Raw genomic sequence first — 99,652 nt, 5'->3', positions numbered from 1 at the left:
ACCCATTTGCTGACTGAAGAAGGCATCGCCTACCTGTACAAGGCGCGATCCCTGGAAGAACGCCAGGCCATGATCGCTGCGGTGGCGGGTGTCACGGCCATCGGTTTGCGGCATAACCCCAGGGACACGCTGCGGATGCGTCGCGAAGGCTTGATCGCCTTGCCTGAAGACCTGGGTATCCGGCGCACCGACGCCAGCCGCGAACTGCTGGCGGCCAAGAGTGTGGCCGACCTGGTGGAATGGTCGGGTGGCCTCTACAACCCGCCCGCCAAATTCAGGAGCTGGTAAATGCACGCCTTCAATCTGCAAGCCCAACCCCTGTCCCTGGCCGAGCGCCTGGCGGACTTCGCGGTGGAAGCGCTGATCGACGAAGCCGACCTGTCGCCCAAGCCGGCCTTGGTGGACCGACGCGGTAACGGTGCGCACACCGATCTGCATCTGGGCCTGATGCATGCCTCGGCGTTGTCGCTTTGGCCGATGTTCAAGGAGATGGCCGAAGCGGCGCAAGGCATGGATAACGTCGGCGACATGACGGAAAACACCGGCCACTGTAGGAGCGAGCTTGCTCGCGATGGTGGTCCAGGCGCCGCGGGGTATCAGGTTCCCCGCGTTATCGTTGACGCCCATCGCGAGCAAGCTCGCTCCTACAGGGAGTTGCGTGAAGCGCTGGGCCGCATTGGTCGCGAAGGCGAGCAGGTGATGCTGCAGACCACCTGCGGCGTGAATACCCATCGCGGGGCTATCTGGGCCTTGGGGCTATTGGTGGCGGCCGCCGCGCTGGACCCTCGCTCCGTGACCGCCAATGCCCTGACCCTGCGCGCCGCGCGCCTGGCCTTGCTGGAAGACCGTTACGCGCCCAACAGCACCAGCCACGGCAGCCAGGTCGCGCAACGCTACGGTGCTCGCGGTGCCCGTGAAGAGGCACAGCTGGGCTTCCCGGCGGTGACCCGCCTCGGCCTGCCGCAACTCCAGCGCAGCCGGCTCGCCGGTCACGGCGAACAGAACGCCCGGCTGGATGCCTTGCTCGCGATAATGACCACGCTGGCCGACACCTGCGTGCTCTACCGCGCCGGCGTGCCCGGTCTGCAGGCCATGCAACAGGGCGCCCGCGCCGTGCTGGAGGCGGGCGGCAGCGCTAGCCTGGCCGGACGGCGCTGCCTGCATGAATTGGATCAACAGCTTTTGGCGATGAACGCTTCACCGGGGGGCGCGGCGGATCTGCTCGCCGCCTGCCTGCTGATCGACCGCCTCGAACAGGAAGCCTTGTGATGGAAAAATTGTCCTTTGAATTCCCCGCCGGGCAACCGCCCAAAGGCCGGGCACTGGTGGGCTGCGTCGGCTCGGGTGACCTGGAAGTGTTGCTGGAACCCGGCCATCCCGGCACGTTGTCGATCCAGGTGACGACCTCGGTGAACGGCAGCTCCGCCCGCTGGCAACACTTGTTCGAGCGGCTGTTCGACGGCCAGTTGCCGCCTGCGCTGAGCATCGCCATCCATGATTTCGGTGCCACCCCCGGTGTGGTCCGCTTGCGCCTGGAGCAAGGTTTCGAGGAGATCGGCCATGACTGACAGCGAGCGTTTGTTGCACAAGCACAGCTTCGTCGAACTCGGTGCTCGGCAGCGGGCACGGGCCTTGCTCGATCGCGGCAGTTTTCGCGAGTTGCTCGACCCGTTCGCCCGGGTCATGTCGCCTTGGCTCGAACGCCAGGGCGTGGTGCCCCAGGCCGACGATGGCGTGGTGATTGCCAAGGGCAGCATCGACGGCCTGCCGGTGGTGATCGCCGCCATCGAAGGCGCGTTCCAGGGCGGCAGTCTCGGTGAAGTGGGCGGCGCGAAAATCGCCGGCGCCTTGGAGTTGGCTGCTGAAGACAACCGCAACGGCATTCCGACCCGCGCCGTGTTGCTGCTGGAAACCGGCGGCGTGCGTTTGCAGGAGGCCAACCTGGGGTTGGCGGCCATCGCCGATATCCACGCGGCGATTGTCGATCTGCGCCGTTATCAGCCGGTGATCGGCGTGGTGGCGGGTAGCGTCGGCTGTTTTGGCGGCATGTCCATCGCGGCGGCGCTGTGCAGCTATCTGGTGGTGACCCAGGAGGCCCGCCTGGGTCTCAACGGCCCGCAGGTGATCGAGCAGGAGGCCGGGCTGGACGAGTACGACTCCCGTGACCGGCCGTTTATCTGGAGCCTGACCGGTGGCGAGCAGCGTTTCGCCAGCGGCCTGGTGGATCGTTATGTGGCCGATGACGTGGTGTTGATCCGGCAACAGATTGCCGAGTTGCTGGAGGCCGGTTTGCCCGATGTGCAACGCAGCCGGCAGGCGGACTGGTACCTGCGACGGCTGGCCGAGCTGGATGCCGAACCTCAAATCGATCCGGCCACGGTACGCCGTCTTTTCCAAGGAGATCGCCCATGAGCGCTTATTCCCTGCGCGGTTTGCACTGGTTCCAGGCGCTGGCCTCAGGCGCTGACGAAGTGTCCGGCCTGCCGCCTTCATTGAAAGTGGCGGATGGCCAACTCGCTGGCCAGCCGGTGCGCTTTCTGGCGGTGGTGGCCGATCCGGCCAATCGTTTTGTCCGTGCCCGCAACGGCGAGGTCGGGCTGCTGGAAGGCTGGGGCCTGGCCAAGGCCGTGGACGAGGTGATCGAGGCCGACAGCGGACGGACGGACAAGCGCGCCCTGGTCGCCATTGTCGATGTGCCGAGCCAGGCTTACGGCCGTCGCGAGGAAGCCCTGGGGATTCACCAGGCCCTGGCCGGCGCGGCGGACAGTTATGCCCGCGCCCGCCTGGCGGGGCATGCGGTGATCGCGCTGCTGGTGGGCAAGGCCATGTCCGGGGCCTTCCTCGCCCACGGTTACCAGGCCAATCGGCTGATCGCCTTGCGCGATCCCGGAGTGATGGTCCATGCCATGGGCAAGGCCTCGGCGGCGCGGGTGACCCTGCGCAGCGTCGAAGAGCTGGAGGCCCTGGCCGCCAGCGTGCCGCCGATGGCCTATGACATCGACAGCTATGCCAGTCTCGGCCTGCTCTGGAAAACCCTGGGCGTGGAGCAGATCGAACAGCCTACGGCGGACGATCTGGCGCGGGTAGAGGATTGTCTGGTCGAGGCCGTTCACGATGTGGCGGGCAAGGGCACGGACTTGAGTGGACGCCTGGGCGCGAGTAATCGGGCGGCGTCGAGCCGGGTCCGGCAACTGTTGCGTGAGCAGTGGTGAGCCGCGATGCGCGCTGACGACGAGTTCCTGCCGCACGACCTGCTCTGGGGGCTGACCCCGGCGCAGTTGCCGAAGGAGGCGCCGGATTGGGTGGCCGAGGCGTTGAGCCTCGGCCAGCCGGTGGTGGTGCGCCGTGCGCTGACGGCGTCGGATCAGGTGCCGGTGGGCGTGCGCGGGGTTTTGCGTGAGCAGCGTTTCGCCACGCTGATGCCACGGGCGTTGGTCGAGCGTTGCGTGCGGCCCGAGGCCCTCATCGACATTGAAATCTGTGCGCAAGACTGGCCGGCCTTGCAGGCGCTGAATTACCTGCGGCCGTTATTGAAAGCGTCGGGGCTGGTCTGGGGCGTCAGCGGCAGTGCCGGTTTCGAGTTGGCCAGCGGCTTGCCGACCCTGCATCAACAGAGCGACCTGGATTTGATTCTGCGCGTGCCGCAAGCGTTGTCGCGCCGTCAGGCCAATGGCTTGCTGCTGCAACTCGACAACCCGTTCTGTCGTGTCGACCTGCAACTGCAAACCCCGCTGGGCGCGGTGGCGCTGGCGGAGTGGGCGGGCACGGCGCAGCGAGTCTTGCTCAAGCAGGCCAGCGGCGTTCAGTTGGTGCTCGACCCCTGGAATGCCCTGGAGCGAGTGGCATGAGCAGCCTGCTGGTGTTTCCCGGCCAGGGTGCGCAGCAGCCCGGCATGCTGCAGCGCTTGCCTGATGCCGCGATCGTGCGTGACTGCCTGCGCGAGGCGAGCGATGTGCTGGGCGAGGACGTGGCGTTGCTGGATACGCCGCAAGCCCTGGCCTCGACCCGGGCGGTCCAGCTTTGCCTGCTGGTGGCCGGTGTGGCCTGTGCGCGGCTGCTGCTGGAAGACACGACGCGGCCGGCCTACGTCGCCGGCTTGTCCATCGGGGCCTACCCGGCGGCGGTCATGGCCGAATCACTGGACTTCAGCGATGCCCTGCGGCTGGTCAGCCTGCGCGGCGAGTTGATGCAACAGGCTTATCCACAGGGCTACGGCATGACCGCCCTGATCGGGTTGGAGCTGGCGGCTGTGGATAAGTTATTGGCCCAGGCGCACAGCGAACGTACACCGGTCTATCTGGCGAATATCAACGCCGATAACCAATGCGTGATCGCCGGAAGCGACGAGGGTATGAACGCGCTGGTCGCCCTGATGAAGAAGGAGGGTGTGGCCCGGCGCCTGGCGGTCAGCGTGCCGTCCCATTGTCCGCTGCTGGACGAACCGGCCCGGGTACTGGCCGCCGCTTTCGCCAAGGTGTCGCTGCAGGCACCACGGCTGGGCTACCTCAGCGGCAGCAGCGCGCGGCTCCTGCGTAACGCTGAACAGATCCGCGATGACCTGGCGTTCAACATGCGCCGGCTCGTCGATTGGCGCGGCACCGTGCAAAGCGCCTATGAGCGCGGTGCTCGCCTGCAGATCGAACTGCCTCCGGGTTCGGTCCTGACCGGACTGGCGCGCCGGGTGTTCGAGCAAGGCACCGTCATTGCGTTCGACGGTGCCCGGCTGGACAGCCTCAAGGCGTTGCTGGATGAGGAGGGACGCCGTCACCGATAAACACCGGCTGCTGCTTCGAAGGACAAAAACAACAACTTCGACAATGCGATATGAGGACAACAAGAATGATTATCTACGGTGTGGCGCTGTTGGCGATCTGTACGCTGGCAGGGGTGATTCTGGGTGACATGCTGGGCATGCTGCTGGGCGTCAAATCCAATGTCGGCGGGGTCGGGATCGCGATGATCCTGTTGATCTGTGTCCGTTTGTGGATGCACAAACGCGGCGGCCTGACCAAGGACTGCGAGATGGGCGTCGGTTTCTGGGGCGCCATGTATATCCCGGTGGTGGTGGCCATGGCGGCCAACCAGAACGTGGTCGCGGCGCTGCACGGCGGTCCGCTGGCGGTGCTGGCGGCGGTGGGTTCGGTGGTGGTCTGCGGCTGCACCATTGCCCTGATCAGCCGGACCCATAAAGGCGAGCCTTTGCCGGATGAGCCGGTAGCGCTCGCACCGACCTCCACCGTTGCGGGAGGTCGCTGATATGTGGGATCTCATCGCAAAGGACCTGGGACAGAATTCGCTGATAACGGCATTCGCCGGTGTGGGCGTGGTGATGTGGGTGTCGGTGGTGTTGTCCAAGCGCCTGACCTATGGGCGGATCCACGGTTCGGCGATTGCCATCGCGATCGGCCTGGTGCTGGCGTGGATTGGCGGTACGCTGACCGGCGGGCAGAAGGGCCTGGCGGATGTGGCGCTGTTTTCCGGCGTCGGGCTGATGGGCGGTGCGATGTTGCGTGACTTCGCCATCGTCGCCACGGCCTTCGAGGTCCAGGCCACCGAGGCGAAAAAAGCCGGGCTGATCGGCGCGCTGGCGTTGCTGCTGGGTACGCTGCTGCCGTTCATGGTCGGGGCGAGCATGGCCTGGGCCTTCGGTTATCGCGATGCGGTAAGCATCACCACCATTGGCGCCGGGGCGGTGACCTACATCGTCGGGCCGGTGACCGGTGCGGCGATTGGCGCGAGTTCCGAAGTGGTGGCGCTGTCGATCGCGACGGGGTTGATCAAGGCGATCCTGGTGATGGTCGGCACGCCAGTGGCTGCGCGCTGGATGGGCCTGGACAACCCGCGTTCGGCGATGGTGTTCGGCGGCCTGGCGGGTACGGTCAGCGGTGTGACCGCCGGGTTGGCGGCGACGGATCGGCGGCTGGTGCCCTATGGCGCGTTGACGGCGACCTTCCACACCGGGCTGGGCTGCCTGCTTGGGCCTTCGGTGCTGTTCTTCGTGGTGCGCGGCCTGGTGGGCTGAGTGACAGCCCGCTCGCCACAATAGACCTGCTTCAAGTCAACCTGTTGGCATACATCCGGCATTCCGCCAGGAGCGCCAACAGGTTGGGGTCACGCTCCTTGGCCTTGAGGAACACCACGCCGATATGCTGTTGCAGGCGGTAGCGCGCCTGCAGGGGGATCAGCTTCACCCGGTTCTCGTACACCGCCGCAATCCGCCCCGGCAGCAAGGCATAGCCGACGCCGGAGCTGACCATGCTCAACAGCGTGAAGATATCGTTGACCTGCATCGCCACCTTCGGCTCGAACCCGGCCTGCTCGAACACCCGGTTGCCATCCCGGTGGGTGGCGAAGCCCTGGGTCAGGGTGATGAAGGTCATGTCCCGCAGGTCCGCCAGGTCGACTTCGTCCTGTTGGGCCAGCGGCGAGTCGACGGGGGCGGCCAGGAAAATATCATCGGAAAACAGTGGCAGGTGCTCGCAGTCCGGATCGTTGGTGGTGTCGTCCAGCGACACCAGGATCGCGTCCACTTCCATGTTCTTGAGCTTGTAGAGCAGGTCGAAGTTCGAGCCCAGGATCAGGTCGATATTGAGCTCGCTGCGGCGGATCTTCAGGCCCATGATCAGTTGCGGCACGGTCTTCACCGTCAGCGAATAGAGCGATCCGAGCTTGAAGCGTTCGGCGGAGAAGCCGGCGGCCTCGCGGGTCACGCGGATGCTCTCGAGGACGTCCTGGATCAGTTTCTGCGCGCGTTCTTCCAGCACATAGGCACTTTCCAGTGGCGTCAGGTTGCGCCCTTCGTGCTTGAACAACGGGCAACGCAGGGCGTTTTCCAGGGAGTGGATGGCCCGGTGCACGCTGACGTTGCTGGTCTGCAACTCGGCCGCCGCCCGCGCCAGGTTGCCGGTGCGCATGAAGGCCAGGAACACCTCCAGTTTTTTCAGGGTCAGCTCTTCGTCGATCAGCATGGCGCGGGCTCTTTTTCGAATGCCCCCGATTGTGCCCAAGTCCTGGGGTTTTGGCTGGGGCTTTTTCGGAGTGGCATTGGGTTACCATGCTGCGCAGTCCAAGCCATCTGAAGTCGAGCCCGCTCGCCACAGGGGACGGCGCGTCATTCTATTTTCTGTAAGGGGCGGTCTTTTTTTCTTAATCTATTGGGCGCCATATTAGTGGGCGCAGTTGTATCGACCAAGCGGGGTAGGTGGCAGATGTATCACGGGGAACGATTCAACGCCTGGACCCATCTGGTGGGGGCGATGCTGGCGTGTATCGGGGCGATCTGGTTGTTGGTGGTCGCGAGCCTGGACGGCAGTGCATGGAAGATCGTCAGCGCGGCGATCTACGGCGTGACCCTGTTGTTGCTGTACAGCGTGTCGACGGTGTACCACAGCGTTCGCGGACGGGCCAAGGTGATCATGCAGAAGCTCGATCACCTGTCGATCTACCTGCTGATCGCCGGCAGCTACACGCCGTTCTGCCTGGTGACGTTGCGCGGGCCCTGGGGTTGGACGCTGTTCGGGATCGTCTGGGGCCTGGCGGTGATCGGCATGCTGCAGGAGCTCAAGCCGCGCTCGGAAGCACGGATCCTGTCCATTGTGATCTACGCGTTGATGGGCTGGATCGTGCTGGTGGCGGTCAAGCCGCTGCTCGCCGCGCTGGGCACGGCGGGGTTCGTCTGGCTGGCGACCGGCGGGGCGCTGTACACCCTGGGGATTATCTTTTTTGCGCTGGATTACCGGCTGCGGCATGCCCATGGGATCTGGCATCTGTTCGTGATCGCCGGCAGCGTGCTGCATTTCGTGGCGATTTTCTGGTACGTGATCTGAGGCCACGATCCTACGGCTAACACGGACTCCTGTAGGAGCCGGCTTGCTGGCGATGAGGCCCGTGAGCCTTGCATCGCCTGATCGGCCGCTATCGCCAGCAAGCCGGCTCCCACAGGTTTTGCGGCGTCCTGAAGGGCGGGGGTATCAGAAATCGCCCCACAGCTGCTGGGCCACCGCCAAGGCCACCACCGGCGCGGTTTCGGTACGCAGTACCCGTGGGCCGAGGCGCGCCGGCAGATAACCGGCTTGCGCGGCCAGGGCCACTTCGCTGTCCGACAACCCTCCCTCCGGTCCGATCAGGAACGCCAGTGTCCCCGGCTTGGGATGGCTGGTCAGCGGTTCGGCCACCGGGTGCAGCACCAGCTTGAGCTCGGCCTCGGTCTGTTTCAGCCACTCGGCCAGCAACAGCGGCGGATGAATCAGCGGTAGCGTCGAGCGGCCGCACTGTTCGCAAGCGCTGATCGCGATCTGTCGCCAGTGGGCCAGGCGCTTGTCGGCGCGTTCGTCCTTGAGACGGACTTCGCAGCGCTCGCTGACGATGGGGGTGATTTCGCTCACGCCCAGTTCGGTGGCTTTCTGGATTGCCCAGTCCATCCGCTCGCCCCGGGACAGGCCCTGACCGAGGTGGATGCGCAGCGGTGACTCGGTCTGCCCGGCGAAGCTTTCCGTCAGTTGCACGCGCACGCGCTTCTTGCCGACTTCCAGCAAGGTGCCGAGAAACTCCGTGCCCGAACCGTCGAACACTTGCAGCGCATCGCCCTCGGCCATGCGCAGTACGCGTCCGATGTAGTGGGCCTGGGCCTCGGGCAGCTCGTGTTCGCCGAGGCTCAGGGAGGCGTCGATAAAGAAGCGGGACAGTCGCATTTGCAGTCTCTGTTGAAAATCGTATTCGAGGCGGTTGACGGTGGCCTTGTGGCGAGCGGGCTCGCCACACAGGTCTTCATTGTCCGCTAGCCCGGATCACGGAAATCCGGATGGAAATTGGCCGGCACCGCCACGCTGATATCGCTGCGGGTAGCGATATCGATGCCTTCGCTCGCGACTTCAGCCAGGAAGTCGATCTGCTCCGGGGTGATGACATACGGCGGCAGGAAATACACCACGCTGCCCAGCGGACGCAGCAAGGCGCCGCGTTCCAGGGCGTGCTGGAAGACCTTCAGGCCACGGCGTTCCTGCCAGGGATAGGCGGTCTTGCTCGCCTTGTCCTGGACCATTTCAATCGCCAGGGCCATGCCGGTCTGGCGGACTTCGGCGACATGCGGATGGTCCGCCAGGTGCGCGGTGGAACTGCCCATCCGCCGGGCCAGGGCCTGGTTGTTCTCGATGACCTTGTCCTGCTCGAAGATATCCAGGGTCGCCAGGGCCGCCGCGCAAGCCAGTGGATTGCCGGTGTAGCTGTGGGAGTGCAGGAAGGCCCGTAGGGTCGGATAGTCGTCGTAGAACGCGCTGTAGACGTCTTCGGTGGTCAGGCACGCCGCCAGCGGCAGGTAGCCGCCGGTCAGCGCCTTGGACAGGCACAGGAAGTCCGGGCGGATACCCGCCTGTTCGCAGGCGAACATCGTCCCGGTACGCCCGAAGCCGACGGCGATTTCATCGTGGATCAGGTGCACGCCATAACGGTCGCAGGCCTCGCGCAGCAGCTTGAGGTAGACCGGATGGTACATGCGCATGCCGCCGGCCCCCTGGATCAGCGGTTCGACGATCACCGCGGCAACGCTGTGGTGATTTTCCGCCAGGGTCTGTTCCATGGCCGCGAACATGTTGCGCGAATGTTCTTCCCAGCTCATGCCTTCCGGGCGCAGGTAGCAGTCCGGGCTGGGCACCTTGATGGTGTCCAGCAGCAGGGCCTTGTAGGTCTCGGTGAACAGCGGCACATCGCCCACCGACATCGCCGCCACGGTCTCGCCGTGATAGCTGTTGCTCAGGGTGACATAGCGCTTCTTGTCCGGCAGGCCGCGGTTGAGCCAGTAATGAAAGCTCATCTTCAGTGCGACTTCGATGCAGGACGAGCCGTTGTCGGCATAGAAGCAGCGGGTCAGGCCGTCGGGCGTCAGCTTCACCAGGCGTTCGGACAGCTCGATGACCGGCTGATGGCTGAAACCGGCGAGGATCACGTGTTCGAGCTGGTCGACCTGGTCCTTGATGCGCTGGCTGATGCGCGGGTTGCAGTGACCGAACACGTTGACCCACCAGGAACTGACCGCGTCGAGGTAGCGCTTGCCGTCGAAATCCTCCAGCCAGACGCCTTCGCCGCGCTTGATGGGAATCATCGGCAGTTGCTCGTGATCTTTCATCTGGGTGCAGGGATGCCACACCACCGCGAGATCGCGTTGCATCCACTGGTTGTTCAGGCTCATTTCCATTCTCCGGGCGGTTGTCCGCGACGCCGGCGGACACACAATCGCGCAAGCCTATGCAATGCGCGGCCGCAGGACAACCCATGGCGTCGCCGGCACCTCACGGCTGGGCGGTGAATAAATCCTCGCGCCCGGGTGTTCACCCTGGAGAGTGAGCTTAATATTTTCTTAACCCGCTCATTTCAGACTGATGATCGTATTTCTCGATATTTCAAAGCGAAATTTTCCGCTTTAATTCGATAGGTAAATCATTAGTCTTGGGCGCATCACTTACAGGATTCCGGCAATGCAGCTACGCAACTCATCTTCTCGCTACGGTGCGGTCAGCATATTCCTGCATTGGGGCGTTGCCCTGGTGGTCTTCGGTCTTTTTGCGCTGGGCTTGTGGATGGTCGGGCTCGACTACTACAGCGAGTGGCGCAAGGCGGCTCCGGACCTGCATAAAAGCATTGGCCTGACCCTGTTCGCCGTGATGGTGCTGCGACTGCTCTGGCGTTTCATCAGCCCGCCGCCGCCACCGCCTGCCAATCATGGCCGGCTGACCCGGCTGGGCGCCAAGTTCGGCCATGGGTTCCTCTATCTGGGTTTGTTCGCCCTGATGTTTTCCGGGTACCTGATTTCCACCGCCGAAGGTGTCGGGATCCCGGTGTTCGACCTGTTCGACGTGCCGGCCTGGATTTCCAGCATCCCCGACCAGGCGGATGTGGCCGGTGCGGTGCATCTGTACCTTGCCTGGACGGTGGTGATCTTTGCCGTTCTCCATGCCCTGGCAGCCCTGAAACACCATTTCATCGATCGTGACGCGACGCTGACCCGCATGCTGGGTCGCAAAGCCTGATGTTCAACCTCGACTCAAAAGGAATACGCAATATGTTGAAAAAGACACTCGCCGCTCTGGCAATCGGTTCTGCACTGTTGACTGCTGGTCAGGCGATGGCTGCGGACTACGTGATCGACAAGGAAGGCCAGCATGCCTTCGTTGATTTCAAGATCAGCCACCTGGGTTTCAGCTACATCATGGGTACCTTCAAGGACCTGGACGGCAAGTTCAGCTTCGACCCGGCCAAGCCTGAAGACAGCAAGATCGAAGTCAACGTGCGTACTGCCAGTGTGTTCACCAACCATGCCGAGCGTGACAAGCACATCGCTAGCAAGGACTTCCTGGACGCTGCCAAGTTTGCCGAAGCCAAGTTCGTCTCCACCAGCGTCAAGTCCACTGGCAAGAATGCCGATGGCAAGGACACTGCCGATGTAACGGGTGACCTGACCCTGCACGGCGTGACCAAGCCGGTCGTGGTCAAGGCCACCTTCCTGGGTGAGGGCAAGGACCCATGGGGCGGCTACCGTGCAGCGTTCGAAGGTACTGCGCATATCAAGCGTTCGGACTTTGGTCCGATGAAGGATCTGGGCCCTGCGTCCGACGCGCTGGCGCTGTACATCACCTTTGAGGGTGTGAAAGCGAAGTAATGCTGAGTCTGTAGGAGCTGGCTTGCCAGCGATAGCGGTGGTGAATGCACCATCGCAATCGCCGGCAAGCCGGCTCCCACAGTGGACCGTATTGACCGCAGCTACGCGTCAAGGCTCAAGACGGTTCCTACAGCAAGTGGGTGTCCTCAATGACACCCAATAAAAAACGCCCCCGGCTCTCACGAACCGGGGGCGTTTTCATTGCACCGAGAACTCAGCGATTGCGCGTCAGCAACGCCGGTTTCTCACCCCGAGGGCGTCCTGGCAACTGATCCAACTGCTCAGGCGTCGGGAAGCGATCGCTCTTCGACTCTTTATGAATGATCTTCGGTGCCGGACTGCGCGGGTTCTGCACGGCCGGTTCTTCACGCTGATAATCATCGCGGGCCGGACGGCGGTTGCGCGACTCTTCACGACGTGCCTGACCGTCACGCGGAGCGCCACTACGCGGACCGCTGCGCTTGGCCGGTGGAGTACCCGTACTGGCGCCGCTGCTGTTGCGCGGACCGTTCTGACGACCTTGCGACTGGCCGCTGCGTGGCGCGCCTGCACCGCCACCTTGTGCCGGGGCACCCGGACGACGGCCACGGCCCTGTGCCGGCTTGGCCTGGGGCACGTAGTCGACGCGGTTACCGAAGTTATCGATATCGTCGTCAAGGAACTCGTCCGGGGCACGGTCGGCCGCCGCGCGCGGTGGCTGGCTTGGCTGGCGCTGTTCGCGGGCCGGGGTGCCTTCACGCGGCTTCTGCTCACGGGCCGGACGCTCGCCACGAGCGGCCTTGTCCTTGCCGCCCTTGTCCTTGCCTTTGTCGCGACGACCGCCACCGCTGCCGTTCGGGCCATCGCCCTTCGGCCCGCGTGGGGTGCGTGGATTACGCACGTCCGGACGCTCGCGCACTTCCGGCTTCTCGGCTTCCACGGCGCTGGCATCGAAGCCCATCAGGTCGCCGTCGGCGATTTTCTGCTTGGTCATGCGCTCGATGCTTTTCAGCAGCTTCTCTTCGTCCGGCGCCACCAGGGAGATGGCCTCGCCTGAACGACCGGCCCGACCGGTACGACCGATACGGTGCACGTAGTCTTCGTCGACGTTCGGCAGTTCGAAGTTCACCACGTGCGGCAGCTGGTCGATATCCAGGCCGCGGGCGGCGATATCGGTGGCTACCAGGATACGCACTTCACCGGCCTTGAAGTCGGCCAGGGCCTTGGTGCGGGCGTTCTGGCTCTTGTTGCCGTGGATGGCGACGGCGCTCAGACCGTGCTTGTCCAGGTACTCGGCCAGACGGTTGGCACCGTGCTTGGTGCGGGTGAACACCAGGACCTGTTCCCAGGCGCCGGCGGTGATCAGGTGGGCCAGCAGCGAGCGCTTGTGGCTGGCGGCCAGGCGGAAGACGCGCTGTTCGATACGCTCGACCGTGGTGTTCGGCGGCGTGACTTCGATGCGTTCCGGATTGTGCAGCAGCTTGCCGGCGAGGTCGGTGATGTCCTTGGAGAAGGTCGCCGAGAACAGCAGGTTCTGGCGCTTGGCCGGCAGGCGGGCGAGGACCTTCTTCACGTCATGGACGAAGCCCATGTCGAGCATGCGGTCGGCTTCGTCCAGCACGAGGATTTCCACGTGGGACAGATCGACGCTGCCTTGGCCGCAGAGGTCGAGCAAACGACCCGGGCAGGCCACCAGTACGTCGACACCGCGGGACATGGCCTGAACCTGTGGGTTCATGCCGACACCGCCGAAGATGCAGGCGCTGACGAATTTCAGGTCGCGAGCGTAGACCTTGAAACTGTCGTGCACTTGGGCCGCCAGTTCGCGGGTCGGGGTCAGGACCAGTACCCGCGGCTGGCGCGGGCCATGGCGCTGGGATTTGTCCGGGTGGCCATTGGGAAACAACCGTTCCAGGATCGGAAGGGCGAAGCCGCCGGTTTTACCCGTACCTGTCTGTGCCGCAACCATCAGGTCGCGACCTTGCAACACGGCGGGAATGGCCCGCTGTTGCACCGGAGTAGGCTCGGTATAGCCGGCTGCCTCGATGGCACCGACCAAAGCCTCGGAGAGACCGAGGGAAGCAAAGGACATGAGTAATCCTGTTCAGTTAGGGCTTGGCCCGATGGGAATCTTGCCTGGCGCGAATGGCGTTTCAGGTTCTGTAAGAGGAAAGCGGCCCGCATGTCGAGCGGGGCTGGCGAGTTTTCTTACGGACCCCGGGGGCGCATCCCGTCCGGTCCTGCTGGGCCTTGAGGCTCTACGCACTGCTCGCGCGGGCCGTGGGGCGGCGCTGGTCGCAGTGTCGGAATACCTGAAGCAAGGTCGAGCGTCCGGGCGTAAGCCTGGCGGGAACGCCGGAGTATAACAGAGCAAACGCCGTGCGCTGCTTTCCTGCTGCTCAACGGTTTGTGCTTTCGTTATCGAAGGGCTGGTCTGTGCCTCTCATGCAGGAGCAAGGCGTTTTTCCTGGTGGCCCGGACGCTATTATCGGGGTGATTGTTGCAGCAGGTGTTGATGGATGGTTTCCCGACGTTTGCCCAGCAACAGGCGCACGGTGACGCTGCCGAACCATTGGGTCAATTGCTCATTGGTCAGCGGTTGCTTCAGGCGTTTTTCCAGGCTCTCACGAGATCTCTCCCACCAGGCCGTGCCACACGCCTGATCGAACTCGTTGGCGTGCTCGTAGCAGCCATAGAGCAGTTCCCGGAAGAATTGGCGTTGCTGTTTTGGCAAGGTCAGGGTCATGAGCTTGTTGCGCATGCGGTGCCCGCGAGGTGGGCGCGGCAGACGGCCATTGACCAGGCAAGCGTCGTCGAGTGCTTCGCGGCTGAGGGGGGCTGCGCCGTGCTTGCGCAACCAGGCCTTGACCTTGGCACGGAACAGCACCTTGCGGCCCCAATAGTGGTGAATCAGATCCGGGCACTCCCTGACGTTCCAGGTGCGGTAGGCCGCGACCGACAGGCAGAACTCCTCCAGCGTGTAGGCGCCCTGGGCGAAAGGAAAGAGTTCATCCATCAACTGTATGGATCGGTCCATGAGGCTGATGTCTTGCCGATTCAGCCCAATCACCCCGGAATTGAGGGTCATCATCTGATCGTCGGCCAGGCCCTTTTCCTTGAGAAGAGCTGAGAGCGCCGTGTACAGCGTCATCTTCTTGTCGACGCCGTAGGCACCATAGATAACGTTGCACAGCAAGGTGCCTGGTTCTACGCGTTTGAACAGCTCCATGGGGGAGCAGTGGAAGAAGGTGTCGGTGTCGATCAGTATCGCTTGCTCGGCCTCTTCGAGAACGGTGCGCATCACCACATGCTTGATTCGGAAATGATAGCCGTGGGGCTCGCTCCAGCGTTTACGAGTGGCTTCGTCCAGTGGGCGGATGCGCACCGGTAACAACCGATAAGGTTCAGGGTTATCGGTGAAAACCTGGATATCGAGTTCCGCGCCGGGGGTCTCGCGCAGGCGAGCAAGCGCGCTGGCAATACTGAAGACGGCTTCCTGATGATAAGTCTCGGTGCCGAAGACCAGGTAGACAAGTTGCGGGCGAGAGGCGGGCATAGTGGTCATGGGCGGCGATCCTTCGTGAATGCAGACTGCAGCCCCTGGATTTCCAGGGGCTTGCAGGGCTCAGCGGGGCAGCTTCAGGTTGTTCCAGATGGCCAGGCTCGGTTCCGCCTGGTTCAGGGTGTAGAAGTGCAGCCCGGGTGCACCACCTTGCAGCAGGCGTTCGCACATCTGGCTGATCACCTGCTCGCCGAAGGCCTGGATGCTCTGGGTGTCGTCACCGTAGGCTTCCAGTTGCTTGCGGATCCAACGTGGGATTTCCGCGCCGCAGGCGTCGGAGAAACGCGCCAGCTTGCTGTAGTTGGTGATCGGCATGATGCCCGGCACGATCGGGATATTCACACCCAGCTGACGCACGCGCTCGACGAAATAGAAGTAGCTGTCGGCGTTGAAGAAATACTGGGTGATCGCACTGTCGGCGCCGGCGTTGGCCTTGCGCACGAAATTGCGCAGGTCGTCTTCGAAGTTGCGCGCCTGGGGGTGCATTTCCGGGTAGGCGGCGACTTCGATGTGGAAGTGGCTGCCGGTTTCTTCACGGATGAAGCTCACCAGGTCGTTGGCGTGACGCAGCTCGCCGCTGGCCATGCCCATGCCGGAAGGCAGGTCGCCACGCAGGGCGACGATGCGCTGGATGCCGGCGTTCTTGTATAGCTCCAGCAGGCCGCGCAGGTCGGCCTTGCTGTCGCCGACGCAGGACAGGTGCGGCGCGGCGGGAATCTTTACTTCGCTCTCGAGCTGCAGCACGGTGTTCATCGTGCGGTCGCGGGTCGAGCCACCGGCACCGTAGGTGCAGGAGAAGAAGTCGGGGTTGTAGTCGGCCAGCTGACGCGCAGTGGCGAGCAGTTTTTCCTGCCCAGCATCGGTCTTGGTCGGGAAGAACTCGAAGCTGTAGCGACGATCTTGGGACATGGTCGTATCCTTGGAAACTCGAAAGCCGGACGCGAGCCCCTGTAGGAGCGAGATTGCTCGCGATGAAGGCGATGCGGTGTGTCAGTTGCACCGCCTCGCGAGCAAGCTTGCTCCTACCGGGAACCGGGCGTATCAGTAGCGATAAGCGTGCGGCTTGAACGGACCTTCGACGGTGACGCCGATGTAGTCAGCCTGTTGCTTGGTCAGTTGAGTGACCACGCCGCCGAAGCCGCGAACCATTTCCAGGGCCACTTCTTCGTCGAGTTTCTTCGGCAGCACTTCCACGGTCAGGCGCTCGGCTTTCTGAGCGGCGGACAGGTCGGCGTACTTCTGGCCGAACAGGAAGATCTGCGCCAGTACCTGGTTGGCGAACGAGCCGTCCATGATACGGCTTGGGTGGCCGGTGGCGTTGCCCAGGTTCACCAGGCGGCCTTCGGCCAGCAGGATCAGGTAGTCGTCGTTCTGCGGATCGAAATCGCCATGGCCGGTGCGGTGGATCTTGTGCACCTGTGGCTTCACTTCTTCCCATGCCCAGTTTTTGCGCATGAAAGCGGTGTCGATTTCGTTGTCGAAGTGACCGATGTTGCAGACCACGGCGCGCTTCTTCAAGGCCTTGAGCATGTTCGCATCGCAGACATTGACGTTACCGGTGGTGGTAACGATCAGGTCGATCTTGCCCAGCAGGGCGGCGTCGATGCTCGCGGCGGTGCCGTCGTTCTGGCCGTTGATGAACGGCGAAACCACTTCGAAACCGTCCATGCAGGCTTGCATGGCGCAGATCGGGTCGACTTCGGACACCTTGACGATCATGCCTTCCTGACGCAGGGACTGGGCCGAACCCTTGCCCACGTCACCGTAGCCGATCACCAGCGCCTGCTTGCCGGACAGCAGGTGGTCGGTGCCGCGCTTGATGGCATCGTTCAGGCTATGACGGCAGCCGTACTTGTTGTCGTTCTTGCTCTTGGTCACCGAGTCGTTGACGTTGATGGCCGGGATTTTCAGCTCGCCCTTGGCCAGCATGTCCAGCAGGCGATGCACGCCGGTGGTGGTTTCTTCGGTCACGCCGTGGATCTTGTCCAGCATGGCCGGGTATTTCTTGTGGATGATCTCGGTCAGGTCGCCGCCGTCGTCGAGGATCATGTTGGCGTCCCAAGGCTGACCGTCCTTGAGGATGGTCTGCTCGATGCACCACTCGTACTCTTGCTCGGTCTCGCCCTTCCAGGCGAATACCGGGATACCGGCGGCGGCGATGGCGGCAGCGGCCTGGTCCTGGGTCGAGAAGATGTTGCAGGACGACCAGCGCACTTCGGCACCCAGGGCAACCAGGGTCTCGATCAGCACGGCGGTCTGGATGGTCATGTGGATGCAGCCGATGATCTTGGCGCCTTTGAGCGGTTGCTCACCGGCGTACTTGCGGCGCAGACCCATCAGGGCCGGCATTTCCGATTCGGCGATGATGGTTTCGCGACGGCCCCAGGCAGCCAGGGACATGTCGGCGACCTTGTAGTCGTTGAAATCTGCAGGCGTGTTGACAGCGCTCATGAAGAGCCTCCATTCGTAAGTATGCGAATGGGCGCCGTTGTGCGTTTAGTGTCCGTGCAGGGAACCCTGACCGAACAACGCCCCATCCGAGCCTGACAGGTCGAACCTGCTGCAGCGCCCCTCGGACAGGTGGCGGGAAAACGGTACCAAGAGAAGGTTACCGTTTTGAAACGGCGGGCAGTATAACGCGGCTTTTGCGGCTTGCCCAAGTGATTAGCGTGCAGTTTGTCGCGCCGACCCGCGCGGGTCGACGCTGAAGGTTTCCTGCAGGGGGGCTCAGGGCTGAAAGTCGAGCTCCAGGGCCATCGAGAAATAGCCGAGGATCGAGCCGTCGTTCTTGAGCAGGGCAAAGCGCAGATCGACTCCGGTACGGCCATGGGCGTTCAGCCGGCTTTCCCAGAAATAGTCATCCGCCATTTCGGTTTCCAGCTCCAGCGGATTGTCGAAGCGCGGTCGTGGCAGGCGGACGCCGGGCCGCGTGGAAGCTTTCGCGGGGGCGAGGATGGCGTTATCGAGGACCTGGAGGTCATGCACGAAAAACAGGTTTTCTCCGCGCAGTGCAATCGGTGCGCAGCGGATATGCAGGTTGTCGCCGGGTTGCGCCGAAAAGCTGAAGGGCTGCCGGTCCGGGCCCTGCCAGTGTTCCGGGCGACCGCCCTGGATAAACAGGTGGCGCGCCTGGGTCGCGGTCGGCGAATCCGCCGAAACACTGGGCGTCGGATGGTTTGCGAGCAGGGTTTCGCTGTCCAGGATGAACAGCAGGTGTCTGTCGAACGAGTCTTGGGGCATGGAGGTTTCCTTCCCTGAGTCTGCCAATGCTACGCCCTGGCCGTGTTGCCCCGGTCAGCCGTGACGAGAGTCGCCAGGGGGTGACGCTTCGCGTTGGCCACGAAGCGTCGGTGGAGGATCCCGCCTCAGTTATGGATGCTGATGAACGGATCCCAGGAGAAGTAGCCGCATGGCTTGCAATCGCGGTCCACGATCATGAAGTTGAAGTGGTAGGTCACGCGACCGGTCTCCAGGGTTTCCGACGACCAGTAGTAGTTATCGACTTTCTGGCAGGTCGGGATGACCGGGTTGCTGGTATTGGGTTGGGCGTACGAGGCGGTCGCCTTGCGTGGCGTCGGGGTCGAAATCAGGTTGGCGCCGACGTTGCCGATGAACCGATAGAAAATCACCGATTTCTCGAAGCCCAGCGACAGGCTGGTTTCACGCCAGCGGATCAGGTCGCCGACCTGCGCCTTGAGATCGAGTTCACCACCGGCCTGGCCACTGACCACATTGTCCTGGTTGGTGATCATGTAGACGTGTTGCCAGTCGATCAGCGTCGGGGCGTCGGGGTTGCGGCTGGGGTTGGGGTATTTTTTCAGGATGGTTTCGGTGTCAAAGCTGACGAGTACATCGGTAACTCGAGACATGTTAAGCGTCCTTACTTGGTGGTGGGTCAATGGTGAGATGCTGGTCCCCCCATGGCCTTGCGGAGCTTGCGCGTCCTGCGCATTGCTTTGATGGCGCTGTGTTGCCAAGTTCCGGTTGGCTGAATGCTGGGTCCGTTCCAGCAGGTCACGGACGCAGCATAGACAAGGGTGGAGGGCTGTCAAACAACCTCGCGGACCACGGGTCATTTTGCGACTGATGTTCGCAAGCGGTTGGAGTCGCCGGGCAAGCGTTCTAACATGAGGGTTCAGGCCTGTCGGATAGTGTCATCCGGCGGCAAGCCGGTCAGGAGAACGCATGAATTTCCACACCCGCAAATGGGTCAAACCCGAAGACCTCAATCCCAATGGCACGCTGTTCGGCGGCAGCCTGCTGCGCTGGATCGACGAGGAGGCGGCGATCTACGCCATCGTCCAGCTGGGCAACCAGCGTGTGGTGACCAAGTACATTTCCGAGATCAATTTTGTCAGCGCCTCGCGCCAGGGCGACATCATCGAGCTGGGTATCACTGCCACCGAATTCGGTCGTACGTCCATCACCCTGACCTGTGAAGTGCGCAACAAGATCACCCGCAAAAGCATCCTGACCGTGGAGAAAATGGTCTTCGTCAATCTCGGCGAGGATGGCCTGCCGGCGCCCCATGGGCGGACCGAGATCAAGTACGTGAAGGATCAGTTCAAGGATGACGAGCCCCATCCCTGACGCCTGACGCGCTCCTATATTTGCTGTTATTTTGTAATAAATTATCGTTTTACGATGATTTTTGCCCCTGTTAGTTTCTTTGGCTGGTCATCCGGCCAAAGACAACAGGAGTATTCGATGAAAGACGATCGCTTGATCAAACACAGTCGGTTGCTGGCAAGCGCGACACTGGTCTTGCTGGTGAGCATGTTGCTGCTCAACCTGGCTTGCTGGATTTTTCCGAACCTTGTCGAACATGGGTTGGACTTCAACCTGACCTCCCTGGTCAGGGATCTTGAGGTCGATATCGCCGCCATGCCCTGGTGGCAGGTGGGTGGCGGCATGCTGCTGAGCAGCCTCCCGTTGCTGATCCTGACGCGCGGGCTGGAAGCGCTGCGCTCGTTGTTCCGGGCGTATGCGCAAGGTGAGTATTTCTCGCCGGAAGCGGCCGGGCTGCTGGGCACGGTAGGCAAGAGTGTCGGCCTGTGGGTGCTTTCCAGCGTGCTGCTGTATCCGCTGATGAGCGTGTGGATAACCCTGTTGCTGCCTCCGGGAGAGCGCATGCTGAGTTTCGGTTTCAGCCCCGCTCACCTGGTCGCCCTGTTTCTGGCCGCCGCGGTCATGCTGGTGGCCCGGATCATGGGCAATGCCTGCCAGATGGCCCGTGAAAGTCAACAATTCATCTAGTGGGATGTATCGATGTCGATTGAAATAACGCTGGATGTGATGCTGGCCCTGCGCAAGGTCAAGTCCAAGGACCTGGCGGCGCAGATTGGCATCACCGAGCAGAATCTTTCCTTGTTGAAGCAGGGCAAGGTCAAGGGCTTTCGCCTGGCGACCCTCGAGGCCATTTGCGAGGCGCTCGATTGCCAGCCCGGCGATCTGCTGAAATATCAACCCACCGTGAAAGACTCCGACGCTTAAGCCGAGGTGTTCACCCTCTGCTGAGTGCGCCGTGGTGGTGTCAGTCTAAACAGCCGTGGAGAGTTGGCATGTCGGTTTCTGTGGGTTGTCCGGTTATGCGCTAGTGTTGTGGACAATGCCGCTGGGCACTCTTCAGGGACTCTGCCATGACCGTTGCTTTCTGGTGTGTATTGATCGCGATTCTCCTGCCTTACGTGTGTACCGTCATCACCAGGTTCGGTGGCGGCAAGTTCGGCCTGCGGGAGAACCATGACCCGCGGGCCTTTCTCGACGGTCTTGAAGGTTTCGGCAAGCGGGCCCACTCGGCGCAGTTGAACGGCTTCGAGGTCGCCCCGGCCTTTGCCGCGGCGGTGATCATTGCCCATATCGCCGGCACTGCGTCACTGGTGACCATCAATGTGCTGGCGGTGCTGTTCATCACCAGTCGCCTGCTCTACATCATCTGCTACCTGGCGGACTGGGCGATACTGCGCACGCTGGTGTGGTCTGTCGGCATGGCCTTGATCGCGGCGTTCTTTTTCGCCTCGATCTAAGGCTCGCTCCCGTCTTCCGATCAGGCAGTGATCAGCTGCCTGTTTCCGCTGCCTTGGGCAACGCCATGCCCTTGGGCCACAGCATCCAGAGATTGCCTTTCTGCTTCATGTCCCCGGCCAGTTGCCCCGCCGCATCGCCGGTGCCCCAGAACAGGTCGGCGCGGACCTCGCCGGCAATCGCGCCGCCGGTGTCCTGGGCCGCCACCGGACGGACCAGGGCACTGCCATCCGGCTTGGTCGTCGACAGCCACAGCAGGCTGCCCAGCGGAATCACTTTGCGATCCACCGCCACGCTGTAGCCGGCCGTCAGTGGTACGTTCAGCGAGCCGCGCGGGCCTTCGTTGCTGTCCGGGTTGCGGGCGAAGAACACATAGCTGGGGTTGCTGCCGAGCAATTGCGGGATACGCGTCGGATGCGCCTTGGCCCAGGCACTGATGGCGCCCATGGTGACGTCTTCCTTCTTCAGTTCGCCTTGTTCCACCAGCCAGCGACCGATGGCGCGATAGGGGTAACCGTTCTGGTCGGCGTAACCGATCCGCAGTTGCTGGCCGTCGTCCAGGCGAATCCTGCCGGAACCCTGGATCTGCAGGAATTGCAGGTCCATCGGGTCGGTCAGCCAGGCCAGCACCGGGGCCTTGACGCCCTGGGTGGCGATCAGCGCCGCATCGTCATAGGGTTTCACCACGCGGCCTTCGAGCCGCCCCCGCAGGCGCTTGCCCTTGAGTTCGGGGTAGAGGCTGTCGAGCTGCACGACGATCAGGTCGTCCGGTACGCCATAGACCGGCACCGTGGCCTCGGCGGTCTGGGTCAGGCTGCCGCGGTAGACGGGTTCGTAGTAGCCGGTGATCAGGCCGTCGGCACTGTTCTGCGCCGAGCGCAGGCCGTAGACCTCCAGGTTCTGCCGGAGAAAGTCGCGAATGGCCGCCGGGGTGTCGGCGACATTCGCGGCTGCCAGGCAGGTCGGCCCCCAGTTGGCGTCGGCCTTGAGCCGGGCGCAGGCGCCACGCCACGAACGGAAACCGGCTTGGAGGTCCGCATCGGACACCGCCGGCAACGCTTGCCAGTCCGCCTTGAGGTAGGTGGTCAGCGGGGCGGGCGCCGGGGTTTCCTTGTGGTTGCAGCCGGCGAGCAGGGCGAAGGCGCAGAGGCTTGCAGCCAGTCGTTTGAAAGTGGTGTTCATACAGCGGTGAATTCCTTGGGTGATTGCCTGTTCAGACTCTGTTCAGCAAATCCACTGATTTAGTGTGGTTAAAAAGGGGTCGAACTATTGGTGTTTGGCGATGAGGCGAGGATACTGGCCGCCGTTTCCCGTGACCTGAAGCCACCATGACTCTTAAAAGCCTTTCTGTTGTATTGCTGGCCTGCCTGGCCCTCAGTGCTTGCGGCGGCGTCGACCCGAATTCTCCTTTAGGGCAACGCAAGACCATTTTCAAGCAGATGCTCAAGACCAGTGAAGACCTGGGCGGCATGCTGCGCGGCCGCATTCCCTTTGACGGGCCGCGTTTCGTCGAGGGATCGAACCAGCTCGACAGCCTGTCCCATGAGCCGTGGAAGCACTTCCCGCAAGTCAAGGAAGCGGATCATACCAGTGCCCGGGATGCGGTCTGGCAGAAGCAGGCGCATTTCCAGGAGTTGGCCCGCTCGCTGGAGTCCGCGACCGGGGAGTTGCGGCTGGCCAGTCAGGTCCAGCCGTACAAGGCCAGTATCCTGAAGCCGGCGGTCGAGAAGGTAGAGGACGCCTGCGATGCCTGTCATAAGGAATTTCGCGATCATTGAAGCACGGGGGATGGCGCGCCCGGCTTCTGTTCGGCACCCTGTCCCCGTTGCTTATTTGTCCAACTCATCCAGCGCGCCCTGCAATTCCTTGCGTGACTCGGCCAGCTTTTCCTTGCGCTTGTTGATCTTGTCCGGATCGCCTTTTTTCATCGCCTTGTCGAGGTCGGCCTGACGTCGGCTGACTTCGTGCTTGGCGTCGAGCACCTTGTTTTCCCGTTCTCTTTTCAGCGAAGCATCGGTGCAATGGGTGGTCACTTCGTCCAGTGCCTTTTCCAGGCCGGCCTGCTGCTCGCTGTTGCCCTGGGTCTTGGCGATGTCGAGCTGGCTGCCGATGGCCTGGCGCTTGGCGGCGCAACCGGTCAGTGCAGTGGGCTCTTCGGCGGCCAGCAGGGGGGTGGCCAGGATGCTGCACAAGGTTAGGACCGCCAGCGGTGGAAAAAATCTCATAGACACTCCGGACTGAAACAATGATTGAAAAACAGTCACTCTGAAAATAGATGGCAATACTGTCTGTATGAATAGTCTGAATTAATCAGGGATTATGTCTCTAAAATCCCTCGATACCGGCGTTACGTAATGTTTCGGCCAGTTTCTGTACTTCCTGGTCGCGGAAAAATGCGCTCAGTTGGATCGCCCGCTCAGCTCCGACGCCGGGCATGGCCTGCCATGTCTCGAGCGTACGGCCTGCCAATACCGACCAGGGTTCGTCCAGGGCGGTCGTGGCGGCGGGCGGCAGTCCCAGCGCCTTGAGCCAGTGCTCGAAAGGTCGCTGGCGGGCCAACCGGACCGTCTCAAGCCATCGCGCACGGCTGCGCGGGCCGAAGCCGGCCATGGTAACAAGCTCTTCCTCCTCCAGGGTCAACCAATCGAGCAGTCGCTCGATGCGCCCGCTTGCCACCAGCTTTTCCCAGGTACCGCCGCCCAGGTGAGGCAGATCCAGTCCCTGCTTGCCGCTCAGCCAGCGCAAGCGGGCGAGAAACTGGCTTTCGCAACCCGGGCCGTACTGCCAGCAACTCAGTCCGTGGAAGCGCCGAGGGTCGGGGACGGGCAGCGGCTCACGTTCGGTGCTGCGCCAGACCACGCTGTCCAGGCGGGGGATGGTCAGGCCGGCGAGGCTGATCGCGACCTGGTCGCCGGGGCGGATATCCAGGGCCTGCCAGCGTTGCAGCGAGCCGAGACTGACCCGCTTGATCTGTCGGTCATCGAGTCGCACCGGCGTCAGCTCCAGCATCGGGGTGATCCGCCCGGTCCGCCCGACCTTGAAACTGACCTTGCGCACGTGGGCCAATGCCTGGGCGTGAGGATATTTCCAGGCCACGCTCCAGTAGGGTGGTTGGGCTTGCCAGCCATGCGCGGCGGGGCGCCGGCTCTGGCGCAGAACGATGCCGTCGCTGGCGAACGGCAAGGGATGGCGGTACCAGTGGTTGCGCCAGTGTTCGGCCTGGCTGAAATCATCGACGGGCTGGCTGTAGGTCTTGCTGTCCGGGAAGCCCAGCGCTTCCAATCCGTCCAGCCGTTCCGTCTGCGTCGCCGGCCCTTGCGGCCAGTCCCAGACAAACAGGCCGATACCCTCGGCTTCCGTGCTGCCCAGCTGGTGCCGGGCCATCAGTCCGGCCACCGTGCCACGGGCGTTCAGGCTGCCTTGGCGGGCCTGCACGTGATTCGGCAGGCGCCAGTACAACTCGCCTTGCAACACCAGGTCGCGGGCGACGGGCAGGGTGCCGGGGATCGCCGGGATCTTGCGGGCCGAGGCGGTCCAGTCCTGCCCGCTCAGCCCGTTGCCGCGACTGATGGCCTGGTGCAGCCGGCCCTGGCGATAAACCAGGGTCACCGCCACGCCATCGACCTTGGGCTGAACCCACAGGCCTTCGCGGTCTTTCATCCAGGCCCGGACGGCCTCGGCGTCCGGCAGCTTGTCGAGGCCGGTATGGGCGGTCGGGTGGACGGCGGGACCTGCCGCGCCCGGTGGTGTGTCCCGCTTGCCGGGCGGCAGGTGGAAACAGCCGCGCCACTGTTCGAGCCGTTGGCGGGACTGGTCGTAGAGTTCGTCGGCTACGGGTGAGAGGCCTTGACGATGGTAGCTTTGGTCCCATTGGGCCAGCTGTGCTTGCAGGGCGTCGATTTCTCGCCGGGCGCGCTCCGCCTGCCAGTCCGGGCAAGCGTGGGCGTGGGCAGCAAGGCAAACAGCGAACAGCAGAAAACCACTGGAGAGGCGCATCCTGAGCATCCTTGCTCGACCTAAAATCCAAGCCTAGATCACGGCGCGCATAAAAAAGCCCCGCGCGAGGCGGGGCTGTTTTACTGGGTGTGTCGGCTTGCTTGAGCCGACCGACCAGCAGGGGAAATTACAGGTTGGCGGCGTCGCGCAGCGCGGCGGCGCGGTCGGTTTTTTCCCAGGTGAACGTGGTGAAGGTGTCGTCGCCCACGGTCTTGGTTTGCGGCGCGCGACCGAAGTGGCCGTAGGCAGCGGTGTCCTGGTACATCGGGTGCAGCAGGTCGAGCATGGTGGTGATCGCGTAAGGACGCAGGTCGAAGACTTCGCGAACCAGCTTGATGATCTTGTCATCGCCGATCTTGCCGGTGCCGAAGGTGTTCAACGAGATCGAGGTCGGTTGGGCGACGCCGATGGCGTAGGACACCTGGATTTCGCAACGGTCGGCCAGGCCGGCGGCGACGATGTTCTTGGCCACGTAACGACCGGCGTAGGCGGCGGAACGGTCAACCTTGGATGGATCCTTGCCGGAGAACGCGCCACCGCCGTGACGGGCCATGCCGCCGTAGCTGTCGACGATGATCTTGCGACCGGTCAGGCCGCAGTCGCCCACCGGGCCACCAATGATGAAGTTGCCGGTCGGGTTGATGTGGAACTGGGTGTCCTTGGTCAGCAGCTCGGCCGGGATGACGTGCTTGACGATCAGCTCCATCACGCCTTCGCGCAGGTCCTTGTAGGACACTTCCGGGTTGTGCTGGGTCGACAGGACGATGGCGTCGACGCCGACGACCTTGCCGTTTTCATAGCGGCAGGTGACCTGGGACTTGGCGTCCGGGCGCAGCCATGGCAGCAGGCCCGATTTGCGGGCTTCGGCCTGACGCTGTACCAACTGGTGGGAGAAGGTGATCGGCGCGGGCATCAGCACGTCGGTTTCGTTGCTGGCGTAGCCGAACATCAGGCCCTGGTCACCGGCGCCCTGGTCTTCCGGCTTGCTGCGGTCAACGCCCTGGGCGATGTCCACGGACTGCTTGCCGATGATGTTCATCACCCCGCAGGTGGCGCCGTCGAAGCCGACGTCGGAGCTGTTGTAGCCGATGTCGAGGATCACGTTACGGACGATGTCTTCGAGGTCGACCCAGGCCGAAGTGGTCACTTCGCCAGCGATGATCGCCACACCGGTTTTCACCAGGGTTTCGCACGCGACGCGGGCGAACTTGTCTTCAGCAATGATGGCGTCCAGCACCGCATCGGAAATCTGGTCGGCGATTTTGTCCGGATGCCCTTCGGACACGGACTCGGAGGTGAAAACGGAATATTCGCTCATATCGATGGTTTTCCTGAGTTACCGATGTGTGTGGCGCCAGCGGGTCGCTGAAAGTGGCGAACCTGGATCTGGAAACCATTACGTAAGCCTACATAGAGGCTGTCCTCGGGCACGAGCCCCGCAGCGATGGCCCAACGGGCCAGATCGTCCTGTTCGAACCCCAGCCAGAGATCACCGCAGGCCTCCCTGGCCCAGCTCTGGTTGTGGCTACACAATTCTGTCACTAACAAACTACCGCCAGGTTGCAGCAGGCCGGCCATCTGCTTGAGGGCCTCGGCCGGCGCGGCGAAATGGTGCAGCACCATGTTCAGGACCACGCAGTCGGCTTGCAGCCTGGCCTCCTGCAAGGCATCGGCCAATTGCAGGCTGACATTAGCCAGGGCTTCGCGCTCACACAGCTGGCGAGCCAGTTCGAGCATGGCCGGGCTGTTGTCCAGCGCGGTGACCCGCTGGAAGCGCCGCGCCAGTTCCGGCAGGAAGGCGCCGTCGCCGGGGCCGACTTCCAGGGCCGTGGCCTGGGGGGCGAAGCTCAGCTTGTCGAGCAGCGCCAGGACGCTGTCGCGGTACTGCGGCAGGCCGGCGATCAGGTCTTGCTGGGCGCGGAACTTTTCCGCCACCCGGGCGAAAAAGTCCTGGCTGGCGGCGGCGCGCTGGCTGTGCACCAGGCCGATGCGGGCCTGGACGTCGCCCGGCAGGTCGAGCGCGTCGACCTCCTCAAGCAGCGCCGCGTGCAGCTTGCCGCCCAGGCGCCCGGTGTGGGGCAGGGCGCGCCGGTAGAAGATTGCATTGCCTTCACGACGAGTGGCCACCAGGCCGGCCTGGGCCAGTACTTTCAGGTGGTGGCTCATGCCGGACTGGCCGATGCCGAAGATCTGCGCCAGCTCCAGCACGCCGAACGAATCGTTGGCCAGGGCCCGCAAGACGTTCAGGCGCAACGGATCGCCGCCGGCCTTGCACAGGGCGGGCAGGTCGTCGCTGTCGTCATGACGGATCTCGGGCGCGGGTAAATTCATAAGGCCAGCAGTCTAGTGACCCCTCGGTCGGCTAGCAAGATCAATATCAAAAAGTTTTGATATTGATGGATGGGCGGCACTTTCCGCTCTTCGCGGTGCTCTATAGGTCGGTGGCGGAAAGGATTCATCCGCGCAATGGGCAACTATCCGCAGGAAAAACGCCTCGCAGTGACTATCTGTCATTGCCCCTTGGCGGTCCCTGAGGGAAAATGCTCGCCTTTTTTCCGTTTCGTTTTATTTACTTTCGAATCAACATCCCCAGGAGATCAGCGATGCCCAGCCGTCGTGAGCGTGCCAACGCCATTCGTGCCCTCAGCATGGATGCCGTGCAAAAAGCCAACAGCGGCCATCCCGGTGCCCCCATGGGTATGGCGGATATTGCCGAAGTACTGTGGCGTGACTACCTGAAGCACAACCCGAGCAATCCGTCGTTCGCCGACCGTGACCGTTTCATCCTGTCCAACGGCCATGGCTCGATGCTGATCTACTCGTTGCTGCACCTGACCGGCTACGACCTGTCGATCGACGACCTGAAGAGCTTCCGCCAGCTGCACAGCCGCACCCCGGGTCACCCGGAATACGGTTACACCGCGGGCGTGGAAACCACCACCGGTCCGCTGGGCCAAGGCCTGGCCAACGCCGTCGGCTTCGCCCTGGCGGAAAAAGTCCTGGGCGCACAGTTCAACCGTCCCGGCCACAACATCGTCGACCACCACACCTATGTGTTCCTCGGTGATGGCTGCATGATGGAAGGCATTTCTCACGAAGTCGCTTCCCTGGCCGGCACCCTGGGCCTGGGCAAGCTGATCGCCTTCTACGATGACAACGGCATCTCCATCGACGGCGAAGTCGAAGGCTGGTTCACCGACGATACGCCGAAGCGTTTCGAAGCCTACAACTGGCAGGTGATCCGCAACGTCGACGGCCACGATCCGGAAGAGATCAAGACCGCGATCGAGACTGCCCGCAAGAGCCAGCAGCCGACCCTGATCTGCTGCAAGACCACCATCGGCTTCGGCTCGCCGAACAAGCAAGGCAAGGAAGATTGCCACGGCGCCCCGCTGGGTGACGCGGAAATCGCCCTGACCCGCGAAGCGCTGAAGTGGAACCACGGCCCGTTCGAAATCCCTGCCGACATCTATGCCGAGTGGGACGCCAAGGAAGCCGGTCGCGCGGTCGAAGCCGAGTGGGACCAGCGTTTCGCCGCCTACTCCGCGGCCTTCCCGGCCGAAGCCAAAGAGCTGGTTCGTCGCCTGAACGGCGAGCTGCCGGCCGACTTCGCCGAAAAAGCCTCGGCCTACATCGCCGAAGTCGCGGCCAAGGGCGAAACCATCGCCAGCCGCAAGGCCAGCCAGAACGCCCTGAATGCCTTCGGTCCGCTGCTGCCTGAATTCCTCGGCGGTTCGGCCGACCTGGCCGGTTCCAACCTGACCCTGTGGAAAGGTTGCAAGGGTGTCAGCGCCGAAGATGCCAGCGGCAACTACATGTACTACGGCGTGCGCGAGTTCGGCATGACCGCGATCATGAACGGTGTCGCCCTGCACGGCGGCCTGGTGCCTTACGGCGCGACCTTCCTGATGTTCATGGAGTACGCCCGCAACGCGGTGCGCATGTCGGCGCTGATGAAGCAGCGCGTGATCCATGTCTACACCCACGACTCCATCGGTCTGGGCGAAGACGGCCCGACCCACCAGCCGATCGAGCAACTGGCGAGCCTGCGCTGCACGCCGAACCTCGACACCTGGCGTCCGGCCGACGCGGTGGAATCCGCCGTGGCCTGGAAAAACGCCATCGAGCGCAAGGACGGTCCTTCGGCGCTGATCTTCTCCCGGCAGAACCTGCAGCACCAGGTCCGCGATGCCGCGCAGATCGACAACATCAGCCGTGGTGGTTATGTGTTGAAGGATTGCGCGGGCGAGCCCGAGCTGATCCTGATCGCCACCGGTTCCGAAGTCGGCCTGGCGGTGCAGGCGTTCGACAAGCTGACCGAGCAGGGCCGCAAGGTTCGTGTGGTGTCGATGCCGTGCACCAGCCTTTTCGATGCCCAGGACGCGAGCTACAAGCAGTCGGTGTTGCCGCTGCAGGTGGGCGCGCGGATCGCCATCGAGGCGGCCCATGCCGACTACTGGTACAAGTACGTGGGCCTGGAAGGTCGCGTCATCGGCATGACCACCTACGGCGAGTCGGCACCTGCGTCGGCCTTGTTCGAACACTTCGGCTTCACCCTGGAGAACATCCTCGGTCAGGCTGAAGAGCTGCTGGAAGACTAAGAGCCGAAAGGCTTGCATTCGGATCGCGAGCAAGCTCGCTCCTACAAAGGGCGGTCGTTCACACCATTTTGGAACGACCGAAACCCTGTAGGAGCGAGCTTGCTCGCGATGGTTTCCCTGGTTACACAGATCCCGGATGTTTAACCCAAGAGATCCCCATGCCCCAACCGCGTCCCTACAGAGTTGCACTCAACGGCTACGGCCGTATCGGTCGTTGTGTCCTGCGTGCGCTGTTCGAGCGAGGGGATCGGGCCGGTTTTGAAATCGTTGCCCTCAACGATCTGGCCGACATGGCCAGTCTCGAATACCTGACCCGTTTCGACTCCACCCACGGCCGCTTTCCCGGCGAAGTGCGGGTCGAGGACGATTGTCTGCATATCAATGGCCACTGCGTGAAAGTCTTCCGCCGTGCCAACCCCGAAGAGATCGACTGGGCCGCGCTGGACGTGGACCTGGTGCTGGAGTGCTCCGGCGCCTATCACACCCGCGCGGACGGCGAACGCTTCCTCGCCGCCGGCGCGCCGCGGGTGCTGTTCTCCCAGCCGATGGCCAGTGAGACCGATGTCGATGCCACCATTGTCTACGGCATCAACCAGGAGTGCCTGACCGGCGACGAGCGCCTGGTGTCCAACGCCTCCTGCACCACCAACTGCGGCGTGCCGCTGTTGCGCCTGCTGGACCAGGCCATCGGTCTGGAATACGTGTCGATCACGACCATCCACTCGGCGATGAACGACCAGCCGGTGATCGACGCCTACCATGCCGAAGACCTGCGCCGTACGCGCTCGGCCTTCCAATCGGTGATCCCGGTGTCCACCGGCCTGGCGCGGGGCATCGAACGCCTGCTGCCGGAACTCGCCGGGCGAATCCAGGCCAAGGCCGTACGGGTGCCGACAGTCAACGTGTCCTGCCTCGACATCACCATGCAGACCGTCAGCGACACCGATGCCGTGGAGGTCAACCGGATCCTGCGCGAGGCCGCCACCCATGGCCCGCTCAAGGGCCTGCTGGCCTATACCGAGCTGCCCCACGCCAGCTGCGATTTCAACCATGACCCTCATTCGGCGATTGTCGATGCGAGTCAGACCCGCGTCTCCGGCCCCAGGCTGGTGAACGTGCTGGCCTGGTTCGACAACGAATGGGGTTTTGCCAACCGAATGCTGGATGTTGCAGGACATTATCTGCACACCATTCATCACAAACCGTAAACCAGAGATTGCGACCCATGACCGTGTTGAAGATGACCGACCTCGATCTGCAAGGTAAGCGCGTACTGATCCGCGAAGACCTCAACGTCCCCGTCAAGGACGGTGTTGTCACCAGCGATGCGCGTATCCTGGCTTCGCTGCCGACCATCAAGCTGGCCCTGGAAAAAGGCGCGGCAGTCATGATCTGCTCGCACCTGGGCCGTCCGACCGAAGGCGAGTTCTCGGCCGAGAACAGCCTCAAGCCGGTCGCCGACTACCTGAGCAAGGCCCTGGGCCGCGAAGTGCCGCTGGTGGCTGACTACCTGGGCGGCGTCGAGGTCAAGGCTGGCGACGTCGTGCTGTTCGAAAACGTGCGCTTCAACAAGGGCGAGAAAAAGAACGCCGACGACCTGGCCCAACAATACGCCGCCCTGTGCGACGTGTTCGTGATGGACGCCTTCGGCACCGCGCACCGCGCCGAGGGTTCGACCCATGGCGTGGCCAAGTTCGCCAAGATCGCCGCCGCCGGCCCGCTGCTGGCCGCCGAACTGGAAGCATTGGGCAAGGCCCTGGGCGCGCCGGCCAAGCCGATGGCGGCCATCGTTGCCGGTTCCAAGGTGTCGACCAAGCTCGACGTGCTCAACAGCCTCAGCCAGATCTGCGACCAACTGATCGTCGGTGGCGGCATCGCCAACACCTTCCTGGCCGCTGCCGGTCACCCGGTGGGCAAGTCGCTCTACGAGCCGGACCTGCTGGACACCGCCCGCGCCATCGCGGCCAAGGTCAGCGTGCCGCTGCCGGTGGACGTGGTGGTGGCCAAGGAGTTCGCGGAGAGCGCCGCCGCTACCGTGAAACTGATCGCCGACGTGGCCGCTGACGACATGATCCTCGACATCGGCCCGCAAACCGCCGCGCACTTCGCCGATCTGCTGAAGTCGTCGAAGACCATCCTGTGGAACGGTCCGGTCGGGGTGTTCGAGTTCGACCAGTTCGGCAACGGCACCAAGGTCCTGGCCCAGGCCATCGCCGACAGCTCGGCGTTCTCCATCGCCGGTGGTGGCGACACCCTGGCGGCCATCGACAAGTACGGTGTTGCCGCGAATATCTCCTACATTTCCACCGGTGGCGGTGCCTTCCTCGAGTTCGTCGAGGGCAAGGTCCTGCCGGCCGTGGAAGTGCTGGAAAGCCGCGCCAAGGCCTGAGTCGGCACTGGCCTTTGACAGGGAGTCTCATATGGTCAAGCCGTCAACGCTGCTGATCCTGGCGGGTGTGCTGGCCGGTTGTGCCGGCAAACCCGGGGCCGGGACGGCGGCAGAGGTCGCCCCGCCTGCCGGCAAAGGTTGCTACCAGGCCGACTGGCAGGCGGAAACCGCCCCGGTGATCAACAAGCGCCTGGGGCCGGACGGGCTGGAAAAGTACGACACCTCGTCCGGGACCCGGGAACAGGGTTGTCCTTGACGGGTCAGATTCACTACAGGCAGTGCTGACGGCCAGGGGCCGTCAGTCGAGGAAGCGGCATGAAAGGCTTTATCGCTCTTGTTTCACTGGCAGCCCTGGGGGGTTGCGCCGTCTTCAACCAGGCGTCGGCCCCGGCGGACAACTGGACGCACTGGACCTGTGACAGCCAGGCCGAAGTGCTCTGGCGTTATGCCGACAGTGCGCAGCAGGCGGTCGACGTGCGCCTGGGCAGCGGTGACCAGGTGTATCGCCTCAAGCCCGAGGCCGGCGCCGTCGAGAGCGGTGTGTTGTACAGCGACAACGTATTGGCGTTTCACAAAAAAGGTGAGGAAGGCCTGGTTTACTGGGTTGCCACCAACGATTTGATCGGCCGGGCCTGCAAGGCGCACTAACCCCCGATCTGCAATGACTTGAATAGCAGCCGCCGCTCCGGCAGGCTTGCACGATTAACGACCCTCGACCGGGAGAGACACACACAATGGCACTTATCAGCATGCGCCAGATGTTGGACCACGCAGCCGAATTCGGCTACGGCGTTCCAGCCTTCAACGTCAACAACCTTGAGCAGATGCGCGCCATCATGGAAGCCGCTGACAAGACTGACTCCCCGGTGATCGTCCAGGCTTCGGCCGGTGCCCGCAAATACGCCGGCGCGCCGTTCCTGCGGCACCTGATCCTGGCCGCCATCGAAGAATTCCCGCATATCCCGGTGTGCATGCACCAGGACCACGGCACCAGCCCGGACGTCTGCCAGCGTTCCATCCAGCTGGGCTTCAGCTCGGTGATGATGGACGGTTCCCTGGGCGAAGACGGCAAGACCCCGACCGACTACGAATACAACGTCCGTGTGACCCAACAGACCGTGGCCATGGCTCACGCCTGTGGCGTTTCGGTTGAAGGCGAGCTGGGTTGCCTGGGTTCGCTGGAAACCGGCATGGCCGGTGAAGAAGACGGCATCGGCGCCGAAGGCGTGCTGGACCACAGCCAGATGCTGACCGACCCGGAAGAAGCCGCGGACTTCGTCAAGAAGACCCAGGTCGATGCCCTGGCCATCGCCATCGGCACCAGCCACGGCGCCTACAAGTTCACCAAGCCGCCTACCGGCGACGTGCTGGCGATCGACCGCATCAAGGAAATCCACAAGCGCATCCCCAACACTCACCTGGTGATGCACGGTTCGTCGTCGGTGCCGCAAGAGTGGCTGGCGATCATCAACCAGTACGGTGGCGACATCAAGGAAACCTACGGCGTGCCGGTTGAAGAAATCGTCGAAGGCATCAAGCACGGCGTGCGCAAGGTCAACATCGACACCGACCTGCGCCTGGCGTCCACCGGTGCGATGCGTCGCCTGATGGCCACCAACCCGAGCGAGTTCGACCCGCGCAAGTTCTTCGGCGCCACTGTGACCGCTATGCGTGACGTGTGTATCGCCCGTTACGAAGCTTTCGGTACTGCCGGCCAGGCCTCGAAGATCAAGCCGATCTCCCTCGAAGCGATGTTCCAGCGTTACCTGAAAGGTGAGTTGAACGCCAAGGTCAACTAAGACCGGCAGCGTCATAAAAAACCCGCAGCGATGCGGGTTTTTTGTGGGCGAGAGTCAAGGAAGTTTGAAGCCGAACACTACCTTGTGGCGAGCGGGCTTGCCCGCGCTCGACTGCGCAGCAGTCGCAAAACCATAGTCCCGGTTACGTCTGATACAGCACATTGGCCGGTTTTGGGGGCGCTTCGCACCCCAGCGCGGGCAAGCCCGCTCGCCACAAGACCGTGCTCAGCCTCACATTTCCTTAGCTGGCTGACATTACCTCTGTATCGACGTTTGCCGGTCGTATGACCGCGCTTTCAAGCAACACACCCACATTGCCACGCAATAGGCTCAATGCGGGCTCACCTGCGGCGGATGGAAAGACTCGCCAGTCCAGATATCGCCTACACGGACATCTTCCCCTGAAGGGACCATGATCCAGTGCCAGAGGCGGAGGTGGGAGGGATGGTAGGGCGGTTGTTGCTCCGCCTCCCTGATTTCACTCACGTAATAGCCGTGAAGGCTGGACTCGATGACCAAGGCCCATTTCATATCTGCCCCTGCATGCCATTGATGGTCAGTTACTGAGGATGTTGATCACGGTTTGCAAACCGGTCTACTGTCAGAAATGACAGGGTTATAGACGGTTTCTGAATAGTAAGTAGCACCTTAAAGAATAAAGTGGCGTTTTTAAGGGGTGTCTGTTGTTTGGTAATCACTGAATAATTAATGCTGTAAGGGGAGCGGCCTTTATGGAAGATAGCAGGATGTGAAAAAGTCGAAAACAATATAAAAACTGTCAGTTCTGACAGTAGCCAAATCCGCTCGAATCCTGCACTTTCAAGGCCCACTTACTGTAAGGGAGTGTACGTCCATGAGCTCAAAAGGCAAAAAGGTGAAAAAGGCGGGTGTGGGTTTTAAAGGCGCGGCTGGGGCTACGCTCAAGCCGGAGGCGGCAGCCCCGGATTTCAAGGGCGCGGCGCAGACCACGCTCAAGCCGGAAGAGGGTGTGATGCCAGAGTTCAAAGGTTCGGCATCCGCCAAGCTTAATAAATAGAAGTTTTTTTGCAGGACTGAAAAGGGACGGAATTATTCATTATCCGCCCCCTCCGCATCTGTATCGACGCTTTACGCCGGCCGTATGCCGCACCTTCAGATAGTTGTTGGCCTCGCGGCACGACCCGTTGCACAGCCGACCGCCGATCCGGCGAGCGCTTGACGTCAATCTGTCGACGAATAGGACGCCCACAGCCATCCATAGAATGAACCTGTTGGGCTTCTATTAAAAACCGATATAAATACCTGTTATTTATGACAGTTGTTTTTCATCGGTCAAATTCACAGGATAAAGGTCCAATAGCTGACAAAAAGGGTTTCACTATGGACGAAGAGGAAGCGAGGAACGAGCCTGAATATCTGAAGTACTTCAAGCGCAAACAAAAGATCAACCTGCTCGGGAGGCTGCATGGCCGCGAAGTGGAATCCGAGCGTGGCGAGCTGTGCTGCATCGACTGGACGCGCCGAACGCTGACCTATCATGGCGAATTCGGTTTATACAATACGGTGCGTTTCGATGAGATCTACGAGATTGAACCCATTGCGGAGTATCGAACCTCGTAGGCGTGACTGACCGTGTCAACGGTCGTCGCCGTTGTACGGCGCGGGCTCGCAGGCCTGAGGCGTTTTCCGAGCCGCGTCCGAGGGCTGGTCACCGACCGTTAGTCGGGAGATCGTGGACATGGCTGGATGATGGCCTATTGCTCACTACGCTTTGCACAATCCCGGTCTAGAGTAGTCGATAGGTTTAGTCCGGTTTTCATGCGATTTCCGGTGGAGTCCCCCGAACAAGAGAAGCAGCATGGATTGCGTGCAACAGATACCCGGTGATGGTAGTTCCGTCCTTCTGGTCGTTGATGATTACCCTGAAAATCTGATCAGCATGCGTGCCTTGCTGGAACGTCAGGATTGGCAGGTGGTTACTGCCGCCTCAGGCATTGAGGCGCTGACGTTGCTGCTCGAGCATGAGATTGACCTGGTGTTGCTGGATGTACAGATGCCTGGGATGGACGGTTTCGAAGTGGCCCGCCTGATGCGCGGCAGCCAGCGCACGCGTCTGACCCCGATTATTTTCCTCACCGCCAACGAGCAGACCCAGGATGCCGTGATCAAGGGCTATGCCAGCGGTGCCGTGGATTACCTGTTCAAACCGTTCAACCCCGATATCCTCAGGCCCAAGGTCCAGGCGTTGCTGGAACAGCAGCGCAACCGCCGGGCCTTGCAATGCCTGAGTCGCGACCTGGAAGCCGCCCGGGCGTTCAATGCCTCGGTGCTGGAGAATGCCGCCGAAGGCATCCTGGTGGTCAACGACGACGGCACGGTCCGTTTCGCCAACCCGGCGATTTCACGTTTGCTCAATGTGTTGCTGGAGGACCTGGCCGGCCGGCCGTTCCTGGATTTTCTGCAAAACCCGCATTTTCCCGAGTGGCTGTCCTCACCCTTGTACGAGGAATACCGCAAGGGGGAAACCTATCGCGTGCATGATGCCTACTTGCGCACCAGCCAGGAGCAGATGCTGCCCGTGGCCTTGTCCTGCGCGCCGTTGCCCTCCGACCAGAAGGCCATGGTGGTGACGGTGCTGGACATGTCGGTGGTGCAGCATCTGCACAAGCAACTGGAGTTCCAGGCGGTGACCGATCCGCTGACCGGCCTGCTCAATCGCCGGGGCTTCTACCAGACCGCGGAAAATACCTTGCGCCGCAGCGACCGCGCGGACCAGTCCCTGGTGCTGCTGTACCTGGACCTCGACGGTTTCAAGCGGGTCAACGATTCCCTCGGCCATGAAGCCGGCGACCGGGTGCTGCGCTGGGTGTCGGAACAGTTGAAGTCCTGCCTCAACCCCTTCGACATCCTGGCGCGCATGGGCGGTGACGAGTTCACCGCCTTGCTCAACCTCGAGCGCCCCGAGCAGGCGGCGAAAATCGCCGAGCGGCTGATCGAGCGGGTGTCGATTCGCCAGCAGATCGACGGCATGGAAATGACCCTCGGCGTCAGCATCGGCATTGCCACCTACCCGGATTGCGGCGCCAACCTCGATGGCTTGCTGCGCGCGTCGGACATCGCCATGTACGAGGCCAAGCGCGCCGGGCGCCAGCAGTATCGCTACTACGACACCGAGATGAACGGGCGCGCCCGCTCACGGTTGATGCTGGAGGAGAGCGTCCGTTCGGCGATCGAGAGCCAGGAATTCAAGATGGTCTATCAGCCGCAGGTGTCCCTGGAGGACGGCCGCCTGCGGGGGTTCGAGGCGTTGCTGCGCTGGCACCATCCCAGTGTCGGCGACGTCCCGCCGGGGCTGTTCCTGCCCTTGCTGGAGGAGGTGCGGTTGATCAGCCGGCTGGGCAGTTGGATCTATCGCCAGGCGGCGACCCAGCGACACGCCTGGAACGGTGTGTTCGCCGAGGACCTGGTGCTGAGCGTCAGCCTGAGCGCCACGCAGTTCAGCATGCCGAACCTGGCGGACGAGCTGCAGGAGGTGTTGGAGCGTCATGACCTGCGCGCGCATCAGCTGGAAGTCGAGGTGACGGAGGCGGCGCTGATGCAGGACTTCGAGGCTTCGCGCAAGCAACTGCGGCGGATCCGCGCCCTGGGCGTGCGCGTGGCCCTGGACGACTTCGGCTCGGGGCACTGTTCGCTGAACCACTTGCGCGACCTTGAGCTGGACACCCTCAAGCTCGACCGGCAGCTGATCGCCAAGATCCTCGTTTCACCCCGGGATGCGGCACTGGCACGTACGGTGATCGACCTGTGCAAGGAGTTTGGTTTGCTGGTGATCGCCGAGGGCGTGGAAACCGTGGAGCAATGGCAGTGGCTCAAGGCCAGTGGCTGTCCGCTGATCCAGGGGTTCCTGGTGGCCCGACCGCTGACGGCCAAGGACGCTACCGGCTTCGGCTCGACGTTCGACTGGAGCGCGTTGTCCGCGTGAATTCGCTACACTGGCCTTTTTTCGGTGTCCGCAAGGCCTGTCATGACTGTGCTGAAATACCTTCAGGCTTATCCCCCGTCCTTGCAGGAACAGGTCCGCCAGATGATTGCCCGGGATTCGCTGGGCGACTACCTGCGCCAGCGTTATCCGGAGCGGCATGCGGTGCAGAGCGACAAGGCGTTGTACAGCTACGCCCTGGCCCTGAAGCAGGAGCATTTGCGCAATGCGCCGGCCATCGACAAGGTGCTCTTCGATAACCGCCTGGACCTGACCCACCGCGCCCTCGGCCTGCACACCGCGATCTCGCGGGTCCAGGGCGGCAAGCTCAAGGCCAAGAAGGAAATCCGCATCGCCTCGCTGTTCAAGGAGGCGGCGCCGGAGTTTCTGAAGATGATCGTGGTGCACGAATTGGCCCACCTCAAGGAAGCCGACCACAACAAGGCGTTCTACCAGCTGTGCGAATACATGCAGCCCGGTTATCACCAGCTGGAGTTCGACCTGCGGGTCTACCTGACCTGGCGCGATCTTCAGGGCAAGTCCGCCAATCCATAGGCGCCGTCTTGAGTAGAGGCATGGGGCAGAAGGTCAACGACAAGGACTACCGGATGGACATCAGCAAGACCAAGAGCAGTTTCTACCGCCGCCTGTACGTGGCGTGGCTGATCGACAGCGGCGTGGCCAGCAGTGTCCCGGCGCTGACCGAAGTGACCGGCATGCCCCGGCGCACGGCCCAGGACACCATCCTGGCATTGGCCGACCTGGATATTCTCTGCGAGTTCGAGCAACAGGAGGGCGCCCGCAACCATGCCGGGCACTACCGGATCCATGGTTGGGGGGCGATCGACAAGGCCTGGATCGAACGCAACCTGGCTTCGATCAAGCAGGTGCTGGGTTACCCTTGAGTGAAGGGGGTCTTGCGCATCCCGATGTGCGGGATGTCATCCTCCAGATACTCCTCGCCCACCACCTCGAACCCGTAGCGCCGGTAATAAGCCTGCAAATGCGCCTGGGCCGACAGGTAGATCGGCAGTTCCGGCCAGAGTTTCCCGGCCTGATTCAGCGCCTGGGTCATCAAGTCGTGCCCCAGTCCCTGGCCGCGGGCCTCGGGGGCGATGACCACCCGCCCGATCACCACGTCGCCGCCCTGGGAAACCGGGTCGAGCAGACGCAGGTAGGCCACCAGCCGATCCTCCCGCCAGCCCATCAGATGGCAGGTGTCACCCTCCAGGTCGCGCCCGTCGACTTCCTGGTAAGGACATTTCTGTTCGACCACGAAGACTTCGGTGCGCAGTTGCAGGATGCTGTACAACTGTTCCTTGCTCAGGTCGCCATGATGTTTGCAGAGCCAGTCGGTGGTCATGCTCGCCTCTGGATTCAATAACGTGATGTCGATACTAGGCGGGTTGTCCCAGGTCGCCAACCCGGGATTTTTTTTAACCGTCAGGACAGAAGCTGGAAGGCTCCTTGCAGGAGATTCGCACGCGTGTTCCAGTTGGGTAGAGGCTACCCGCTATCATTGGTTTTGCCCGGCATCATCATCTTTGTGTAATCTGCTGGACCGCGCTTTTGCTCTGGCTCGGATGAGCTAATGTTAGGACCAGGGATGTAGCCGGTTGTTTTCCGACGGGCTCCTCGGGCTTCGGCTAACTGTGCTGGGCTATGTGCCCGCTAAGGATCTTTAGCATGCCGCGATTGCATCGAGCGCTTGCTTTGCTTGGATTGCTGCTGCTTTCACAGGGCGCTGCCGCGGACAGGTTGCGGTTGGTGGCCGACGGTTGGCCACCTTTTACCGATGCGACGCTGGTCAACGGTGGCCTGGCCACCGATATCGTCAGCACGGCGCTGGCACGTGCCGGCTACACCAGTGACTTCGAGCAGGTGCCCTGGGCCCGGGCGCTCAAGGGCGTAGGCGAAGGGCGCTATGACGTGCTGATCAATGCCTGGTACAGCGACGAGCGCACCCTGTTGGGGCAGTTCTCGGCGGAGTACCTGGTCAACCGCGTGCTGTTTCTCAAACGCAAGGAGTCGACCATCGAGTACGACAACTTGCAGCAGTTGCACGACCTGCCGATCGCGGTGGTGCGTGACTATGCCTATAGCGCCGAGTTCGACGGCGACGCGCAGTTGCAGAAGATCCCGGTGCACAACTTCGCCATGGCCGTGCGCATGCTGGCGGCGGACCGGGTGAAGCTGACCCTGGAAGACGAGTATGTGGCGCGCTACTACCTCAAGAGCGAGGCGCCACGGGTGCGCAACGCTGTGGAGTTCATGCCCAAGCCGTTGAGCGAGAACAGCCTGCATATCCTGGTCAGCCTGAAGAATCCGCAGCATGAGCAGATTGTCGCCGGGTTCGACCGCGAGATCGCGGCGATGAAGGCCGATGGCAGTTATGAGCGGCTGCTCAAGCTGCACGGGATGTGACAACCCCCTGACCTGAAGGCGCTACATACCCTGTAGGAGCCGGCTTGCCGGCGATGGTCGTCAACGATAACGCGGGGGATCAGACTGATCGCGGTGTGGCGACGTTCATCGCCAGCAAGCTGGCTCCTACAAGGATTTGCGGGGCCTCAGCTTTCTTCCGGATCCTTGATCAGGTGCGCCGCCAGGGTGCGCAGCGGCCCCAACTGCCGGCAGATCAACGCCAACTGGGTCTGCACCAGCCGCTGGATTTCGTCGATCTCGTCCGGCATCTGCTCCAGCTCGCTGGCCAGGGCTTCCTCGGCATCGCTTTGAATGGCGATGGGCGTCTTGTTCGCCAGGCCCGCGGCAATCTCTTCGATACTCGCCGCCAGCGTGCTACCGGCGCCCTCGAGCAGAGGCCCGCGCACGGCCTCCGGCAGCTGGTTTTCGCGGTGCGCGCCGAGCCCCGAGAGGTAGCTGAGCAGGGTGTGCGAGAGCACCAGGAAACGAAAGCCCACGTCGGCTTCCTTACGGAAATGTCCCGGCTCCATCAGCATGTTCGCCAGGGTGGTCGACAGCGCCGCGTCGGCGTTGTGGGCGTTGCGCCGGGCCAGGCGGTAGGCGAGGTCGTCGCTCTTGCCCTGGGCGTACTGGCGCATGATCTGGCGCAGGTACAGGCTGTTGCAGCTCAGGGTGTTGGCCAGCACCTTGTTCAGGCGGCGGCCTTGCCAGTCCGGCAGGAACAGGAACACCGCGAGGCCGGCGATCAGCGCACCCAGCAGGGTGTCGAGCAGACGCGGCAGGAACAGGCCGTAGCCGTCGCCCACCTGGTTGAAGCAGAACAGCACCGTCAGGGTCATGGCGGCGGTTGCCAGGGTGTAGCGGGTGGTGCGGTTGATAAAGAACACCACCCCGGCGGCGATGGTGAACAGGGCCTGGATCAAGGGACTCGGGAACAGGTCGAACAGGGCCCAGGCGGCGGTCAGGCCGAAGGCCGTGCCGAGGATCCGCTGGCCCAGTTTGCGCCGGGTGGCGCCGTAGCTCGGCTGGCAGACGAACAGGGTGGTGAGGATGATCCAGTAGCCCTGGGACGGGTGCACCAGGTGCACCATGCCATAGCCGATGCTCAGCGCCAGCGGCAGGCGCAGCGCATGGCGAAACAGCAGCGAAGTCGGCGTCAGTTGGGTGCGCAGGCGCGTCCAGACGTCCTTGAGGTTGCGCGGCGAACGGTCCAGCAGGCTGCTGTCGGTGGCGTCGGCGAGGCTGTCGGGGTTGCTCGCGTCGCTCAGCAGGCGGTCGAGGGTGCCGAGGTTGGCGGCCAGTGCCCGCAGCGAACGCAGCAGGCCGCGCCAGGCCGGGTTGCTCTGGATGCGCAGGTGCTCCAGGGAGGCGTGCAGGTCGCCCAGGGCTTCGGCGAAGCTGGCGTCGTAGACGAACGGCTGGCGCAGTCGGATCGACGCCGCCAGGGCCTGGCAGGCCTTGCCTTGCTCACGCAGCAGGCGCTGGCAGCGGAACAGCACGTCGCTGTGAAAGAACGCCTCGGCCAGTGCGTTGTACGGATAGTGCGAGGAGCTGGCGCGCTCGTGGATGTCCTGGGCGAGGAAGTACAGCTTCAGGTAGCGGCTGACCTTCGACCCCGGCCGACTGTCGCCGACCCGATGCAGGATGATCTCCTTGGCGCTGTTCAGCGCCGCCACCACCTTGCCGTTCTGCTGCGCCAGTTCCAGGCGCCGGGCTTCCACGTCCAGTTGGCGGATGGGTTCGAACAGCGAGGACTTGAGCTTGAGGTAGTAGCCCAGTTCGCGGAACAGCTTGGCCAGGCTCTGTTGCACCGGCTGGTTGGAGAACATCGCCTGCCAGAGGACCGAGAGCACGCCGTACCAGGCCGCGCCGGTCACCAGCAGCACCGGTTCGTGCCAGAGGTTGGCGACTTCGCCGCCGCGCTGGTCGACGCCGATCATGGTGTAGACCGACAGGATCAGGGTCGCCGAGGCAATGGCGCCGTAGCGCTCGCCCAGCGCGCCGAGCATGGTCAGGGCAAAGGCGGCCAGGGCCATGGCGCAGACGAAGATCCACGGATAGGGGAACAGCAGCTCGACCGAGAACGCCGCGACGCTGAAGCACACCAGCGTCACCGCCAGGGCGTTGAGGCGGCCCTGCCAACTGTCATCGGTCTCGGCCAGGGCGCTGGCGATGACCCCGAGGAACAGCGGGATCAGGAGCTTCATCTCGTTCTGGAACCAGCACAGGGTCATGATGCCGGTCAGGGCAATGAACACCCGAACGCTATAGCTGAATTTGTCCAGGGCCCAGAGGCGGCGCAGGGATTGGTTGAACGAGGTCGATGCCATGTAGGAGTGAGAGCCTGCCAAGCGGTTGATCTGAATGATGTGTAGACGGGCGGCATTGCACTGGCGCCACATCGGCCTACAGCAAAATTTGTTCCGTGATCGTCGATTGCCTTTTTGAAGCGGCCTGCAATCAACCTTGTGGGAGCCGGCTTGCTGGCGATTCGGGCGATGCGGTGTTTCAGGTACACCGCGTTATCGTTTATCGCCAGCACGCCGGTTCCCACCAGGCTCAGGCGAATTGCGCCGCCGCGTACCCCGAGGCCCAGGCCCACTGGAAGTTGAAGCCGCCCAGGTGGCCGCTGACATCCAGCACTTCACCGATGAAGTAGAGCCCGGGGCTTTTCAGCGATTCCATGGTTTTCGACGACACTTCCCGGGTGTCGACGCCCCCCAGGGTCACTTCGGCGGTGCGATAGCCTTCCGTGCCGGCGGGCACGAGCTGCCAGTCGCCAAGTTTGCGCGCGACCTCGGCCAGCTCCGCCGGGGTGTACTGCTTCATCGGCTTGGAGACGAACCAGTGCTCGGCCAGCAGGTTGGCCATTTTCTTGGTGAACAGCTCGCCCAGCAGGGTTTTCAGTTCGCTGTTGGGCCGTTCGGCCTGTTGCTGTTGCAGCCAGTCGAGGGCGTCGTGGTCCGGCAGCAGGTTGATGTGCAGCGTCTCGCCGGGGTTCCAGAACGAGGAGATCTGCAGGATCGCCGGACCGCTGAGGCCGCGGTGGGTGAACAGGATATTTTCCCGGAAGCTCTGGTCGTTGCAGCTCACCAGGCAATCGACCGAGGTCCCGGACAGTTCCGTGCACAGGGCCTTGAGTTGATCGGTAATGGTGAACGGCACCAGGCCCGCCCGGGTCGGTAACACCTGGTGGCCGAACTGCTTGGCGACCTGATAACCGAAACCGGTCGCGCCCAGGGTCGGGATCGACAGGCCGCCGGTGGCGATCACCAGCGACTGGCAGGTGATCTGGCCGAGGGTGGTTTCCAGCAGGTAGCCGTTTTCCAGCTTTTCGATTTGCTGGATGGCGGTGTCCAGGTGCAGGCTGACGCCGGCCTGGTCACACTCGTCCAGGAGCATGCCGAGGATGTCGCTGGACTTGTTGTCGCAGAACAGCTGGCCGAGTTTTTTCTCGTGATAGGGCACGCCATGCTTGGCCACCATCGCGATGAAGTCCCATTGGGTGTAGCGGGCCAGGGCCGACTTGCAGAAATGCGGGTTCTGCGAGAGGAAATTGCCGGGCTCGGTGTACATATTGGTGAAGTTGCAGCGGCCGCCGCCGGACATCAGGATTTTCTTGCCGGCCTTGTTGGCGTGGTCGATCAGCATCACCTGGCGCCCGCGGGCGGCGGCGGTAAAGGCGCACATCAAGCCGGCGGCGCCGGCGCCGATGATCACAACGTCAGTAACGGGCACAACGATGTCCTTTTTTCAGAGAATTCGCACGCGCAGCGAGCGGCCCTTGATCTTGCCGCTGTTCAGGCGCTGCAAGGCCTGCTTGGCGATGCCGCGCTCCACCGCCACATAGGCCTGGAAGTCGAAAATCGCGATCTTGCCGACCTGGGTACCGGGAATCCCGGCATCGCCGGTCAGGGCGCCGAGGATGTCGCCCGGGCGGACCTTGTCCTTGCGCCCGGCCGCGATGCACAGGGTGCTCATGGCCGGCAGCAGCGGGCCGCCGCCCTGGGACTTGAGGTTGTCGAGCTGGTCCCAGTTCAACGCGGACTTCTGCACTTCCTCGATGGACCGCGCGCGCAGGCTTTCCGACGGCGCCACCAGGCTGATGGCAAGGCCTTTCTCGCCGGCCCGTCCGGTACGGCCGACGCGGTGGATATGCATCTCCGAATCCCGTGCCAGCTCGACGTTGATCACCATGTCGAGGGCATCGATATCCAGGCCGCGCGCCGCCACGTCGGTGGCGACCAGGACCGAGATACTGCGGTTGGCGAACATCGCCAGGACCTGGTCGCGGTCACGCTGCTCCAGGTCGCCGTGCAGGGCGACGGCGGACACGCCCTTGGCGGTCAGGTGGTCGACGGTATCCTGGACCTGCTGCTTGGTGAAGCAGAACGCCACGCAAGACGCCGGGCGGAAATGGTTGAGCACCTTGACCACGGCCTCCATTCGCTCTTCCGGGGAGATCTCGTAGAAGCGCTGTTCGATCTCGCTGTCGGCGTGCAGCGCCTCGGCCTTGACCTGCTGCGGGTTGCGCATGAACTTGGCGGCCAGCTGCTTGATGCTCACCGGGTAGGTGGCGGAGAACAGCAGGGTCTGCCGGCGCTCGGGGAGCTGGGCGATGATTTCCTCGATGGCGTCGTAGAAGCCCATGTCGAGCATGCGGTCGGCTTCATCGAGCACCAGGGTGTTGAGGCCGTGCAGGACCAGCGAGCCCTTGCGCAGGTGTTGCTGGATGCGCCCCGGGGTGCCGACGATGATGTGCGTGCCGTGTTCCAGGGAGGCGATCTGCGGCCCCAGGGCCACGCCGCCGCAGAGGGTCAGCACCTTGATGTTGTCTTCGGCGCGGGCCAGGCGACGGATTTCCTTGGCGACCTGGTCGGCCAGCTCGCGGGTCGGGCAGATCACCAGTGCCTGGCAGCCGTAGAAGCGCGGGTTGATCGGGTTCAGCAGGCCGATGCCAAAGGCGGCGGTCTTGCCGCTGCCGGTCTTGGCCTGGGCGATCAGGTCCATGCCCTTGAGGATCACCGGCAAGCTTTGCGCCTGGATCGGCGTCATCTGGGCATAACCGAGGGAGTCGAGGTTAGCCAGCATGGCGGCGGACAGTGGCAAAGAGTTAAACGCGGTGGCGATGGTGGTCACGGGACGGGCCTGCAAAACAAAATGTCGCGCAGTGTATCAGTCCCGACCGGCGGCGCCGCAAATTCTGGACGAAAAGTAGCCAAATAGTGCCGGAATCGTGTTTTGCCAGGCACTCAGTGTTCGATGTGCTGTTGCTGAACCACCTTGACCCGGCGCCCGTCCTGGGGCGAGAGCTGCAGGAAAATCGTCGCCGCCAGCATCGCCATGATGCCCACGGTGAGGAACGTCAGCTGGAACGCGCCGAGCACCGTTTCCACCCCATCATTGCCGACGGCGGCGGTGAAGCCGCCGAGCAGGGCGCCGGCGCAGGCCACGCCAAGACTCAGGGACAGCTGCGCGACCACCGACAGCAGGCTGTTGCCGCTGCTGGCGGACTTGTCGTCGAGGTCGATCAGGGTCACGGTGTTCATCGCGGTGAATTGCAGCGAGTTGATCGCCCCGGCAATCGCCAGCAGGCCCAGCAACAAGGGGTAGGGCGTGTGCTCGGTGACCAGGCCCATGACCGCGAGCATGATGCCCAGCGCCAGGGTGTTGCCGGTGAGCACGATGCGATAACCCAGGCGCTCGATCAGCGGCCGGGCAATGGATTTGGCGAACATCGCCGCCGCTGCCAGGGGCAGCATGCTCATCCCGGCCTGGGACGGCGAGTAACCCAGGGCCACTTGCAGCAGCAAGGGCACCAGGAACGGCAGGGCGCCGCTGCCCAGGCGGGCGAACAGGTTGCCGAGGATGCCCACCGCGAACGTCCGGGTCTTGAACAGCGACGGCGCGAACAGCGGGCTGTCGATATGCCCGGCCCGCAGCCAGTACGCCGCCAGGCAGGCGAGACCTGCGATCAGCAGTAACATTACCCGCAGGTGCGGCAGTTGCAGTTCGCCCAGGCCTTCCATGGCGATGGTGATCAGCAGCATCGCCGCGCCGAACAGTAGGAAACCGATGCCATCGAAGCGCGTGCGCTCGCTGCCGCGCAGGTCCGGGATGAACTTCCACACCGCGTAGCAGCCGAGCAGGCCCACCGGCAGGTTGATCAGGAAAATCCAGTGCCAGGTCAGGTACTGCACCATCCAGCCGCCCATGGTCGGGCCGATCAAGGGGCCGAGCAGGCCGGGGATGGTGATGAAGCCCATGATCCGTACCAGTTCCGAGCGCGGGTAGGCCCGCAGCACCACCAGCCTGCCGACCGGCAGCATCAGCGAGCCGCCCAGGCCCTGGATCACCCGGGCACCGACCAGCATGTTCAGTGAACTCGACAGGGCGCAGAGCAGGGAGCCGATGCTGAACAGCAGGATCGCGCTGAAGAAGATGCGCTTGGTGCCGAAACGATCGGAAATCCAGCCCGAGGCCGGGATCAGCAAGGCCACGGTGAGCATGTAGGCGATCACCACGCCCTGCATGCGCAGGGGGTTTTCCGCCAGGTCCAGGGCCATGGCGGGCAGTGCGGTGTTGAGGATGGTCCCGTCGAGGGATTGCATGAAGAAGGCAATGGCCACCACCCACGGTAGCCAGCGAGCGGTGGTGACGTCGAGAGGGGCGCGATCGGGCATGGGCGGCTCTATTTGTTAGCTGGCTACGTAAGTCGCAGTATGCCTGATCGGTCAGGAATCGCGTAAGGGCCTGTAGGAGCCAGCAAGCTGGCTCCTACAGGGGCTATCCGGCGCTGGCGGGCCGCAGAAAGCCGAGCAGGGCCTGATGGACTGCATTGGCGGCGGGGCGCGACTCCAGGTCCAGCAGGTGACCGGTGTCCTCGGCGACGGAAAAACTGCAGCGCGGGATGTACTGCTGAAACACTCGCGCCGACTCGGCGGGGGTGTAGATGTCCTTGGCGCCATTGATGAAATGCACCGGGCTGCGGATCCCGGACAGTGCCCGCAGGTAATTGCCATCGCCCAGTTGCAGCACCTGGTCGATATGAAAGCGCGCCTGGCGGTATTCGGTGCTGGGCATCGAGGACAGGTGCTGGTGGTTGGTGGTCTTGAGGCGCGACGGCAGGTAGTGGCCGACGGTGTCGTTGAGCAGGTGGCCGATGGCGGACTTGTCGTCTGCCGCGATCAACGCGTGGACCCGCTGCACGTAAGCCAGCATCGGCGGGTTCAGGTCGGGGGCCAGGGCCATCACCACCGAGCTCTCGATGGTCGGCGGGTGACGGGTCAGGGCCAGCAGGGTGGAAATGCCGCCCCAGGAGGCGGACACCAGGTGGTTGACCTCGAAACGTTGCACCAGGGCCAGGAGGATCTCCACCTCGTCGTCCTTGGTCACCAGGCCCGGATCGGGGTTGTAGGGTTGCGAGCGCCCGGCGAAGGGCAGGTCGAACAGCACCACGTTGAAATGTTCGGCCAGGCACTTGCCGGTGCGGGTGAAGGAACTGGTGGTGGCCAGGGCGCCGTTGACCAGCAGGACGGTCTTGCGCCGTGGATCGTCGCCGAGGCGTTCGACGTGGATGTTGAAGTGCCGGTACAGGTTGTTGATGACAAAGCTTCCATGATTCATATCAAGCTCCAGCAAAACACTTTCGGGGGGGATGAAAGAGGTGCGGTACTGAGTCAGAACGTCGCGGGTAAAGCCTGTTTTTTCCCAGGGGGGGCTGCGCGAAGGTGGCGTTTTGATAGTTCGGTAAAGGATAGGGGAATGTATAGCGCGCCGGGTTGCGTTGGGGCAACTGGCTGAACGGATAGGTGTGCGGGTATTTCGGTCAGGGCGGCCAGGGCGATTTTTGGGTCGCTGTGGACCTTGTAGGAGCCAGCTTGCTGGCGATAGTCGTCAACGAAAACGCGGGTTACCTGAAACCACGCGGCGTTCTTGAACTCATCGCCAGCAAGCTGGCTCCTACAGGTTTTGTGGCGTCCGCGAGAGCGGATTCCGGGTTACAGGGTCAAGGTCAGCTTGCTGACCAGCGCCCCCGGCAGCAGGTTCGACGCGGTCTGCCGCTGGTCGTAGGTGCTGGCCGACAACAGCAGCTCGCGCTCCTGGGTCAGGGCCTCCAACTGGCTGCCCAGCAGGCTGTAGGCACTGTCGTCGAAGCGCATGGTGCTGACCGGCGCCTGGATCTCGCCGTTCTCCACCCAGAAGGTGGCGAAGCGGGTCATGCCGGTCATCCGTGCCGCCGGTTGGTCCGAGTAGTTCAGGTACCACAGGTTGCTGATGTACAAGCCGGTGCCCAGTTGCTTGAGGATATCGGCCTGGGCCAGTTGCCCGGCGCGCATCTGCAAGGCACCGGGGTACTCGCCGCCGCTGGCGCCGTTGGTCGTCAGTCCGTATTCGGCGGCACTGCGGGAGTTGATCAGTTGCTGGTCGGCGACACCCGCGGCCACCAGCGACACATCGGCGCGTGGATAACCCTCGTTGGAAAACGCCGGGCTCAACGATCCGCTGATCTGCTCGTCAAGCCAGACCAGCGGGCTGAAGCGGGCCTCGCCGGCGTAAAGCTTCTGCAACGGGCTGTGCTTGCTGCCGATGGCCTGGGCCGAGAAACCGCCCCAACTGAGCATGCCCATGACTTCCTCGAGCGCCGCCGGTGCCAGGTAGGCGCGATATTCCCCCGGCGCCAGGGTACGCAACGGCCGCCCGAGAAATTCGAGCTGTTCACGGGCCTGCTGGAAGCGCCGGGCAAAGCTGTCGCTGTTCCAGTCATGGCCGGCGAAGCTGGCTTTCACCGCCTGGCCGTTTTCGTGGAACAGGCTCCAGTCGAAGTTGAAACTGTTGGCCTGGTGCCAGCCGAAGGCTCCGTCGGAGCTGGCAAAGCCCCGGCTGATGGGACCGGCGGCGTAGAAACCGACCATGTCCAGGCCGACCGAGGCCCGGCTGATCTCCTCCAGTACCTGGGCCGTGTCCGGCAGCGCATGGCTCTGCACGTTCTGGCTTTGCCAGGCGTTGTGGTTGAGCAGCAGGTAGGGGTCCGCCGGCAACAGCGGGAGGATCTCGCGCAGTTGTTGCAGGCCGTCCGCCAGGCGCTGACGGTCCGCTGCCCGTTCGCCGGAGAGGGTGATCTGCAAGTCGGCGTGGCGCCCCTCGTCGATCAGCTTGAAGCTCAACGTGGCCTGCTGCACCTGCCCGGCCTGGCGCACCCGGGCGTGATTGAAGCGGATAAAGTCCGACGACTCGGCGGCATAACCCAGGGTAAAGCGTTCCGTGGCGCGGAGCTGCTCCTGCAACCCCTCGACCAGGGCGCGGAAGTGTTCGACCTGACTCAGTGAAGTACTCATCAGGCATCTCCTCCAAACACATCGACGTTGCTGAAAACACAGGCGGGCGAAGCATGCCCGACCCGGATCACCTGGTTCGGCTCGCCCTTGCCGCAGTTCGGCGTGCCCAGTACCTGGAAGGTCCCGGCGTTGCCGACGGCGCTGAGGTTGCGCCAGAACTGCGCGGAAATCGCCCGGTAGTTGGGGTTTTTCACCACGCCCTTGAGCTCGCCGTTCTCGATCAACTGGCCCCACTCGCAGCCGAACTGGAATTTGTTGCGGGCGTCGTCGATGGACCAGGAGCGGTTGGTGGACATCAGGATGCCTTTCTCGATGCCGCCGACCAGTTGCTCGAAGGACTGGTCGCCCGGTTCGATATTGAGGTTGGCCATGCGGTCGATGGGCGGACGGTTCCAGCTGCAGGCGCGGCTGTTGGCGACTCCGTCCAGCCCGGCGCGGAACTGCGACAGTGCGCCGCCCAGCGGGCGCAGCAGGCGGCCTTCACGAATCAGGAATTCCTTGTGGGCCGGCGTGCCGTCGTCGTCATGGCCGTAGCTGGCCAACTGCTGTGGGATGGAGGGATCGAAGGTGACGTTGAGCAGCGGCGAGCCATATTGCAGGCTGCCGAAGTCGCTGGCCTTGACGAAGCTGGTGCCGGCGTAATTACGCTCGTCGCCGAGAATGCGATCCAGCTCCAGCGGGTGACCGATGGATTCGTGGATCTGCAGGATCATCTGGTCCGGGGTCAGCAGCAGGTCGCGCGGGCCTTGCGGGGTGTTGGGCGCCAGCAGCAATTGCAGGGCCTGGTCGGCGATCCGCGCGCCGGCGCCGATCAGGCCGGAACGCCCGATGACATCGGCGCTGCCTTGCTGGCCGAAGTTTTCCCGGCCCAGGGTGCGGGTCTGGCTGTCCGCGCCATCGTAGGCGGTGACCGTCAGGCCCGGGTAGACGAAGCGCAGGGCCTGGCGCAGTTCGGCGCCAGCGTTGTTGAGGTAGATCTGCTCGACCTCGGTCAGGCCGAGGCTGACTTCCCAGTTGACCAGCCGCTCGTCCTTGGGCACGGCGGCCGATTCGGCGCCGAGCAGGGCGTAGCAGTCGCTCAGGGACGGGAAGGCCTGGTCGAGCTGGGGCGAGCGATAGTCGGCGCGGTCGCTGGACACCACCTGCTGGCGCAGGTCGAGCAGGGCGTGGGGGGCCATCAGCCGGGCGTAGCCTTCGGCGCGTTCGAGGGCGCTTTGCAGGCCGGCCTGGGACAGATCGTTGGTGGCGGCGTAGGCTTCGACGCCGTTGACCCGCACGGTCAGCATCGCGCCTTCGTCGACACGCAGGCTCGGGGGTTCCGCCACGTTCTTGCGCACCGACAGGTATTGGCCGGATTCGCGGACGTAACGCAGCGAGAAGAATTCAGCGCCCGTGCGCAAGCCGGCGAAACGCTGCTTGAGCTGGGGGTGGAAGTCGAACATGGGGAACCTCCCTGGAAATGGCGGTGGCCGTAAGGGGGGCTGTATAAGCGGCCCCAATGACCAGTCTGTCAGGAAAAGGCAATTTTGCGAACGACACGAATCTTGTAGGAGCCAGCTTGCTGGCGATGAGCTCAAGAGCACCGCGTGGTTTCAGGTACCCCGCGTTATCGTTGACGACCATCGCCAGCAAGCTGGCTCCTACAGAAGACGGGCATCGGTGTGCCCGCGAAGCGGGGTTACAGCGGGCAGCCCTTGGCCCGCAGGATCGCATCGAAGCGGTCCGGGTCCAGGGTGCCGGCTTCGATCGCTGCCAGCGTGGCCTTTTCCCGCGCCAGCAGGTCGTGGCAGCGCACCAGCAGTTCCGGCAGTTCGGAACGGGCCGCGGCCACGACGCCGTCACCGTCGCCGATCATCAGGTCGCCCGGGTTCACCAGCATGCCGGCGCAGGAAATCGGCACGTTGATCTCGCCACCGCCGTCGGTGCTCGGGCCACGGTGCACGCCGCCAATGGCGTAGGCCGGCAGTTCGCCGGTCTGCCATTCGTCGAGGTCGCGCAGGGCGCCGTTGATCACCACGCCGACGATGCCGGCCTTGAGGGCCATGGCGCGCATGATGCCGCCGAACACGGCGCGGGTCAGGTCGGCGCTGCCGTCGATCACCAGCACATCGCCCGGACGGGCCATCTGCATGGCCTTGAGGATCATCAGGTTGTCGCCCGGGCGCACGCGCACGGTCAGGGCATTGCCGAGCATCGGCGTGTTGCCGTGGAACGGCTTGAGGCCGAGGCCGCCGACGTTACGCCCCAGGCAGTCGCTGACCGCGGCGGCCGGGATCTTGCTGAATTCCTTGAGCCACTTGGGGTCCAGCGGTTCGGGGTTGGGATTGATCAGGTAGCCGGTGGGCCATTTGCTCGAAGAGACGACATCAAACATGGGAAAGCCTCGTGGCCAGCAATGTGGCGGCGTGTCGGATTGGGGCGGGGGTGAAACGTTTGCGCGCCACTAGATTAGGCCTGCGCGGGGGGTAGGAGCAAGGGTAGGGCGGTGTGGGGATTGTTTACGCTTTGCGCAGGGCACAAAACCTATGGGAGCCGGCTTGCTGGCGATGAGGCCAGCAAGTCTTGCATCGAACTTGCCAACGCCATCGCCGGCAAGCCGGCTCCCACAAGGGGCTGTGTCGCTCTCCCGAGAGGTGTTACTGCGCGGTACGGCTCACCTGACGCAACGGCGTGCCACGCACCGGGGCTTCGCCCGCCACGTAGTAGTCGGCCTTGCTGCGCGGCAGCGGCTGGCGGCCACGGATCTTGTCGGCGATTTTCTCGGCCATCATGATCGTCGGCGCGTTCAGGTTGCCGGTGGTGATGATCGGCATGATCGAGGCATCGACTACCCGCAGGCCTTGCATGCCATGCACGCGACCCTGGCCGTCGACCACCGCCATCTCGTCGGTGCCCATCTTGCAAGAGCAGGACGGGTGGAACGCGGTCTCGGCGTGCTCGCGGACAAACTGGTCCAGTTGCTCGTCGGTCTGCACCTCGATACCCGGGCTGATCTCACGCCCACGGTAAGCATCCAGGGCCGGCTGCTGCATGATTTCCCGGGTCAGGCGGATGCCGTCGCGGAATTCCTGCCAGTCCTGCTCGGTGGCCATGTAGTTGAACAGGATGCTCGGGTGCTGGCGCGGGTCCTTGGACTTGAGCTGGATGCGACCACGACTTGGCGAACGCATGGAGCCCATGTGCGCCTGGAAGCCATGTTCTTTCACGCCGTTGCTGCCGTTGTAGTTAATCGCCACCGGCAGGAAGTGGTACTGGATATTCGGCCATTCGAATTCCGGACGGGTACGAATGAAACCGCCGGCTTCGAACTGGTTGCTGGCGCCGATGCCGGTGCCGTTGAACAGCCATTCGGCACCGATGGCCGGCTGGTTCCACCACAGCAGCGACGGATACAGCGAGACCGGCTGGGTGCAGGCGTATTGCAGGTACAGTTCCAGGTGGTCCTGCAGGTTCTCGCCGACGCCCGGCAGATCGTGGACCACCGGGATGTCCAGGCTTTGCAGGAGCTTGGCCGGACCGACGCCGGAGCGTTGCAGCAGCTGTGGCGAGGCAATCGCGCCGCTGCTGACGATGACTTCCTTGCGCGCACGGACTTCGACCGGTTCTTCGGCCGAGCCCAGCAGGTAACGCACGCCGACCGCACGCTTGCCCTCGAAGAGAATCCTGTCGGTCAGGGCGTGGGTGACGATGGTCAGGGTCGAGCGCTGCTTGGCGGTGTCCAGGTAACCGCGCGCGGTGCTGGAGCGACGGCCCTTGGGCGTCACGGTGCGGTCCATCGGACCGAAGCCTTCCTGCTGGTAGCCGTTGAGGTCCACGGTCCGCGGGTAACCGGCTTGCACGCCGGCTTCGACCATGGCGTGGAACAGCGGGTTGTTGCCGGCCTTGGGCGTGGTCACGCTGACCGGGCCTTCGCCGCCGTGGTAGTCGTTGGGGCCGATGTCACGGGTTTCCGCCTTGCGGAAATACGGCAGGCAGTCGAGGTAGGTCCAGTCTTCCAGGCCCGGCAGCTTGGCCCAGCCGTCGTAGTCCATGGCATTGCCGCGGATGTAGCACATGCCGTTGATCAGCGAGGAGCCGCCCAGGCCCTTGCCGCGACCACACTCCATGCGCCGTCCGTCCATATGCGGTTCCGGGTCGGTTTCGTAGGCCCAGTTGTAGCGTCGGCCTTGCAGCGGGAAGGCCAGGGCGGCGGGCATCTGGGTGCGGAAGTCGAGGCGGTAGTCGGGGCCGCCGGCTTCGAGCAGCAGGACGGTGACACCGGCGTCTTCGGTCAGGCGGGTGGCCAGGGTGTTACCGGCGGAGCCGGCACCGATGATGATGTAGTCGTATTCTTGGGACATGAAATGCAGCCCTCGTGGAAGTGGGTCGGGGGTGGGCGCCCGTGAAGATGACCTCACGGGCAATCCAGGGCTCGGGTCTTAGAACACCGAGTTGTATTCACCCAGTTCCACTTGCACCGATTTGATCCGCGTGAAGTTGTTCAACGAGCTGATGCCGTTCTCACGACCGACACCCGACTGCTTGTAGCCGCCGACCGGCATCTTGGCGTCGGATTCGCCCCAGGCATTGATCCAGCAGATACCGGCTTCGAGCTGATGAATCACGCGGTGGGCGCGGTTCAGGTCGCGGGTCACCACACCGGCGGCCAGGCCGAAGTCGGTGTCGTTGGCGCGGCGGATCACTTCTTCTTCGGTTTCGTAGCTGAGGATGCTCATCACCGGGCCGAAGATCTCTTCACGGACGATGGTCATGTCGTCGCTGCAGTCGGTGAACACGGTCGGGGCCACAAAGGCGCCCTTGGCGAATTCGCCGCTGGTCAGGCGTTCACCGCCGCACAGCAGGCGTGCGCCTTCTTCCTTGCCCTTGGCGATGTAGCCGAGCACGCTTTCCATATGGGCGAAGCTGACCAGCGGGCCGAAGTTGGTGTTCTCGTCTTCCGGGTTACCGACGCGGATACGCGCCACGCGCTCGACGATCTTGGCTTCGAAGGCGGCTTTCAGGTGGCTCGGCACGAACACGCGGGTGCCGTTGGTGCAGACCTGGCCGGAGCTGTAGAAGTTGGCCATCATCGCGGTGTCGGCGGCGCGATCGAGGTCGGCGTCGTCGCAAATGATCAGCGGCGACTTGCCGCCCAGTTCCATGGTCACGTCCTTGAGCGACGAGCTGGAAGCGCTGGCCATGACCTTCTTGCCAGTGTCGGTACCGCCAGTGAAGGAGACTTTCTCGATGCGCGGGTGTTCGGTCAGCCAGGTGCCGACTTCACGGCCGCTGCCGGTCAGGACGTTGAACACGCCGTCCGGCACACCGGCTTCGGTGTAGATCTCGGCCAGCTTCAGGGTGGTCAGCGAGGTGACTTCGCTTGGCTTGAAGATCATCGCGTTGCCGGCGGCCAGGGCCGGTGCGGATTTCCACAGGGCGATCTGGATCGGGTAGTTCCAGGCGCCGATACCGGCCACCACGCCCAGCGGCTCGCGACGGGTGTAGACGAACGAAGTGGTGCGCAGCGGGATCTGCTCGCCTTCGATGGCGGGCACCAGGCCGGCGTAGTATTCCAGCACGTCGGCGCCGGTGACGATGTCGACGTAACGGGTTTCGGAGTAGGCCTTGCCGGTGTCCAGGGTTTCCAGGACCGCCAGTTCGTCGTTGCGCTCACGGAGGATCTCCACGGCGCGACGCAGGATCCGCGAACGCTCCATGGCGGTCATCGCGGCCCAGATTTTCTGGCCTTTCTCGGCACTGACCACGGCACGCTCGACGTCGTCCTTGGTTGCACGTTGCACTTTGGCGAGCACTTCACCATTAGCCGGGTTGATGGTATCGAAAGTCGCATCGCCGCCGGCGTCGGTGTAGCCGCCGTCGATGTAGAGTTTTTGCAGTTCGAAACGGGCCATAGTGTCCTCGCAAGTGCATCAGTGGTTGGCGTTAACCGCCGGCCGCGCCATCAGGTGCTGGCGATACCGATCGGCAGTCGTTCAGGGGCCGAGCGTTTCTCGGTGCTCTAGCACTCCTGCTTAGCCAGTTGGAAATCCATGTATTCGTAAGCGATCCGTTGCGCCTGTACGGTGTCGAACGCGTCTCCCGACAACGCACCGCGCAACCACAAACCGTCGATCAACGCTGCCAGCCCCCGTGCCGCGCTGCGCGCCGCAGGCAGCGGCAGGACACGGCGGAACTGGCAGCACAGGTTGGAATACAGACGGTGATCGTTGATCCGCTGCAACCTGTGCAAAGACGGGTGGTGCATGCTGGTGGCCCAGAAGGCCAACCAGGTTTTCATTGCCGGGCCATTGACCTGGCTGGCGTCGAAGTTGCCTTCGATGATCACCTGCAGATGGGCCCTGGGGCTTGCATCTGTCAGCGCCAGGCGGCGCGCGGCGACGTTCTCGGTGAGGACATTCATCAGGTACCGCATCGTGGCGGCGATCAGGCCGTTCTTGTCCTGAAAGTAGTGACTGATGATGCCATTCGAGACACCGGCCAAACGGGCGATCAGCGCAATGCTGGCGTCCCCCATTCCGACCTGATCGACCGCCGTCAAGGTGGCTTCGATCAATTGCTGGCGGCGTATGGGTTGCATACCGACCTTGGGCATCGTGCATCTCTCCTCAGGCCCGCCGGCAGACGTGGAACGACTACCGGCATGTGGGCCAGTCTATTTTGTTTTGATTGAACGTTCAATCAACAAAGAATAAGATCCGCGACAAATCGTCGCTGCCTAGGGTTTTTCCTACATGCAGTTGGCGGAAAAACGACCTCCGAAAAAACACCGAACCTGCGGGGCAGACACGCCGCGCAGGCGAAGACGGTCCTTGCGCGCCGGTTTTGGCGCAATCCCCCGCAGGGCCGGGGTTTTTTCGGGTGTCTTTATATCACCCGGCGGTCGACTGCCCACTAACCGATCGGCCGGGTGCCGTGTTGCCTTGTGTCTTTCTCCCGCACTGCCTGGAGCCTCCGTGCAATGAGTTCTGCCTCGCTTATAAAGACCCCCGCCGAAAAGGTGCGGGTCAACGGTTGGGTGTTCTACACCTCGACCGCGTTGATTCTGTTGCTCACCGCCATCCTGATCATCGCCCCGCAAGAGGCCGGCAAACTGCTCGGCGTGGCCCAGGCCTGGCTGTCGCGCAGCTTTGGCTGGTACTACATGCTGGTGATCGCCGCCTACCTGGTGTTTGTCATCGGGCTGGCGTTCTCCTCCTACGGCAAGTTGAAGCTGGGCTCCAGGCAGGACACCCCGGACTTCAGCTACGGCGCCTGGGCCGGGATGCTGTTTTCCTCGGGGATCGGCATTTCGCTGCTGTACTTCGGCGCTTCCGAGCCGCTGGACCACTATTTCAACCCGCCTGAAGGCGTGGCCGGCAGCCATGCGGCCGCGCGCCAGGCGTTGCAGCTGACCTTCCTGCACTGGGGTCTGCATGGCTGGGCGATTTATGCGCTGGTCGGCCTGGCCGTGGCCTACTTCGCCTATCGGCACAACCAGCCGCTGGCGTTGCGCTCGGCGCTGTACCCGCTGGTGGGCGAGCGCTGGGTCAAGGGCGCGGCCGGTCACGCGGTGGACGGCTTCGGCATGTTCGTGACCCTGCTGGGGCTGGTGACGAACCTGGGCATCGGTTCGATGCAGGTGTCCTCGGGCCTGGAAAGCCTGTTCGGCATGGCCCACAGCAACACCAACCTGCTGATCGTGATCATCGTGATGAGCACCGTGGCGACCATCGCCGCCGTGTCGGGCGTGGAGAACGGCATTCGCCGCCTGTCCAACCTGAACATCCTGCTGTTCAGCGGCCTGCTGATCTTCGTGCTGCTGTTCGGCCCGACCCTGCACCTGCTCAACGGCTTCGTGCAGAACATCGGCGACTACCTCAACGGCGTGGTGCTCAAGACCTTCGACCTCTACGTCTACGAGAACGACGCCGAGAAGTCCGACCGCTGGCTGGGCCTGTGGACCCTGTTCTACTGGGCCTGGTGGATTTCCTGGGCGCCATTCGTGGGCATGTTCATCGCGCGTATTTCCCGTGGGCGTACCGTGCGCGAGCTGGTGGCCGGCGTATTGCTGATCCCGTTGGGCTTCACCCTGGCGTGGCTGTCGATCTTCGGCAACTCGGCCCTGGACCTGGTGATGAACCATGAGGCGGTGGCGCTGGGCAAGACGGCGCTGGAACAGCCGTCCATGTCGATCTATCAACTGCTGGAGCATTACCCGGCGTCGAAAGTCGTTATCGGCGTGTCGATCTTTGTCGGCTTCGTGCTGTTCCTGACCCCGGCCGACTCCGGCGCGGTGATGATGGCCAACCTGTCGTGCAAGGGCGGCGAGGTGGACGAGGACGCGCCGCACTGGTTGCGGATCTTCTGGTCGGCGGTGATCACCCTGGTGACCATCGGCTTGTTGTTCGCCGGCAACTTCGAAGCCATGCAGACCATGGTGGTGCTGGCGGGCCTGCCGTTCTCGGTGGTGCTGGTGTTCTTCATGTTCGGTTTGTACAAGGCCATGGGCCAGGACGTGCGGGCCGAAGAGGAACAGGCGGAGCTGGCGGCCCTTGGTCGTCGCGGTACCGGCGAGCGCCTGGGCACGGTGGATCGGCAACGGACCCGGGCGGTGGTTGAGCACTGAGTACAGGCACGTGACTACCCGTTCGAAAGACATCGACAACTCCTGGGCCGACTCTATAGCTGAGAGGATTGGCGCGGAACTTTGTGGGAGCCGGCTTGCTGGCGATGGGGCCCTTGGGTCTTGCATCGCCCTTAAGGCAGCTATCGCCGGCAAGCCAGCTCCTACAGGTTCGGTGTTCGCTCGCGGAATGTGACGCCTGCACTACCCCGAAAACAAAAACGCCGCGATACTCTCGCGGCGTTCTTGTCTGTGTCTCAACCCAGGTTCTTGCCCAGCAGCGCGTGGTACAGCTCGCTGTCGCCAAGGATCCCCACCACCTTGTTGTTGTCGTGCAGCACCAGCTTGTTGCCGGTCTGGTAGCGGATCTGCAGCGCGTCGCGCATGCCGATGTTCGAGTCCACCAGCGTTGGCGTACGCCCCAGGCCCTCCACCGACTGGCCCTGCACCCAGCTTTGCAGGTTCAGGCTGGAACCGTTCTGGCGGGCACCCTTGATGGTGTTGCCTTCGGCCAGGTCGATCCAGGAGTCGCCGCCCGGGTCGATGCACACCGAACCGTTGATCCGCTTGCAGTTGTCCAGGGTGCGCATCAGGCTGCGCCCGCAGAGCACGTTGAGCGGATTGGTATGGGCGACGAAGGTCCGTACGTATTCGTCCGCCGGGTTGAGCACGATGTCTTCCGGCTTGCTGTACTGGATGATCCGGCCGTCCTTCATGATGGCGATGCGGCTGCCCAGCTTCAGGGCTTCATCCAGGTCATGGCTGACGAACACGATGGTCTTGTGCAGCTTGCGCTGCAGGTCGAGCAGTTCATCCTGCAAGCCTTGGCGGATCAGGGGGTCGAGGGCCGAAAAGGGTTCGTCCATCAACAGAATGTCGGCGTCCATCGCCAGGGCGCGGGCCAGGCCAACGCGTTGCTGCATACCGCCGGACAGTTCGTCGGGCTTCTTGTTGCGCCATTGCTCAAGGCCCACCAGTTGCAGCTTCTCGTCCACCAGTTTGCGGCGTTCCTTCTCCGGACGGCCTTGCATTTCCAGACCGAAGCTGATGTTCTCGCGCACCGTCAGCCAGGGCATCAGGGCGAACTTCTGGAACACCATGGCGATACGCTTGGTGCGCATCATCTTGAGTTCCGCGTCGGTGCAGTTGGCGATGTCGACCTGCCGACCTTCATGCTCGACGTACAAATGACCGCGGCTGACCGTGTTCAAACCGTTGATGCAGCGCAGCAGGCTGGACTTGCCGGAACCGGACAGGCCCATGAGTACGCAGATCTCGCCTTTCTCGATTTCCAGGCTGGCGTTTTCCACACCGACGATCTGGCCGGTCTTTTTCAGGATCTCTTCACGCTTGAGGCCTTTGTCCAGCAGCGCGAGGGCCTCTCGCGGGTTCTTGGAGAAGATGACATCTACCTTGTCGAAGCGAATGATGCTCATGCGTCACCCCCTACCTGTGCGTCGGGTTGTTTGCAGATACGGTCGAGCATGATTGCCAGCAATACGATCGCCAGGCCGGCTTCGAAGCCCAAGGCGATATCAGCGGTGTTCAGTGCGTTGACCACGGGTTTGCCCAAGCCATCGGCACCCACCAGTGCGGCGATCACCACCATCGACAACGACAGCATGATGCACTGGGTGACACCGGCGGCGATGCTTTGCATGGCGTGGGGCAGTTCGATGCGGGTGAGCAGTTGACGGCGCGAGCAGCCGAAGGCCTTGCCGGCGTCCATCAGTTCTTGCGGAACATCACAGATGCCCAGATAGGTCAGGCGGATGGGTGCGGCAATCGCGAACACCACCGTGGAGATCAGACCCGGGACAACACCCAGACCGAACAGGGTCAGGGTTGGAATGAGGTACACGAAGGTCGGTACGGTCTGCATCAGGTCGAGGACCGGACGCATGATGGTATAGAACACTGGCTTGTGCGCGGCGACGATGCCCAGCGGCACGCCGATGACCACACAGACGAAGGTAGCGAACATCACCTGGGCCAGGGTTTCCATGGTTTCCTGCCAGTACCCCAGGTTGAGGATCAGCAGGAAGGAGGCGATCACGAAGGCGGTCAGGCCCCACTTGCGCTGGATCAGGTGGGCGATCACCGCGATCAGCGCGATCAATGCCAGCGGATTGAACCAGGCCAGCGCGAAGGTCACGCCGTGGATCATCGCTTCCAGCGTCGAGGCGATGAGGTCGAAGTAACTGGCGCCGTGCTTGGTCAACCATTCGACGAACGCCGCGATGTACTGGCCCAGGGGAATTTTATGTTCAGTCAGCATGGTATCGAACGTCCACATGCGAGGAAATAAATGCCTGTCCGGGCGGGCGGACCCGCCCGGACACGGCGGTTATTGCGCGAGCTTGGCCTTCACGGCTTCCAGGCCAGGTTTTCCGTCAATGGTGGTCACGCCCGCCAGCCAGGTGGTCAGCACCTGTGGGTTTTTCTTCAGCCAGGCCTTGGCGGCGGCTTCAGGCTTCATCTTGTCGTCGAGGATGTTGCCCATCAGCGAGCTTTCCATGTCGACGGTGAACTCGAGGTTCTTCAGCAGTTGGCCAACGTTGCTGCATTCCTGGCTGTAGCCCTTGCGGGTGTTGGTCAGGACGGTGGCTGCACCGAAGTCCGGGCCGAAGTATTCGTCGCCGCCGGTCAGGTATTCGATCTTGAAGCGCTTGTTCATCGGGTGCGGCGCCCAGCCGAGGAAGACCACGGCGGTGTCGCGTTTCTGCGCGCGCTCGACCTGCGAGAGCATGCCGGCTTCGCTGGATTCGACGACTTTGAAACCAGCGTCCTTCAGGCCGAAGGCGTTCTTGTCGATCATACTCTGAATCAGGCGGTTGCCGTCGTTACCCGGCTCGATACCGTAGATCTTGCCGTCCAGTTCCTTCTTGAACTTGGCGATATCGGCGAAGTCATGCAGGCCCTTGTCGTACAGCGCCTTGGGTACGGCGAGGGTGTATTTGGCACCCTTGAGGTTGGTGCGCACGGTTTCCACGGTGCCGGCATCGCGGTAGGCCTTGATGTCGTTTTCCATGGTCGGCATCCAGTTGCCGAGGAACACGTCCATGTTCTTGCCGTCGGCCAGGGACTTGTAGGTCACCGGCACGGAAATCATCGTGGTCTTGGTCTTGTAGCCCAGGGCATCGAGCACCACGCTGGTGGTCGCCGTGGTGGCGGTGATGTCAGTCCAACCGACATCCGAGAAGTTAACGGTACTGCACTGCGCCGGCTCTGCGGCCTGGGCCAGCATGGGCAGACTGAGCATTGCGGCCAACAACAACGACGGGGAACCTTTCATGGGTGGACTCCTGGATGTTTATTTTTGGCAGTGGTCCGACTGGACGATCGCACTTAGTTATTGTGTGTTGCGGTTGTAGGCGCTGAGGACGGCTCTACCCCGGTGCCTTGCAATCGAGTCGAGACTGATCATGTACCAGCCTAAATCTGTCGCCTACAGGGTGCGTCGTATCCAGTACAGGGAGGGTCGCATCCAGTGTCGGTGAGGTCGTTTACAGCTTTTTTCCGGGCTTTTTTCCCTTCTGCGACGCAAAAAAATGCCGAAATTTGCCTGTGCGCGGACGCTGGCGTTGCTGGGCATGAGTGCGTCGGTGTGAGACGTCGTGTGGGCTTTCAAAAGGCTGATGATGCTTTATCCCGGCGGATTGCGACCTTGAGCGTAGCAGCTCCGCCACCGGACGCTCAGGCGTCTGGAACAGGCACTCGGAGGACTTCGCAACAATGGCAATCAGCGTGTTTGACCTGTTCAAGATCGGTATCGGCCCCTCCAGTTCCCACACCGTGGGGCCCATGCGCGCCGCGGCGCTGTTCGTCCAGGGGCTGCGTGAGCGTGGCGAGCTTGCGCGGGTGACGCGGGTCGAAGTGCAACTCTATGGTTCGCTGTCGGCCACCGGCATCGGTCACGGCAGCGACAACGCGGTGATCATGGGGCTGATGGGCGAATGGCCGGACGCGATCGATCCGTCGCAAATCGGCCTGCGCATCGCCACCCTGCGTGAAACCGACACGCTGTTGCTGGACAACCGCCTGCCGATTCCTTTTGTCTGGGCGCGGGACATGCGCCTGATCGACGAGAACCTGGCGTTCCACCCCAATGCCATGACCCTGGTGGCCGAAGGCGAGGGCGGCGAGCTGTATCGCGATACCTACTATTCCGTGGGCGGCGGTTTTGTCGTCGACCAGGCCCAGGCCGACAGCGGCGTGGCGGACCTGGACAGCACGGTGTTGCCCTATGATTTCTCCAGTGCCGTGGAGTTGCTCGAGCTGTGTCGGCAACACGGCCTGAGCGTGGCCGAGCTGATGCTGGCCAATGAAAAGGTCTGGCGTTCCGAGGACGAGATCCGCAGCGGCCTGATGAAGCTCTGGCGGGCCATGCAGGATTGCGTCGAGCATGGCCTCAAGCACGAAGGCATCCTGCCCGGTGGCCTGAATGTGCGCCGGCGCGCGGCCAAGCTGCACCGCAGCCTGCAGGAACTGAACAAGCCCAACGTCATCGGTTCGACCCTGAGCGCCATGGAGTGGGTGAACCTGTTCGCCCTGGCGGTCAACGAAGAGAACGCGGCGGGCGGGCGCATGGTCACGGCACCGACCAACGGCGCGGCGGGCATTATCCCGGCGGTGCTGCACTACTTCATGAAGTTCAGCGAGGCGGTCACCGACGCCAATGTCGTCGACTATTTCCTCGCGGCGGCGGCGGTGGGGATTCTGTGCAAGAAGAACGCATCGATCTCGGGGGCCGAGGTCGGTTGCCAGGGTGAAGTGGGCTCGGCCTGCGCCATGGCGGCGGCGGGCTTGGCGCAGGTGCTCGGGGCGACGCCGGAGCAGTTGTGCAACGCGGCGGAAATCGGCTTGGAACACAACCTGGGGCTGACCTGCGATCCCGTGGGCGGGCTGGTGCAGGTGCCGTGTATCGAGCGCAACGCGATTGCCGCGGTCAAGGCGATCAACGCGGCGCAGATGGCCTTGCGCGGCGACGGCCAGCATTTCATTTCGCTGGACCGGGTGATCCGCACCATGCGCGATACCGGGGCCGACATGCATGACAAATATAAAGAGACATCGCGCGGTGGGTTGGCGGTCAGTGCGGTGGAGTGCTGAGGCCGGGCCCACGCCAAGGCTGTGCACAAATCGAACATTCACCCTGGGATGCGCCACCTTTTGGCGCGTCGCAAACAGGTAACTGATAGCCCTTCGCAACACTCCTCTTTGAGCCTGTGACCGCCGGTCACCCGTGCTTGCGGTGACACTCTATTCCGGCGCTTCCCGGCGCCGGGCACACAAGTGCTACCGAAGTGCCCACGCCGCCTGGGCATGTCGCTTACAGACATTTCCCGGGCTTATAACCCGCACTCCTGGCAAGGGCTATATAGACGCATCGCGACGTCGTTTTCAGGAGTTATTGAATACCCATTCAATTTTCGGCATGGCAATTGCTCTGTCATTACAAAGCCCCTCTCCGCAAGAGAATGAGGGCCATAACAAGAGCCTCCGCCTGAGGCCATCACCTGCTTTGTGTGAGGAGATATCGCGATGACGTCGTTCCAGTCCGGTGCTCAACCCCAGAACCGTGCGCCTCAATCCATCGGCTTCCTGCTGCTGGATAATTTCACGCTCATTTCTCTGGCTTCCGCTGTAGAACCGCTACGGATGGCCAACCAATTGTCCGGCCGCGAGCTGTATCGCTGGACGACCCTGAGCGTTGATGGTGGACAGGTCTGGGCCAGCGACGGCCTGCAGATCACCCCCGACGCCTCCATGCACAAAGCCCCGGCCATGGACACTGTGATTGTCTGCGGCGGCATCGGTATTCAACGCACCGTGACCCGTGAGCACGTGTCCTGGTTGCAGAGCCAGGCCCGTCAGTCCCGTCGCCTCGGCGCCGTGTGCACCGGCAGCTGGGCCCTGGCCTGCGCCGGCTTGCTCGACGGCTTCGACTGCAGCGTGCACTGGGAGTGTCTGGCCGCGATGCAGGAAGCTTTCCCGCGAGTGGCCATGAGCACCCGCCTGTTCACCCTCGACCGTAACCGTTTCACCAGCTCCGGCGGCACCGCGCCGCTGGACATGATGCTGCACCTGATCAGCCGTGATCATGGGCGTGAGTTGTCGGCGGCGATCTCGGAGATGTTCGTCTACGAGCGTATCCGCAACGAACAGGATCACCAGCGCGTGCCGCTCAAGCACATGCTGGGTACCAACCAGCCGAAGCTGCAGGAAATCGTTGCGCTGATGGAAGCCAACCTGGAAGAGCCGATCGATCTGGACGAACTGGCGGTGTATGTTTCCGTGTCCCGTCGGCAGCTGGAGCGGTTGTTCCAGAAGTACCTGCACTGCTCGCCGTCGCGTTATTACCTGAAGCTGCGGCTGATTCGGGCGCGGCAGTTGCTCAAGCAGACGCCGATGTCGATCATCGAGGTGGCGTCGGTGTGTGGTTTTGTCTCCACGCCGCACTTCTCCAAGTGCTACCGCGAGTACTTCGGTATTCCGCCACGTGACGAGCGCGTCGGCTCCAACACCACCCAGCAGGTGGCGATGATGCCGATTCCGCAGGCGCTGGTATTGGCGCCGTTGTCCGGGCCGATGTCGGCGTTGAGCCAGGCGCGCAATGAGTCGACGTTTGCCAGTGTGAGGCTCTGACCGAGTCGTCTTGCAGCCCGGCCCTACAGAGGCTGGGCTTGACGGTATTCTGCGGTGAAACACCGTACTTGTAGGAGCCGGCTTGCTGGCGATGAGGCCAGTGAGTCTTGCATCGACTGACCGGCCGCCATCGCCGGCAAGCCGGCTCCTACAGGGGTTATCCGGCGTTTTCAATCTCCTGCCAGCGGTTCCTGAATCAGGCCGGGCGGCTCTGCTGATACAGCGCCAACGCCGGCAACAACTGCTTGTCGATGGCCTGGCGCACCGCTGGCAGAATCGTCGCGCTGCTGGTGTACATCTCCTTGACCATCTTGCGCAGTTCATAGGCCCGGGCGTCGTCGAGGCCGCGTACCGCACACTCGCAGGCCTGCTCGGCGGTGGCACCGCTCGGCACTTGCAGGCCGAGGGATTTGAGCTGGCCCAACAGGTCTTCCTGGTCAATCAAATCCGCGTACATCATGGCGCTGGTCCTTGTTCCGATATGATCGTGTTTCGATTCTGGTAGCCCTGTGTGGCGTCGGCAAGAGCCGATTGGCCGAGTGGCTCTGATACCTATGAACAGGTCGTTTTCGGCTAACTCGCGGGTAGGGCAAGCGGGCACACTGGGTACCAGCAGACTTATCGACGGTTTGGTCACCCTCGGTTCGGGTCTTCTGCGGACACTCTCTCACCCCGATCCTGTCACGGCTTGATCGGGGTTTTTTTTGCCCCGAAGAGGCCGGATCAGGCAGCGTCAATTTCAGCGCTGCAAGACCAATATCCGCGACAACAATTCATCCCGGTCGATATAGCAGCCCTGGAAATGCCGGGTCCCGGTAGCCGGGTCGAAGGCATTGCGCGCGTGCAGGGTGCGGCGGTTGTCGAAGCACCACAGTTCGCCCGGGTTGAGCCGCTGCATCACGCGGAAGCGCGCTTCGCGGGTCATGGCGATAAAGCGCCGATAGGCGCCGTACAGCACCGGCATCTGCTCCACCGACGCTTCGAACGGGCCGCGCAGGAAGTTGGCCATGCGGATCTCGCTGACCTGCCCGCTGCTGTCCAGCGCAATGACCGGCGCCAGGCAGCGGTAGTCGCTGTTCCGGTCCTTGTTGCGAAACTCCACGGGGATCTCGCTCAGGGCGCGAAACGCCGCCGGATCTTCCCGGCGCAGCGCGTCGGCAATGGCAAAGCCATCGACGAAAATGCTCTCGCCGCCCTCGGCGTCATTCACCAGGCAATGCAGGAATTGCAGGCCCGGTTGCAGCTCGCGGGTCGGCAGGTCGCTGTGCAATGGCAGGTTGAAGGCGGTGTAGGCGTTGCTGTCGGCATCGGCCTTGGATTGCACGTTGAACAGCACGCCGAAGTTGGTCGGGCGGATAAACGAGATCAGCCGAGCCACCTCGGCCAGCGAACCGGGCTCGGTGGGTACGCCGCGCACCTGGGTCAGACCGGTATCGCGCAGCGCCACTAACCATTGCAGCAAGGCTTTCGGGTCTTCCTTGAGGGCGGCGAACTCGAACACCGGCAAGCTCAGGCTACTGTCCCACAGCCGGCTTTTCGGCTTGCCGGCCTGGCGCTCGGCGCGGGTCTCGTCGTCATAGGCATGGGCCCGCAACCAGCCCGGGTCGAAGCGGCTGGCGTGGCCGTCCTGCCAGTCGATGCACAGGCAGCCACCGTCGTCGATGCGGAGGGTGGCCGGGGCCAGGTCCTCGGGCACGTCGACGATTTCCAGCACCTGTTCCCGGGTCACCGTGTACACGCACTGCGGGCACGGGCAGTTGTCCCGTAGCCACACGTGATGGTACGGGCTGATGCGCCCGTCCGCCCAATACACCACGATGCGATCCGCCAATGGATGCGCAGCGGTCAGGGCGCTGATCAGCGGGTAACTGCGGAAATCGGCAAAAGCGGCGGCGGTGTTCACGGTGAGCTCCTTTTCGGTGGATTCTTATTTTTTCGCGGGCAATCCAATCACACGACCGATGTATTCCGGGGGCGGCAGGTCGCGCTGGTCTTCGATGATAGCGTGCAGCTTTTCCAGCACGGCGTCGGTGAAGGGCGCCGAACGCGGGCCGGCGAGGTCGACGTGGAGCAGCATCTGTTCGTTGCCGGACAGCTCCTTGTCGCCGCCCACCAGGTGCAGGCTGTGATAGAGGTGCAGGCGCTTGGCGTCGTGGCCGATGATCTGGGTGCGCACTTCGACCTGGGCGCCGAGCTTCACCTCGTGCAGGTAGTTGAGGTGCAGTTCGAGGGTGAACAGGGAGCTGCCGGTGGCTTCGCGGTTGTCGCTGTCCATGCCCAGGCGCTGCATCAGTGCGTCGGTGGCGTAGCTGAAGATCAGCAGGTAGAAGGCATCGCGCAGATGGCCGTTGTAGTCGACCCAGTCAGGGATGACTTCGGTGGTGTAGGTGGTGAGGGTGGGCATGTCGGCGGTCCACTGGAAATGGGGCTTACCTGTGTAGGAGCCGGCTTGCTGGCGATAGCGGCCGATCAAGCGATGCAAGGCTCACGGGCCTCATCGCCGGCAAGCCGGCTCCTACAAGGTTCGTATTTCAGGTCTGATTGATCGGCATCAAGGCCTGCCCTCGGAAGGGCCGCCCATTTACTCGCTGAAGCTCATGCCATGCTTGGCCTTGGTGGTTTTCACCGCCTCCAGCACCGCCAGCAGGCAGTCGTCGCGATAGCGTTCCAGGGCCGAGATGCTGTGTTTGCCCAACTGGTCGCTGGTGCCGTCCACCACATCGTCGATCAGCTTGTCGGTCAGCTCCGGGGCCGGCAGGTAGGTCCACGGCAACTGCAACGCCGGGCCGAACTGGGCCATGAAGTGGCGCATACCGGCATCGCCACCGGCCAGGGTGTAGGTCAGGAAGGTGCCCATGAACGACCAGCGCAGGCCAGCGCCAAAGCGGATCGCATCGTCGATTTCGCCAGTGGTGGCGACGCCGTCGTTGACCAGGTGCAGGGCCTCGCGCCACAGCGCTTCGAGCAGACGGTCGGCGTTAAAGCCCGGGACTTCCTTGCGTACGTGCAGCGGGCGCATGCCAAGGGATTCATAAACCTTCATCGCCGCCTGCACGGCCTCCGGCGCGGTTTTCTTGCCGCCGACCACTTCCACCAGCGGCAGCAGGTATACCGGGTTGAACGGGTGACCGACCACGCAGCGCTCCGGGTGGGTGGCGCTTTCGTAGAACTCACTGGGCAACAGGCCCGAGGTGCTGGAGCCGATCAGGGCATTGGGCTTGGCCGCGGCGCTGATCTTGCCGTGCAGTTCGAGTTTCAGCTCCAGGCGTTCCGGAGCGCTTTCCTGGATGAAGTCAGCGTCTTTCACGCATTCTTCGATGGTGGCGACAAAGCGCAGGCGGTCCTGCGAGGCGCCGGGGGCCAGGCCCTGTTTCTCCAGGGCACCCCAGGCATTGGCGACGCGCTTGCGCAGGGCCGCTTCGGCGCCGGGCGCCGGGTCCCAGGCGATGACGTCGAGGCCATGGGCAAGAGCGCGGGAGACCCAGCCGCTGCCGATGACACCGCTGCCCAGGGCGGCGAAGGTTTTGATTTCGGTGATAAAACTCATGGCGGATTCCTACAGGTTCTGGTGTGTTCCTGCAGGAGCGGGCGTGTTCGCAAAAGAGGGCACATCCGACGCATATGAGCTGTCCGGGCCGGCCAATCGCGAGCAAGCTTGCTCCTACAGGTGCTGAAAAATTCGTGTGTCATGACGCAAAACTGTGGGAGCCGGCTTGCTGGCGATGGCGATGTTTGCCGCGCAGACAAGGTGGTGGATGTACCGGCCTCATCGCCAGCAAGCCGGCTCCTACAACGCGCGGGGTCAGCCGCGCTTGGTCAGGCCCATCTTCACCCGCCCTTCGGCCGGGGTCAGGACGCGGGCGCCCAGGCGACTGAGGATTTCCGTGGCGCGTTCGACCAACTGGCCGTTGGTCGCCAGCACGCCCTTGTCCAGCCACAGGTTGTCTTCCAGGCCGACCCGCACGTTGCCGCCCAGCAGCACCGCTTGCGCCGCCATCGGCATCTGCATGCGACCGATACCGAAACCGGCCCACACTGCGCCCGCCGGCAGGTTGTCAACCATGGCCTTCATGGTGGTGGTGTCCGCCGGCGCGCCCCATGGGATGCCCAGGCACAGCTGGAACAACGGATCGTCCAGCAGGCCTTCCTTCATCATCTGCTTGGCGAACCACAGGTGGCCGGTGTCGAAGATTTCCAGCTCGGCCTTCACGCCCAGCTCTTGAATGCGCTTGGCACCGGCCCGCAGTTGCGCCGGAGTGGAAACGTAGATGGTGTCGCCGTCGCCGAAATTCAGGGTGCCGCAGTCCAGGGTGCAGATTTCCGGCAGCAGCGCCTCGACATGGGCCAAGCGGGTCAATGGGCCCACCAGGTCGGTGTTCGGGCCGAACTCCATCGGGTTCTCGCCGGCGCCGATTTCCAGGTCGCCGCCCATGCCGGCGGTGAGGTTGACGATGATGTCCACGTCCGCTTCGCGGATACGCTCCATCACTTCGCGATAGAGCGCCACGTCGCGGCTGAATTTGCCGGTCTCGGGGTTGCGTACGTGGCAATGCACCACGGTGGCGCCGGCCTTGGCCGCTTCCACGGCAGCCGCCGCGATCTGTTTGGGCGTGACCGGAACGTGAGGGCTTTTGCCGGTCGTGTCGCCAGCACCGGTGAGTGCGCAGGTGATGATGACGTCGTGGTTCATGGTGCGGTTTCCTTGCAGGCGTGGTGGTTCACACCGCAGCCGTCGGGGGCTGCGGGTGCGATTTTCGGTGGTTATTTGCTGGTCAATTGCAGGTTTTCAGCGGCTGGCTTGCCATCGAAGGTGGTGACGCCTTCCAGCCAGCGGGCCTTGTCTTGCGGGTGATCCTTGAGCCACTGCTTGGCCGACTCGAGGGCGTCCTTGTGGTCGAGCAGCGGTTGCATCATGCGGCTCTCGTCGGCGGCGCTGAAGGTCAGGTTGCTCAGTAGCTTGTTCACGTTCGGGCATTGTTCGGCGTAGGTCGGCGCGGTGACGGTCCAGACGGTGGCCATGCCTTCGTTCGGCCCCAACGCGTTTTCGCTACCGGTGAGATAGGTCATCTGCACGTTGACGTTCATCGGGTGCGGCGCCCAGCCGAAGAACACCACGGCTTCCTTACGGCGCACGGCACGATCCACCGCCGAGAGCATGCCGGCCTCGCTGGATTCCACCAGCTGGAACTTGCCCAGGCCGAACTGGTTCTTGGCGATCATTTCCTTGATCTGGGTATTGGCGCCCGAACCGGGTTCGATACCGTAGATTTTGCCGCCCAGCTCTTTCTCGAACTTGGCGATGTCGGCGAAGGTCTTCAGGCCCTTGTCGGCCAGGTAGGTGGGCACGGCCAGGGTCGCGCGGGCGTCCTTGAGGCTCGGTTCGGCCAGGACCTTGACCTGCTTGGCGTCGACGAACGGGGTGATGGTCTGGGTCATCAGCGGGTTCCAGTAGCCGAGGAACATGTCCAGGCGCTGGTCACGGATGCCGGCGAAGATGATCTGCTGGGACGCGCTGGTCTGCTTGACCTGGTAGCCGAGGCCGTCGAGCAGCACCTGGGTCATGGCGCTGGTGGCGATGACGTCGGTCCAGTTGACCACACCGAGGCGAACGTTCTGGCAGGAGGCTTGCTCCGCGGCCATGACCCCGGTGCTCAGGAGCGCGGTACCGGTGAGTGCGAGCGCACAGCGGCTGATCAGTCGTTTCATGATGGTTTCCTCGGCAGGTCGTTATTGTCGGTTCCGGCGTCTTTGTGCCCCGGTGACGCCAAGTTACGCAGCCTGGCCTTGCTGAAAACGCACAGCGGCGACCGACTCTTGCACAGCAGCGACCTGTGCTCTTGTGGCCGTCTCGCAACTGGCGTATCACGTCGGGAACGCTACCCGTCTTGCGAGCGCGTTCCATGTCCCAGGATTTCTATTTCTTGTTGATGCCGGGGTTTTCGGCGATGGGCTTTATCTCGGCGATCGAGCCGCTGCGGGTGGCCAACCGCTTTCGTGGCGAGCTGTATCGCTGGCATGTATTGAGCGCGGACGGCGGGGCGGTGCTGGCGAGCAACGGCATGTCGGTCAACGCCGATGCGGCGCTGGAGCCGTTGAAGAAGGGCGCGACGCTATTGGTGGTGGCCGGATTCGAACCTCTGAAGTTTGCCACCCCGACGTTGGCGCACTGGTTGCGGCGCCTGGATCATGAAGGTGTGACCCTCGGTGGTATCGACACCGGCAGCGTGGTGCTGGCCGAGGCCGGTCTGCTGGAAGGGCATCGGGTGACCCTGCACTGGGAAGCGCTGGAGGCTTTCAAGGAATCTTATCCACAGCTGGAAGTGACCCAGGAGCTGTTCGAGATCGACCGTCGGAGGATCACCTGTGCCGGCGGCACCGCGTCCATCGACATGATGCTCGACCTGATCGGCCAGGCCCACGGCCCGGAACTGGCGATCCAGGTCTCCGAGCAGTTCGTGCTGGGGCGCATCCGCCCACGCAAGGACCACCAGCGCATGCAGATCGCCACGCGTTATGGCATCAGTAACAAGAAGCTGGTGCATGTGGTCGGTGAGATGGAGCAGCACATGGAGCCGCCGTTGAGCACGCTGGAGCTGGCGGAATCGATCAAGGTCACCCGGCGGCGGCTGGAGCGCCTGTTTCGTCTTTACCTGAAGGACACACCGAGCAATTTCTACCTGGGTTTGCGGCTGGAGAAGGCGCGGCAGTTGCTGCGCCAGACGGACATGAGCGTGCTGGAGGTGAGCATCGCCAGCGGGTTCGAATCGCCGTCGTATTTCACCCGCAGCTACCGGGCGCGGTTTGCCCAGTGCCCGCGGGAGGATCGACGCGGGATCAAGGCGTAACCGGCTTATTTTTTCATCAGTGCCGCGCAGGCCGTCTTGTAGGCTTCATGCTGATACTTGTTCAGTGTGGCCGGCAGGGTGAAGTCGAACTTCTTGTTCTGCGCGTTGATGGTCTGGGGTGACAGCAGCGTCACCTCGCAGTTCTCCAGCAACTGGAAAACCCCTTCGATCTTGAAGGTGGTCGGCCCACCGGCGAATTCGCCTTTCTTGCTGCGTTTCTTGATGGCAATCCGTTCGATGCCGGCGTCCTCGACGAACGCCTTGACCTGGGCGGCGAAGGTTTTGACATTGGTGGCTTCGTCATCCTCGTCCAGGGCGATTTTCTTGGTGCTGACGACCACGTGGGCGAGGGCGCTGTCCTGCAAGGTGGCGATGGCGAAGATGGCTTCGCTGCCTTTGATTTCGATGCCGCAGAGGGTCATTGGAGTCCTTGGGAAAAAGGGGAGGGCTAGAGTTCCAGTTGGTCGGCCTTGATGCCGAAGGCCGCGGCAATTTTCTCGCGGGTCGCCTTGCGGGGTTTGTTCACGGATTCCTGCTGGGCATAGGCCGGCTGGGAAATGCCCAGGCGCTTGGCCACTTCGTCCTGCGTCAGGTCCAGATGTTCACGCCAGGCGCGAATGGGGGTTGCGCCGTCGACGATACGGCTGACCACCTCATGGGGAATCAAATCGGCTTCTGTCTGCTGCGCCACGTATTGCGCATAGGGGATGACGACGAACGCCGGCCGCCCGTCGGCACCGTTGATGATCTGGATTTCAGTAGGTACGTTCATCGCGTTTCTTGAGCCGTAGAGACCAACTCTCATACGTTAGCCGTATTCATAGAGAGATATAAGTCTTTTATAAGAATTGCGAATACTTACTTATATCTTTCCACGGGACAACGCGTGAACGTTGTCCGGATGTTACGTAGGCAGGCCAAGCTATTCAGGGGCCGTTCAGTAATAGACGCCCTCCTCACGAAACCTGGCCATCTGCCTGTAATTCCAGCACAGCAGGCAGACGCACAGCACGATCAGGCTCAAACTGGCGCTGAAAATGTAGAAATCCGCGCGTTTGAAGCTGAATTCGGATTTCAGGCTGTGAAAGTTCGGAAACCAGTCGGAATAGACGATCTGCACCGGATCGCCGATCCGGTACGTCGGGTTCGCCACCATCGCGTTCAGCGAGTGGGTCCCCTGGCCGCGGTTGCCCGCTTCGTAGTCGAAGGCGTACTGGATATCCGCCGGGGAGGCCGATTTGCGGGTGGCGATGACCTGCGTGATGGTGCCGGTCACTTCCCGTGGCGCCGCCTGGATGGCGGCATACAGCAGCCCGCCGCTCTTGGACAGCGCCGCCATGCCAAAGGCCAGGATAATCAGGAAAAGCAGCAGGACGCCTCGGGTAAAGAGGTAGTCCTGTTCGGTTTCTCGGGGAGCGTACATTCAAGTTCCTTTTGAATGAGTGAGTTCACGCCCCAGTCTAGTCGCTGTCTGGCACCTGCGCAGGCGCTCAGTCCATGCTTTTGCGCAGGTCCAGCATGATCTGGTCGAAGTAGTCGACGCGGATAAGGCCGATCCGGGGAAACTCGAAATCCAGGATCACATACAGCACGCAGACCATCACCAGCGCATAACCCAGGCTGTGCAGCCAGTTGCGCGTGGCCGTGCCGGCCATCCCGTAGCCGATGAACAGGGCACTGACCTGGGTCAGGGCGATCAGCATCAGGTAGATGATCAGCGGCGGATGAGTTTGCTGCGCCACGGCGCGGGTGGTGGTGATGTCGATCATCTGGTTGAGGGCCTGCAGCACATTCGAGCCCAGCGCCGGTGTCGGCATCTGTGGCAGCGCGGCGATCGCCTGTTTCCAGATGTCCGCCTGCAGGGCGTTGGCCCGCTGGCTGTCCTGGTTGGTGGGGTCGAGTTCGCTCAGGTCGCGATAATAGGCAATGCGTGCATCCACATAATCGCGAAACGCCTGGCGCAAGGCCGGTTGGCTGGCCGGCGGCAGCAGGTCCAGGCGCAACCAGGCGGTGCCCATGGCGTTGGTTTCTTCGACGATCAGGTTGCGACGGGTGTCCAGCCGGGTGGCCGCACCGGAAAAGGTAAAGGCGATCAACAACGCCAACAGGCCGAAGACCGCGCCCTCGATGGCACCGGTCCCGGTCCGCGCGCCCTCGGGATCGAGGGCCAGGTGCCGGGCACCGATCCGGCGACCGATTTCGATGAACAGCACAATGGCGACGAAAATCGCCAGGGCGTACCACGGAATGGCTGAAAGTGAGTGCATGCGAAAATCCTGTGAAGATCGTCAACGCCTCGCCTGTACAGCCGACTCAGGACGGGATTTGCCCCAGTGTAGACAGCCGCCCCGGATTATTCCTGGGCAATCGACTCGAGAAATTCCGACCGTTCGTCGCTCTTGCTCGCGATACAGTCGTACTGGTCGATGGTGAACGCCTTGCTCCCGGGCTTGGCCGGCAACGGCGCGATAGCGCAATCGGCATCCCGCGACTTGGTCCAGAGCTGCTGGGCGGTCTGCAGCTTGCCGGTGATGTCGGCCAGTTGCGCCTTGTCATTGGCATATTGCGTCTTGACCCGGTCCAGCAGCGCGTCGAAGTTTTCCTTGAGCAACTGCTCGGCGGTGTTCTTGCTGTAGGTGGCGCACTCCAGGGTCTGCTGGTCGTTTTCGACCGCGTCGCAGGGCGAGGTGCCCGTGTCTTCAGCCGCGTGGGCACCCAGGCTGACAAGCGCCAAAGCCAGGAAAATCGATTTCATTGCGGCGTCCCGATCCTTGATAAATAGAGGTGGCAAAGCGATGGAGGGCAATTCTGTCTCAAGCCCGCGTCAAAGAATAGTCGTACATGGACAAGTACTTAAAGCTACGACCCGGAAATCTGCGCAGCGGCGTCCCTTTGTCGCGGATTGACGCTTTCGGCAATTCCCCTGTCGTTTTTGCACCCGGCTCCGTGGCCCCCTGGGCATATGCTGATCCCAAAGCGCCGGCAGACGATTCGGCGCGTGAATCGCCAATAGGGGACAGCCTGATGAGCCCAGCCGAACTGCACGCCGACAGCATCGTTATCGACGGGCTGATCATTGCCAAGTGGAACCGCGAACTGTTCGAGGACATGCGCAAAGGCGGGCTGACCGCCGCCAACTGCACCGTGTCGGTGTGGGAAGGCTTCCAGGCCACCATCAACAGCATCGCCTCGAGCCAGAAGCTGATCCGCGAGAACAGCGACCTGGTCATGCCGGTGCGCACCACCGCCGACATTCGCAAGGCCAAGGAACTGGGCAAGACCGGTATCCTGTTCGGCTTCCAGAATGCCCACGCCTTCGAAGACCAGATCGGCTATGTCGAGATCTTCAAGCAACTGGGCGTCGGCATTGTGCAGATGTGCTACAACACCCAGAACCTGGTGGGCACCGGTTGCTACGAGCGTGACGGCGGCCTGTCGGGCTTCGGTCGCGAGATCGTCGCCGAAATGAACCGGGTCGGGGTGATGTGCGACCTGTCCCACGTCGGTTCCAAGACCTCCGAGGAAGTCATCCTCGAATCGAAAAAGCCGGTCTGCTACTCCCATTGCCTGCCGTCGGGGCTCAAGGAGCACCCGCGCAACAAGTCCGATGAAGAGTTGAAATTCATTGCCGACCACGGCGGTTTCGTCGGTGTGACCATGTTCGCGCCGTTCCTCGCCAAGGGCATCGATTCGACCATCGACGACTACGCCGAAGCCATCGAATACACCATGAACATCGTCGGCGAAGACGCCATCGGCATCGGCACCGACTTCACCCAGGGCCATGGCCAGGACTTCTTCGAATACCTGACCCACGACAAGGGCTACGCCCGTCGCCTGACCAGTTTCGGCAAGATTATCAACCCGCTGGGCATCCGCACCGTGGGCGAGTTCCCCAACCTCACCGAGACCCTGCTCAAGCGCGGTCACAGCGAGCGCGTGGTGCGCAAGATCATGGGCGAAAACTGGGTCAACGTCCTCAAGGACGTCTGGGGCGAATAACGCCGCGGTCTTTTCCCAACTGACAACACACCCTGCGCGCCGGTCGCGCAGGGCGTAAGCGGCCAGCCGCGATCAACGAATTCTGGAGTGTTACCCATGGCTAAAATCGCCCCGCAACTGCCTATCGAAGTCGACAGCGAAACCGGTGTCTGGACCTCCGACGCCCTGCCGATGCTCTACGTGCCGCGGCACTTCTTCGTCAACAACCACATGGGCATCGAAGAAGTCCTGGGGGCCGAGGCCTACGCCGAGATCCTCTACAAGGCCGGCTACAAGTCCGCCTGGCACTGGTGTGAAAAAGAAGCCGAATGCCATGGCCTGGAAGGCGTCGCGGTGTTCGAACACTACATGAAGCGCCTGTCGCAACGCGGCTGGGGCCTGTTCAAGATCCAGGACATCGACCTCGACAAGGGCACTGCCAGCGTCAAGCTCGAACACTCGGCGTTCGTCTACGTCTACGGCAAGGTCGGGCGCAAGGTCGACTACATGTTCACCGGCTGGTTCGCCGGCGCCATGGACCAGATCCTGGCCGCGCGCGGCAGCGCGATCCGCACCGTGGCCGAGCAGGTCTACGGTGGTTCCGAAGAAGGTCACGACGATGGCCTGTTTACTGTCAAGCCGTTGTAAGTCGAGGATCGCACCATGGCTTTCGAAGCAATGTTCCAGCCGATCCAGATCGGCAAGCTGACCATCCGCAACCGCGTGCTCAGTACCGCCCACGCCGAGGTGTATGCCACCGACGGCGGGATGACCACCGAGCGCTATGTGAAGTATTACGAAGAGAAAGCCAAGGGCGGCATCGGCCTGGCGATCTGCGGTGGCTCGTCCGTGGTGGCCATCGACAGCCCGCAGGAGTGGTGGAGCTCGGTGAACCTGTCCACCGATCGCATCATTCCGCACTTCCAGAACCTGGCCGACGCCATGCACAAGCATGGCGCCAAGATCATGATCCAGATTACCCACATGGGCCGTCGCTCGCGTTGGGACGGTTTCAACTGGCCGACCCTGATGTCGCCTTCGGGCGTGCGTGAGCCGGTGCACCGTGCCACCTGCAAGACCATCGAGCCGGAAGAGATCTGGCGGGTGATTGGCAACTATGCCCAGGCCGCGCGCCGGGCCAAGGCCGGCGGCCTGGACGGCGTCGAGCTGTCCGCCGTGCACCAGCACATGATCGACCAGTTCTGGAGCCCGCGGGTCAACAAGCGGACCGACGAATGGGGCGGCACCTTCGAAGGCCGGATGAAGTTCGGCCTGGAAGTGCTCAAGGCCGTGCGCAAGGAAGTCGGCGACGATTTCTGCGTCGGCATGCGCATCTGCGGTGACGAATTCCACCCGGACGGCCTGTCCCACGAGGACATGAAGCAGATCGCCAAGTATTACGACGACACCGGCATGCTCGACTTCATCGGCGTGGTCGGTTCGGGCTGCGACACCCACAACACCCTGGCCAACGTGATCCCGAACATGAGCTTCCCGCCGGAGCCGTTCCTGCACCTGGCGGCCGGGATCAAGGAAGTGGTCAAGGTTCCGGTGCTGCACGCGCAGAACATCAAGGACCCGAACCAGGCCACCCGTATCCTCGAAGGCGGCTATGTCGACATGGTCGGCATGACCCGCGCGCATATCGCCGACCCGCACCTGATCGCCAAGATCAAGATGGGCCAGGTCGACCAGATCAAGCAATGCGTCGGCGCCAACTACTGCATCGACCGGCAGTACCAGGGCCTGGATGTGCTGTGCATCCAGAACGCCGCGACTTCCCGTGAATACATGGGCGTGCCGCACATCATCGAGAAATCCACCGGGCCCAAGCGCAAGGTGGTGATCGTCGGTGCCGGTCCTGCCGGGATGGAGGCCGCGCGCGTGGCCGCTGAACGCGGGCACGATGTGACCCTGTTCGAGAAGAAAGACGCCATCGGCGGGCAGATCACCACGGCCTCGAAGGCGCCGCAGCGTGACCAGATCGCCGGTATCACCCGCTGGTTCCAGCTGGAGCTGGCGCGCCTGAAGGTCGACCTGCGCCTGGGCACCGCCGCCGATGCCGCGACCATTCTCGACCTGCGCCCGGACATCGTGGTGCTGGCCGTCGGCGGGCATCCGAATCTGGAGCAGAACGAACACTGGGGCGCCGCTGAAGGGCTGGTGGTCAGCAGTTGGGACGTGCTGGACGGCAAGGTCGCACCGGGCAAGAACGTACTGGTCTACGACACCATCTGCGAGTTCACCGGTATGTCGGTGGCCGACTTCCTCGCCGACAAGGGCAGCCAGGTGGAAATCGTCACCGACGATATCAAACCGGGCGTGGCGATTGGCGGTACGTCGTTCCCGACCTACTACCGCAGCATGTACCCGAAAGAAGTGATCATGACCGGCGACATGATGCTGGAGAAGGTCTATCGCGAGGGCGACAAGCTGGTGGCAGTGCTGGAGAACGAATACACCGGCGCCAAGGAGGAGCGGGTGGTGGACCAGGTGGTGGTGGAGAACGGCGTGCGTCCGGACGAGGAAATCTACTACGGGCTCAAGGAAGGTTCGCGCAACAAGGGCCAGATCGATGTCGAAGCCCTGTTCGCGATCAAGCCGCAGCCGTGCCTGAGCCAACCCGGTGACGGCTACCTGCTGTTCCGCATCGGCGACTGCGTGGCCCAGCGCAACACGCACGCGGCGATCTATGACGCGTTGCGTCTGTGCAAGGATTTCTAAGCCACCCTCCTGTGGGAGCCGGCTTGCCGGCGATGAACGATAACGCGGGTTGACTGATGCACCGCGTTGCCTGAATCGCCAGCCGACCGGCTCCTGCCGAGCCCCGAGGTCTTTGGGAGCTGCACCATGTTGAACACCCTTCTTCCCATCCTGCTGTTTGCCGCCCTGGGCCTTGGCGTCCTCGGCGCGCTGCGGCGGATCGCCATGTGGCGTCGCGGTCGACCCTCGAAAGTCGATCTGCTCGGCGGCCTTTTCGCCATGCCCAAGCGCTATATGGTCGACCTGCACCATGTAGTGGCGCGGGACAAATACATCGCCAACACCCACGTCGCCACGGCCGGCGGCGCGGTGGCGTCGATCGTGCTGGCGATCCTGGTGCACGGTTTCGGCCTGCATAACCAGATCCTCGGCTATGCCTTGCTGCTGATGTCGGCGGTGATGTTTGTCGGTGCGATCTTTGTCTATCTGCGCCGCCGCAACCCGCCGAGCCGTCTGTCGAAAGGCCCGTGGATGCGCCTGCCGAAAAGCCTGCTGGCCTTCTCGGCGTCGTTCTTCCTGGTGACCCTGCCGGTGGCCGGCATCCTTCCGGAAGACTTCGGCGGCTGGGTACTGGCGGTGATCTTCGGCATCGGTGTGCTGTGGGGCGTGTCCGAGCTATTCCTCGGCATGACCTGGGGCGGCCCGATGAAGCACGCCTTCGCCGGTGCCCTGCACCTGGCCTGGCACCGCCGTGCCGAACGCTTCGGCGGCGGCCGTTCCACCGGCCTCAAGCCGCTGGACCTGAGCGACCCGAAAGCGCCGCTGGGCGTGGAGAAACCCAAGGACTTCACCTGGAACCAACTGCTGGGCTTCGACGCCTGCGTGCAGTGCGGTAAATGTGAAGCCGCCTGCCCGGCGTTCGCCGCCGGCCAGCCGTTGAACCCGAAAAAACTGATCCAGGACATGGTGGTCGGTCTGGCGGGCGGTACTGACGCGAACTTCGCCGGCAGTCCATACCCTGGAAAAGCCATCGGCGAGCATTCGGGCAACCCGCACCAACCGATCGTCAACGGCCTGGTGGACGCCGAGACCCTGTGGTCCTGCACCACCTGCCGCGCCTGCGTCGAGGAATGCCCGATGATGATCGAGCACGTCGATGCCATCGTCGACATGCGTCGTCACCTGACCCTGGAAAAAGGCGCCACGCCGAACAAGGGCGCCGAAGTCCTGGAAAACCTGATCGCCACCGACAACCCCGGCGGTTTCGCCCCGGGCGGGCGGATGAACTGGGCGGCGGACCTGAACCTCAGCGTGCTCGGCGAGAAGAAAACCACCGACGTGCTGTTCTGGGTCGGCGACGGCGCCTTCGACATGCGCAACCAGCGCACCTTGCGCGCCTTCGTCAAAGTGCTGAAGGCGGCCAAGGTCGACTTCGCGGTGCTCGGCCTGGAAGAGCGCGACAGCGGTGACGTGGCCCGGCGCCTGGGCGACGAGGCGACCTTCCAGCTGTTGGCCAAACGCAATATCCAGACCCTGGCCAAATACAGCTTCAAGCGCATCGTCACCTGCGATCCTCACAGTTTCCATGTACTGAAGAATGAATACGGTGCCTTCGGCGGCAACTACCTGGTGCAGCATCACAGCACCTACATGGCCGAACTGATCGGCGCCGGTGCCTTGAATCTCGGTGAGCACAAGGGCAACAGCGTGACCTATCACGATCCGTGCTACCTGGGCCGCTACAACGGCGAGTATGAAGCGCCGCGTGACGTGCTGCGGGCACTGGGGATCGAGGTCAAGGAAATGCAACGTTCCGGTTTCCGTTCCCGTTGCTGCGGCGGCGGTGGCGGTGCACCGATCACCGATATCCCCGGCAAGCAGCGGATTCCCGACATGCGCATGGAAGACATCCGCGAAACCGGCGCCGAACTGGTGGCGGTCGGTTGCCCGCAATGCACGGCGATGCTCGAAGGCGTGGTCGAACCGCGTCCCTTGATCAAGGACCTGGCCGAACTGGTGGCCGATGCCCTGCTTGAAGACGCGGCACCGAGCAAGCCAGCCCCCAAGCGTGAACCTGCGGAGGTGCACTGATGAGCGATATTATCCGCCGCGACCCGCGCGCCGAGTGGATCGCCCGCAACCGCCTGCACCCGCTGCACGCGGCCATGCAACCGGTACAACACAGCTGGATGGGACCTAACGGTCTGATCCGCAAGAACGTCCATGGCGTCGGTTTCATCGGCCCCAACGGCATCAAGCGCATCGATCGCAGCGGCGCCCAGCAGGGCGGCGCGACCAAGCGTTCGGCCAGCGTCGAGGTACAACTGCCGCTGCACCAGGTGCTGCAACCGGCGTTCTATATCAGCGTGGTGCCGGACATGGTCGGCGGTCGCCTGAGCAGTCACGACCGCGATCTGCTGGGCCTGGCCCACCAGATGGCGGGCAAGGACGGCGCGGTCCTGGCCGTGGTCTTTGGCGAGCACAAGGAATCCACCTTCGAAACCGCCGGCGTCGACCGCCTGCTGGTGCTCGACGGCGATGAGTTCAGCGGTTACTCACCGGAACAGCGGGTCCAGGGCCTGCGGGCTGTGGATAACCAGTTCAATCCCCGTCACTGGTTGCTGCCGGACAGCCGCAGCGGCGGTGGCGAACTGGGCCGGCGCTTTGCCGCCAGCCTGGGCGAACGCCCGGCCACGCGGGTCTGGCAGGTCAAGGGCGACGAGTGCATCGGTCGCGCCGGTGCCGGCCTGCAGGACCTGGCACGACCCTTGGCGCGCCTGATCCTGGCCGCCGCCGAATGCGCCGAGCCGGTCAGCGAAACCCGTCACGAAGCCTTGCCCGTGGAGTTATCCACAAGCATCGCCCGAAGCCTGCCACGTATCGAGGATCTCGGCGCGGTGGCGGTGGACCCGGGGGCGATTCCCATGGCCGAAGCCGAATTCATTTTCTCCGGCGGCAACGGGGTCAAGGACTGGGCGCTGTTCCATGAAACGGCGGCGGCCCTGGGCGCCACCGAAGGCGCTTCGCGGGTGGCGGTGGACGACGGCTTCATGGCCCGCGACCGCCAGGTCGGCGCCAGCGGCACCTGGGTCACCGCGCGGGTCTACGTGGCCGTGGGGATTTCCGGGGCGATCCAGCACCTGCAAGGCATCGGTGCCTGCGACAAGGTGGTGGCGATCAACCTCGATCCGGGTTGCGACATGATCAAGCGTGCCGACCTGTCGGTGATCGGCGAGAGCAGCGAGATCTTCCGCGCCCTGATCGCGGCGGTGACGGCATATCGCAACGGCGCCAAGCGCGATGCGGCTTAAGGTAGGGATGACGTCATGAGTACGAATGTAATCAGCCTGGTGTCCATCGGTGCCCACCCCACCTCCGGCCGCGCCCGTCGCGCCGAGCAGGATGCCCGCGCGGTGGAACTGGGTTTGCAACTGGCTGGGGATAACTTGCAGGTGGTGCATGCCGGCGATGTCTCGGAGCCGGCGCTGCGGGCTTACCTGGGCATGGGCCTGGACGAGTTGCGGGTGCTGGAACAACCGGCCGGCGCCGACGCGCTGCCGGTGTTGACCGATTATCTGCGCGATGCCGGGGCCCAGCTTGTTCTCACGGGTAGCCAGGCGGAAACCGGCGAAGGCTCGGGCATGCTGCCGTTCCTGCTGGCGGAAAACCTCGGTTGGCCGCTGGTGGTGGGGCTGGCCCAGGTCGAGTCCATCGCCAATGGCGTCGCCCATGTGCTGCAAGCCTTGCCACGTGGGCAGCGGCGTCGGCTGAAAGTCCGTCTGCCGTTTCTCGCCACGGTGGATAACGCCGCGCCCAAGCCACGGCAAAGTGCCTACGGCCCGGCGCAGCGTGGGGTGTTGCACGCCGAGGAAGTGGAGGTGCTGGAGGATGAGTTATTCACCGGTGCGCTGCTGCAACCGGCCAAGCCACGGCCCAAGCGCCTGAAGGTGATCAAGGCCAAGAGCGGTGCCGACCGGATGAAGGCGGCGACGGCCAAGGCCAGTGGCGGCGGCGGGCAGGTGCTCAAGGGCGTCAGCGCCGAGGCCGGGGCCGAAGCGATTCTCAAGCTGTTGATCGAGGAAGGCGTGCTGCGCTGAAAACGGCACGCTGCAGGTTTCGGGGGAGTACCCGCGAGGGCTCCCTCATCAACGCATCAGTCCAATACCTCTTTACTGCCAGAACAGGGCGCGCTGTGGAAAGCGTGTCGCCCGACGTTCGATGGCATCATTTCCTGCCCTTTGACACTTCAGACCTTTGCCGGACGGCCAAGTGTCCACAGAGACTGTGGGCCGGCCTGTGGATAAGGTGTTTGTGCATCGCCACACCCCACGCAGATCAACCCCTGTAGCCCTTAGTACGAAAAATGATCAGCCTAACTGGCGGTTTTTACTCGAGTTTTTATGTGGATAAGGGCTTTGCAGGATTACGTGCGGGCGGCCAGTTGTTAACAAAGTCTGTTGGCGCTTTTGTGGATAAGATGTTTGCTATCCCTTGTGGGCCTTGTTTTATAAGGCTTGCAAAGGTTTGATCAAAAAATATACAAACACGTCTTTTGCTGCATTTGATCGTTCTGAAACCTTCTGTTTTCGCGGCTTTCAGCGGTTTTCCACAGAGCCCTGGATAAATCGCCGACTTGCACACAAAGTCTGTTGGCCTTTCTGTGGATAAGGTGTTCGCGGTCCTCTACAGGCCTTTAAATACATGGCTTTCAAAGATAAGGTTAAAAAACGATCAATCCCTGCCTGAACAGGGGTTTCTGAATAAGTCACGGATTTTATTCAGATTCCGCCTCCATCGACGTCGCATAAACCGCCACTTGCCCACATTTGCTGTGGGTGGCTCTGTGGATAAGTTGTTCGCTAAGGTCGCTAGGCCCCGATTCTTATAGCGCGCAGCGCTATAGATCAAATTTCATACAGTTCTAAGGGTGTTCATTGACACCCCCCTGCCCAAAGTCTTCACTCATCCCACAAGGACACCACGTTATTCGCTTCCATATCAGGTTCAGGGAGAACGCTTGATGGGTCGCCAACCGCACCACCGCCCACCGCCACTCCCCGGCCTCAATGCCGTGGCCCGAGCCAGTGCCCTGGTTCCCCGGCGTATTCATCGCCATGCCCGCAATCAGCGTGCTCGCCTATAGCCTCTGCCCTGGCGCCGGCGCGCTCCGATCTCCCTGTGCACAACCGGCTCGTACGTGGAGCCCGTGGGTGCGTTCGCCTGTGACATCACCGTCTGCCCCTGCAGCGGCAACCGCAGAGTTGCCCGACCTAGCCTTGAGAGGAAATAACCATGACACGGATTTCGACACCCATCAGTGAGATCAAGGAGCGCTACGACGTCATCGTGATCGGTTCCGGCTATGGCGGCGGCATCGCGGCGTCACGGCTGTCGCGTGCCGGGAAAAGTGTCTGCCTGCTGGAGCGCGGGCGGGAGATCCAGCCGGGGGAATACCCCAACACCATGGTCGCGGCGACGGAAGAGTTGCAGGTCCATGACCCGGACGGTCATATCGGTTCGCGTACCGGTCTATTCGACCTGCACGTCAATGCCCAGCAGAACGTGGTGGTCGGTTGCGGCCTGGGGGGCACCTCGCTGATCAATGCCAACGTGTCCCTGGAGCCGGAGCCGGGGGTCTTCGATGACCCGCGCTGGCCTCAGGCGGTGCGCGAGCATCGGGACACACTGCTTGCCGAAGGTTATGCGCGGGCCCGGGAAATGCTCAAGCCCAACCCTTATCCGGCGTCCGGGCCGAAATTGCCCAAGCTGGACGCCAACCGCAAGTCGGCGGATTTCCTGAAAGAGAAAGCGCATTTCTACACGCCGCCGATCAACGTGACCTTCGACAAACTGCCCAACAATCTCAACCATGTCGGCGTCGAACAGTTGCCGTGCAACCAGTGCGGCGACTGCGTCTCGGGCTGTAACAACAAGGCCAAGAACACCACCTTGATGAACTACCTGCCGGATGCCTGGAACCATGGCGCGGAGATTTTCTGCCAGGCCGAGGTGCGGCATCTGGAACGCGACGGCGATGGCTGGATCGTGCACTTCCAGTACCTGGACAGCGGCCGGGAAGCATTCTCGGCACCGACGCTGTTCGTCAGGGCCAACATAGTGGTCGTCTCCGCCGGCACCCTGGGCTCCACGGAAATCCTCCTGCGTTCGCGCAGCAAAGGCGTGCCGATGTCCGACCAGCTTGGCGAAAACATGAGCGGCAACGGCGATATCCTCGGCTTTGGCCACAACTGCGAACAGACCATCAACGGCATCGGTTTCGGTGCTCATTCGGCCAAGGAGATGGAGCCGGTCGGTCCGTGCATCACCTCGATCATCGACATGCGCACCGAAGGCGACTGGCGCAGCCGCATGGTGATCGAAGAGGGCTCGATTCCGGGGGCGCTGGGGCGGCCCATGGTGCCGGCCATGGCGGGGTTTGCCGGGTTGATCGGCGAGGCCACCGACAAGGGCCTCAACGCCCAGCTCCACTACAAGGCCCGCGAGGCCGAAAGCTTCCTGCGCGGCCCGTACTACGGCGCGCTGCACAATATGCAGACCTACCTGATCATGAGCCATGACGACGGCAAGGGCCGCATGCTGCTGGATGACAAGGACCAGCTGCGCATCGACTGGCCGGGAGTGGGCGAACAGGAGAACTTCAAGCTCGGCAACGACCGCCTGCGCCAGTCGACCAAGGCCCTGGGCGGGGTCTGGGTGCCGAACCCGATCTGGACCAAACTGCTCAAGCACAGCATCGTCTCGGTGCACCCGCTGGGCGGCTGCGTGATGGGCGAGGACGCCGAGCAGGGCGTGGTCAACCACAAGGGCCAGGTGTTCAGCGGCACCAGCGGCAACGCGGTCTATCCGGGGTTGTACGTGGCCGATGGCGCGGTGATTCCGACCTCGCTGGCGGTCAATCCGCTACTGACCATTTCCGCAGTCAGCGAGCGCAACATGGGCCTGCTGGCCGCCGACCGCGGCTGGGTCATCGACTACCGCCTGCCGTCGGCACCGCGCAAACCGGTGGCACCGCCGACCCTGGGGGTGCAATTCACCGAAACCATGAAGGGCTATTTCTCCCGGGACTTCACCGAGCCCCAGGGCACCGACCTGGCGCTCTACCAGGCGGCGGCCAAGCGCGGCGAGGCGCAGCACTCGCCCATCGAGTTCACCCTGACCATCACCGCCAACGACCTCAATCGCCTGATCAAGGAACCGGCGCATGCCGCGACCCTGGTCGGCACCCTCGATGCACCGGCGCTTTCGCCTTATCCGCTGACGGCCAGCAACGGCGTGTTCAACCTGTTCGAACAGTATGAGCAGCAGGTCGGCGTGCGCCATATGAACTACGACATGAAACTGACCGCCGAGGACGGTCGCGACTATTACTTCAGCGCCTTCAAGACGGTGCCCGAAGACAACGGCGTGCTGAATATCTGGCCGGACACCAGCACCCTCTACGTCACGCTCTATCAAGGCCCGGACAAGACGGGCACGGTGATCGGCTCCGGGGTCATGCATATCGAACCCGCCGACTTCGCCAAGCAGATGACCACCATGAAGGTGCTCAATGCCCGTAGCGAGCGCGAGCGGATCGAAGCCCTGGCGCGTTTCGGCAAGTTCTTCGCCGGGATTCTCTGGGAGAGCTACGGCGGCGTGTTTGCTGGCGATATCTACTTCAACCCGGATGCGCCGCCCCGGCACAAGCGGCCGCTGGATGCGCCGGTGCCGACGGTGCATTTCTTCGAGACCGAGGACCATGTCCAGTTGCGCCTGACCCGTTACCAGGCCGGCAGCAAAGGCCCGGTGATGCTGGTGCACGGCTTGGGGGTGGGCTCGAATATCTTTTCCACCGACACCATCCAGACCAACCTGCTGGAGTACCTGTGCAAGCACGAGTACGACGTCTGGCTGCTGGATTTTCGGGTCAGCATCCTGTTGCCGGCGAGCAAGCAGGAGTGGAATGGCGACCAGATCGCCCAGTACGACTACAAGGCGGCCATTGCGCAGATTCGCCAGGCGACCGGCGCCCTGGACGTGCAGTGCGTGGTGCATTGCTACGGCGCCACGACCTTCTTCATGTCGCTATTGGCGGGGCTGGCGGATGTGCGCTCGGTGGTCTGTTCGCAGATCGCCGCGGACACGGTGGTGGCCACGGCGACCGGGATCAAGGCCGGCCTGCACCTGCCGGGGGGGCTCGATGCGCTGGGTGTCAAGTCGCTGACCGCCTATGCCGACAGCAAGGAAAGCTGGTTCAACAAACTCTATGACAAGGCCCTCAACGTCTATGCGCGGATCGAGGCCCAGGGCTATTGCACCAACCCGGTCTGTCACCGGATCACCTTCATGTATGCCTCGCTGTACCGTCACGACACCCTCAACGAAACCCTGCACGACAACCTGCACGAGCTGTTTGGCAGCTCGAATATCCAGACCTTCGAGCACCTGGCGCTGATCTGTCGCAAGGGGCACCTGGTGGACTTCAAGGGCAACGATGTCTACATGCCGCATTTCAACCGGCTGCAGTTGCCGATCTGCTTTATCAGCGGCGCCGACAACCAGTGCTACCTGCCGGAAAGTACCGAGAAGACCTACGACCGCCTGGTCGCGCTGCATGGCCCCGAGCTGTTCAGCCGCCATGTGGTGCCGGGCTACGGTCATATCGACTGCATGTTCGGCAAGAACGCGGTGGTGGATGTGTACCCGCTGATTCTTGATCACCTGGAGAAAACCGCGCAGCGCTGATACGCAACGGTCTTGAAAGCGCCGTAACACCTGTAGGAGCCGGCTTGCCGGCGATGGCGTCCGTGAATGCACTGCAAGGGCCCCGTCGCCAGCAAGCCGGCTCCCACAAGGATCGTGATCGACCGGTAAAAAACGGATTTGCAGGGAAGGATGATATGGACAGTTACATCCGCTGGTTTCAACGCTTCATCTGGGTAGGCGTGGTGATGAACATGGTGTTCGCACTGCCGGCCCTGTTCGCCCCGGCGCTGCTGACCTCGGTGGTCGGCCTGCCGCCGGTGCTGTCGGACCCCTGGCTGGAAAACGCCGGCATGTTGCTGGTGGGCATCAGCCTGTTCTACCTGCCGTCGGGCTTCAACGCCCCGCGTTTCCCGATCCATTCCTGGCTGTGCGTGCTGAGCCGGCTGATCGCCGTGGTGTTCTGGATCTACCTGATCGACACCAGCAACACCCCCTCGGTGTTCGTGCCCATGCTCTACGGCGACCTGGGCATGTTCCTAGTCCTGGGCATCACGCTTTATATGGGCAGCACGCCGGTCAACCGGCCCTGGGCCTTGCTGGTCGACGGTTGGCGGGCCTGGTGTCATGGCTGGGAAGTACGCTGGCAGCAACACAGTTTTCGGGTCGGCCTGCTGATCACCCTGCTGGTGCTGGGTTTTATCGGCTACGAGACCTGGTACAACATGCTGCGGGTGGTGCCCGAGGAGAAATTCGCCACCGACGAGGAGCACTTCAAGTACGCCGCCATCGGCCTGGGCATCGAGGCGCGGATTCCCTATTACCTGTTTTCCGTGCTGCCGCAGATGTGCCCGGAAAAGATGCCCAAGCCCGGCGGCTGGGAAGCGTTCGGTTTTCTCTTTGAAAACGGTCGCGACCTGCCCATCGGCATGGCCAAGCGGCAGATCGGCTACCCGACCGTGGAGCCCAACTGTGCCTTGTGCCACACCGGCTCCTATCGCGCCTCGCCGGACGATGTCGCCAAGCCAGTCGCCATGGCGCCGGCCAATACCCTGCAACTGCAGGCCTTCCAATGGTTCGCCTACGATTGTGCCAGCGACCCGAAATTCACTACCGATGCGGTGATGGCGGCGATCAACGGCAAGTTCCAGCTGGGCTTCTTCGAGCGCCTGTACAACCGCTACCTGATCATTCCCATGGCCAAGAGCGCGTTGCTCAAGCAGAAGCAGGCCTACGCCTGGCAGAAACTGCGTCCCGCACAGGGGCCAGGGCGCACCGACACCTTCAACCCGACCAAGATGGTGGTCTTCGGTTTTCCGGATGACTCGACCATCGGCACCGTCGACCTGCCGCAGATCTGGAACCAGAAGCCCCGGGAGTCGCTGTACCTGCACTGGGACGGCAATAACAACGATATCCACGAGCGCAACTACGCGGCGGCGATGGCCGTGGGCGCGACGCCGCAGTCGGTGTTGCCGGACAGTTTCAACCGCGTCACCAGTTGGTTGCTGGACACCAAGGCGCCGGCCTGGCCGTTCGCCGTGGATCCGGTGCGGGTGGCCCAGGGCAAGCCGATCTGGGACAGCAACTGCGCGGGTTGCCATGAGTTCGGCAAGGCCGACACCGGCCATGTCACCACCACCATCGACCAACTGGGCACCGACCCGCATCGCCTGGATTCCTTCACCACCGGCCTGGTGCAGGCGTTCCACAGCTTCAAGACGCCGCCGTTCGACTTCAATGCCTACCGCAAGACCCAGAGCTACAGCAACACCCCCACCGATGGCATCTGGATGCGTGCGCCCTATCTGCACAACGGTTCGGTGCCGAGCCTGTGGGACCTGTTGCAGACCCCGGATAAACGTCCGGTGTTGTTCAACACCGGCTCGGATGTCTACGACCCGGTCAAGGTCGGCTTCGTCACCAGCGGTCCGCTGGTCCAGGCGCCAAGCTACTTCCGCTACGACACGCGCCTGGAGGGCAACCACAACACAGGACACCTGTACGGGACCCAACTGACCGACGCCGAGAAATGGGCGCTGATCGAATTCATGAAGACGTTGTAGGGAGACAGCCATGAACTTGCCTCATCTGGAACATGAACTTGCGAAAATCTTTGTCCGGCTCAACGGCTTGAAGGCGCGTCTGGAGTTGTCCTGGAAAAAACTCGTCAGCGACATCGAGCCCGAGGAGTTCCGGGCTATCCAGGATCTGCTCCAGCGCGGTCACGACCAGGCGCAGTACGTCATCGAACATGGCGATTTGCCGAACGATCGGCCCGCGGTGCCCTGGGAGTTGTCACATGGCCTGTCGATCCTGCACCTGGGCAGCGCCAGCCCCTTGCCGAAATCGGAGCAGGAGCTGCCGACCCAGGTACTCAAGGACGGCACCCTGCTGGGCTGTCGCAAATGGGAGCTGTTGGACCTGCTCTGGAGCGAGGCACTGATCAAGTGGATCGAGAACCTGCGCCATCACGCGCCCTTCGCCACCACCCCGGCGCTGGTCAAGATGGAGCGCGAGGTGGTGCTGGCGATTGCCGGCGACTGGGGAACCGGGCCGTTCGACAGCCATGCCCCGGCGGTCAGCGTGGCCAACCAGATGCAGTTGGCCGAGGCGGACTTCAGCATTCACCTGGGGGATGTCTATTACGCCGGCACCGGGTCCCAGGAAAACGTCGACATGAGGGGTTGGCCCCATGGCAAATTCGGCTCGTTCACCCTCAACTCCAATCACGAGATGTACAGCGGTGCCCACGGCTACTTCGCCGAGCTCAAGGCGCGCTTCCCGGTGCAGAACGGTACCAGCTACTTTGCCCTGTACAACGATGACTGGCTGATTGTCGGGCTGGATTCGGCTTATGCCTCGGACGCGATGAACCTCTATATGGACGGTGCGCTCAATGAGGCGCAGATCCAATGGATGCAAGGCTTGCCCAAACGCAAGAAGCTGATGGTGCTCAGCCATCACCAGGGCTTCGACATTGGCGGGCAGCATCAGACGGCGCTGTACCAGCCGGTCTGCGATGCCCTGGGGCGGGTGCCGGACTACTGGTATTGGGGGCATCTGCACAACGGGATTGTCTATGCCGAACAAGGCGGGCTGAAGGCGCGCTGTGCCGGGCATGGGGCGATTCCCTATGGCGTGACCAGCGAGCTGGACGGCAATGAGCGGGTGCTGTTTTCCGAATCGAAGAATGCCATGGACGACGAATACCCGGAGCGGGTGCTGAACGGCTATGCGCGGGTGCGCTTGAGCGGGGAGGAGATTATCGAGGAGTTTATCGGCGAGGATGGGTCGGTGAGATGGTCGTCTCACGGGTAGGTCGGTGTTGACCTACCTGCGAGTTGAAATACGAACCTTGTGGGAGCCGGCTTGCTGGCGATGGCGGCCGATCAGGCGATGCAAGACTCACTGGCCTCGTCGCCGGCAAGCCGGCTCCTACAAAGGGTGTGGCGTTTTCAAGGTTTGTATCAGCCGTGAACCGGAACACCCTTGAGGTACGGTGCAGGCTCTGCCCCCAGGTTGCTCAGCATGCGCTCGCTGTACCAGTCCACGAAGTTGACCACGCCGAACTCGTAGGTCTTCGAGTACGGGCCCGGCTGGTAGGCCGTGGAGTTGATGCCGCGCTGGTTTTCCTCGGCCAGGCGACGGTCCTGGTCGTTGGTCGCATCCCAGACTTCACGCAGGCGCGCCACGTCATAGTCGACGCCTTCGACCGCGTCCTTGTGCACCAGCCACTTGGTGGTGACCATGGTTTCCTGGGCGCTGATCGGCCACACGGTGAACACGATGACATGGTCGCCCATGCAGTGGTTCCACGAGTGCGGCAGGTGCAGGATACGCATCGAGCCGAGGTCCGGGTTCTTGATCCGGCCCATCAGCTTCTTGCTACCCTGCTGGCCGTCCATGGTCATGGACACGGTGCCCTTGAGCAGCGGCATGCGCACGATACGGTTACGCAGGCCGAAGCTGGCGTGGGCGTAAGGGATCTTCTCGGCTTCCCAGGCGGCGGCGGAGGCGGCCACATGATCCTTGAACGCCTGGTCGGCGCGCGGGTCGGTGACGTCGTCCCACTCCAGCAGGGTTTTCAGCAGTTCCGGGTGGGAGCCGCCGCAGTGATAGCACTCGCGGTTGTTCTCCAGCACCAGCTTCCAGTTGGCCTTTTCCATCAAGGTGGTTTGCACCGCCACCTTGGTGTTTTCCATGTCGTAGGGTTCCATGTAGTGGTTCAGGGTAGCCAGGAACTCATCGATCGGCGGCGGGTTGTCCGCCAGGCTGATGAAGATGTAGCCGCCGGAGGTCTTCACGTGCACCGGCTTGAGGCCGTACTGCTTCATGTCGAAGTCGGCGCCCATCTCGGTGCCGGCGAACAGCAGGCGACCGTCCAGTTCGTAGGTCCACTGGTGGTAGTGGCAGACCAGCTTGGCCACCTTGCCCTTGTCGCTGGTGCACAGCCGCGAACCGCGGTGGCGGCAGACGTTGTGGAAGGCGTGGACCACGCCGTCGGCACCGCGGATCACGATGATCGGGTTCTTGCCGATCTGCAGGGTGATGTAGTTGCCCTTGGTCGGGATTTCGCAGGTCATGCCGGCGATCAACCATTCCTTCTGGAAGATCTCCTGCATATCGATTTCGAACAGCCGCTCATCGGAGTAGAACGGTTGTGGCAGGGAAAAGGTACGCTCGCGCTCTTGCAGCATTTGCGCGGTGGCCTTGCGTGCGGGTTCCAGCGGATCGCCCAGGCTCAGGGTTGTGGTGATGTCCATCGATTTAGTCCTCATGGCCATGCGGTGTGGCCGGCGAATAGTGGCTGATACGGTTTACACGCAAGTACGGAAATACAGCAATCATTTGCGATGGAGTGTGGGGCTGGCAGCGACCTGAACCTTATCCATGGACGACATGGCCGAATCCGTTCCCGACGCGCAAGCCCCGGTCGTTGCGGGCTGGTCGCGATAAGCATGCCAATGTCGCGGATAGGTAAATGGTCGCTTCGGCCCTTGCGCAGAATCACTCACATAGAGCCGACAGTCGGCGGTGGAGAACAATATGTCGAACAACTTCCTGAATCCGGTAACGACCCAGACCTGGGCCAATGGTCGGCATATCGTGCGCTGCGTGAAGGTCATCCAGGAAACCTGGGATGTGCGCACCTTCTGCTTCATGGCCGACCAGCCGATCATGTTCTTCTTCAAGCCGGGGCAGTTCGTCACCCTGGAGCTGGAAATCGAAGGGCAGCCGATCATGCGCTCCTACACCATTTCCAGCTCGCCGTCGGTGCCCTACAGCTTTTCGGTGACCATCAAGCGCGTGCCTGGCGGCAAGGTCTCCAACTGGTTGCACGACACCCTGCACGAAGGCCAGGAGCTGGCGGTGCACGGGCCGGTGGGGCTGTTCAACGCCATCGACTTCCCGAGCCCGAAGACGCTGTACCTGAGCGGCGGCGTCGGCATCACCCCGGTGATGTCCATGGCCCGCTGGTTCTACGACACCAACGGCAACGTCGACATGGTGTTCATCCACAGCGCCCGCTCGCCGAAAGACATCATTTATCACCGCGAGCTGGAGCACATGGCGTCGCGGATCGACAACTTCAGCCTGCACCTGATCTGTGAAAAGCATGGCCTGGGCGAGCCCTGGGCCGGCTATCGCGGTTACCTGAACCACAAGATGCTGGAACTGATGGCGCCGGACTTCCTCGAGCGTGAAGTGTTCTGCTGCGGCCCGACGCCGTACATGAACGCGGTGAAGCGCCTGCTGGAAGCGGCGGGTTTCGACATGAAGCGCTACCACGAGGAGTCGTTCGGCGCGACGCCGCCGGAGGCCCGTGCCGACGCGGTGGAGCAGGCCGCCGAGGCCGCCGACGCGCCGGAAGTGGATGCCGCGGACCTGCACCAGGTGGAATTCACCGCCACGGGCAAGAGCATTCGTGTGGCACCGGGGGAAACCGTGCACGCGGCGGCGGCCAAGCTTGGCCTGATGATTCCCAAGGCCTGCGGCATGGGCATCTGCGGCACCTGCAAGGTGCTCAAGCTGGCTGGCGAAGTGGACATGGAGCACAACGGCGGGATCACCGACGACGATGTGGCCGAGGGCTATATCCTCTCGTGCTGCAGCGTGCCGAAGGGTGATGTGCGGATCGAGTACTAAGCTCGCCGCGGATCCTTTGTAGGAGCAGCCGGTCGACGCTCGATTGCTCGCGATGGTAGCCGCCACACCGCTGGGCATCAGGTGCCCAGCGTTATCGTTGACGTTTATCGCGAGCAAGCTCGCTCCTACAGGGGAGGGCGCGCGGCAACGGTTTAAGGTTTACAGGCTGAACCGCGCCACCATGCTGTTCAGGTCCACCGCCAGGCGCGACAGTTCGCTGCTCGCCGCGCTGGTCTGGTTCGCCCCGGTCGCCGATTGCACCGACAGATCCCGGATATTCACCAGGTTGCGGTCCACTTCGCGGGCCACCTGAGCCTGTTCTTCCGCCGCGCTGGCGATCACCAGGTTGCGCTCGTTGATCTCGATGATGGCCGTGTTGATGGTGTCCAGCGCCACGCCCGCGCCCTTGGCGATGTTCAGGGTCGATTCCGCCCGATCGGTGCTGTTGCGCATCGAGTTCACCGCCTGTTCGGTCCCGCCCTGGATGCTGCCGATCATCCGTTCGATTTCGCTGGTGGACTGCTGGGTACGGTGCGCCAGGGCACGGACTTCGTCCGCCACCACGGCAAAACCGCGACCGGCTTCCCCGGCCCTTGCCGCTTCGATGGCGGCGTTCAGGGCCAGCAGGTTGGTCTGGTCGGCCAGGCCGCGAATCACGTCGAGCACCTTGCCGATGTCCTGGGACTCCTTGGCCAGGTCGCCGATCAGCGTGGCGGTGCTCTGCACATCGCTGCTCATGCGTTCGATGGCACCGACGGTTTCCTGCACCAGGTCGCGACCGTCGCCGGCCGAGGCGGTGGCATTCTTCGAGGCTTCGGAAGTGCTCACGGCATTGCGCGCGACTTCTTCCACGGCACTGGTCATCTCATTGACGGCGGTGGCGGCCTGCTCGATCTCGTTGTTCTGCTGCACCAGGCCACGGGCGCTTTCGTCGGTGACGCTGTTCAGCTCTTCCGCCGCGGAGGCCAGCTGGGTCGCGGAGCCGGAAATACGTTGCAGGGTGTCGCGCAGTTTCTGCTGCATCTTGGCCATGGCCTGCAACAGGCGACCGGCTTCATCGCTGCCCTCGACCTTGATCGGGCGGGTCAGGTCGCCTTCGGCGATCTGCTCGGCGGCGCCCAGGGCGTCGGCAATGGGGCGGGTGATGCTGTTGGTCAGTAGCCAGGCGAACAGGAAGGTCAGGCCGGTGGCGACCACCAGCAGGCTCACCACCAGGTTGAACGCCGAACCGTACTGCTCGGCGGCCTGTTGATTGGTGTCGTTGCTCTGCTGGGTATTGATTTCCACCAGCTTGTCGAGCGCGTTGTTGAGCTGTTCGGAGTTGGCCAGCAACTCGCTGTTGATCAGGGCGGTCATCTCGCTGAGCTGATTGTTGCGCGACAGGCTCTTCATGCGCTCCTCGAGCTGACGGTACTGGCCGAGCACCTGCACATACTGGTCGTAGGCCTTGCGTTCCTCCGGGGCGCTGATCAGTTTTTCGTAAACTGCCTGGGCCTTGCCGATCTGCTGGTTGCGCAGGGTGAACAGGTCGAGGATTTTCTGTTGCTCGTCCGCTGCACGGTTGGTGAGCAGGCGATAGGACAACACCCGCTGGCGCAGGGTCAGTTGGGTGAGGTCGTCGAGGCTCTTGATGCTCGGCACGCTGTTGGCGCTGAGCTCTTCGGCCGCGCCGCGGATCTTGCTCATCTGGTTCAGGGCAAATATCCCCAGGATCAGCATCAGGGCGCCGATCAGGGTGAAGCTGAGGAACGCTCGCGGGGCGATGTTCATGTTGCGTAGGGACATGGTGGCTACCTGAGAAGAGGACGCATTCCGTGCGGTTTTTGAGACGGGTTCTAATGACCTATCGGTCATTCGACTAAAGTCTTAAGTCCCTGCGCGTATTTGTCGCAGATGAAGGTTTCCGACGGGGGGCGGGGAACATGTCCTGGCAATCGCAGTCACTAAGGTTCGAAGAAAAGCATCCCGCCAGGAAAATCAAGGCTTTGCGACAGTTTTCCCCTGGCAAACAGGGGGGCTTTTCTTTATCGTACGCGCCCTTTGAAACTGCCCGAGAGATCAAGAAAATGTTGGAAGCTTCCCTGAGTCAACTGGAACAACTGGTCGGCGAGCTGGTTCAGCAAAAACAGGAGCTGCTGGCCGCCAATACAGCGCTGAGCACCGAGCTGGCCCAGGCCAGGGACGAAAACGAAAGCCTGCAGTTGAGCCTGATGGAGCAGGAAGAAAAGCATGGCGCCACCGCCGCCCGTATCCAGGCGCTGGTTGAGCGTGTCAGCGCAGGTCCTGTGAACGCATGAGAACCAGCAGCGATGGTGTAACCGTCATCTCGATCCTCGGCGAGGACTATTCGATCAAGGCACCCGCCGGCCAGGAACGCACCTTGCAGGAGGCGACCGTGATGCTCAGGGCCGCCTTGGCCGACACCAAGAAGAAGTTCCCCACGCTGATCGGCGACAAACTGCTGGTGCTGGCGGCGCTGAACCTGTGTTCGCAGCAGATCGAAGCGCAGCAGCGCCACCGCGAGGAACTCGACCGTTACCAGGAGCAGGTCAACGCCACGGTCGATGTGATTTCGCGGACCATCGGGCAGAACTGAGGTCAGGCCCCCATCACCTCGCGGATATCTGCCGCCAGTTCCCGAACCCGCGCTTCCTCGGTGTCCCACGAGCACATGAAGCGCGCGCCGCCCTTGCCGATGAAGGTGTAGAAGCGCCAGCCCCTGGCGGTCAGCGCGGCGATGGCCGGTTCCGAGAGTTGCAGGAACACGCCGTTGGCTTCCACCGGGAACATCAGTTCCACGCCGGGAATGTCCTTGACCAGGTTGCTGAGCAGCTGCGCGCAATGGTTGGCGTGGCGGGCGTGCTTGAGCCAGGCGTGGTTTTCCAGCAGGCCGACCCAGGGCGCCGAGAGAAAGCGCATTTTCGAGGCCAACTGCCCGGCCTGCTTGCAGCGATAGTCGAAATCCACCGCCAGGTCGCGGTTGAAGAACAGGATCGCTTCACCCACTGCCATGCCGTTTTTCGTGCCGCCGAAGCACAGTACGTCGACGCCGGCCTTCCAGGTCAGCTCCGCCGGGGTGCAGCCGAGGTAGGCGCAGGCGTTGGAGAAGCGCGCGCCGTCCATGTGCAGGTTCAGGCCCAGCTCCTTGCAGGTGGCGCTGATGGCGCGGATTTCGTCCGGGGTGTAGACACTGCCGACCTCGGTGGCCTGGGTCAGGGTCACCACGCGGGCCTTGGGGAAGTGGATGTCCTGGCGCTTGAGGGCGATTTCGCGGATCGTGTCGGGGGTCAGCTTGCCGTTTTCGGTGCGCGCGGTGAGCAGCTTGGAGCCGTTGGAGAAAAACTCCGGCGCGCCGCATTCGTCGGTCTCAACGTGGGCGGTCTCCGAGCAGATCACGCTGTGATAGCTCTGGCACAGCGACGACAGGGCCAGGGAGTTGGCCGCGGTGCCGTTGAAGGCGAAGAACACTTCGCTGTCGGTTTCGAACAGCTCGCGGAAGCCGTCGGCGGCGCGCTGGGTCCATTCGTCTTCGCCATAGGCGCGCTGGTGGCCGTGGTTGGCCTGTTCCATGGCGGCCCAGGCTTCGGGGCAGATACCGGAGTAGTTGTCGCTGGCGAATTGTTGGCTCTTGTCGGTCATGGCCCGCTCCTTGTGAACGATTATGGTGCGCACTGTAACCAGAATTGGGGGCAGCGCACAGGCACAGTTTCCGTAGGAAAAGCCTCCATTGATCGAAAGGCCGGCGCCGCCCTTTGTGGGAGCCGGCTTGCCGGCGATGGCGGCCGCAAGATCGACACAAGGCCCGAGGGCCTCATCGCCGGCAAGCCGGCTCCCACAAGGTATTTCGGCGTTGTCGAAACCGCGTCGGGCCAGACTCTTCGGGCATCGATTATCTCAGCGCGCCAGACCATGTCGTAAACGCACCTTTGCGTGGCGTCCATAGGCATTTGATCGGTCTGCGTCGGCCATACCATCGCATCAAAGGGCACTGCCGCACGGCAAAGGCCTCACCGAGACGAATGGCGCACCGCCGCCGCTGGGAGAGACGCGATGTTCAGCAAGCAAGACCAGATCCAGGGTTATGACGATGCACTGATGGCGGCCATGAATGCCGAGGAGCAGCGTCAGGAAGATCACATCGAGCTGATCGCGTCGGAAAACTACACCAGCAAGCGTGTCATGCAGGCCCAGGGCAGCGGCCTGACCAACAAATACGCCGAAGGCTATCCGGGCAAGCGCTACTACGGTGGCTGCGAGCACGTGGACAAGGTCGAGGCCCTGGCCATCGAGCGCGCCAAGCAACTGTTCGGCGCCGATTACGCCAACGTCCAGCCGCACTCCGGCTCCTCGGCCAACGGCGCCGTGTACCTGGCCCTGCTGCAGGCCGGCGACACCATCCTGGGCATGAGCCTGGCCCATGGCGGTCACCTGACCCACGGTGCCAAGGTGTCGTCCTCGGGCAAACTGTACAACGCCGTTCAATACGGGATCGACACCGCGACCGGCCTGATCGACTACGATGAAGTCGAGCGCCTGGCGGTCGAGCACAAACCGAAGATGATCGTCGCCGGTTTCTCGGCCTACTCGAAAACCCTCGATTTCCCACGCTTCCGTCAGATCGCCGACAAGGTCGGTGCGCTGCTGTTCGTCGACATGGCCCACGTTGCCGGGCTGGTCGCTGCTGGCCTCTACCCGAACCCGATCCCATTCGCCGACGTGGTCACCACCACTACCCACAAGACCCTGCGCGGTCCGCGTGGCGGCCTGATCCTGGCCAAGGCCAACGAAGAGATCGAGAAGAAACTCAACGCTGCGGTGTTCCCGGGCGCCCAGGGCGGCCCGTTGATGCACGTGATCGCCGCCAAGGCCGTGTGCTTCAAGGAAGCGCTGGAGCCGGGCTTCAAGGTCTATCAGCAGCAAGTGATCGATAACGCCCAGGCGATGGCGGGCGTATTTATCAAACGTGGCTACGATGTAGTGTCCGGCGGTACCGACAACCACCTGTTCCTGGTCAGCCTGATCCGTCAGGGCCTGACCGGCAAGGAGGCCGATGCCGCCCTGGGCCGTGCCCATATCACCGTGAACAAGAACGCCGTGCCGAACGACCCGCAGTCGCCGTTCGTCACTTCGGGTCTGCGCATCGGTACCCCGGCCGTCACCACCCGTGGGTTCAAGGTGACCCAGTGTGTCGAACTGGCCGGCTGGATCTGCGACATCCTCGACAACCTCGGCGATGCCGATGTCGAAGCGAACGTCGCCAAGCACGTGGCAGCGCTGTGCGCGGACTTCCCGGTTTATCGCTGAGAGCGGTTTTGGAGTAAATGACTATGCAACGCTATTCGGGCTTCGGCCTCTTCAAGCACTCTCTCAGTCACCACGAAAACTGGCAGAGAATGTGGCGCACGCCGACCCCGAAAAAGGTCTATGACGTGGTCATCGTCGGCGGTGGCGGGCATGGCCTGGCGACCGCCTACTACCTGGCCAAGGAGCACGGCATCACCAACGTGGCCGTGGTCGAGAAGGGCTGGCTGGGCGGCGGTAACACCGCGCGCAACACCACCATCGTGCGTTCCAACTACCTGTGGGACGAGTCGGCGCACCTGTACGAACACGCGATGAAATTGTGGGAAGGCCTGTCCCAGGACCTGAACTACAACGTGATGTTCTCCCAGCGTGGTGTCTACAACCTCTGCCACACCCTGCAGGACATCCGTGATTCCGAGCGTCGGGTCAGCGCCAACCGCCTCAACGGCGTCGACGGCGAACTGCTCAACGCCCAGCAGGTGGCGGACGAGATTCCGTACCTGGACTGCTCGAAGAACACCCGCTACCCGGTGATGGGCGCCACCGTCCAGCGTCGCGGCGGCGTGGCCCGTCACGATGCCGTGGCCTGGGGCTTCGCCCGTGCGGCCGACGCCCTGGGCGTGGACCTGATCCAGCAGACCGAAGTGATCGGTTTCCGCAAGGAAAACGGCGTGTGCATCGGTGTTGAAACCAACAAGGGCTTTATCGGCGCCAAGCGCGTCGGCGTGGTCACCGCCGGTAACTCCGGGCACATGGCCAAGCTGGCGGGCTTCCGCCTGCCGGTCGAATCGCATCCGTTGCAAGCGCTGGTGTCCGAACCGATCAAGCCGATCATCGACAGCGTGATCATGTCCAACGCCGTGCACGGCTACATCAGCCAGTCCGACAAGGGCGACCTGGTGATCGGTGCCGGTATCGACGGCTACAACGGCTACGGCCAGCGCGGTTCGTACCCGGTGATCGAGCACACCATCCAGGCCATCGTCGAGATGTTCC

General features: G+C 62.9%; 90 protein-coding genes, 1 pseudogene and 1 riboswitch (1 of these 92 cut by a window edge). Of the genes and pseudogenes, 47 read left to right on the top strand and 44 right to left on the bottom strand.

Translation table 11 applies throughout. The features are described 5' to 3' along the window. The 9 genes from UCMB321_RS25405 to madM all read left to right on the top strand — a co-directional run. On the top strand, positions 1 to 288 hold a 288-nt coding region (locus tag UCMB321_RS25405), incomplete at its 5' end, for a malonate decarboxylase subunit alpha (protein ID WP_209437190.1). Continuing rightward, positions 289 to 1,269, top strand: a complete 981-nt coding sequence (locus UCMB321_RS25400; protein ID WP_040069736.1) for a triphosphoribosyl-dephospho-CoA synthase — start codon at positions 289 to 291, stop codon at positions 1,267 to 1,269. Next, positions 1,269 to 1,568: a malonate decarboxylase subunit delta gene (locus tag UCMB321_RS25395; RefSeq protein ID WP_040069734.1), complete on the top strand. Its 300-nt coding sequence runs from the start codon at positions 1,269 to 1,271 to the stop codon at positions 1,566 to 1,568. The genes UCMB321_RS25400 and UCMB321_RS25395 overlap by 1 nt, the downstream gene beginning before the upstream one ends. Beyond that, positions 1,561 to 2,412, top strand: coding sequence for a biotin-independent malonate decarboxylase subunit beta (locus UCMB321_RS25390; RefSeq protein ID WP_040069732.1), 852 nt, complete (start codon positions 1,561 to 1,563; stop codon positions 2,410 to 2,412). Before UCMB321_RS25395 ends, UCMB321_RS25390 begins: the two co-directional genes overlap by 8 nt. Continuing rightward, entirely contained in the window at positions 2,409 to 3,212 is an 804-nt protein-coding gene (gene mdcE, locus UCMB321_RS25385; protein ID WP_040071419.1) for a biotin-independent malonate decarboxylase subunit gamma, read from the top strand. The genes UCMB321_RS25390 and mdcE overlap by 4 nt, the downstream gene beginning before the upstream one ends. Positions 3,213 to 3,218: 6 nt before the next feature. Beyond that, on the top strand, positions 3,219 to 3,848 hold the full coding sequence (locus UCMB321_RS25380; protein WP_040071418.1) for a malonate decarboxylase holo-ACP synthase: 630 nt from the start codon (positions 3,219 to 3,221) through the stop codon (positions 3,846 to 3,848). After that, the gene (gene mdcH, locus UCMB321_RS25375; protein ID WP_040071417.1) at positions 3,845 to 4,774 is read left to right on the top strand and encodes a malonate decarboxylase subunit epsilon; all 930 of its coding nucleotides are present in this window, start codon (positions 3,845 to 3,847) and stop codon (positions 4,772 to 4,774) included. The genes UCMB321_RS25380 and mdcH overlap by 4 nt, the downstream gene beginning before the upstream one ends. Before the next feature lie 65 nt (positions 4,775 to 4,839). After that, on the top strand, positions 4,840 to 5,256 hold the full coding sequence (gene madL / locus UCMB321_RS25370) for a malonate transporter subunit MadL (RefSeq protein WP_040071416.1): 417 nt from the start codon (positions 4,840 to 4,842) through the stop codon (positions 5,254 to 5,256). 1 nt (position 5,257) lies between these two features. Further along, complete coding sequence (madM, locus tag UCMB321_RS25365; RefSeq protein WP_040071415.1) at positions 5,258 to 6,022, top strand: malonate transporter subunit MadM; 765 nt, start codon at positions 5,258 to 5,260, stop codon at positions 6,020 to 6,022. Between the two features lie 31 nt (positions 6,023 to 6,053). Here madM and UCMB321_RS25360 read toward each other — a convergent pair whose 3' ends face one another. Then, positions 6,054 to 6,968: a LysR family transcriptional regulator gene (locus tag UCMB321_RS25360; RefSeq protein ID WP_040071414.1), complete on the bottom strand. Its 915-nt coding sequence runs from the start codon at positions 6,966 to 6,968 to the stop codon at positions 6,054 to 6,056. Between the two features lie 240 nt (positions 6,969 to 7,208). On the opposite strand from UCMB321_RS25360, the gene trhA reads away from it, so the two are divergent. Next, positions 7,209 to 7,826 (top strand): PAQR family membrane homeostasis protein TrhA, encoded by a 618-nt coding sequence (trhA, locus tag UCMB321_RS25355; RefSeq protein WP_040071413.1) that lies wholly within the window; start codon positions 7,209 to 7,211, stop codon positions 7,824 to 7,826. A 144-nt stretch (positions 7,827 to 7,970) separates the two neighbouring features. Here the strand turns inward: trhA and UCMB321_RS25350 are convergent, their stop codons facing one another. Together UCMB321_RS25350 and UCMB321_RS25345 are read right to left on the bottom strand one after the other, a co-directional pair. Beyond that, entirely contained in the window at positions 7,971 to 8,690 is a 720-nt protein-coding gene (locus tag UCMB321_RS25350) for a 16S rRNA (uracil(1498)-N(3))-methyltransferase (protein ID WP_040071412.1), read from the bottom strand. A gap of 86 nt (positions 8,691 to 8,776) precedes the next feature. Then, positions 8,777 to 10,183: an adenosylmethionine--8-amino-7-oxononanoate transaminase gene (locus UCMB321_RS25345; RefSeq protein WP_040071411.1), complete on the bottom strand. Its 1,407-nt coding sequence runs from the start codon at positions 10,181 to 10,183 to the stop codon at positions 8,777 to 8,779. A gap of 286 nt (positions 10,184 to 10,469) precedes the next feature. Here UCMB321_RS25345 and UCMB321_RS25340 point away from each other — a divergent pair, with 286 nt between their 5' ends. Both UCMB321_RS25340 and UCMB321_RS25335 read left to right on the top strand, forming a co-directional pair. Further along, a complete protein-coding gene (locus tag UCMB321_RS25340; protein ID WP_040071410.1) occupies positions 10,470 to 11,021 on the top strand; it encodes a cytochrome b in 552 nt (183 codons plus the stop codon). 32 nt (positions 11,022 to 11,053) lie between these two features. Next, on the top strand, positions 11,054 to 11,650 hold the full coding sequence (locus UCMB321_RS25335) for a YceI family protein (protein WP_040071409.1): 597 nt from the start codon (positions 11,054 to 11,056) through the stop codon (positions 11,648 to 11,650). A gap of 214 nt (positions 11,651 to 11,864) precedes the next feature. Here UCMB321_RS25335 and rhlE2 read toward each other — a convergent pair whose 3' ends face one another. From rhlE2 to UCMB321_RS25305, 6 genes are all read right to left on the bottom strand, one after another. Then, positions 11,865 to 13,721, bottom strand: coding sequence for an RNA helicase RhlE2 (rhlE2, locus tag UCMB321_RS25330; RefSeq protein ID WP_040071408.1), 1,857 nt, complete (start codon positions 13,719 to 13,721; stop codon positions 11,865 to 11,867). A gap of 393 nt (positions 13,722 to 14,114) precedes the next feature. Further along, positions 14,115 to 15,194 (bottom strand): hypothetical protein, encoded by a 1,080-nt coding sequence (locus UCMB321_RS25325; protein ID WP_040071407.1) that lies wholly within the window; start codon positions 15,192 to 15,194, stop codon positions 14,115 to 14,117. Positions 15,195 to 15,254: 60 nt separating this feature from the next. Beyond that, positions 15,255 to 16,100, bottom strand: coding sequence for a methylenetetrahydrofolate reductase [NAD(P)H] (gene metF / locus UCMB321_RS25320; RefSeq protein WP_040071406.1), 846 nt, complete (start codon positions 16,098 to 16,100; stop codon positions 15,255 to 15,257). 132 nt (positions 16,101 to 16,232) lie between these two features. After that, positions 16,233 to 17,642: an adenosylhomocysteinase gene (gene ahcY, locus UCMB321_RS25315; RefSeq protein WP_040071405.1), complete on the bottom strand. Its 1,410-nt coding sequence runs from the start codon at positions 17,640 to 17,642 to the stop codon at positions 16,233 to 16,235. A gap of 22 nt (positions 17,643 to 17,664) precedes the next feature. Further along, positions 17,665 to 17,771, bottom strand: a riboswitch (S-adenosyl-L-homocysteine riboswitch). Positions 17,772 to 17,918: 147 nt separating this feature from the next. After that, positions 17,919 to 18,431 carry an AidA/PixA family protein gene (locus UCMB321_RS25310; protein ID WP_040071404.1) on the bottom strand — a complete coding sequence of 171 codons (513 nt, stop codon included), beginning with the start codon at positions 18,429 to 18,431 and terminating at the stop codon, positions 17,919 to 17,921. 125 nt (positions 18,432 to 18,556) lie between these two features. Then, positions 18,557 to 19,060, bottom strand: a complete 504-nt coding sequence (locus UCMB321_RS25305) for an inclusion body family protein (RefSeq protein WP_040071403.1) — start codon at positions 19,058 to 19,060, stop codon at positions 18,557 to 18,559. Positions 19,061 to 19,376: 316 nt separating this feature from the next. On the opposite strand from UCMB321_RS25305, the gene UCMB321_RS25300 reads away from it, so the two are divergent. The 4 genes from UCMB321_RS25300 to UCMB321_RS25285 all read left to right on the top strand — a co-directional run bounded on the left by UCMB321_RS25300 (position 19,377) and on the right by UCMB321_RS25285 (position 21,217). Beyond that, complete coding sequence (locus UCMB321_RS25300; protein ID WP_040071402.1) at positions 19,377 to 19,781, top strand: acyl-CoA thioesterase; 405 nt, start codon at positions 19,377 to 19,379, stop codon at positions 19,779 to 19,781. Positions 19,782 to 19,898: 117 nt separating this feature from the next. After that, a complete protein-coding gene (locus tag UCMB321_RS25295; protein ID WP_040071401.1) occupies positions 19,899 to 20,447 on the top strand; it encodes a DUF2975 domain-containing protein in 549 nt (182 codons plus the stop codon). Positions 20,448 to 20,459: 12 nt separating this feature from the next. After that, positions 20,460 to 20,684, top strand: coding sequence for a helix-turn-helix domain-containing protein (locus UCMB321_RS25290; protein ID WP_040071400.1), 225 nt, complete (start codon positions 20,460 to 20,462; stop codon positions 20,682 to 20,684). A 146-nt stretch (positions 20,685 to 20,830) separates the two neighbouring features. Further along, positions 20,831 to 21,217, top strand: a complete 387-nt coding sequence (locus UCMB321_RS25285; protein ID WP_040071399.1) for an MAPEG family protein — start codon at positions 20,831 to 20,833, stop codon at positions 21,215 to 21,217. 31 nt (positions 21,218 to 21,248) lie between these two features. Here UCMB321_RS25285 and mltA read toward each other — a convergent pair whose 3' ends face one another. Next, entirely contained in the window at positions 21,249 to 22,397 is a 1,149-nt protein-coding gene (mltA, locus tag UCMB321_RS25280; protein WP_040071398.1) for a murein transglycosylase A, read from the bottom strand. 146 nt (positions 22,398 to 22,543) lie between these two features. On the opposite strand from mltA, the gene UCMB321_RS25275 reads away from it, so the two are divergent. Beyond that, complete coding sequence (locus tag UCMB321_RS25275; RefSeq protein WP_040071397.1) at positions 22,544 to 22,993, top strand: c-type cytochrome; 450 nt, start codon at positions 22,544 to 22,546, stop codon at positions 22,991 to 22,993. A 51-nt stretch (positions 22,994 to 23,044) separates the two neighbouring features. Here UCMB321_RS25275 and UCMB321_RS25270 read toward each other — a convergent pair whose 3' ends face one another. From UCMB321_RS25270 to UCMB321_RS25255, 4 genes are all read right to left on the bottom strand, one after another. Beyond that, on the bottom strand, positions 23,045 to 23,440 hold the full coding sequence (locus UCMB321_RS25270) for a DUF1090 domain-containing protein (protein ID WP_040071396.1): 396 nt from the start codon (positions 23,438 to 23,440) through the stop codon (positions 23,045 to 23,047). A 100-nt stretch (positions 23,441 to 23,540) separates the two neighbouring features. Then, positions 23,541 to 25,211, bottom strand: coding sequence for an NAD-dependent DNA ligase LigB (ligB, locus tag UCMB321_RS25265; protein ID WP_040071395.1), 1,671 nt, complete (start codon positions 25,209 to 25,211; stop codon positions 23,541 to 23,543). Positions 25,212 to 25,338: 127 nt separating this feature from the next. Beyond that, positions 25,339 to 26,529, bottom strand: a complete 1,191-nt coding sequence (gene metK, locus UCMB321_RS25260; protein ID WP_040071393.1) for a methionine adenosyltransferase — start codon at positions 26,527 to 26,529, stop codon at positions 25,339 to 25,341. Continuing rightward, on the bottom strand, positions 26,526 to 27,542 hold the full coding sequence (locus tag UCMB321_RS25255) for an ArsR/SmtB family transcription factor (RefSeq protein WP_040071392.1): 1,017 nt from the start codon (positions 27,540 to 27,542) through the stop codon (positions 26,526 to 26,528). The genes metK and UCMB321_RS25255 overlap by 4 nt, the downstream gene beginning before the upstream one ends. Before the next feature lie 272 nt (positions 27,543 to 27,814). Between UCMB321_RS25255 and tkt the strand changes: the two genes are divergently transcribed. The 11 genes from tkt (at position 27,815) to UCMB321_RS25200 (ending at position 38,863) form a co-directional block, all read left to right on the top strand. After that, positions 27,815 to 29,812, top strand: coding sequence for a transketolase (gene tkt, locus UCMB321_RS25250; RefSeq protein ID WP_040071391.1), 1,998 nt, complete (start codon positions 27,815 to 27,817; stop codon positions 29,810 to 29,812). A gap of 158 nt (positions 29,813 to 29,970) precedes the next feature. Further along, positions 29,971 to 31,020, top strand: coding sequence for an erythrose-4-phosphate dehydrogenase (epd, locus tag UCMB321_RS25245; RefSeq protein WP_040071390.1), 1,050 nt, complete (start codon positions 29,971 to 29,973; stop codon positions 31,018 to 31,020). A 17-nt stretch (positions 31,021 to 31,037) separates the two neighbouring features. Further along, positions 31,038 to 32,201, top strand: coding sequence for a phosphoglycerate kinase (locus UCMB321_RS25240; RefSeq protein WP_040071389.1), 1,164 nt, complete (start codon positions 31,038 to 31,040; stop codon positions 32,199 to 32,201). 31 nt (positions 32,202 to 32,232) lie between these two features. Further along, positions 32,233 to 32,457, top strand: a complete 225-nt coding sequence (locus tag UCMB321_RS25235) for a hypothetical protein (protein WP_040071388.1) — start codon at positions 32,233 to 32,235, stop codon at positions 32,455 to 32,457. 59 nt (positions 32,458 to 32,516) lie between these two features. Beyond that, on the top strand, positions 32,517 to 32,849 hold the full coding sequence (locus UCMB321_RS25230) for an MliC family protein (protein WP_040071387.1): 333 nt from the start codon (positions 32,517 to 32,519) through the stop codon (positions 32,847 to 32,849). A gap of 86 nt (positions 32,850 to 32,935) precedes the next feature. Beyond that, complete coding sequence (gene fba / locus UCMB321_RS25225) at positions 32,936 to 34,000, top strand: class II fructose-bisphosphate aldolase (protein ID WP_040071386.1); 1,065 nt, start codon at positions 32,936 to 32,938, stop codon at positions 33,998 to 34,000. Positions 34,001 to 34,853: 853 nt separating this feature from the next. After that, positions 34,854 to 35,036 (top strand): hypothetical protein, encoded by a 183-nt coding sequence (locus UCMB321_RS25220; RefSeq protein WP_040071385.1) that lies wholly within the window; start codon positions 34,854 to 34,856, stop codon positions 35,034 to 35,036. A gap of 323 nt (positions 35,037 to 35,359) precedes the next feature. Then, entirely contained in the window at positions 35,360 to 35,599 is a 240-nt protein-coding gene (locus UCMB321_RS25215; protein ID WP_040071384.1) for a hypothetical protein, read from the top strand. A gap of 238 nt (positions 35,600 to 35,837) precedes the next feature. Further along, positions 35,838 to 37,961 carry a putative bifunctional diguanylate cyclase/phosphodiesterase gene (locus UCMB321_RS25210; RefSeq protein ID WP_040071383.1) on the top strand — a complete coding sequence of 708 codons (2,124 nt, stop codon included), beginning with the start codon at positions 35,838 to 35,840 and terminating at the stop codon, positions 37,959 to 37,961. A 42-nt stretch (positions 37,962 to 38,003) separates the two neighbouring features. Further along, a complete protein-coding gene (locus UCMB321_RS25205) occupies positions 38,004 to 38,513 on the top strand; it encodes a M48 metallopeptidase family protein (protein ID WP_040071382.1) in 510 nt (169 codons plus the stop codon). A gap of 53 nt (positions 38,514 to 38,566) precedes the next feature. Then, positions 38,567 to 38,863, top strand: coding sequence for a winged helix-turn-helix domain-containing protein (locus tag UCMB321_RS25200; protein WP_040071429.1), 297 nt, complete (start codon positions 38,567 to 38,569; stop codon positions 38,861 to 38,863). Here UCMB321_RS25200 and UCMB321_RS25195 read toward each other — a convergent pair. Beyond that, positions 38,854 to 39,321: a GNAT family N-acetyltransferase gene (locus UCMB321_RS25195; protein WP_040071381.1), complete on the bottom strand. Its 468-nt coding sequence runs from the start codon at positions 39,319 to 39,321 to the stop codon at positions 38,854 to 38,856. The genes UCMB321_RS25200 and UCMB321_RS25195 overlap by 10 nt on opposite strands. Before the next feature lie 323 nt (positions 39,322 to 39,644). Between UCMB321_RS25195 and UCMB321_RS25190 the strand changes: the two genes are divergently transcribed. Beyond that, positions 39,645 to 40,382: a substrate-binding periplasmic protein gene (locus tag UCMB321_RS25190; protein WP_040071380.1), complete on the top strand. Its 738-nt coding sequence runs from the start codon at positions 39,645 to 39,647 to the stop codon at positions 40,380 to 40,382. Between the two features lie 146 nt (positions 40,383 to 40,528). Here UCMB321_RS25190 and yccS read toward each other — a convergent pair whose 3' ends face one another. The 11 genes from yccS to betI all read right to left on the bottom strand — a co-directional run bounded on the left by yccS (position 40,529) and on the right by betI (position 56,312). Beyond that, positions 40,529 to 42,712, bottom strand: coding sequence for a YccS family putative transporter (gene yccS / locus UCMB321_RS25185; RefSeq protein ID WP_040071428.1), 2,184 nt, complete (start codon positions 42,710 to 42,712; stop codon positions 40,529 to 40,531). A 229-nt stretch (positions 42,713 to 42,941) separates the two neighbouring features. Then, complete coding sequence (locus UCMB321_RS25180) at positions 42,942 to 44,120, bottom strand: BaiN/RdsA family NAD(P)/FAD-dependent oxidoreductase (RefSeq protein WP_040071379.1); 1,179 nt, start codon at positions 44,118 to 44,120, stop codon at positions 42,942 to 42,944. Between the two features lie 15 nt (positions 44,121 to 44,135). Continuing rightward, a complete protein-coding gene (dbpA, locus tag UCMB321_RS25175) occupies positions 44,136 to 45,473 on the bottom strand; it encodes an ATP-dependent RNA helicase DbpA (RefSeq protein WP_245220850.1) in 1,338 nt (445 codons plus the stop codon). Between the two features lie 161 nt (positions 45,474 to 45,634). After that, positions 45,635 to 47,065, bottom strand: a complete 1,431-nt coding sequence (mdtD, locus tag UCMB321_RS25170) for a multidrug transporter subunit MdtD (RefSeq protein ID WP_040071377.1) — start codon at positions 47,063 to 47,065, stop codon at positions 45,635 to 45,637. A gap of 103 nt (positions 47,066 to 47,168) precedes the next feature. Continuing rightward, complete coding sequence (locus UCMB321_RS25165) at positions 47,169 to 48,008, bottom strand: alpha/beta fold hydrolase (RefSeq protein ID WP_040071376.1); 840 nt, start codon at positions 48,006 to 48,008, stop codon at positions 47,169 to 47,171. Between the two features lie 374 nt (positions 48,009 to 48,382). Continuing rightward, entirely contained in the window at positions 48,383 to 49,720 is a 1,338-nt protein-coding gene (locus tag UCMB321_RS25160) for a TldD/PmbA family protein (RefSeq protein WP_040071375.1), read from the bottom strand. Continuing rightward, on the bottom strand, positions 49,720 to 51,162 hold the full coding sequence (locus UCMB321_RS25155) for a TldD/PmbA family protein (RefSeq protein ID WP_040071374.1): 1,443 nt from the start codon (positions 51,160 to 51,162) through the stop codon (positions 49,720 to 49,722). The genes UCMB321_RS25160 and UCMB321_RS25155 overlap by 1 nt, the downstream gene beginning before the upstream one ends. A 236-nt stretch (positions 51,163 to 51,398) precedes the next feature. Continuing rightward, positions 51,399 to 52,094 carry an RraA family protein gene (locus tag UCMB321_RS25150; RefSeq protein WP_040071373.1) on the bottom strand — a complete coding sequence of 232 codons (696 nt, stop codon included), beginning with the start codon at positions 52,092 to 52,094 and terminating at the stop codon, positions 51,399 to 51,401. A 262-nt stretch (positions 52,095 to 52,356) separates the two neighbouring features. Next, a complete protein-coding gene (gene betA, locus UCMB321_RS25145) occupies positions 52,357 to 54,060 on the bottom strand; it encodes a choline dehydrogenase (RefSeq protein WP_040071372.1) in 1,704 nt (567 codons plus the stop codon). Positions 54,061 to 54,138: 78 nt separating this feature from the next. Next, positions 54,139 to 55,611, bottom strand: coding sequence for a betaine-aldehyde dehydrogenase (gene betB / locus UCMB321_RS25140; RefSeq protein WP_040071371.1), 1,473 nt, complete (start codon positions 55,609 to 55,611; stop codon positions 54,139 to 54,141). Positions 55,612 to 55,718: 107 nt separating this feature from the next. Continuing rightward, on the bottom strand, positions 55,719 to 56,312 hold the full coding sequence (betI, locus tag UCMB321_RS25135; RefSeq protein ID WP_040071370.1) for a transcriptional regulator BetI: 594 nt from the start codon (positions 56,310 to 56,312) through the stop codon (positions 55,719 to 55,721). A gap of 423 nt (positions 56,313 to 56,735) precedes the next feature. On the opposite strand from betI, the gene UCMB321_RS25130 reads away from it, so the two are divergent. Next, positions 56,736 to 58,325: a BCCT family transporter gene (locus UCMB321_RS25130; RefSeq protein WP_245220849.1), complete on the top strand. Its 1,590-nt coding sequence runs from the start codon at positions 56,736 to 56,738 to the stop codon at positions 58,323 to 58,325. Positions 58,326 to 58,579: 254 nt separating this feature from the next. Here the strand turns inward: UCMB321_RS25130 and choV are convergent, their stop codons facing one another. The 3 genes from choV to UCMB321_RS25115 form a co-directional block, all read right to left on the bottom strand. Then, positions 58,580 to 59,758, bottom strand: coding sequence for a choline ABC transporter ATP-binding protein (gene choV, locus UCMB321_RS25125; protein ID WP_040071369.1), 1,179 nt, complete (start codon positions 59,756 to 59,758; stop codon positions 58,580 to 58,582). Continuing rightward, positions 59,755 to 60,600 (bottom strand): choline ABC transporter permease subunit, encoded by an 846-nt coding sequence (gene choW / locus UCMB321_RS25120; RefSeq protein WP_040071425.1) that lies wholly within the window; start codon positions 60,598 to 60,600, stop codon positions 59,755 to 59,757. Before choW ends, choV begins: the two co-directional genes overlap by 4 nt. Before the next feature lie 69 nt (positions 60,601 to 60,669). Further along, complete coding sequence (locus UCMB321_RS25115; protein WP_040071368.1) at positions 60,670 to 61,617, bottom strand: choline ABC transporter substrate-binding protein; 948 nt, start codon at positions 61,615 to 61,617, stop codon at positions 60,670 to 60,672. 440 nt (positions 61,618 to 62,057) lie between these two features. Here UCMB321_RS25115 and UCMB321_RS25110 point away from each other — a divergent pair, with 440 nt between their 5' ends. Beyond that, positions 62,058 to 63,434 carry an L-serine ammonia-lyase gene (locus UCMB321_RS25110; protein WP_040071367.1) on the top strand — a complete coding sequence of 459 codons (1,377 nt, stop codon included), beginning with the start codon at positions 62,058 to 62,060 and terminating at the stop codon, positions 63,432 to 63,434. 432 nt (positions 63,435 to 63,866) lie between these two features. Continuing rightward, positions 63,867 to 64,970 (top strand): choline metabolism transcriptional regulator GbdR, encoded by a 1,104-nt coding sequence (gene gbdR / locus UCMB321_RS25105; RefSeq protein WP_040071366.1) that lies wholly within the window; start codon positions 63,867 to 63,869, stop codon positions 64,968 to 64,970. A gap of 196 nt (positions 64,971 to 65,166) precedes the next feature. Here the strand turns inward: gbdR and UCMB321_RS25100 are convergent, their stop codons facing one another. The 6 genes from UCMB321_RS25100 to choX form a co-directional block, all read right to left on the bottom strand. Further along, complete coding sequence (locus UCMB321_RS25100; protein ID WP_040071365.1) at positions 65,167 to 65,430, bottom strand: hypothetical protein; 264 nt, start codon at positions 65,428 to 65,430, stop codon at positions 65,167 to 65,169. Positions 65,431 to 65,709: 279 nt separating this feature from the next. After that, entirely contained in the window at positions 65,710 to 66,873 is a 1,164-nt protein-coding gene (locus UCMB321_RS25095; protein ID WP_040071364.1) for a gamma-butyrobetaine dioxygenase, read from the bottom strand. A 24-nt stretch (positions 66,874 to 66,897) separates the two neighbouring features. Beyond that, positions 66,898 to 67,374 carry a thioesterase family protein gene (locus tag UCMB321_RS25090; protein WP_040071424.1) on the bottom strand — a complete coding sequence of 159 codons (477 nt, stop codon included), beginning with the start codon at positions 67,372 to 67,374 and terminating at the stop codon, positions 66,898 to 66,900. Between the two features lie 177 nt (positions 67,375 to 67,551). Then, entirely contained in the window at positions 67,552 to 68,517 is a 966-nt protein-coding gene (locus UCMB321_RS25085; RefSeq protein WP_040071363.1) for an L-carnitine dehydrogenase, read from the bottom strand. 255 nt (positions 68,518 to 68,772) lie between these two features. Then, positions 68,773 to 69,660: a 3-dehydrocarnitine:acetyl-CoA trimethylamine transferase CdhC gene (gene cdhC, locus UCMB321_RS25080; RefSeq protein ID WP_040071362.1), complete on the bottom strand. Its 888-nt coding sequence runs from the start codon at positions 69,658 to 69,660 to the stop codon at positions 68,773 to 68,775. Positions 69,661 to 69,731: 71 nt separating this feature from the next. Continuing rightward, entirely contained in the window at positions 69,732 to 70,676 is a 945-nt protein-coding gene (gene choX, locus UCMB321_RS25075) for a choline ABC transporter substrate-binding protein (RefSeq protein WP_040071361.1), read from the bottom strand. 194 nt (positions 70,677 to 70,870) lie between these two features. Between choX and UCMB321_RS25070 the strand changes: the two genes are divergently transcribed. Then, positions 70,871 to 71,815, top strand: coding sequence for a GlxA family transcriptional regulator (locus UCMB321_RS25070; protein WP_040071360.1), 945 nt, complete (start codon positions 70,871 to 70,873; stop codon positions 71,813 to 71,815). Positions 71,816 to 71,820: 5 nt separating this feature from the next. Here UCMB321_RS25070 and UCMB321_RS25065 read toward each other — a convergent pair whose 3' ends face one another. From UCMB321_RS25065 to UCMB321_RS25045, 5 genes are all read right to left on the bottom strand, one after another. Next, on the bottom strand, positions 71,821 to 72,237 hold the full coding sequence (locus tag UCMB321_RS25065; RefSeq protein WP_040071359.1) for a DUF3010 family protein: 417 nt from the start codon (positions 72,235 to 72,237) through the stop codon (positions 71,821 to 71,823). A 26-nt stretch (positions 72,238 to 72,263) separates the two neighbouring features. Further along, entirely contained in the window at positions 72,264 to 72,587 is a 324-nt protein-coding gene (locus UCMB321_RS25060) for a helix-turn-helix domain-containing protein (protein WP_040071358.1), read from the bottom strand. Between the two features lie 165 nt (positions 72,588 to 72,752). Beyond that, entirely contained in the window at positions 72,753 to 73,238 is a 486-nt protein-coding gene (locus UCMB321_RS25055; protein ID WP_040071357.1) for a DUF3592 domain-containing protein, read from the bottom strand. Positions 73,239 to 73,305: 67 nt separating this feature from the next. Beyond that, positions 73,306 to 74,082 carry a bestrophin-like domain gene (locus UCMB321_RS25050; protein ID WP_040071356.1) on the bottom strand — a complete coding sequence of 259 codons (777 nt, stop codon included), beginning with the start codon at positions 74,080 to 74,082 and terminating at the stop codon, positions 73,306 to 73,308. An 86-nt stretch (positions 74,083 to 74,168) separates the two neighbouring features. Next, on the bottom strand, positions 74,169 to 74,570 hold the full coding sequence (locus tag UCMB321_RS25045) for a lysozyme inhibitor LprI family protein (protein ID WP_040071355.1): 402 nt from the start codon (positions 74,568 to 74,570) through the stop codon (positions 74,169 to 74,171). Between the two features lie 269 nt (positions 74,571 to 74,839). On the opposite strand from UCMB321_RS25045, the gene UCMB321_RS25040 reads away from it, so the two are divergent. The 9 genes from UCMB321_RS25040 (at position 74,840) to UCMB321_RS25000 (ending at position 90,523) form a co-directional block, all read left to right on the top strand. Beyond that, positions 74,840 to 75,817 carry a dipeptidase gene (locus tag UCMB321_RS25040; protein ID WP_040071354.1) on the top strand — a complete coding sequence of 326 codons (978 nt, stop codon included), beginning with the start codon at positions 74,840 to 74,842 and terminating at the stop codon, positions 75,815 to 75,817. Between the two features lie 96 nt (positions 75,818 to 75,913). Then, the gene (locus UCMB321_RS25035; protein WP_040071353.1) at positions 75,914 to 76,444 is read left to right on the top strand and encodes a DUF5943 domain-containing protein; all 531 of its coding nucleotides are present in this window, start codon (positions 75,914 to 75,916) and stop codon (positions 76,442 to 76,444) included. A 15-nt stretch (positions 76,445 to 76,459) separates the two neighbouring features. After that, positions 76,460 to 78,520: a dimethylglycine demethylation protein DgcA gene (gene dgcA / locus UCMB321_RS25030; RefSeq protein WP_040071352.1), complete on the top strand. Its 2,061-nt coding sequence runs from the start codon at positions 76,460 to 76,462 to the stop codon at positions 78,518 to 78,520. A 126-nt stretch (positions 78,521 to 78,646) separates the two neighbouring features. Beyond that, the gene (dgcB, locus tag UCMB321_RS25025; protein WP_040071351.1) at positions 78,647 to 80,590 is read left to right on the top strand and encodes a dimethylglycine demethylation protein DgcB; all 1,944 of its coding nucleotides are present in this window, start codon (positions 78,647 to 78,649) and stop codon (positions 80,588 to 80,590) included. Further along, on the top strand, positions 80,590 to 81,810 hold the full coding sequence (gene etfA / locus UCMB321_RS25020; protein WP_040071350.1) for an electron transfer flavoprotein subunit alpha: 1,221 nt from the start codon (positions 80,590 to 80,592) through the stop codon (positions 81,808 to 81,810). Before dgcB ends, etfA begins: the two co-directional genes overlap by 1 nt. Positions 81,811 to 81,825: 15 nt before the next feature. Beyond that, on the top strand, positions 81,826 to 82,596 hold the full coding sequence (gene etfB / locus UCMB321_RS25015) for an electron transfer flavoprotein subunit beta (RefSeq protein ID WP_040071349.1): 771 nt from the start codon (positions 81,826 to 81,828) through the stop codon (positions 82,594 to 82,596). A gap of 1,195 nt (positions 82,597 to 83,791) precedes the next feature. Next, positions 83,792 to 87,244 carry a GMC family oxidoreductase N-terminal domain-containing protein gene (locus tag UCMB321_RS25010; RefSeq protein ID WP_040071348.1) on the top strand — a complete coding sequence of 1,151 codons (3,453 nt, stop codon included), beginning with the start codon at positions 83,792 to 83,794 and terminating at the stop codon, positions 87,242 to 87,244. A 155-nt stretch (positions 87,245 to 87,399) separates the two neighbouring features. Further along, the gene (locus tag UCMB321_RS25005; RefSeq protein WP_040071347.1) at positions 87,400 to 89,268 is read left to right on the top strand and encodes a c-type cytochrome; all 1,869 of its coding nucleotides are present in this window, start codon (positions 87,400 to 87,402) and stop codon (positions 89,266 to 89,268) included. A 10-nt stretch (positions 89,269 to 89,278) separates the two neighbouring features. Then, positions 89,279 to 90,523 (top strand): metallophosphoesterase, encoded by a 1,245-nt coding sequence (locus UCMB321_RS25000; protein WP_040071346.1) that lies wholly within the window; start codon positions 89,279 to 89,281, stop codon positions 90,521 to 90,523. 149 nt (positions 90,524 to 90,672) lie between these two features. On the opposite strand, the gene gbcA is transcribed toward UCMB321_RS25000, so the two are convergent. Continuing rightward, positions 90,673 to 91,968, bottom strand: a complete 1,296-nt coding sequence (gene gbcA / locus UCMB321_RS24995) for a glycine-betaine demethylase subunit GbcA (RefSeq protein ID WP_040071345.1) — start codon at positions 91,966 to 91,968, stop codon at positions 90,673 to 90,675. 283 nt (positions 91,969 to 92,251) lie between these two features. Here gbcA and gbcB point away from each other — a divergent pair, with 283 nt between their 5' ends. Next, entirely contained in the window at positions 92,252 to 93,352 is a 1,101-nt protein-coding gene (gene gbcB / locus UCMB321_RS24990) for a glycine-betaine demethylase subunit GbcB (protein ID WP_040071344.1), read from the top strand. Positions 93,353 to 93,511: 159 nt separating this feature from the next. On the opposite strand, the gene UCMB321_RS31910 is transcribed toward gbcB, so the two are convergent. Beyond that, on the bottom strand, positions 93,512 to 94,375 hold the full coding sequence (locus tag UCMB321_RS31910) for a methyl-accepting chemotaxis protein (RefSeq protein ID WP_425338616.1): 864 nt from the start codon (positions 94,373 to 94,375) through the stop codon (positions 93,512 to 93,514). Next, positions 94,367 to 95,122, bottom strand: a pseudogene (locus tag UCMB321_RS31905) (MCP four helix bundle domain-containing protein); the annotation flags it as partial. The gene UCMB321_RS31910 and the pseudogene UCMB321_RS31905, both read right to left, overlap by 9 nt. 296 nt (positions 95,123 to 95,418) lie before the next feature. Between UCMB321_RS31905 and UCMB321_RS24980 the strand changes: the two are divergent. Continuing rightward, entirely contained in the window at positions 95,419 to 95,649 is a 231-nt protein-coding gene (locus tag UCMB321_RS24980) for a hypothetical protein (protein WP_040071342.1), read from the top strand. Continuing rightward, a complete protein-coding gene (locus UCMB321_RS24975; protein ID WP_040071341.1) occupies positions 95,646 to 95,948 on the top strand; it encodes a cell division protein ZapA in 303 nt (100 codons plus the stop codon). The genes UCMB321_RS24980 and UCMB321_RS24975 overlap by 4 nt, the downstream gene beginning before the upstream one ends. Positions 95,949 to 95,950: 2 nt before the next feature. Here UCMB321_RS24975 and UCMB321_RS24970 read toward each other — a convergent pair whose 3' ends face one another. Continuing rightward, positions 95,951 to 96,991, bottom strand: coding sequence for a threonine aldolase family protein (locus UCMB321_RS24970; protein ID WP_040071340.1), 1,041 nt, complete (start codon positions 96,989 to 96,991; stop codon positions 95,951 to 95,953). Positions 96,992 to 97,402: 411 nt separating this feature from the next. Between UCMB321_RS24970 and UCMB321_RS24965 the strand changes: the two genes are divergently transcribed. Continuing rightward, the gene (locus tag UCMB321_RS24965; RefSeq protein WP_040071339.1) at positions 97,403 to 98,656 is read left to right on the top strand and encodes a serine hydroxymethyltransferase; all 1,254 of its coding nucleotides are present in this window, start codon (positions 97,403 to 97,405) and stop codon (positions 98,654 to 98,656) included. Between the two features lie 23 nt (positions 98,657 to 98,679). Further along, positions 98,680 to 99,652: the 5' portion of a sarcosine oxidase subunit beta gene (locus tag UCMB321_RS24960; protein ID WP_040071338.1), read on the top strand. Its footprint extends 278 nt past the window's final position; 973 of the gene's 1,251 nt are visible here — the first part of the coding sequence; its start codon is at positions 98,680 to 98,682; its stop codon lies beyond the right edge, outside the window.

The organism is Pseudomonas batumici, assembly GCF_000820515.1.
Classification (GTDB): domain Bacteria; phylum Pseudomonadota; class Gammaproteobacteria; order Pseudomonadales; family Pseudomonadaceae; genus Aquipseudomonas; species Aquipseudomonas batumici.
This window is presented reverse-complemented; position numbering and strand designations above follow the sequence as displayed.

Excerpts from the sequence above, each read along its gene's own strand:
- trhA (WP_040071413.1), top strand. The coding sequence starts at position 7,209 with ATGTATCACGGGGAACGATTCAACGCCTGGACCCATCTGGTGGGGGCG.
- choX (WP_040071361.1), bottom strand. The coding sequence starts at position 70,676 with ATGAAACGACTGATCAGCCGCTGTGCGCTCGCACTCACCGGTACCGCG.
- UCMB321_RS25165 (WP_040071376.1), bottom strand. The coding sequence starts at position 48,008 with ATGAATCATGGAAGCTTTGTCATCAACAACCTGTACCGGCACTTCAAC.
- UCMB321_RS25100 (WP_040071365.1), bottom strand. The coding sequence starts at position 65,430 with ATGATGTACGCGGATTTGATTGACCAGGAAGACCTGTTGGGCCAGCTC.
- UCMB321_RS25040 (WP_040071354.1), top strand. The coding sequence starts at position 74,840 with ATGAGCCCAGCCGAACTGCACGCCGACAGCATCGTTATCGACGGGCTG.
- UCMB321_RS25090 (WP_040071424.1), bottom strand. The coding sequence starts at position 67,374 with ATGCCCACCCTCACCACCTACACCACCGAAGTCATCCCTGACTGGGTC.
- UCMB321_RS25335 (WP_040071409.1), top strand. The coding sequence starts at position 11,054 with ATGTTGAAAAAGACACTCGCCGCTCTGGCAATCGGTTCTGCACTGTTG.
- UCMB321_RS25285 (WP_040071399.1), top strand. The coding sequence starts at position 20,831 with ATGACCGTTGCTTTCTGGTGTGTATTGATCGCGATTCTCCTGCCTTAC.
- gbcA (WP_040071345.1), bottom strand. The coding sequence starts at position 91,968 with ATGGACATCACCACAACCCTGAGCCTGGGCGATCCGCTGGAACCCGCA.
- UCMB321_RS25050 (WP_040071356.1), bottom strand. The coding sequence starts at position 74,082 with ATGCACTCACTTTCAGCCATTCCGTGGTACGCCCTGGCGATTTTCGTC.
- UCMB321_RS25240 (WP_040071389.1), top strand. The coding sequence starts at position 31,038 with ATGACCGTGTTGAAGATGACCGACCTCGATCTGCAAGGTAAGCGCGTA.
- mltA (WP_040071398.1), bottom strand. The coding sequence starts at position 22,397 with ATGAACACCACTTTCAAACGACTGGCTGCAAGCCTCTGCGCCTTCGCC.
- mdcH (WP_040071417.1), top strand. The coding sequence starts at position 3,845 with ATGAGCAGCCTGCTGGTGTTTCCCGGCCAGGGTGCGCAGCAGCCCGGC.
- gbdR (WP_040071366.1), top strand. The coding sequence starts at position 63,867 with ATGACGTCGTTCCAGTCCGGTGCTCAACCCCAGAACCGTGCGCCTCAA.
- UCMB321_RS25065 (WP_040071359.1), bottom strand. The coding sequence starts at position 72,237 with ATGACCCTCTGCGGCATCGAAATCAAAGGCAGCGAAGCCATCTTCGCC.
- UCMB321_RS25035 (WP_040071353.1), top strand. The coding sequence starts at position 75,914 with ATGGCTAAAATCGCCCCGCAACTGCCTATCGAAGTCGACAGCGAAACC.
- metF (WP_040071406.1), bottom strand. The coding sequence starts at position 16,100 with ATGTCCCAAGATCGTCGCTACAGCTTCGAGTTCTTCCCGACCAAGACC.
- dgcA (WP_040071352.1), top strand. The coding sequence starts at position 76,460 with ATGGCTTTCGAAGCAATGTTCCAGCCGATCCAGATCGGCAAGCTGACC.
- UCMB321_RS25055 (WP_040071357.1), bottom strand. The coding sequence starts at position 73,238 with ATGTACGCTCCCCGAGAAACCGAACAGGACTACCTCTTTACCCGAGGC.
- UCMB321_RS25300 (WP_040071402.1), top strand. The coding sequence starts at position 19,377 with ATGAATTTCCACACCCGCAAATGGGTCAAACCCGAAGACCTCAATCCC.
- UCMB321_RS24970 (WP_040071340.1), bottom strand. The coding sequence starts at position 96,991 with ATGACCGACAAGAGCCAACAATTCGCCAGCGACAACTACTCCGGTATC.
- dgcB (WP_040071351.1), top strand. The coding sequence starts at position 78,647 with ATGTTGAACACCCTTCTTCCCATCCTGCTGTTTGCCGCCCTGGGCCTT.
- UCMB321_RS25305 (WP_040071403.1), bottom strand. The coding sequence starts at position 19,060 with ATGTCTCGAGTTACCGATGTACTCGTCAGCTTTGACACCGAAACCATC.
- UCMB321_RS25215 (WP_040071384.1), top strand. The coding sequence starts at position 35,360 with ATGGACGAAGAGGAAGCGAGGAACGAGCCTGAATATCTGAAGTACTTC.
- cdhC (WP_040071362.1), bottom strand. The coding sequence starts at position 69,660 with ATGAACCACGACGTCATCATCACCTGCGCACTCACCGGTGCTGGCGAC.
- tkt (WP_040071391.1), top strand. The coding sequence starts at position 27,815 with ATGCCCAGCCGTCGTGAGCGTGCCAACGCCATTCGTGCCCTCAGCATG.
- UCMB321_RS25395 (WP_040069734.1), top strand. The coding sequence starts at position 1,269 with ATGGAAAAATTGTCCTTTGAATTCCCCGCCGGGCAACCGCCCAAAGGC.
- UCMB321_RS25325 (WP_040071407.1), bottom strand. The coding sequence starts at position 15,194 with ATGACCACTATGCCCGCCTCTCGCCCGCAACTTGTCTACCTGGTCTTC.
- epd (WP_040071390.1), top strand. The coding sequence starts at position 29,971 with ATGCCCCAACCGCGTCCCTACAGAGTTGCACTCAACGGCTACGGCCGT.
- UCMB321_RS25350 (WP_040071412.1), bottom strand. The coding sequence starts at position 8,690 with ATGCGACTGTCCCGCTTCTTTATCGACGCCTCCCTGAGCCTCGGCGAA.
- UCMB321_RS25275 (WP_040071397.1), top strand. The coding sequence starts at position 22,544 with ATGACTCTTAAAAGCCTTTCTGTTGTATTGCTGGCCTGCCTGGCCCTC.
- UCMB321_RS25000 (WP_040071346.1), top strand. The coding sequence starts at position 89,279 with ATGAACTTGCCTCATCTGGAACATGAACTTGCGAAAATCTTTGTCCGG.
- UCMB321_RS25060 (WP_040071358.1), bottom strand. The coding sequence starts at position 72,587 with ATGAACGTACCTACTGAAATCCAGATCATCAACGGTGCCGACGGGCGG.
- UCMB321_RS25200 (WP_040071429.1), top strand. The coding sequence starts at position 38,567 with ATGGACATCAGCAAGACCAAGAGCAGTTTCTACCGCCGCCTGTACGTG.
- UCMB321_RS25070 (WP_040071360.1), top strand. The coding sequence starts at position 70,871 with ATGTCCCAGGATTTCTATTTCTTGTTGATGCCGGGGTTTTCGGCGATG.
- UCMB321_RS24965 (WP_040071339.1), top strand. The coding sequence starts at position 97,403 with ATGTTCAGCAAGCAAGACCAGATCCAGGGTTATGACGATGCACTGATG.
- UCMB321_RS25400 (WP_040069736.1), top strand. The coding sequence starts at position 289 with ATGCACGCCTTCAATCTGCAAGCCCAACCCCTGTCCCTGGCCGAGCGC.
- dbpA (WP_245220850.1), bottom strand. The coding sequence starts at position 45,473 with ATGCTGGCTAACCTCGACTCCCTCGGTTATGCCCAGATGACGCCGATC.
- yccS (WP_040071428.1), bottom strand. The coding sequence starts at position 42,712 with ATGGCATCGACCTCGTTCAACCAATCCCTGCGCCGCCTCTGGGCCCTG.
- UCMB321_RS25220 (WP_040071385.1), top strand. The coding sequence starts at position 34,854 with ATGAGCTCAAAAGGCAAAAAGGTGAAAAAGGCGGGTGTGGGTTTTAAA.
- UCMB321_RS25340 (WP_040071410.1), top strand. The coding sequence starts at position 10,470 with ATGCAGCTACGCAACTCATCTTCTCGCTACGGTGCGGTCAGCATATTC.
- ligB (WP_040071395.1), bottom strand. The coding sequence starts at position 25,211 with ATGCGCCTCTCCAGTGGTTTTCTGCTGTTCGCTGTTTGCCTTGCTGCC.
- UCMB321_RS25205 (WP_040071382.1), top strand. The coding sequence starts at position 38,004 with ATGACTGTGCTGAAATACCTTCAGGCTTATCCCCCGTCCTTGCAGGAA.
- choW (WP_040071425.1), bottom strand. The coding sequence starts at position 60,600 with ATGCTGACTGAACATAAAATTCCCCTGGGCCAGTACATCGCGGCGTTC.
- UCMB321_RS25045 (WP_040071355.1), bottom strand. The coding sequence starts at position 74,570 with ATGAAATCGATTTTCCTGGCTTTGGCGCTTGTCAGCCTGGGTGCCCAC.
- UCMB321_RS25190 (WP_040071380.1), top strand. The coding sequence starts at position 39,645 with ATGCCGCGATTGCATCGAGCGCTTGCTTTGCTTGGATTGCTGCTGCTT.
- madM (WP_040071415.1), top strand. The coding sequence starts at position 5,258 with ATGTGGGATCTCATCGCAAAGGACCTGGGACAGAATTCGCTGATAACG.
- UCMB321_RS25110 (WP_040071367.1), top strand. The coding sequence starts at position 62,058 with ATGGCAATCAGCGTGTTTGACCTGTTCAAGATCGGTATCGGCCCCTCC.
- choV (WP_040071369.1), bottom strand. The coding sequence starts at position 59,758 with ATGAGCATCATTCGCTTCGACAAGGTAGATGTCATCTTCTCCAAGAAC.
- UCMB321_RS31910 (WP_425338616.1), bottom strand. The coding sequence starts at position 94,375 with ATGCAGCAGAAACTGCGCGACACCCTGCAACGTATTTCCGGCTCCGCG.
- fba (WP_040071386.1), top strand. The coding sequence starts at position 32,936 with ATGGCACTTATCAGCATGCGCCAGATGTTGGACCACGCAGCCGAATTC.
- UCMB321_RS25155 (WP_040071374.1), bottom strand. The coding sequence starts at position 51,162 with ATGTTCGACTTCCACCCCCAGCTCAAGCAGCGTTTCGCCGGCTTGCGC.
- UCMB321_RS24980 (WP_040071342.1), top strand. The coding sequence starts at position 95,419 with ATGTTGGAAGCTTCCCTGAGTCAACTGGAACAACTGGTCGGCGAGCTG.
- UCMB321_RS25150 (WP_040071373.1), bottom strand. The coding sequence starts at position 52,094 with ATGTTTGATGTCGTCTCTTCGAGCAAATGGCCCACCGGCTACCTGATC.
- UCMB321_RS25085 (WP_040071363.1), bottom strand. The coding sequence starts at position 68,517 with ATGAGTTTTATCACCGAAATCAAAACCTTCGCCGCCCTGGGCAGCGGT.
- betI (WP_040071370.1), bottom strand. The coding sequence starts at position 56,312 with ATGCCCAAGGTCGGTATGCAACCCATACGCCGCCAGCAATTGATCGAA.
- UCMB321_RS25290 (WP_040071400.1), top strand. The coding sequence starts at position 20,460 with ATGTCGATTGAAATAACGCTGGATGTGATGCTGGCCCTGCGCAAGGTC.
- UCMB321_RS25160 (WP_040071375.1), bottom strand. The coding sequence starts at position 49,720 with ATGAGTACTTCACTGAGTCAGGTCGAACACTTCCGCGCCCTGGTCGAG.
- UCMB321_RS25235 (WP_040071388.1), top strand. The coding sequence starts at position 32,233 with ATGGTCAAGCCGTCAACGCTGCTGATCCTGGCGGGTGTGCTGGCCGGT.
- UCMB321_RS25230 (WP_040071387.1), top strand. The coding sequence starts at position 32,517 with ATGAAAGGCTTTATCGCTCTTGTTTCACTGGCAGCCCTGGGGGGTTGC.
- mdtD (WP_040071377.1), bottom strand. The coding sequence starts at position 47,065 with ATGCCCGATCGCGCCCCTCTCGACGTCACCACCGCTCGCTGGCTACCG.
- rhlE2 (WP_040071408.1), bottom strand. The coding sequence starts at position 13,721 with ATGTCCTTTGCTTCCCTCGGTCTCTCCGAGGCTTTGGTCGGTGCCATC.
- betB (WP_040071371.1), bottom strand. The coding sequence starts at position 55,611 with ATGGCCCGTTTCGAACTGCAAAAACTCTACATCGACGGCGGCTACACC.
- UCMB321_RS25210 (WP_040071383.1), top strand. The coding sequence starts at position 35,838 with ATGGATTGCGTGCAACAGATACCCGGTGATGGTAGTTCCGTCCTTCTG.
- etfA (WP_040071350.1), top strand. The coding sequence starts at position 80,590 with ATGAGCGATATTATCCGCCGCGACCCGCGCGCCGAGTGGATCGCCCGC.
- etfB (WP_040071349.1), top strand. The coding sequence starts at position 81,826 with ATGAGTACGAATGTAATCAGCCTGGTGTCCATCGGTGCCCACCCCACC.
- ahcY (WP_040071405.1), bottom strand. The coding sequence starts at position 17,642 with ATGAGCGCTGTCAACACGCCTGCAGATTTCAACGACTACAAGGTCGCC.
- UCMB321_RS25115 (WP_040071368.1), bottom strand. The coding sequence starts at position 61,617 with ATGAAAGGTTCCCCGTCGTTGTTGTTGGCCGCAATGCTCAGTCTGCCC.
- UCMB321_RS24975 (WP_040071341.1), top strand. The coding sequence starts at position 95,646 with ATGAGAACCAGCAGCGATGGTGTAACCGTCATCTCGATCCTCGGCGAG.
- UCMB321_RS25255 (WP_040071392.1), bottom strand. The coding sequence starts at position 27,542 with ATGAATTTACCCGCGCCCGAGATCCGTCATGACGACAGCGACGACCTG.
- UCMB321_RS25195 (WP_040071381.1), bottom strand. The coding sequence starts at position 39,321 with ATGACCACCGACTGGCTCTGCAAACATCATGGCGACCTGAGCAAGGAA.
- UCMB321_RS25295 (WP_040071401.1), top strand. The coding sequence starts at position 19,899 with ATGAAAGACGATCGCTTGATCAAACACAGTCGGTTGCTGGCAAGCGCG.
- UCMB321_RS25390 (WP_040069732.1), top strand. The coding sequence starts at position 1,561 with ATGACTGACAGCGAGCGTTTGTTGCACAAGCACAGCTTCGTCGAACTC.
- madL (WP_040071416.1), top strand. The coding sequence starts at position 4,840 with ATGATTATCTACGGTGTGGCGCTGTTGGCGATCTGTACGCTGGCAGGG.
- gbcB (WP_040071344.1), top strand. The coding sequence starts at position 92,252 with ATGTCGAACAACTTCCTGAATCCGGTAACGACCCAGACCTGGGCCAAT.
- UCMB321_RS25380 (WP_040071418.1), top strand. The coding sequence starts at position 3,219 with ATGCGCGCTGACGACGAGTTCCTGCCGCACGACCTGCTCTGGGGGCTG.
- UCMB321_RS25270 (WP_040071396.1), bottom strand. The coding sequence starts at position 23,440 with ATGAGATTTTTTCCACCGCTGGCGGTCCTAACCTTGTGCAGCATCCTG.
- UCMB321_RS25310 (WP_040071404.1), bottom strand. The coding sequence starts at position 18,431 with ATGCCCCAAGACTCGTTCGACAGACACCTGCTGTTCATCCTGGACAGC.
- UCMB321_RS25360 (WP_040071414.1), bottom strand. The coding sequence starts at position 6,968 with ATGCTGATCGACGAAGAGCTGACCCTGAAAAAACTGGAGGTGTTCCTG.
- UCMB321_RS25010 (WP_040071348.1), top strand. The coding sequence starts at position 83,792 with ATGACACGGATTTCGACACCCATCAGTGAGATCAAGGAGCGCTACGAC.
- mdcE (WP_040071419.1), top strand. The coding sequence starts at position 2,409 with ATGAGCGCTTATTCCCTGCGCGGTTTGCACTGGTTCCAGGCGCTGGCC.
- UCMB321_RS25005 (WP_040071347.1), top strand. The coding sequence starts at position 87,400 with ATGGACAGTTACATCCGCTGGTTTCAACGCTTCATCTGGGTAGGCGTG.
- UCMB321_RS25345 (WP_040071411.1), bottom strand. The coding sequence starts at position 10,183 with ATGAGCCTGAACAACCAGTGGATGCAACGCGATCTCGCGGTGGTGTGG.
- betA (WP_040071372.1), bottom strand. The coding sequence starts at position 54,060 with ATGTCCCAAGAATACGACTACATCATCATCGGTGCCGGCTCCGCCGGT.
- metK (WP_040071393.1), bottom strand. The coding sequence starts at position 26,529 with ATGAGCGAATATTCCGTTTTCACCTCCGAGTCCGTGTCCGAAGGGCAT.